104 protein-coding genes and 1 pseudogene (1 of these 105 cut by a window edge) are annotated in these 113,197 nt (G+C 63.9%); 51 read left to right on the top strand and 54 right to left on the bottom strand.

Annotated features, from left to right (window positions below; all coding sequences use genetic code 11):
- The 3 genes from ACTXGA_RS19195 to ACTXGA_RS19185 form a co-directional block, all read right to left on the bottom strand.
- Positions 1-195, bottom strand: the beginning of a protein-coding gene (locus ACTXGA_RS19195; RefSeq protein ID WP_443396226.1) for a heavy metal translocating P-type ATPase. The gene continues 2,274 nt to the left of window position 1, outside the view; only the first 195 of its 2,469 coding nucleotides appear in the window; the start codon lies at positions 193-195; the stop codon falls past the left edge of the window.
- 79 nt (positions 196-274) lie between these two features.
- Entirely contained in the window at positions 275-1,459 is a 1,185-nt protein-coding gene (rlmN, locus tag ACTXGA_RS19190; RefSeq protein WP_443396225.1) for a dual-specificity RNA methyltransferase RlmN, read from the bottom strand.
- A gap of 144 nt (positions 1,460-1,603) precedes the next feature.
- Positions 1,604-2,131, bottom strand: coding sequence for an invasion associated locus B family protein (locus tag ACTXGA_RS19185; protein WP_443396224.1), 528 nt, complete (start codon positions 2,129-2,131; stop codon positions 1,604-1,606).
- 169 nt (positions 2,132-2,300) lie between these two features.
- Between ACTXGA_RS19185 and ACTXGA_RS19180 the strand changes: the two genes are divergently transcribed.
- Positions 2,301-3,296, top strand: a complete 996-nt coding sequence (locus ACTXGA_RS19180) for an asparaginase (protein WP_443396223.1) — start codon at positions 2,301-2,303, stop codon at positions 3,294-3,296.
- A gap of 80 nt (positions 3,297-3,376) precedes the next feature.
- Here ACTXGA_RS19180 and serB read toward each other — a convergent pair whose 3' ends face one another.
- Both serB and ACTXGA_RS19170 read right to left on the bottom strand, forming a co-directional pair.
- Positions 3,377-4,246: a phosphoserine phosphatase SerB gene (serB, locus tag ACTXGA_RS19175; protein WP_443396222.1), complete on the bottom strand. Its 870-nt coding sequence runs from the start codon at positions 4,244-4,246 to the stop codon at positions 3,377-3,379.
- An 80-nt stretch (positions 4,247-4,326) separates the two neighbouring features.
- Positions 4,327-5,982 carry a Y-family DNA polymerase gene (locus ACTXGA_RS19170; protein ID WP_443396221.1) on the bottom strand — a complete coding sequence of 552 codons (1,656 nt, stop codon included), beginning with the start codon at positions 5,980-5,982 and terminating at the stop codon, positions 4,327-4,329.
- 182 nt (positions 5,983-6,164) lie between these two features.
- Between ACTXGA_RS19170 and ACTXGA_RS19165 the strand changes: the two genes are divergently transcribed.
- Entirely contained in the window at positions 6,165-6,845 is a 681-nt protein-coding gene (locus ACTXGA_RS19165) for a hypothetical protein (protein ID WP_443396220.1), read from the top strand.
- Positions 6,846-6,953: 108 nt separating this feature from the next.
- The gene (locus ACTXGA_RS19160) at positions 6,954-8,066 is read left to right on the top strand and encodes an S-(hydroxymethyl)glutathione dehydrogenase/class III alcohol dehydrogenase (RefSeq protein WP_443396219.1); all 1,113 of its coding nucleotides are present in this window, start codon (positions 6,954-6,956) and stop codon (positions 8,064-8,066) included.
- Positions 8,067-8,214: 148 nt separating this feature from the next.
- On the opposite strand, the gene ACTXGA_RS19155 is transcribed toward ACTXGA_RS19160, so the two are convergent.
- Positions 8,215-8,940, bottom strand: a complete 726-nt coding sequence (locus ACTXGA_RS19155; RefSeq protein ID WP_443396218.1) for an endonuclease/exonuclease/phosphatase family protein — start codon at positions 8,938-8,940, stop codon at positions 8,215-8,217.
- A gap of 41 nt (positions 8,941-8,981) precedes the next feature.
- Between ACTXGA_RS19155 and ACTXGA_RS19150 the strand changes: the two genes are divergently transcribed.
- From ACTXGA_RS19150 to ACTXGA_RS19120, 7 genes and pseudogenes are all read left to right on the top strand, one after another.
- Positions 8,982-9,626, top strand: a complete 645-nt coding sequence (locus tag ACTXGA_RS19150; protein ID WP_443396217.1) for a DUF2238 domain-containing protein — start codon at positions 8,982-8,984, stop codon at positions 9,624-9,626.
- Positions 9,627-9,746: 120 nt separating this feature from the next.
- A pseudogene (locus tag ACTXGA_RS19145) lies at positions 9,747-9,938 on the top strand (S-(hydroxymethyl)glutathione dehydrogenase); the annotation flags it as partial.
- A gap of 162 nt (positions 9,939-10,100) precedes the next feature.
- Entirely contained in the window at positions 10,101-10,382 is a 282-nt protein-coding gene (locus ACTXGA_RS19140; RefSeq protein ID WP_443396216.1) for an ArsR/SmtB family transcription factor, read from the top strand.
- A 2-nt stretch (positions 10,383-10,384) separates the two neighbouring features.
- Entirely contained in the window at positions 10,385-11,443 is a 1,059-nt protein-coding gene (locus tag ACTXGA_RS19135) for a permease (protein WP_443396215.1), read from the top strand.
- A 37-nt stretch (positions 11,444-11,480) separates the two neighbouring features.
- Positions 11,481-11,717: a thioredoxin family protein gene (locus tag ACTXGA_RS19130; RefSeq protein ID WP_443396214.1), complete on the top strand. Its 237-nt coding sequence runs from the start codon at positions 11,481-11,483 to the stop codon at positions 11,715-11,717.
- Positions 11,718-11,746: 29 nt separating this feature from the next.
- Positions 11,747-12,508 (top strand): potassium channel family protein, encoded by a 762-nt coding sequence (locus ACTXGA_RS19125; protein WP_443396213.1) that lies wholly within the window; start codon positions 11,747-11,749, stop codon positions 12,506-12,508.
- Positions 12,505-13,005, top strand: a complete 501-nt coding sequence (locus ACTXGA_RS19120; RefSeq protein WP_443396212.1) for a GNAT family N-acetyltransferase — start codon at positions 12,505-12,507, stop codon at positions 13,003-13,005. The genes ACTXGA_RS19125 and ACTXGA_RS19120 overlap by 4 nt, the downstream gene beginning before the upstream one ends.
- Before the next feature lie 10 nt (positions 13,006-13,015).
- Here ACTXGA_RS19120 and ACTXGA_RS19115 read toward each other — a convergent pair whose 3' ends face one another.
- Positions 13,016-13,387, bottom strand: coding sequence for a hypothetical protein (locus tag ACTXGA_RS19115; protein ID WP_443396211.1), 372 nt, complete (start codon positions 13,385-13,387; stop codon positions 13,016-13,018).
- Between the two features lie 119 nt (positions 13,388-13,506).
- Here ACTXGA_RS19115 and ACTXGA_RS19110 point away from each other — a divergent pair, with 119 nt between their 5' ends.
- The 4 genes from ACTXGA_RS19110 (at position 13,507) to ACTXGA_RS19095 (ending at position 19,296) form a co-directional block, all read left to right on the top strand.
- On the top strand, positions 13,507-14,292 hold the full coding sequence (locus tag ACTXGA_RS19110; protein WP_443396210.1) for a hormone-sensitive lipase: 786 nt from the start codon (positions 13,507-13,509) through the stop codon (positions 14,290-14,292).
- A gap of 122 nt (positions 14,293-14,414) precedes the next feature.
- Positions 14,415-14,945 carry an RNA polymerase sigma factor gene (locus ACTXGA_RS19105; RefSeq protein ID WP_443396209.1) on the top strand — a complete coding sequence of 177 codons (531 nt, stop codon included), beginning with the start codon at positions 14,415-14,417 and terminating at the stop codon, positions 14,943-14,945.
- On the top strand, positions 14,942-16,987 hold the full coding sequence (locus ACTXGA_RS19100) for a vWA domain-containing protein (RefSeq protein ID WP_443396208.1): 2,046 nt from the start codon (positions 14,942-14,944) through the stop codon (positions 16,985-16,987). Before ACTXGA_RS19105 ends, ACTXGA_RS19100 begins: the two co-directional genes overlap by 4 nt.
- Before the next feature lie 134 nt (positions 16,988-17,121).
- Entirely contained in the window at positions 17,122-19,296 is a 2,175-nt protein-coding gene (locus ACTXGA_RS19095) for an esterase-like activity of phytase family protein (RefSeq protein ID WP_443396207.1), read from the top strand.
- Between the two features lie 176 nt (positions 19,297-19,472).
- On the opposite strand, the gene ACTXGA_RS19090 is transcribed toward ACTXGA_RS19095, so the two are convergent.
- The 8 genes from ACTXGA_RS19090 to ACTXGA_RS19055 all read right to left on the bottom strand — a co-directional run bounded on the left by ACTXGA_RS19090 (position 19,473) and on the right by ACTXGA_RS19055 (position 27,234).
- Complete coding sequence (locus ACTXGA_RS19090; protein ID WP_443396206.1) at positions 19,473-20,387, bottom strand: LysR family transcriptional regulator; 915 nt, start codon at positions 20,385-20,387, stop codon at positions 19,473-19,475.
- A 252-nt stretch (positions 20,388-20,639) separates the two neighbouring features.
- Positions 20,640-21,113, bottom strand: a complete 474-nt coding sequence (locus ACTXGA_RS19085; protein WP_443396205.1) for an Hsp20 family protein — start codon at positions 21,111-21,113, stop codon at positions 20,640-20,642.
- A gap of 145 nt (positions 21,114-21,258) precedes the next feature.
- Positions 21,259-22,089 carry a trypsin-like serine peptidase gene (locus ACTXGA_RS19080; RefSeq protein ID WP_443396204.1) on the bottom strand — a complete coding sequence of 277 codons (831 nt, stop codon included), beginning with the start codon at positions 22,087-22,089 and terminating at the stop codon, positions 21,259-21,261.
- Entirely contained in the window at positions 22,086-22,886 is an 801-nt protein-coding gene (locus ACTXGA_RS19075; RefSeq protein ID WP_443396203.1) for a trypsin-like serine peptidase, read from the bottom strand. Before ACTXGA_RS19075 ends, ACTXGA_RS19080 begins: the two co-directional genes overlap by 4 nt.
- Positions 22,887-22,968: 82 nt before the next feature.
- On the bottom strand, positions 22,969-24,252 hold the full coding sequence (gene glcF, locus ACTXGA_RS19070) for a glycolate oxidase subunit GlcF (RefSeq protein ID WP_443396202.1): 1,284 nt from the start codon (positions 24,250-24,252) through the stop codon (positions 22,969-22,971).
- Between the two features lies 1 nt (position 24,253).
- Positions 24,254-24,592, bottom strand: a complete 339-nt coding sequence (locus ACTXGA_RS19065; RefSeq protein ID WP_443396201.1) for a hypothetical protein — start codon at positions 24,590-24,592, stop codon at positions 24,254-24,256.
- Positions 24,592-25,722: an FAD-binding protein gene (locus tag ACTXGA_RS19060; protein ID WP_443396200.1), complete on the bottom strand. Its 1,131-nt coding sequence runs from the start codon at positions 25,720-25,722 to the stop codon at positions 24,592-24,594. Before ACTXGA_RS19060 ends, ACTXGA_RS19065 begins: the two co-directional genes overlap by 1 nt.
- A 63-nt stretch (positions 25,723-25,785) precedes the next feature.
- Complete coding sequence (locus ACTXGA_RS19055) at positions 25,786-27,234, bottom strand: FAD-linked oxidase C-terminal domain-containing protein (RefSeq protein WP_443396199.1); 1,449 nt, start codon at positions 27,232-27,234, stop codon at positions 25,786-25,788.
- A gap of 167 nt (positions 27,235-27,401) precedes the next feature.
- Between ACTXGA_RS19055 and ACTXGA_RS19050 the strand changes: the two genes are divergently transcribed.
- From ACTXGA_RS19050 to ACTXGA_RS19040, 3 genes are read left to right on the top strand one after another with little or no spacing between them, the layout of a single operon-like run.
- Complete coding sequence (locus ACTXGA_RS19050; protein ID WP_443396198.1) at positions 27,402-27,812, top strand: CopD family protein; 411 nt, start codon at positions 27,402-27,404, stop codon at positions 27,810-27,812.
- Positions 27,813-27,825: 13 nt separating this feature from the next.
- Positions 27,826-28,533, top strand: coding sequence for a DUF599 domain-containing protein (locus ACTXGA_RS19045; protein ID WP_443396197.1), 708 nt, complete (start codon positions 27,826-27,828; stop codon positions 28,531-28,533).
- A gap of 54 nt (positions 28,534-28,587) precedes the next feature.
- Positions 28,588-28,935 (top strand): hypothetical protein, encoded by a 348-nt coding sequence (locus ACTXGA_RS19040; RefSeq protein WP_443396196.1) that lies wholly within the window; start codon positions 28,588-28,590, stop codon positions 28,933-28,935.
- Positions 28,936-29,055: 120 nt separating this feature from the next.
- On the opposite strand, the gene ACTXGA_RS19035 is transcribed toward ACTXGA_RS19040, so the two are convergent.
- From ACTXGA_RS19035 to ACTXGA_RS19020, 4 genes are read right to left on the bottom strand one after another with little or no spacing between them, the layout of a single operon-like run.
- A complete protein-coding gene (locus ACTXGA_RS19035) occupies positions 29,056-31,095 on the bottom strand; it encodes a hypothetical protein (protein WP_443396195.1) in 2,040 nt (679 codons plus the stop codon).
- Between the two features lie 12 nt (positions 31,096-31,107).
- Positions 31,108-33,888: a DUF4159 domain-containing protein gene (locus tag ACTXGA_RS19030; RefSeq protein WP_443396194.1), complete on the bottom strand. Its 2,781-nt coding sequence runs from the start codon at positions 33,886-33,888 to the stop codon at positions 31,108-31,110.
- Positions 33,885-34,763 carry a DUF58 domain-containing protein gene (locus ACTXGA_RS19025; protein WP_443396193.1) on the bottom strand — a complete coding sequence of 293 codons (879 nt, stop codon included), beginning with the start codon at positions 34,761-34,763 and terminating at the stop codon, positions 33,885-33,887. Before ACTXGA_RS19025 ends, ACTXGA_RS19030 begins: the two co-directional genes overlap by 4 nt.
- Positions 34,760-35,779, bottom strand: coding sequence for an AAA family ATPase (locus tag ACTXGA_RS19020; protein ID WP_443396192.1), 1,020 nt, complete (start codon positions 35,777-35,779; stop codon positions 34,760-34,762). The genes ACTXGA_RS19025 and ACTXGA_RS19020 overlap by 4 nt, the downstream gene beginning before the upstream one ends.
- 69 nt (positions 35,780-35,848) lie before the next feature.
- Here ACTXGA_RS19020 and ACTXGA_RS19015 point away from each other — a divergent pair, with 69 nt between their 5' ends.
- Positions 35,849-36,430 (top strand): DUF1285 domain-containing protein, encoded by a 582-nt coding sequence (locus tag ACTXGA_RS19015; protein ID WP_443396191.1) that lies wholly within the window; start codon positions 35,849-35,851, stop codon positions 36,428-36,430.
- Positions 36,431-36,461: 31 nt separating this feature from the next.
- On the opposite strand, the gene ACTXGA_RS19010 is transcribed toward ACTXGA_RS19015, so the two are convergent.
- The gene (locus ACTXGA_RS19010) at positions 36,462-37,280 is read right to left on the bottom strand and encodes a sulfotransferase family protein (RefSeq protein ID WP_443396190.1); all 819 of its coding nucleotides are present in this window, start codon (positions 37,278-37,280) and stop codon (positions 36,462-36,464) included.
- Between the two features lie 137 nt (positions 37,281-37,417).
- On the opposite strand from ACTXGA_RS19010, the gene ACTXGA_RS19005 reads away from it, so the two are divergent.
- Together ACTXGA_RS19005 and ACTXGA_RS19000 are read left to right on the top strand one after the other, a co-directional pair.
- Positions 37,418-38,992 carry a DUF5928 domain-containing protein gene (locus tag ACTXGA_RS19005; protein ID WP_443396189.1) on the top strand — a complete coding sequence of 525 codons (1,575 nt, stop codon included), beginning with the start codon at positions 37,418-37,420 and terminating at the stop codon, positions 38,990-38,992.
- Positions 38,993-39,110: 118 nt separating this feature from the next.
- Positions 39,111-39,479, top strand: a complete 369-nt coding sequence (locus ACTXGA_RS19000) for an HIT domain-containing protein (RefSeq protein WP_443396188.1) — start codon at positions 39,111-39,113, stop codon at positions 39,477-39,479.
- Positions 39,480-39,684: 205 nt separating this feature from the next.
- Here the strand turns inward: ACTXGA_RS19000 and ACTXGA_RS18995 are convergent, their stop codons facing one another.
- Positions 39,685-40,620 (bottom strand): ABC transporter ATP-binding protein, encoded by a 936-nt coding sequence (locus tag ACTXGA_RS18995; protein ID WP_443396187.1) that lies wholly within the window; start codon positions 40,618-40,620, stop codon positions 39,685-39,687.
- Positions 40,621-40,687: 67 nt separating this feature from the next.
- Between ACTXGA_RS18995 and ACTXGA_RS18990 the strand changes: the two genes are divergently transcribed.
- The 5 genes from ACTXGA_RS18990 (at position 40,688) to polA (ending at position 46,543) form a co-directional block, all read left to right on the top strand.
- Positions 40,688-40,867, top strand: a complete 180-nt coding sequence (locus tag ACTXGA_RS18990) for a zinc-finger domain-containing protein (RefSeq protein ID WP_443396186.1) — start codon at positions 40,688-40,690, stop codon at positions 40,865-40,867.
- A 113-nt stretch (positions 40,868-40,980) separates the two neighbouring features.
- Entirely contained in the window at positions 40,981-41,892 is a 912-nt protein-coding gene (locus tag ACTXGA_RS18985; protein ID WP_443396185.1) for a pirin family protein, read from the top strand.
- A gap of 178 nt (positions 41,893-42,070) precedes the next feature.
- Complete coding sequence (gene trhA, locus ACTXGA_RS18980) at positions 42,071-42,778, top strand: PAQR family membrane homeostasis protein TrhA (RefSeq protein WP_443396184.1); 708 nt, start codon at positions 42,071-42,073, stop codon at positions 42,776-42,778.
- 122 nt (positions 42,779-42,900) lie between these two features.
- Positions 42,901-43,671, top strand: coding sequence for a DsbA family protein (locus tag ACTXGA_RS18975; protein WP_443396183.1), 771 nt, complete (start codon positions 42,901-42,903; stop codon positions 43,669-43,671).
- A 67-nt stretch (positions 43,672-43,738) separates the two neighbouring features.
- Positions 43,739-46,543 carry a DNA polymerase I gene (gene polA, locus ACTXGA_RS18970; protein ID WP_443396182.1) on the top strand — a complete coding sequence of 935 codons (2,805 nt, stop codon included), beginning with the start codon at positions 43,739-43,741 and terminating at the stop codon, positions 46,541-46,543.
- A gap of 36 nt (positions 46,544-46,579) precedes the next feature.
- Here polA and ACTXGA_RS18965 read toward each other — a convergent pair whose 3' ends face one another.
- From ACTXGA_RS18965 to nth, 4 genes are all read right to left on the bottom strand, one after another.
- Entirely contained in the window at positions 46,580-47,788 is a 1,209-nt protein-coding gene (locus ACTXGA_RS18965) for a S8 family peptidase (RefSeq protein ID WP_443396181.1), read from the bottom strand.
- 187 nt (positions 47,789-47,975) lie between these two features.
- A complete protein-coding gene (locus ACTXGA_RS18960) occupies positions 47,976-49,163 on the bottom strand; it encodes a S8 family serine peptidase (RefSeq protein ID WP_443396180.1) in 1,188 nt (395 codons plus the stop codon).
- Positions 49,164-49,300: 137 nt separating this feature from the next.
- A complete protein-coding gene (locus ACTXGA_RS18955; protein ID WP_443396179.1) occupies positions 49,301-50,290 on the bottom strand; it encodes an adenosine kinase in 990 nt (329 codons plus the stop codon).
- Positions 50,287-50,931 carry an endonuclease III gene (gene nth / locus ACTXGA_RS18950; protein WP_443396178.1) on the bottom strand — a complete coding sequence of 215 codons (645 nt, stop codon included), beginning with the start codon at positions 50,929-50,931 and terminating at the stop codon, positions 50,287-50,289. Before nth ends, ACTXGA_RS18955 begins: the two co-directional genes overlap by 4 nt.
- Positions 50,932-50,972: 41 nt before the next feature.
- Here nth and ACTXGA_RS18945 point away from each other — a divergent pair, with 41 nt between their 5' ends.
- From ACTXGA_RS18945 to ACTXGA_RS18930, 4 genes are all read left to right on the top strand, one after another.
- Positions 50,973-51,176, top strand: a complete 204-nt coding sequence (locus tag ACTXGA_RS18945; protein ID WP_443396177.1) for a hypothetical protein — start codon at positions 50,973-50,975, stop codon at positions 51,174-51,176.
- A 66-nt stretch (positions 51,177-51,242) separates the two neighbouring features.
- On the top strand, positions 51,243-52,085 hold the full coding sequence (locus tag ACTXGA_RS18940; RefSeq protein ID WP_443396176.1) for a methylated-DNA--[protein]-cysteine S-methyltransferase: 843 nt from the start codon (positions 51,243-51,245) through the stop codon (positions 52,083-52,085).
- A 197-nt stretch (positions 52,086-52,282) separates the two neighbouring features.
- A complete protein-coding gene (locus ACTXGA_RS18935) occupies positions 52,283-52,951 on the top strand; it encodes a YiaD family glycine zipper/OmpA-like lipoprotein (protein WP_443396175.1) in 669 nt (222 codons plus the stop codon).
- A gap of 114 nt (positions 52,952-53,065) precedes the next feature.
- Positions 53,066-53,617 carry an NADPH-dependent FMN reductase gene (locus tag ACTXGA_RS18930; protein ID WP_443396174.1) on the top strand — a complete coding sequence of 184 codons (552 nt, stop codon included), beginning with the start codon at positions 53,066-53,068 and terminating at the stop codon, positions 53,615-53,617.
- 74 nt (positions 53,618-53,691) lie between these two features.
- Here ACTXGA_RS18930 and ACTXGA_RS18925 read toward each other — a convergent pair whose 3' ends face one another.
- The gene (locus ACTXGA_RS18925) at positions 53,692-54,090 is read right to left on the bottom strand and encodes a VOC family protein (protein ID WP_443396173.1); all 399 of its coding nucleotides are present in this window, start codon (positions 54,088-54,090) and stop codon (positions 53,692-53,694) included.
- A gap of 40 nt (positions 54,091-54,130) precedes the next feature.
- On the opposite strand from ACTXGA_RS18925, the gene ACTXGA_RS18920 reads away from it, so the two are divergent.
- Positions 54,131-54,937, top strand: a complete 807-nt coding sequence (locus tag ACTXGA_RS18920) for an HTD2 family dehydratase (protein ID WP_443396172.1) — start codon at positions 54,131-54,133, stop codon at positions 54,935-54,937.
- A 67-nt stretch (positions 54,938-55,004) separates the two neighbouring features.
- On the opposite strand, the gene ACTXGA_RS18915 is transcribed toward ACTXGA_RS18920, so the two are convergent.
- Positions 55,005-55,655 carry a sugar transferase gene (locus ACTXGA_RS18915; RefSeq protein ID WP_443396235.1) on the bottom strand — a complete coding sequence of 217 codons (651 nt, stop codon included), beginning with the start codon at positions 55,653-55,655 and terminating at the stop codon, positions 55,005-55,007.
- 1,023 nt (positions 55,656-56,678) lie between these two features.
- On the opposite strand from ACTXGA_RS18915, the gene ACTXGA_RS18910 reads away from it, so the two are divergent.
- From ACTXGA_RS18910 to prfH, 8 genes are all read left to right on the top strand, one after another.
- On the top strand, positions 56,679-57,293 hold the full coding sequence (locus ACTXGA_RS18910; protein WP_443396171.1) for a ribonuclease D: 615 nt from the start codon (positions 56,679-56,681) through the stop codon (positions 57,291-57,293).
- 13 nt (positions 57,294-57,306) lie between these two features.
- On the top strand, positions 57,307-57,921 hold the full coding sequence (gene lptC / locus ACTXGA_RS18905) for an LPS export ABC transporter periplasmic protein LptC (protein ID WP_443396170.1): 615 nt from the start codon (positions 57,307-57,309) through the stop codon (positions 57,919-57,921).
- Positions 57,918-58,412 (top strand): LptA/OstA family protein, encoded by a 495-nt coding sequence (locus ACTXGA_RS18900; protein WP_443396169.1) that lies wholly within the window; start codon positions 57,918-57,920, stop codon positions 58,410-58,412. Before lptC ends, ACTXGA_RS18900 begins: the two co-directional genes overlap by 4 nt.
- A complete protein-coding gene (lptB, locus tag ACTXGA_RS18895) occupies positions 58,409-59,170 on the top strand; it encodes an LPS export ABC transporter ATP-binding protein (RefSeq protein WP_443396168.1) in 762 nt (253 codons plus the stop codon). The genes ACTXGA_RS18900 and lptB overlap by 4 nt, the downstream gene beginning before the upstream one ends.
- Before the next feature lie 273 nt (positions 59,171-59,443).
- Positions 59,444-60,007 (top strand): ribosome hibernation-promoting factor, HPF/YfiA family, encoded by a 564-nt coding sequence (hpf, locus tag ACTXGA_RS18890; protein ID WP_443396167.1) that lies wholly within the window; start codon positions 59,444-59,446, stop codon positions 60,005-60,007.
- Between the two features lie 72 nt (positions 60,008-60,079).
- Positions 60,080-60,544: a PTS sugar transporter subunit IIA gene (locus ACTXGA_RS18885; protein ID WP_443396166.1), complete on the top strand. Its 465-nt coding sequence runs from the start codon at positions 60,080-60,082 to the stop codon at positions 60,542-60,544.
- A gap of 260 nt (positions 60,545-60,804) precedes the next feature.
- Complete coding sequence (locus ACTXGA_RS18880) at positions 60,805-61,932, top strand: RNA ligase RtcB family protein (protein WP_443396165.1); 1,128 nt, start codon at positions 60,805-60,807, stop codon at positions 61,930-61,932.
- On the top strand, positions 61,932-62,540 hold the full coding sequence (prfH, locus tag ACTXGA_RS18875) for a peptide chain release factor H (RefSeq protein WP_443396164.1): 609 nt from the start codon (positions 61,932-61,934) through the stop codon (positions 62,538-62,540). The genes ACTXGA_RS18880 and prfH overlap by 1 nt, the downstream gene beginning before the upstream one ends.
- 117 nt (positions 62,541-62,657) lie before the next feature.
- Here prfH and ACTXGA_RS18870 read toward each other — a convergent pair whose 3' ends face one another.
- The 8 genes from ACTXGA_RS18870 to cysQ form a co-directional block, all read right to left on the bottom strand.
- Positions 62,658-64,085: a nodulation protein NodH gene (locus ACTXGA_RS18870; protein ID WP_443396163.1), complete on the bottom strand. Its 1,428-nt coding sequence runs from the start codon at positions 64,083-64,085 to the stop codon at positions 62,658-62,660.
- Positions 64,086-64,094: 9 nt separating this feature from the next.
- Entirely contained in the window at positions 64,095-65,795 is a 1,701-nt protein-coding gene (locus tag ACTXGA_RS18865; RefSeq protein WP_443396162.1) for a DUF5927 domain-containing protein, read from the bottom strand.
- On the bottom strand, positions 65,792-66,802 hold the full coding sequence (locus ACTXGA_RS18860) for a glycosyltransferase family 2 protein (protein ID WP_443396161.1): 1,011 nt from the start codon (positions 66,800-66,802) through the stop codon (positions 65,792-65,794). The genes ACTXGA_RS18865 and ACTXGA_RS18860 overlap by 4 nt, the downstream gene beginning before the upstream one ends.
- Before the next feature lie 53 nt (positions 66,803-66,855).
- Positions 66,856-67,983, bottom strand: a complete 1,128-nt coding sequence (locus ACTXGA_RS18855) for a glycosyltransferase family 4 protein (protein ID WP_443396160.1) — start codon at positions 67,981-67,983, stop codon at positions 66,856-66,858.
- Between the two features lie 71 nt (positions 67,984-68,054).
- A complete protein-coding gene (gene galE, locus ACTXGA_RS18850) occupies positions 68,055-69,038 on the bottom strand; it encodes a UDP-glucose 4-epimerase GalE (RefSeq protein WP_443396159.1) in 984 nt (327 codons plus the stop codon).
- Positions 69,039-69,041: 3 nt separating this feature from the next.
- Positions 69,042-69,932 (bottom strand): UTP--glucose-1-phosphate uridylyltransferase GalU, encoded by an 891-nt coding sequence (galU, locus tag ACTXGA_RS18845; protein ID WP_443396158.1) that lies wholly within the window; start codon positions 69,930-69,932, stop codon positions 69,042-69,044.
- A 137-nt stretch (positions 69,933-70,069) separates the two neighbouring features.
- A complete protein-coding gene (locus ACTXGA_RS18840) occupies positions 70,070-71,293 on the bottom strand; it encodes a glycosyltransferase family 2 protein (protein WP_443396157.1) in 1,224 nt (407 codons plus the stop codon).
- Positions 71,294-71,299: 6 nt separating this feature from the next.
- Entirely contained in the window at positions 71,300-72,097 is a 798-nt protein-coding gene (gene cysQ, locus ACTXGA_RS18835; protein WP_443396156.1) for a 3'(2'),5'-bisphosphate nucleotidase CysQ, read from the bottom strand.
- Between the two features lie 126 nt (positions 72,098-72,223).
- On the opposite strand from cysQ, the gene ACTXGA_RS18830 reads away from it, so the two are divergent.
- The 4 genes from ACTXGA_RS18830 to ACTXGA_RS18815 all read left to right on the top strand — a co-directional run bounded on the left by ACTXGA_RS18830 (position 72,224) and on the right by ACTXGA_RS18815 (position 74,633).
- Positions 72,224-73,054: an ABC transporter permease gene (locus tag ACTXGA_RS18830; protein WP_443396155.1), complete on the top strand. Its 831-nt coding sequence runs from the start codon at positions 72,224-72,226 to the stop codon at positions 73,052-73,054.
- Positions 73,055-73,104: 50 nt separating this feature from the next.
- Positions 73,105-73,704, top strand: coding sequence for a COG3650 family protein (locus ACTXGA_RS18825; protein WP_443396154.1), 600 nt, complete (start codon positions 73,105-73,107; stop codon positions 73,702-73,704).
- Positions 73,705-73,715: 11 nt separating this feature from the next.
- The gene (locus tag ACTXGA_RS18820; protein ID WP_443396153.1) at positions 73,716-74,321 is read left to right on the top strand and encodes a peptide-binding protein; all 606 of its coding nucleotides are present in this window, start codon (positions 73,716-73,718) and stop codon (positions 74,319-74,321) included.
- A 159-nt stretch (positions 74,322-74,480) separates the two neighbouring features.
- Positions 74,481-74,633 carry a hypothetical protein gene (locus ACTXGA_RS18815; RefSeq protein WP_443396152.1) on the top strand — a complete coding sequence of 51 codons (153 nt, stop codon included), beginning with the start codon at positions 74,481-74,483 and terminating at the stop codon, positions 74,631-74,633.
- Between the two features lie 55 nt (positions 74,634-74,688).
- On the opposite strand, the gene ACTXGA_RS18810 is transcribed toward ACTXGA_RS18815, so the two are convergent.
- A complete protein-coding gene (locus ACTXGA_RS18810; protein ID WP_443396151.1) occupies positions 74,689-75,291 on the bottom strand; it encodes an alpha-ketoglutarate-dependent dioxygenase AlkB family protein in 603 nt (200 codons plus the stop codon).
- Positions 75,292-75,513: 222 nt separating this feature from the next.
- Between ACTXGA_RS18810 and dnaK the strand changes: the two genes are divergently transcribed.
- The 3 genes from dnaK (at position 75,514) to radC (ending at position 79,521) form a co-directional block, all read left to right on the top strand.
- A complete protein-coding gene (gene dnaK, locus ACTXGA_RS18805) occupies positions 75,514-77,436 on the top strand; it encodes a molecular chaperone DnaK (RefSeq protein ID WP_443396150.1) in 1,923 nt (640 codons plus the stop codon).
- A gap of 80 nt (positions 77,437-77,516) precedes the next feature.
- Positions 77,517-78,665, top strand: a complete 1,149-nt coding sequence (gene dnaJ / locus ACTXGA_RS18800; protein ID WP_443396149.1) for a molecular chaperone DnaJ — start codon at positions 77,517-77,519, stop codon at positions 78,663-78,665.
- A 91-nt stretch (positions 78,666-78,756) separates the two neighbouring features.
- A complete protein-coding gene (gene radC, locus ACTXGA_RS18795) occupies positions 78,757-79,521 on the top strand; it encodes a RadC family protein (protein WP_443396234.1) in 765 nt (254 codons plus the stop codon).
- Positions 79,522-79,651: 130 nt separating this feature from the next.
- On the opposite strand, the gene ACTXGA_RS18790 is transcribed toward radC, so the two are convergent.
- From ACTXGA_RS18790 to secA, 3 genes are all read right to left on the bottom strand, one after another.
- Positions 79,652-81,205, bottom strand: a complete 1,554-nt coding sequence (locus ACTXGA_RS18790; RefSeq protein ID WP_443396148.1) for a phosphate ABC transporter substrate-binding/OmpA family protein — start codon at positions 81,203-81,205, stop codon at positions 79,652-79,654.
- Positions 81,206-81,226: 21 nt separating this feature from the next.
- Complete coding sequence (locus ACTXGA_RS18785; protein WP_443396147.1) at positions 81,227-82,210, bottom strand: translocase; 984 nt, start codon at positions 82,208-82,210, stop codon at positions 81,227-81,229.
- A gap of 137 nt (positions 82,211-82,347) precedes the next feature.
- The gene (secA, locus tag ACTXGA_RS18780; RefSeq protein ID WP_443396146.1) at positions 82,348-85,113 is read right to left on the bottom strand and encodes a preprotein translocase subunit SecA; all 2,766 of its coding nucleotides are present in this window, start codon (positions 85,111-85,113) and stop codon (positions 82,348-82,350) included.
- Between the two features lie 175 nt (positions 85,114-85,288).
- On the opposite strand from secA, the gene ACTXGA_RS18775 reads away from it, so the two are divergent.
- The 4 genes from ACTXGA_RS18775 to ACTXGA_RS18760 all read left to right on the top strand — a co-directional run bounded on the left by ACTXGA_RS18775 (position 85,289) and on the right by ACTXGA_RS18760 (position 88,167).
- Positions 85,289-86,140 carry a peptidylprolyl isomerase gene (locus tag ACTXGA_RS18775; RefSeq protein ID WP_443396145.1) on the top strand — a complete coding sequence of 284 codons (852 nt, stop codon included), beginning with the start codon at positions 85,289-85,291 and terminating at the stop codon, positions 86,138-86,140.
- A gap of 4 nt (positions 86,141-86,144) precedes the next feature.
- A complete protein-coding gene (gene argJ, locus ACTXGA_RS18770; RefSeq protein ID WP_443396144.1) occupies positions 86,145-87,362 on the top strand; it encodes a bifunctional glutamate N-acetyltransferase/amino-acid acetyltransferase ArgJ in 1,218 nt (405 codons plus the stop codon).
- A gap of 103 nt (positions 87,363-87,465) precedes the next feature.
- A complete protein-coding gene (gene mutT / locus ACTXGA_RS18765; protein ID WP_443396143.1) occupies positions 87,466-87,864 on the top strand; it encodes an 8-oxo-dGTP diphosphatase MutT in 399 nt (132 codons plus the stop codon).
- Between the two features lie 180 nt (positions 87,865-88,044).
- Positions 88,045-88,167 carry a hypothetical protein gene (locus ACTXGA_RS18760; RefSeq protein ID WP_443396142.1) on the top strand — a complete coding sequence of 41 codons (123 nt, stop codon included), beginning with the start codon at positions 88,045-88,047 and terminating at the stop codon, positions 88,165-88,167.
- A gap of 34 nt (positions 88,168-88,201) precedes the next feature.
- Here the strand turns inward: ACTXGA_RS18760 and ACTXGA_RS18755 are convergent, their stop codons facing one another.
- Positions 88,202-88,831: a TetR/AcrR family transcriptional regulator gene (locus tag ACTXGA_RS18755; protein ID WP_443396141.1), complete on the bottom strand. Its 630-nt coding sequence runs from the start codon at positions 88,829-88,831 to the stop codon at positions 88,202-88,204.
- A gap of 154 nt (positions 88,832-88,985) precedes the next feature.
- On the opposite strand from ACTXGA_RS18755, the gene ACTXGA_RS18750 reads away from it, so the two are divergent.
- Positions 88,986-89,549 (top strand): carboxymuconolactone decarboxylase family protein, encoded by a 564-nt coding sequence (locus ACTXGA_RS18750; protein ID WP_443396140.1) that lies wholly within the window; start codon positions 88,986-88,988, stop codon positions 89,547-89,549.
- Between the two features lie 90 nt (positions 89,550-89,639).
- Here ACTXGA_RS18750 and infB read toward each other — a convergent pair whose 3' ends face one another.
- The 14 genes from infB to ACTXGA_RS18680 form a co-directional block, all read right to left on the bottom strand.
- Positions 89,640-92,138, bottom strand: coding sequence for a translation initiation factor IF-2 (gene infB / locus ACTXGA_RS18745; RefSeq protein WP_443396139.1), 2,499 nt, complete (start codon positions 92,136-92,138; stop codon positions 89,640-89,642).
- Between the two features lie 9 nt (positions 92,139-92,147).
- Positions 92,148-92,783: an RNA-binding protein gene (locus ACTXGA_RS18740; protein WP_443396138.1), complete on the bottom strand. Its 636-nt coding sequence runs from the start codon at positions 92,781-92,783 to the stop codon at positions 92,148-92,150.
- Between the two features lie 7 nt (positions 92,784-92,790).
- Positions 92,791-94,416: a transcription termination factor NusA gene (gene nusA, locus ACTXGA_RS18735; RefSeq protein ID WP_443396137.1), complete on the bottom strand. Its 1,626-nt coding sequence runs from the start codon at positions 94,414-94,416 to the stop codon at positions 92,791-92,793.
- Between the two features lie 2 nt (positions 94,417-94,418).
- On the bottom strand, positions 94,419-95,015 hold the full coding sequence (gene rimP, locus ACTXGA_RS18730) for a ribosome maturation factor RimP (RefSeq protein ID WP_443396136.1): 597 nt from the start codon (positions 95,013-95,015) through the stop codon (positions 94,419-94,421).
- 346 nt (positions 95,016-95,361) lie between these two features.
- Positions 95,362-96,999, bottom strand: coding sequence for an alpha-D-glucose phosphate-specific phosphoglucomutase (locus ACTXGA_RS18725; RefSeq protein ID WP_443396135.1), 1,638 nt, complete (start codon positions 96,997-96,999; stop codon positions 95,362-95,364).
- The gene (locus ACTXGA_RS18720) at positions 96,996-98,975 is read right to left on the bottom strand and encodes a 4-alpha-glucanotransferase (protein WP_443396134.1); all 1,980 of its coding nucleotides are present in this window, start codon (positions 98,973-98,975) and stop codon (positions 96,996-96,998) included. Before ACTXGA_RS18720 ends, ACTXGA_RS18725 begins: the two co-directional genes overlap by 4 nt.
- Positions 98,972-101,062, bottom strand: a complete 2,091-nt coding sequence (gene glgX / locus ACTXGA_RS18715; RefSeq protein WP_443396133.1) for a glycogen debranching protein GlgX — start codon at positions 101,060-101,062, stop codon at positions 98,972-98,974. The genes ACTXGA_RS18720 and glgX overlap by 4 nt, the downstream gene beginning before the upstream one ends.
- 13 nt (positions 101,063-101,075) lie before the next feature.
- On the bottom strand, positions 101,076-102,512 hold the full coding sequence (gene glgA, locus ACTXGA_RS18710) for a glycogen synthase GlgA (protein ID WP_443396132.1): 1,437 nt from the start codon (positions 102,510-102,512) through the stop codon (positions 101,076-101,078).
- A gap of 4 nt (positions 102,513-102,516) precedes the next feature.
- Positions 102,517-103,770 (bottom strand): glucose-1-phosphate adenylyltransferase, encoded by a 1,254-nt coding sequence (gene glgC, locus ACTXGA_RS18705; RefSeq protein ID WP_443396131.1) that lies wholly within the window; start codon positions 103,768-103,770, stop codon positions 102,517-102,519.
- Between the two features lie 32 nt (positions 103,771-103,802).
- Positions 103,803-106,010, bottom strand: a complete 2,208-nt coding sequence (gene glgB, locus ACTXGA_RS18700) for a 1,4-alpha-glucan branching protein GlgB (RefSeq protein ID WP_443396130.1) — start codon at positions 106,008-106,010, stop codon at positions 103,803-103,805.
- The gene (locus ACTXGA_RS18695; protein ID WP_443396129.1) at positions 106,007-108,385 is read right to left on the bottom strand and encodes a glycogen/starch/alpha-glucan phosphorylase; all 2,379 of its coding nucleotides are present in this window, start codon (positions 108,383-108,385) and stop codon (positions 106,007-106,009) included. The genes glgB and ACTXGA_RS18695 overlap by 4 nt, the downstream gene beginning before the upstream one ends.
- 197 nt (positions 108,386-108,582) lie before the next feature.
- Complete coding sequence (locus ACTXGA_RS18690; RefSeq protein WP_443396128.1) at positions 108,583-109,383, bottom strand: ATP-binding cassette domain-containing protein; 801 nt, start codon at positions 109,381-109,383, stop codon at positions 108,583-108,585.
- Positions 109,383-110,453, bottom strand: a complete 1,071-nt coding sequence (locus ACTXGA_RS18685) for an ABC transporter permease (protein ID WP_443396127.1) — start codon at positions 110,451-110,453, stop codon at positions 109,383-109,385. Before ACTXGA_RS18685 ends, ACTXGA_RS18690 begins: the two co-directional genes overlap by 1 nt.
- 128 nt (positions 110,454-110,581) lie before the next feature.
- Positions 110,582-111,607: a sugar ABC transporter substrate-binding protein gene (locus ACTXGA_RS18680; RefSeq protein WP_443396126.1), complete on the bottom strand. Its 1,026-nt coding sequence runs from the start codon at positions 111,605-111,607 to the stop codon at positions 110,582-110,584.
- A gap of 216 nt (positions 111,608-111,823) precedes the next feature.
- Here ACTXGA_RS18680 and ACTXGA_RS18675 point away from each other — a divergent pair, with 216 nt between their 5' ends.
- Positions 111,824-113,047, top strand: coding sequence for an ROK family transcriptional regulator (locus ACTXGA_RS18675; RefSeq protein WP_443396125.1), 1,224 nt, complete (start codon positions 111,824-111,826; stop codon positions 113,045-113,047).
- Positions 113,048-113,197: the final 150 nt, after the last annotated feature.

Below are 113,197 nucleotides of genomic sequence, written 5' to 3'. Positions count from 1 at the left end.
GGCGGCGGGATACCCGGCGGTCTTCAGCGCCGCTTGCAGGGCCGTGGCCGGTTGATCCGTGTTCACCGTCGCCATGCGGCTGGCGAGGTTCACATTGGCCTCAGCCACGCCCTCGACACCGGCAAGCGCTCGGGTGGCGCGCCCGGCGCAGCCGCCACAGGTCATTCCGGTCACTTCAAAACGTAAAACGCTCATGAGTCTTGCCTCCTGCGACTGGATATAGGGCTTCCAGTCACGGGAAGGTAAAGACCCCCGAGTGAATTTTTTCACCGGGTCAGGAGAGGCCGGTTTCCTGCGCGATCTGGGCGCGGGATTTGCGCGCGCGCTCAGTGGCCGATTTCAGCTGGCCACAGGCGGCCATGATATCCTCACCGCGCGGGGTGCGGATGGGAGAGGCGTAACCGGCCTTGTAGATGATGTCGGCAAAGCGTTCGATCCGCGACCAGTCTGACCGCTGGTAGGGAGAGCCGGGCCATTCGTTGAAGGGGATCAGGTTGATCTTGGCCGGGATGCCCTTGATGAGGCTGACAAGGCGCCGCGCGTCGTCGTCGGTGTCGTTCACATCCTTCAGCATCACGTATTCAAAGGTGATGCGTTCAGAGTTGGACAGGCGCGGGTACTCGCGCAGCGCGTTCAGCAGCGTTTCGATGTTCCAGCGCTTGTTGATCGGCACCAGCTTGTCGCGCACCTCATCGGTGGTGGCGTGAAAGCTGACCGCCAGCTGACAGCCGATTTCCTCGGCGGTCTTGGCGATTTCCGGCACAACGCCGGAGGTGGACAGCGTGATGCGGCGGCGCGACAGGGCGATGCCCTCGCCGTCCATGGCGATGTTCATCGCATCGCGCACGTTGTCGAAATTGTACAGCGGTTCGCCCATGCCCATCAGCACGATGTTGGACAGCAGGCGCGGGCCATCGACCCCGGTGCCGGTGCCCGGCGCGGGCCATTCGTCCAGATCGTCGCGCGCCAGCATGATCTGGCCGACGATTTCGCCCGCCGTCAGGTTGCGCACCAGTTTCTGCGTTCCGGTGTGGCAGAAGGAACAGGTCAGCGTGCAGCCCACCTGGCTGGAGATACACAGCGTGCCGCGATCCGCCTCGGGGATATAGACCACCTCGACCTCATGCCCGCCCGCGATGCGCACAAGGTATTTGCGGGTGCCATCGGCAGAGACCTGTTTCGACACCACCTCCGGCAGGGCGATCACGAAATTCTCGGCCAGCATGGCGCGATAGGGTTTCGCGAGGTTGGTCATCGCGTCGAAATCGCGCACGCCCCAATGGTACAGCCATTGCCACAGCTGGTTCACCCGCATCTTGACCTGCTTTTCCGGCGTGCCAGCCGTCAGCAGCGCCTCGCGCAACTGCGGGCGGGTCAGACCGACAAGGTTGACCGGTCCCTCCGGCAGCTTGCGGGGGATGGTCACGAGATCCTGGGTAATGGGCGTCGTCGCAGTCATGCGAAAAGGCTCCTGTCTGGCGCGAAGCCCGCCGTATACAGGATTCGCCGCAAATGCCAAAGGGCCGAATGACACGTCGTCACGCGGCCCCCGCTTCTTCTCTTTTCAAATACGCTCCAAACGGCCGCAAGGCCGTTCACGCCGTTACGAACAGCGCTTGTCGGCGTCCTCGATCGCTGCGGTAAAGCCCAGCAGCGAGAAGGTGTCCTTGGTCTGCGTACCCCGGCTGGACTCGGCGGACACAACGGCATCCGCCCCACGCTTCATCGCGTTGATCAGCTTGACGTCGTCCTGCGGTGTCGCGGGCCAGGCCCACTCGCCCTCTGTGTAGAGTTCGAACTCTGTGTCGCCGATGGCGACCTTGACCGTGGACCCCTTGGCAAAGGGGTAGCCGCCGGTAAAGGCCACCTGTCCCTTCACCCCGGCATCGGGGCGATAAAAGACCATGAGCAGGATCTCACCCCGCGTAACGGCGACCACGCGGCCATCCTTGGTGTTCACGCTTTCCTTGTAGGTGGTCACGGCCCAGCATTCGCGTGGGCTTGCCTCCTCAAAGACCGACCAGTCGGTCATGGCGTCCACGCGGGCTGTGCTGCTCTCCTGCGCGCCCGCTGCAGCGGCGCCCAGCAGAAGCGCCGCGACGCTCATTCCCCGAACCAGACCAGAAATCATACCTGCTGCCTCCAGATGCATTTGCCTTCAATTCCCTTGCGCGCGGCGTGTCCCGACGCTTGTCGCACAATATGGGCCTTTTCTCTCGACGCGCGGACAATAGCCTGAAAAAAACACGGCGGAAAAGCCCCGGTGGCAGATTATCGCTCAACTCTCTGGAGATAGCCCGATGACCGCAGTTCCCATGGTCGAAATCATCCGCGGTCCGGTGGTGGAAAGCCATCATTCCGGGCATGCGGTCATCTGTGATCACAAGGGTTTGATCGTCGAGGCATGGGGCGATCCGGGGGCCGTGGTGCTGCCGCGCAGTTCCGCGAAGATGATTCAGGCGCTGCCGCTGGTCGCCTCCGGGGCGGCGCGCGCGGTCGGCCTGTCGACGGAACGGCTGGCGCTGGCCTGTGCCAGCCATCAGGGCGCGCCGTTGCACGCGCGAAAGGTCGGCGCCTGGCTGTCAGAGATGGGTTTCGCCGAAGAGGACCTGATCTGTGGCCCGCAGCCCTCGCGGGACAAGGACCTGCGATTCGAAATGATCCGCGAGGGGCGCGCGCCGGGGCGGGTTTTGAACAACTGTTCGGGCAAGCACACGGGCTTCCTGACCCTTGCGCGGCATCTGAAGGCCGGGCCGGATTACGTGTCGCCGGACCATCCGGTGCAGTTGGCCTGCCGCGCGGCCTTTGAAGAGGTGACGGGTGAGGCCAGCCCGGGTTTCGGGATCGACGGCTGTTCGGCGCCGAATTCCGCCACCACGATGCTGGGCATGGCGCGGGCGATGGCGTTTTTCGCCACTGCCGCCGAACGGTCTGACGCGCAATCGAGGGCGGCCGCCGATCTGGTGGCGGCAATGATCGCGCATCCGGAGCTTGTGGCGGGCGAGGGGCGGGCCTGTACCCTCCTGATGCGCGCAGCCCGTGAGCCGGTGGCGATCAAGACCGGGGCCGAGGGCTATTTCGTGGCCATCCTGCCGAAACGTGGGCTGGGGATCTCGCTGAAGATCGCCGACGGGGCGACGCGGGCCTCGGACTGTGCCATCGCGGCGCTTCTGGTGCGGCTGGGCGTGCTTGAGGCCGGGCATCCGGATGTGGCGCGCTTCCTCAACCCGCCGGTGCGCAACTGGGATGGGTTGGTGACCGGCGAAATCCGCCCGGTGGCGGGACTGGCGGGGTAAGAGGGGGCGCTGCCCCCTCGGCCTGCGGTCGACTCCCCCGAGGGTATTTGGAAGCCCAAAGAAACCGGGAGGTTGCGCGATCAGGCCGACGCGAAGTCCGCCTTTGTGTACCCCTGAAGATAGAGCAGGGCGGTCAGGTCGCCGTGGTTCACCCGCAGGCCGCATTGGGCCTGAACGCTGGGTTTGGCGTGCAGGGCGACGCCCAGACCGACGCGGGTCAGCATGCCAAGGTCATTGGCACCGTCGCCCACGGCGATCACGTCCTGTTCCGCGATGCCCAGTTGCGCGGTGATCTCTTCCAGCGCCTGCACTTTGGCCTCACGCCCGAGGATCGGGCGGGCGACCTCTCCGGTGAGCTTGCCATCCTGTGCCAGCAGGGTGTTGGCGCGGTTTTCGTCAAAGCGCAGCAGGGCGGAGACGCGGGCGGTGAAGGCGGTGAAGCCGCCCGAGACGAGGACGCAATGGCCGCCTGCCGCATGCATGGTGTCCAGCAGGGCCTTGCCGCCGGGCATCAGGGTGATGCGGCTTTGCATGACTTCGTCGATGACAGTTTCGGGCAGGCCCCGGAGCAGGCCGACCCGTTCGATCAGCGCGCCTTCGAAGTCCAGCTCGCCATTCATGGCGCGGGCGGTGATGTCCCGGACACGGTCGCCGACGCCTGCCACCTCGGCCAGTTCGTCGATGCATTCCTGCTGAATCATGGTGCTGTCCATGTCGGCCAGCAGCATCTTCTTTTGCCGCCCCTCGGCGGGCAGGATGTTGAGATCCGCCATGTCCGCGATGGAGGCGCGGATCTGATCGAGGTTGGCGGGGGGCGTTTCGATGGGGAATTCGGCGGCCTCATCGGCGGAGAGCCAGCTGGCCATGCCGCCGCCCAGCGCGTTGCGCAGGCTGTCGACCAGCGCAGGGTCCAGTTGGCCGGGTCTGGCGATGAGCGAGGCGATGAGCATTCCGTGTCCCCCTGAGGTTGCGGCGCGCTTTTGGCATGGCGGCGGGCGTTTGGCCAGTGGGCGTGCGGCCCGGAGTACGGTCAGGCAAAGGCGCCGTGGCAGAACCAGCCGGGTGATGTCTCTCCGCCATGGGCAAAGAACAGCCACAGCCGGTCGCCCCGGTCGGTGTCCACGCGCCAGTAGTCGCGCGGGCCGGAGCGCCAATCGGGGTCGTCCAGCCACCATTCGGGGGCGATGCGTTCCGGTCCGGTTGCGCCGGTTGTCTGCCAGTCGCGCCCGCGCCATCGGAAGGCCTGCGGCGGGTCGCTGCTGTCGGGGGCGGTCACCGGTTCGGGCCGCCAGAGGGTCAGCGGGCGTGGCGCGGGCGGCACGGGCCAGTCGCGCACCGGGTCCGACCATGCGGCGGCAAGGGTGAGGGCGGATTTCTCCGGCAGGTGGCTGTCGGCGGGGGCGCGGCGGGTCACGGCCTCCATCCCCAGCCGCGCGCCAAGGCGGCTGGTCAGGTCCTCCAGCGCGGCGCCGCCGTGTTGGCGGCGGCTGCCCTTTTGCGCGGCCTCAAGGTGACCGGCGCGGGTGCGGGCATGTTGCGCTTCGTGGTGCTGGGCCTCCAGTCGCAGCATGTCGATGCCGGGGCCCGCGTCGATCTCTGGCAGCCTCAGGCGGATCAGCGGCATCAGGCGGTGCGGTTGCGTGGTGGCGGTGGCGCAGGTGACGGTCTGCCACTGCATCTGGTGATCGCAGCGGTGCGCCTCTATCCGCAGGGTGCGGACGCCGCGATTGCGCGCCTTCAGACGCTCGCACAGGCGGTCTGTCATGCGCGACAGCGCCTCTTCGACGTCGTCCTGCAGGCCGATGGGATCGGGGAAGGACATGCGCAGGGCAAAGCGGTCTGGCGGCGCGGCGGGTGAGATCGGTTCCGGCGCGGCACCGGTGGCCTGATCGAGGCGCAGCGTCAGGGCGCGGCCGAACCGGCGGGCCAGCGGTGCGCGCGGCTGGCCCAGCAGATCGCCGATGCGGCGCAGCCCGAGGCGGGTCAGCTGTTCGGTGACCAGCGGGTCCAGCCGCAGGGCGGCGACGGGCAGCGGCGAGAGCGCCGTCCAGCTTTGCCCCGGTGGCGCGATGCAGGGCTGTATGGCGGGGGCGGTCGGGCTGGTCAGCGTGGCGCCGCCGCGTTCCCAGTGGCGGCGTTTGCCAGCGCGGGCGCGGGTGGCGGGCGCCTCCTGGTCGATGGCGTCGCCGGATCGGGCATGGGCCGGCGTCTGCCGCGAGAACCGCGCCAGCGCCCATGCCGCGCCCAGCGTATCGGCGATGCCAAGGCGGACCGACAGGCCCAGATCGGCGCAGTCGCGGTTGACCTGTTCGGCCAGCCGGTCCTCGCCGCCAAAGAGATGCGCGCAGCCGGTCAGGTCGATCACCAGGCCGTCGGGCACATCGGCCGAAACCCAGGGAGAGAATTTGCCCGCCCAGCGGTGCAGCGCGCCCAGAAACGCCGCCTCACGGTGCGGTTGCGCCGGGCGGGTCAGCAGGCCCGCGCACATGGCATGGGCATCGCGCAGCGGCTGGCCGCGGGTCAGACCGGCCTCAGAGGCGCGGATCGACAGGGCAGAGAGCAGCTGTGCGGGCCCCTCCTGCGCGACGGTGGCAAAGGGGATATCGGCCAGATGCGGCTCTGCCCGGATCAGCCTTTCGGCGCCGAGGCGGGGAAACCAGAGCGAGAGGATACGGCGGTGGGGCATGGGAATCGCAGCATGTTCTCATTTTGTTCTATACGCCGCGATGCAGGGAGTCGAGTCGGCCTGCGCCCTGTGCAGCGCGGGATTTTTTGGCCGAGCATGCATAAAATTTGGGGAAAGGGATTGAATCCCATGATTTTTTCTCCGATTTTCCGGGAAAATTTGACCTGACGATTGGAGCACGGATGATCCCTCGTATCGCACCCCTTGCCGCAATTTGCCTTTTCGCCACCAGCGCCGTGGCGCAGCCCGTCCCGGGCACGGAAATGGACACCCAGTACAAGGTCTATTCCGGCGCCACCCCGATCGGTGATCCGATCTTCGAGACCAGCTATACCACCCGTTTCCTGGGGGCCGAGGGCGATCTCGTCCTGACGGAACTCTGCTACGAACAGCTCCGCCGGGGCCAGCCGACCTGCGATACGGTTTCCGGGCAGGCGGTGTTGAACGGGGTGATCCCGGTGGCCAATCTGAATTGGCGGCGCTCGGACGGGGACCGGGCCGCGCTGGCCAAGGCGCTGCGCGCGGCAAAGACGGATGAGGGCGTGACCCTGCCGGACCGGGATTTCCTGCCGCTGACCGAGGGCAAGACCCTCACCTGGGTTCAGCCGTCCAGCGCAGGCCCGGTGCAGAACACCCTGACGCAGACCTGCTGTTCCAGCACGACGTCCCCCTTTGGCGCCGATCATGAGGTCTGGACCCTGCGGGTCGAGATGACAAACATGCAGTCGGGTGAGCCGCTGGGCACTGCGGCGCTGCAATACGATGCCGTGGTTGGCTGGGTCTTTGCCCAGCAGTCCAGCAACGACGCCGGTGGCAAGACCACGGCGATTGGCCTGCCGACGGACCTGCGCCTGCCGAAATAACCCGGCGCGTGCCGAATTTCGCAGGCATCCGCGCGGGCGTGGATGCTTGCGGCGAATGGCGCTTTCCCTCAGGGTGGGCGCAAACGCGATCCACAGGAGGGACAGAAGATGCGCACGCGTGCAGCGGTGGCTCTGGAGGCGGGCAAACCGCTTGAAATCATGGAAGTGAACCTCGAAGGGCCGAAAGCCGGTGAGGTTCTGGTCGAGATCAAGGCCACGGGCATCTGTCACACCGACGAATTCACCCTGTCGGGCGCGGACCCGGAAGGGCTGTTCCCCGCCATCCTCGGCCACGAAGGCGCGGGCGTGGTTCTGGAAGTGGGCGAAGGCGTGACCAGCCTGAAGCCGGGTGATCACGTGATCCCGCTCTACACGCCGGAATGCCGTCAGTGCGAATACTGCCTCAACCCCAAGACCAACCTCTGTCAGGCGATCCGTTCGACGCAGGGGCAGGGGCTGATGCCGGATGGCACCTCGCGGTTCTCGATGCTCGATGGCACGCCGATCCTGCATTACATGGGCTGTTCGACCTTTTCCAATCACACGGTCCTGCCGGAAATCGCGCTGGCCAAGATCAACCCCGACGCACCTTTCGACAAGGTCTGCTACATCGGTTGTGGCGTGACCACCGGCATCGGCGCGGTGATCAACACCGCCAAGGTGGAAATCGGGTCCCGCGCGATTGTCTTCGGCCTTGGCGGGATTGGCCTGAACGTGATTCAGGGCCTGCGGCTGGCGGGGGCGGATCAGATCGTCGGCATCGACCTGAACAACGACAAGAAGCCGATGGCCGAACATTTCGGCATGACCGACTTCGTGAACCCCAATGATGTCGAGGGCGATATGGTGGCGCATCTGGTCGAACTGACCAGGGGCGGTGCCGATTACACCTTTGACGCCACCGGCAACGTCAACGTCATGCGCACCGCGCTGGAAGCGGCGCACAAGGGCTGGGGCGAAAGCATCGTCATCGGCGTGGCACCAGCCGGGGCCGAAATTTCGACGCGGCCTTTCCAGCTGGTCACCGGCCGGTCCTGGCGCGGCACGGCCTTTGGCGGCGCGCGTGGGCGGACGGATGTGCCCAAGATCGTCGACTGGTACATGGACGGCAAGATCGAGATCGACCCGATGATCACGCACACGCTAACGCTGGACGAGATCAACAAGGGGTTCGACCTGATGCACGCGGGTGAATCGATCCGCGCGGTCGTGGTGTTCTAAGACCGCAGCGGGGCGTTCCCCGCCTTATGCGATTGCGAAACGCCGGTTCCGGGTGGGGCCGGCGTTTTCATTTGGGCAGGTGCGCCGCAGATCGTCCGATAACCGGCGGCAGAGAGCCTTGGCCACGGCGCCCCTCCAGCCCGGCAGTCTATTGTTGTGCGTTACAAGCCGGTGCTCGCTTGGCACGCTGCACCTCGGCCAGGATCGGCAAATGGTCAGACGGGTGGCGTCCCTTTTGTTTTCGCAAAGGTGGCGCAAGCATCCGGATGTCCAATGCCCCGCAATGGGCCACGCGGTCGAGCGCGCCGAGCGGCAGAGTGGCGGGATAGGTGCGCCCCGGCGTGAGGATCTTGTACCGCCGCGCCAGACGGCCAAGGCCCGCCTTTCGGGACCATTCGTTGAAATCCCCAAGAATGACCGTGGGCAGGCCGGGTAGCGCATCCAAGGCATCGCGGATAACGTCCAACTGCTGACGCCGAGAGTGCCGCAACAGCCCCAGATGGACACCGACGACGCGCAAATCCGGCAGATCCACCGCAACCGCGCCGCGTGGTTCCAACCCGGGCAGCGGGTAGCGGTTGACCTTTGTGGCGGTCAGGTCGGGCCGCGCGAGCATGGCGATACCGTGCCAGCCAAGGCTGACGTCGTTGTCGGCGACGGGGAGGGGGCGCAGGCCGGTCTCCGCCTCAATCATGTCACGAGGCAGGGCAGAGGGCCGCGCACCCAGACGAAAATCGGCCTCTTGCAGAACCACCACATCCGCGTCCAGCGCGGAAATGGCGGAGAGCACCCGCATCGGATCGCGGCGCAGGTCAGTGCCAAGGCCGGCGCGAATGTTGTAACTGGCGAGACGTAGGGGTGCGGAAGTTGTCATAGTCTCTATATTGGTATGGAGACCGGACAAAAGAAGCCCAGATGTTCCGCATCCAAAGCTCCATAGTTGTTCTCGTGATCCAGGCGATCCTGGTGATGGAGGCCCTCACAGGCGTGATGACACAGGCATGGTCTGCGGTCTTCGTCGCCGTTTCGACACTGGTGCTGACTTTTCTGCCGCAACGTTTCGCCGGCTACCTCGGGATCGAGCTGCCCAGACCGTTCCTGACGGCCATCGTGTGCTTTATTTTCGCGTCCTTGTTTCTGGGCGAGGTCGCGGATTTCTACGAGCGGTTCTGGTGGTGGGATGTCGTTTTGCACTTCACATCCGCGCTCAGCGTCGGCCTCATGGGATTTCTGCTGATTTTCATGCTGTTCGAGGGCGACAGATACGCGGCTCCTCCGTGGGCGCTGGCCGCGCTGGCGTTCTGCGTCGGGTTGTCGATCGGCGCGTTGTGGGAGGTGTTCGAATTCGGCATGGATCGGCTATTTGGCATGAACATGCAGAAATCCGGGCTGGTGGATACGATGACAGACCTGATCATCGATACCATAGGTGCAGCGATCGCGGCCTTTTCGGGGTTCCTGTTTCTCAAGGACCGCCAATTCGGTGGCTTGGGCAAGGCAATGGAACAGTTCGTTCAGGCGAACAGGCGATTCTACAGAAAGCTGCGCGAAAAAGGATAACGGGCGCGCCTCTGCAAGGCGCTTGGCTTCCCCTTCCTTGATAACCATCCTACCGTCCGGCGAGACCACCGAAGGACCCGCCATGCGCACCAAGATCCGTGAGCTCTATGCTAGGAGAGAGTGACCGGGCGCGGCACGGCCTTTGGCGGCGCGCGCGGGCGCACGGATGTACCCAAGATCGTCGACTGGTACATGGACGGCAAGATCGAGATCGACCTGATGATCATGCACACGCTGAGCCTTGATGAGATCAACAAGGGGTTCGACCTGATGCACGCCGGTGAATCGATCCGCTTGGTCGTGGTGTTCTGATCCGGGCGGCGGGGTAAACCCCGCCCTACGGTAAGTGAAGGCGCCGGTTCCGCGAGGGGCCGGCGTTTGTTGTGGGACATACGGCGTCGGAGGGGCAGGAACCTCTGCGCCGATTGACATGGGTCAACGCGCATATGCGCGAGGGCGCATATCTACCCGCTCATGCAAGATGTCCTGACCGCCCTTTGTGATCCGACCCGCCGCGCAGCGCTTGCCGTCATCTGGGATGGCGGCGAACACTGTATCTGCGAGCTGTTGGAGAGCCTTGATGCCAGCCAAAGCCGAATGTCCCGCCACATGAAGGTACTGCGCAACGCCGGGCTGGTGACTAATCGGCGGGATGCGCAATGGGTGCGGTTTCGCCGCAACCCCGATCTGCCCCCTGAAATCGCGGCGATTGTCGCCGCCGTGCTGAACGCGGAACGCGTAAACGAATTGGCCTGAACATGAACACGGATACACATGACATCGCCCACCCGCGCGGCTCATCCGATTGGATGTGGTACGTGGGCCTTCCCGTTGCCGCCTTTGTCTGGTGGCTGGTCTATCAGCAGCTGATCCCCTTTTCGGAATGGGTGACCGCATTGGTTCCGGTCGCGCGGGACAGCCATACCGGCGAGGCCATCGCCTTTTTCGTCTATGACGTGCCCAAGGTCCTGTTGCTGCTGACCGGCATCGTCTTTGTCACGGGCGTACTGCGCAGTTGGTTCAGTCCGGAAAAGACCCGGGCCATTCTGGCCGGGAAACGGCAGATCTGGGGCTATCCGCTGGCGGCAGTCCTTGGCGTGCTGACGCCGTTCTGTTCCTGTTCTTCGGTGCCCTTGTTCATCGGATTCGTCTCGGCGGGCATTCCGCTGGGCGTCACCTTTTCCTTTCTGATCGCAGGTCCGATGGTGGGGCCTGTCGGGCTGGGGCTGTTGTACGGTCTTGTCGGCTGGGAAATCGCGACGGTCTACCTTGTCTTTGGGTTCACCATTGCCACGGTTGCGGGTTTCGTCATGGGCCGGATGGGTCTGGAACGTTATCTGCAGGACTGGGTGCGTGAACTGAACGCCGGCCCGCCGGTCGATGTGGGCGAAGAGGAACGGACCTTTGCCGACCGGCTGAAAATCGGGGTCGATCAGGTGCGTGAGATCGTCGGCAAGGTCTGGATCTGGGTTCTTGTCGGCATCGGGATCGGCGCGCTGATCCACGGCTATGTGCCCGAAGCAATGATGCTGAAAATCATGGGCGGCGAGGCATGGTGGTCGGTGCCATCCGCAGTGGTTGTCGGCGTGCCGATGTACACCAATGCCGCCGGTGTCATCCCGATTGTCGAGGCGCTGTTGGGAAAGGGAGCGGCGCTGGGCACCACGCTGGCCTTCATGATGTCGGTGATCGCGTTGTCGCTGCCTGAGATGATCATTCTCAAGCAGGTTCTGACCCTGCGGTTGATCGCGATCTTCATTGCCGTGGTGGCGGCGGGTATCCTCGCCACTGGCTATCTTTTCAACTTCCTCCTATGACCTGTGCGGTCACCGCTTTCTTGAAAGGACCCCACCCATGAAATCCGTCAAGGTCTATGGCCCCGGATGCAAGCGTTGTGACGCCACCGAGGCAATGATCAAAGAGGCCGCTGCCGACATCGGGGTTGCCGTCGAGGTCGAAAAAATCTCTGATGCGCGGTCCATCGCCATGGCTGGTGTCATATCGACGCCGGGCGTTTCGGTGGATGGAAAACTGGTGCACGCCGGTGGTTTGCCTGACGCCGCCAAGCTAAAAATCTGGCTGGCGGGCTGATTGTTCGGCCAAGCCCCAAAGGACCCGTGATGCGCAACAAGATCCGAGAGCTCTATGTCGGAGAGAGTGACCGGGCGCACAGGTTTCGCTATGCGCTGCTGACCTTCGATATCGTCACCATCCTCTTTGTCATCGCCACGTCCTTCTCCCACCACGGTCCGTTTGTAGAAACGGTGGATGCGGTGTTCGGCGTCATCATCCTGACCGAGTTCGGCGCGCGGATGTGGATTTCCACCAACCGGTTGCGCCTGCTGACCCGGGTAACCACCATCGCGGACCTGATCGCCATCGTGTCCTTTCTGGCGCCATTGGCCGGTGAGGGACTGGGGTTCCTGCGGGTGCTGCGGACGCTGCGCCTTTTGCACACCTACCACCTGTCCGAACAGCTGAAGCGGGATTTCCCCTATTTCCGGCGCAATGACGATGTGGTTCTGGCGGTGCTGAACCTCGCCGTCTTCATGTTCATCATGACGGGGCTGGTCTATGCCACGCAGTACATGGTGAACCCGCAGATCCAGAACTATGCCGATGCGCTGTATTTCACCGTCACGGCGCTGACGACCACCGGCTTTGGCGACATCACCCTGCAGGGGCCGTGGGGGCGGATGATTTCGGTCCTCGTGATGATTTTCGGGGTGACATTGTTCCTGCGGTTGGTGCAGGTGCTGATCCGGCCCAACAAGGTGCGCTATGAATGCGGGACCTGCGGGCTGGTCCTGCACGATGCGGATGCGGTGCACTGCAAGCACTGCGGCGCGGTCGTGCACATCAAGACGGAAGGGCAGGCATGATTATTCGTAAGGCAGGCGGGGCGGACCATGACGCGGTCTGGGCGATGCTGGAACCGGTGTTCCGGGCGGGCGACACCTATACGATCGACCCCGACATCCCGCGTGAGGCGGCGCTGGGCTATTGGTTGGGGCCGGAACGGCGGGTCTTTGTAGCCGAAGACGGCGGTGAGATCCTTGGCACCTATTACATCGTCCGCAATCAGAAGGGCGGCGGGTCACACGTCTGCAATTGCGGCTATGTCACGGCCCCGGCTGCGCGCGGGCGCGGCGTGGCGCGGGCCATGCTGGCGCATTCGCTGGAACAGGCGCCAAGGCTGGGCTTTCGCGCCATGCAGTACAATTTCGTGGTCAGCACCAACACCCGGGCGGTCGAGACTTGGAAACGCGCCGGGTTCGAGGTGGTCGGGCGCCTGCCCGGTGCCTTTTTGCACCCGGTTCAGGGCTACGTGGACGCGCTGGTGATGTATCGCCGGTTGGAGGATCCGGCGGCGGGCTGAGGCTCTCCGCTCAGGGTTCTGGCAGGCGTTCGGCGACAGGTCCGGGCGCCAACCACAGCTTGTATTCCAGCACCGCGCCCGCCTGCCGCGCCAGCGCCAGCTTGCGCCGCACAAGGTCCAGCGCGCGCGCCGGATCGCGGTGATCTTCCCAGTTCTCGCCTGCGGCGTCCGCGCCGATGATCTCCCACGACACATCCCGCACCGGCTCGCGGAACTGCGTCGCCACGGCCTCCATCGTCGAAACCCCTTCGCCGAATTGCAGGGCGTAGCACGCCAGCGCCTCGGCCTCAGCCGCGCGCAACCACGGAGAGCCCTCCGAGCCCCGCGCCATTGCCTGCCAATCGGCCAGCCGGGGGTCCTCTTTGGCCACTCGGTCGATCATCTTTCCATGCGTCCTGTCATTTGATGGGCGGTGTCGTCCCACATCATGCCATCCATGTCCTTTTGCCCCTAGCCAGAGCAGGACAGGCGCGCAATGTATAGGAAAAAACGGAGACCCGCATGGAGCTTGACGACGCCTACGCCAACGCCGCCCATATCCCGGGGGCAGAGGCCTATCCGGACCGCTGGGCGGACAGCGCCGCCGCCTATCGCCAAAGGATGTCAGTGGCGGGCCGCGCGCGGCTGGGGCTGATGTACGGCCACGGCTCAAGGCAGGCGATGGACCTGTTCCTGCCCGACAAATCGCCTGCGGGCCTCGTTGTCTTTGTGCACGGCGGCTATTGGCTGCGGTTCGATCGCTCGTACTGGTCCCATCTGGCCGAAGGCGCGCGGGCGCGCGGCTGGGCGGTTGCGATGCCCTCTTATGACCTCTGCCCAAGGGTGCGGATTTCCGACATCACCAGGCAGGTGGCGCAGGCCGTGTCCGTCGCCGCTGCCGAGGTTTCGGGGCCGATCCGCCTGACCGGCCATTCTGCGGGCGGGCACCTCGTGGCCCGTATGGGCAAGGTGCTGGAGGCCACGGTGGCAGAGCGGGTCGCGCATATCCTGCCGATTTCGCCGGTGTCGGACCTGCGCCCCCTGATGCAGACCTCGATGAACAAGGACCTGCGCATTGATGAGGCCGAGGCCCGCGTCGAAAGCCCGATCTTCGCGCCGCCGCCCGCCGCGCCGGTGACGGTCTGGGTGGGGGCTGACGAACGCCCCGCCTTCATCGATCAGGCGCGGAAACTGCAGGTGGTCTGGGACTGTGCGCTGGAAATCGAGGCGGGCAAACACCACTTCGACGTGATCGACGCGCTGGAAACCCCCGACAGTCCGATGGTGGCGCGCCTGCTGGACGGCTGATCGGGCGCCCTTTCTTCGGCTTTCCGCCAAGCGCCAGAGGCGATGCGCCCAAGCCGTCGAAAAAAATCTGGTAAGGTATCCAAGGATTGCGCGCTCCGGCGCGTCCAACTCATGTGATGCGCATGACAGTCAGTGACGAATCCCTCGCCCGCGCGGCGGCAGATGGTGACCGGCAGGCCTTTGGCGTGCTGGTCGAACGGGTCTATGACCGGGTCTATGCCTACGCGGTCAGGCTGACCGGCAGCCGGACAGAGGCAGAGGATCTGGCACAGGACATCTGCGCCGCATTGCCCGTGAAACTGCGCAGTTTCAGGGGAGAGGCCAGGCTGACAACATGGCTTTATCGCATCACGGTGAATGCCGCCCGGGACCGGTTCCGGCGCGCCTCGACCCATGCCCGCGCCGCCGATGGCTGGGGTGACTGGGAACTGGCGCGTCAGGCCGAAATGGCCGAGGCGGCAGAGCGGGTGGACTGGCTGTTGACCGCCATGCGGGATCTGTCGGTCGATCTGCGGGAAACACTGGCGCTGGTTCTGGACGGGGTAACCCATGCGGAGGCGGCGCAGATTCTGGAGATTTCCGAGGGCACCGTCAGTTGGCGGATCTCGGAGGCCAAGAAGAAACTGAAGGCGATGAAGGAGGCCGAGGTATGAGCGACGATCTGGACGATCTCAAGCGCGCGTTCGATACGGGCCTTCCCAAACCCGATCCGGCGCGCCGTGCCGACGCCATCGCGCTGGCGATGAAAAATTTCGACCGCGCCCAAGAAACAGAGACGCAGGCGCGTCAGACCTCTGAGCCCACCCGAAAGGGCGGCCTTTTCAGAGGAGCCAAGATTATGTTTGCCAATTTGTCCAACCGCGGACTCCTGACCGCAACCACCGCGCTGGCCGCCGTCGCCATGGTGGCCGTTATCCCCGTCCTGCAAGACAGCCAACCGCCGCAGGTCTCGCCGCTTCCGGTGAAAACCGAAGCCCAGCCCAAGCCGGACCCAACCCCGCTGCGCGAAGAGGCAGAGGTCGGCGCAGCCCTGGATTCGCTGGACGCGGATGCCGTGGTCAGCGACCCCAAGCCAAAGGTTGCCCTGCGCAAGGTCGCACCGGCCACACCGCCGGTCGTGACCGCACCCTTGGACGAGGTTTATGTCCCGCAGGCAGGCAGTGCGCCTCGTAACCCCGGCCTGTCCTTCGAAACCGGGGTGATGAACATGTCGCGCGGCGCGCCGGCCTCGCCGCCGATGCATGCACCCAGGCCGATGCCGGCACCCGATCCCATCGTCATCGCGCCCGAACCGAACACAGAGGCCTTCCCCGAGGCCGATGACAACCCGATCAAGGTCACTGCGGAAAGCCCGGTCTCGACCTTTTCGATCGACGTGGACACGGCTTCCTGGTCGCTGATCCGCAATTCGATCAGCCAGGGGATGCTGCCGCCCAAGGATGCCGTGCGGATCGAGGAGATGGTGAACTATTTCACCTATGACTACCCCGCGCCTACGGATGATGCGCCCTTTGCCACCCATGTGGGCGTCAGTGACAGCCCCTGGGTCGAAGGCACGCAGATCGTGCACATCGGCCTGCAGGGCATGATGCCGGATGAACGCCCGCCGATGAACCTGGTCTTTCTGATCGACACCTCCGGGTCGATGAATTACGCGACCAAGCTGCCGCTCCTGAAGCAAAGCTTTCGCCTGATGCTGGGCCAGTTGGACGCGGATGACACCATTGCCATCGTCACCTACGCGGGCAGCGCCGGTCTGGCGCTGGAACCGACCAAGGCCAGTGACCGTGACACAATCCTGAACGCGTTGGACAACCTCAGCGCCGGGGGCTCGACCGCCGGGCAGGCGGGCCTGCAACAGGCCTATGCCACCGCCGCCAAGATGGCCAAGGACGGCGAAGAGGATGCGGTAACGCGGGTGATCCTTGCCACCGACGGCGATTTCAACGTCGGCATCAGCGATCCCGACGACCTCAAGGATTTCATCGCCGACAAGCGGGATGAGGGCACCTACCTGTCTGTTCTGGGCTTTGGTCGCGGCAATCTGGATGACGCCACCATGCAGGCGCTGGCGCAGACCGGCAACGGGATCGCGTCCTACATCGACACGCTGGCAGAGGCGCAAAAGGTGCTGGTGGACCAGCTGACCGGCGCGCTGGTGCCCATCGCCAATGACGTCAAGATTCAGGTCGAATGGAACCCGGCCCTCGTCGCCGAATACCGCTTGATCGGCTATGAAACCCGCGCGCTGAAGCGTGAGGATTTCAACAACGACAAGGTGGACGCCGGTGAGATCGGCGCAGGCCACCAGGTGACGGCGATCTATGCGATCACGCCCGTCGGCTCACCTGCCCGCATGACCGATCCGCTGCGCTATGCGGCAGAAGAGGCGCAGCCGGCCGCCGATGACACCGGCGAACTGGGTTTCCTTCGCCTGCGCTACAAAACGCCGGGTGAGGACACCAGCAAGCTGATCGAAACCCCGATCATGGCTGACGCGGCCCCCCTGCCAGAGGCGGACTGGGCGCTGGCCATCGCCGGGTTCGGCCAGATCCTGCGCGGCTCCGACCAGATCGGCGAGTGGAGCATGGGCGACGCCATCGCGCTGGCGCAAAGCGCCAAGGGCGACGATCCCTTCGGCTACCGGCAAGAGGCGATCACCCTGATGCGCCTGACCGAGAGCCTGAAACAGTAAACCGGCGATCAAGATCCCAAAGGCCCCTGCGCAGTCCGCGGGGGCCTCACCTTTTAACCTTTCCGTCACCAAACCGTCACGCCCCTGTTACCTCTCCCGGTCACTCCCCCTCTACCAACCATTGGGGGACTTCCATGCATTTCCGTACCCTCTGCCTGACGAGCACGCTGGCCCTTGCCGCCAGTGCCGCCGTGGCAGACATGAACTTCAACCGCATCGCCTCGTTCGGCACCTACCTGAACATGGCGGATGGCGAAGACACCGCACGCGAAACCTCGGCTGAGATCATTGCCGCCACCGCCGACGGCATGACGCTGGTCTACACCGACAGCCCGCTGGGTGCCGTGGGTCGCATCGACATCACCGACCCGCACAGCCCGCAACCCTTGGGCAATGTCGCGCTGAGCGGTGAGCCGACCGCCGTCGGCATTACCGGCAGCACCGCCTTCGTCGGCGTGAACACTTCCCCCAGCTACACCGCCCCTTCGGGCCACCTCGCCGTGGTCGACGTGCTGACCGGCGATATCACCGCCACCTGCGATCTGGGTGGCCAGCCGGATTCGGTCGCCGTCTCCAAGGACGGCACACGCATCTCCATCGCGATCGAGAATGAGCGGGACGAAGACCTCGGCGATGGCCGCGTCGGCCAGTTGCCCGCCGGGTTCCTTGTCATCGGCGAAATCAAGGACGGCGCGCTGGCCTGTGACGACCTGAAAACCGTCGACCTGACCGGCCTCGCTGACATCGCCCACGAAGACCCCGAACCCGAATTCGTCGACATCAACGCCCTTGGCGAAACCATCGTCACCCTGCAGGAAAACAACCACCTCGTGGTGGTTGCCGCCGACGGGTCGATCCTCAACCACTTCTCCGCCGGTGCCGTCGACCTCGACAGGATCGACACGCTTGATGAGCGTGGCGCGCTGAACTTCGACAAATCGCAACCCGCCCGCAAGCGCGAACCCGATGCCGTCAAGTGGATCGACGACACGCATTTCGCCATCGCCAATGAGGGCGACATGGACGGCGGCTCGCGCGGCTGGACCATCTTCAACAAGGACGGCACCGTCACCTACGAATCCGGTGCCTCCTTCGAACACGCGCTGATCCAGATCGGCCACTACCCGGACAAACGCTCCGACGCCAAGGGCGTCGAGCCCGAATCCATCGAAACTGCCGTGTTCGACGGCACCCCACTGGTCTTCGTCGGCTCCGAGCGCGGCTCTGCCGTGGGCGTCTACGACGTCACCTACCCGGCTGCCCCGGTCCTGAAGCAGATCCTGCCCTCGGGCATCGGGCCAGAGGGCTACGTCGCCATTCCTGACCGCAACCTGCTGGTCTCTGCCAATGAGGTCGACCTGATCGAGGACGGCGGCGTGCGCGCCCATGTCATGATCTACGCCTATCAGGACGCCGACGCGATCTACCCGACGCTGACCTCCGAAGGCGCTGACCGCCTGATCGGCTGGGGTGCCATCTCTGGCATGGTGGCGGACAAGGACGGCACCGTCTGGGCCGTGAACGACAGCTTCTACGGCTTCCAGCCGACGATCTTCAAGATCGACACCACGCAGACCCCGGCCCGGATCGTGGACGCCATCGTGATCCACCGCGCCAACGGCGACCCGGCGCAAAAGCTGGACCTCGAAGGCATCACGCTGGACGGCAACGGCGGTTTCTGGGTCGCTTCCGAGGGCCGCACCGAACGCGGCATCCCGCACGCGATCTACCATGTCACCAAGGATGGTCTGATTCAGACCAACTCGGCCGAGATCATGATCCCCGCGGAACTGACCGCCGTCGAAATGCGGTTCGGGTTCGAAGGCATCACCAAGATCGGCGACACCCTCTGGATGGCGGTGCAGCGCGAATGGGCAGACGATCCCGAAAACCACGTCAAATTGGTCTCCTACAACACCGAAACGGGGGAATGGGGCGCCGTCCTTTACCCCAAGGCCAAACCGGCCAAGGGCTGGGTCGGCCTGTCGGAAATCGTGGCCCATGGCGATTACGTCTATGTGGTCGAACGTGACAACCAGATCGGCGCCGAGGCGGTGACCAAGAAAATCTACCGCATCCCCATGGCCGACATGACCCCGGCCGCGCTGGGCGGCGACCTGCCCACCGTCACCAAGGAAGAGGTGCGCGACCTGATCCCCGACCTGAAATCCTACGGCGGCTACGTAATGGACAAGGTCGAAGGACTGGCGATCTTCGCCGACGGCACCGCCTGGGTCTCTACCGACAATGACGGCGTCGACGACAGCTCGGGCGAAACCTTCTTCTGGACCATCGGCAAGATCGACTGATCCCGGCCCGGTCCAACCTTCAGCGCCCCGCGGAACCCCGCGGGGCGATTCGCATTTGGCGCGCGCTTTCAGCCTGCGCCGCGCCCATGTTTCTGTGGGCTAAAAATACCTCGGGGGAGTCGACCGCAGGGAGACGGGGGTCATGCTGCAAGCATGCCCTTGGCATGACGCCCCCTCTATTCGGGTTGGTGCAAAAGCCCCGGCAGAGTTTCGGCCAGCAGGTCCCAGACGATGCGCACCCGGGGGCTGGTCCGCAATTCCCGGTGCGCCACCAGCCAGACCGGATAGCGAAAGCTGATCCCGGGCAGCGCCCGCCGCATGTCGGGGGCGCCATCGCCCAGGCCGCAGGGCACGGTGCCCAGCCCGATCCCGGCGCGGGCTATCTCCCAATGAACCCAATGCGATGAGGCCAGCACCGGGAAATGCGCCGGTGTCACCGCGATTCCACGCTTCTGCAGCGCGCTCATGAAATCATCGTTATCCTTGAACCCGATGAATTCGGCCCGGGTCAGGTCCTCAGGCCCGGATATGGGGCCAATCCGGGACAGGTATTCGGAGGTGGCATAAAATGTGCCCTCGTCCTCACCCACCATCTTGCCGATCAGGTCGGCCTCTTCCGGGCGGGTGTTGCGGATGGCGATATCGGCCTCGCGTCGGCGCAAATCGCGGATCTCGTTCGAGGCCACCACCTCCAGCGTGATGCCCGGAGCCACCTCGCGCAGGCGGCGGGCGATCTGCGGCATCAGCCAGCTGGAATAGATCTCAGAGGCGGTCACGGCCACATGGCCCGAGGCCGCCTGCGCCTGTCCCGATGCGGCCAGCGATACGCCCGCCGCTGCCTCACCCATGGCGCGCACATGGCTCATCAGTTGCGCACCGGCCTGCGTCAGGACCAGCCCCCGCCCGACCCGTTCGAACAGGACAAGGCCCAGTTCGTCCTCCAGCGCGGTGACCTGACGGCCCAGCGTCGGCTGCGTCATGCCAAGCGCGCGTGCGGCCGCCGACAGCGACCCTTCCTCAGCGGTGACAAGGAAGGCCCGCGCGCGGTTCCAGTCAAAGGTGACAGAGCGCCAGTCCATGCAGGATTGCATGGACGACGGTCCGGGATTGTCAATACAAAACGAAAAAGGGCCCCCGGAAAGGGGCCCCTGCGATGGGACGATGGGACGACGCTCGTGTCCCTGCGGGCCACATCGCCCCGCCCACCGTCCCTTGACCGTCACCCGCGCGGGGACGCGGGCACGCTGTTGCGCTTTGGATGGCTGGGGTGTGGGCGGTGACCTTTCCTGTCGGAAAGGCACCATTGCCCACGCGGTGCCCGCGATGGGACGCGGGCACCGTACTCAGTTCACGGTTTCGGCGTCGACCACGTCTTTTTCGATGGCCACGGCATCGGGCTTCGCAATCGCGATCCGGCGCGGTTTCAGGGCCTCGGGGATTTCCCGCTGCAGGTCGATGTGCAGCATGCCGTTCTCATGCAGCGCGCCCACGACGCGGACGTGATCGGCCAGATGGAACCGGCGCTCGAACGCGCGGGTGGCGATGCCGCGATGCAGATAGGTCTTGTCGGCCTTTTCATCCGCCTTGCGGGCAGAGACCACAAGCGCCTGCTCCTTCACCTCGACCGACAGATCCTCATCGGCGAAACCGGCCACGGCAATCGAGATGCGATAGCTGTCATCGGCCGTCTTCTCGATGTTGTACGGGGGGTAGCCCGGCTGCGCGGTGTCGCTGGCAAGCACGCGGTCCATCATGTCGGCGATCTGGTCGAAACCGACAGTGGCACGGTAGAGCGGGGCAAAATCGTAATGTCGCATGGAATCCTCCGTTGAGCGATACCTGTGTGTGCGGCGCCTTCCCGTCCGGGACAGGCGTCTGATCAGTCCGGAACCCTGTCACAGGCGTCCCGGTGTCAGAAATTTGGGGAGCGTTTTGCGGGGTTTCAAGACCCCCTACCACGGCTCAGGGCCGGACGAAGCGCGCGCCGGTGCCGGTCCGTTCGCCGACGCGGACCCGCTTGGCCCCTTCGCCCACCTTCACCCGCCGCGCGCCCTGCGCCACCACCGGCGATGATCCTTCGCGCCGCAGCGCCTTGCGCAGCCCGGCCACCTGCGCGGGCAGCACCATGCCATAGGCCCGGTGCGCCCCGTCCGCATCTTCGCCCACCGCCGAGATCACCGACATGATCCGCAGCCGCCCGTCCACATGCGCAAAGACCGGCGACCCCGAAGAGCCGAAGGTCACGTCGCAGTCAAAGGCCAGCACTCCGCCCGCATAGCGTTCGGTCACAGCACAGCGCCTTTCGCGCGACAGCACCTCGGACCGGCCTTCGCCATAGGACACCACGCTGACCTCGGACCCCTTGACCGGGCGGTCGTGCACCGAAAACGGGTCCGCCTCTGTCCCGTGAATGTCGCGGTCCAATTGCAACAGCGCCACGTCGGTGGCGATCATCTTGCCATCCAGCTGCCGCCCCGCCGTGGCGACATAGCCCGGCGACACCACCCAGCGGCGCACGCCGCGCGCCGCGATCTCCGTCCCCCGGTGATAGCCCGCGCGGAACCGCAGCCGCTGCGCCGGGATCTCCCGCCCGGCCTCGTCATAGACGCAATGCGCCGCCGTCAGCACAAGGTCCCGCGCAATCAACGTGCCGGTGCAATACCCTGTCCCGGTGTCGATCCGCCCCACGGCCGACCAGCCCAGCAATTCCCCGCGCCGGTCCATCACGTCGAAATGCGCCTGCGCAAAGACCGGCCCGCCCAGCAGCAGGAAAAGGGCAACCAGCCGCTTCATGGCCGCACGAACTTGGCGCCGGTGTCGCGGCGGCTGCCCGCGCTCAACCGTTCCAGCCCGGCACCGGGGTTCTGCTTGGCGTTCAGCAGCGTCAGCAACAGCGGCAGCGGCTCATCCAGATCGGCGGCCAGCGCCACGGGCGTCCCGTTGGCCTCTGCCTTGGATGACACGACTGAGACGATGCGCGGCGCCCCCCCCGCGTCAAAGGTAAAGACCGGCGACCCCGATGCCCCGAAATCCACCGCGCAGGACAGGACCATCATGCCCTGCTGCCGTGACATGACCTGGCACAGTTCCTGCAAGGAGGGCGCCTCGGACCGGTTGTGCGCATAGGACACCACGCCCACCTCGGCACCGGAATCCGGGCCGCGTTCCGTGGCAAAGGGTTCGATAGAGGTGTTGCGGATGGGGTGCTGCAATTCGATCACCGCAAGGTCGTTCTGCACCCGCCGTGAATTGCCCGGATCGCCATAGATGAAATCGGGGTGCGGCACGGCGCGGCGCACCAGCCGATAGGCCGCCGCCCGCCCGTTGCGCCAACCGGCAAGGAACTGCATTTCCTCGACCTCAACCCGCTCACCGCTGGCCGGGTCATACAGGCAATGGGCGGCTGTCAGGACGATCCGCGGCGCGATCAGCGCGCCGGTGCAAAAGGCCTCTCCCCGGATTTCGAGCCGCCCCACCGCCTCCCAGCGGCGACCGTCCTCGGCAGAGTCGAGCGAAAACAGACCCTGCGCAAAGGCCGGGGCAGCAAAGACGATGAAAAAGCTGATAAAAATTGAAAAACCGTTCCGCACAATCCATTCCCGCGCTATTTCCCGCAAAATCTCAGCCAATTAAGGCGAAAATGCGGCAGCAGCGCGGGACAGAGTGTTCGCGTCAGGTCAACGATCGCGGCTTCGGACCGCCTGTCGCCCAGTCCAGCAATTCGACCGTATGCACCACCGGCACATCGGTGCCGCCGCCGATCTGCATCATGCAGCCGATGTTCCCGGCGGCGATCACATCGGGTGTCTTGGCCTCCAGCGTGCGCACCTTGCGCGCCTTCAACTGCTGGGAAATCTCCGGTTGCATCAGGTTGTAGGTGCCCGCGCTGCCACAGCACAGGTGACTGTCGGCGGGTTCGACCACCTCGAACCCGGCCTTTTTCAGCAGGTCCTTGGGCGCGGATTTGACCTTTTGCCCGTGCTGCAGCGAACAGGCGGCGTGATAGGCCACGCGCATCCCCTTGGCCGCGCCTTCGGGAATTTCCAGCTTGGACAGCAGCTCGCTGATGTCCATGGCGATGCCCGCCACCCGCGCTGCGTCGTCCGCAAGGTCATGCTGCGCGAACATGTGGCCGTAATCCTTGACCGTGGTGCCGCAGCCGCTGGTGTTGATCACGATGGCATCCAGCCCCGCACCGTCCATCTCTGCGGTCCAGGCGCGCACGTTCTTGGCCGCCGTGGCGTGGCTTTCGCCGGTCTTGCCCATGTGATGGGTCAGCGCCCCGCAACAGCCCGCGCCCTTGGCCACCACCACCTCACATCCCAGACGCGTCAGCAGGCGAATCGTGGCGTCGTTGATATCGGTGTTCAGCGCCTTCTGCGCGCAGCCCGTCATCAGCGCCACGCGCATCCGCTTCTCCGCCTTGGGCGCAAAGCTTTGCGGATCGTCGTTGCGGCTGACCGGCGGGATGGTCTTGGGCGCCATCTCCAGCATGGCGCGCAGCCGGGGATCGGGCATCCACTTGGCAAAGGGCTTGCCGATCTTCGCGCCCAGCAGCGCCACCCGGAACCGCCCGGGATAGGGCAGGATCTTGGCCAGCATCCAGCGCAGCGCCCGGTCGTGCCACGGGCGGTCATAGTGTTTCTCGATGTATTCGCGCGCATGGTCGACAAGGTGCATGTAATGCACGCCCGACGGGCAGGTGGTCATGCAGGCAAGACAAGACAGGCAGCGGTCGATGTGCTTGACCGTCTTCTCATCCGGCACCCGCTCATTCTCCAGCATGTCCTTGATCAGGTAGATGCGGCCGCGCGGGCTGTCCAATTCATCGCCCAGCACCTGGTAGGTCGGGCAGGTCGCCGTGCAGAACCCGCAATGCACGCAGGTGCGCAGGATCTGGTTCGCCCGCGCGGTGCCGGGGTCTTTCAATTGCTCTTCGGTAAAACTCGTCTGCATCTCACACCATCATCTGAGCGGTGGCAAAGCCGAACCACGGCAGGGTCGACGCCATCAGCGCCACGATCAACGTCCAGCGCCGCACCTTCGGCCCCGGCATCCTGCGGCGCACGGCCTGCGCCACCATTGCAACGGCCAGAACCCAGCCCAGCCAGAAGGCCACCAGCGATTCCAGCGGCGCGCGCTCCTGCAACCAGACCGCCGCCCCCGCCGCCCCGATCACCGTGGCGGACAGGATGACCAGCGTGCCGATCCGCGCCGGCAGCCGCAGCACCAGCATGACCAGCAGCGGCCCCACCAGAAAGGTCACCAGAAACGCGATGAGTTCCGGTCGCAGCATCAGGCCATGATCCCGGGGTTCAGCAACCCCTTGGGATCGAACCGTGCGCGAATGCCCTGCGTCAGCGTCGCGATGGCGGGCACCTCCGGCTGGAACACCGGCAGCGCGGTCCGCACCGCCTCGGAGGCGCGGATCAGGGTCGCGTGGCCCTCCAGCGCCTTGGGCCGCAGATCGGTGCCGGGCGCCACCTCGACCCAGATCAGCCCGCCACCCCAGTCATACAGCACCCGCTCCACCGGATGCGCCCGGCGCAGCTGCGCCACCAGCGCGGGCGCGGCACTGGGCCGGACCGAGAACCGCCAGACATCGCCCCCGGTGCCCTGCATCATCTCCACATCGCGGATCCAGCGCCACAGCGCCGCCACCCGCCCGGCATCCGTCTCGACCCGCAAATCCTGCGCCGCGAACATCTCCTGCAACCGCCCGGTGCGATAGGCGACCGACCCGGCAAAGCCTTCCAGCCGCAACAGCGTCAGCGGGCGCTCATTGCCGCTGCCGGGCGCATGCGCCGCCCCCGTCACCTCGAAGGGAGAGGTCAGCGCCGCGCTCATCACCTCTTGCGCCTCATCCTCGGACAGCCCGTCAATCATCACGCAGGCGCTGGTCTCCGGCGTCGGCAGCACCTTCAGGCTGACCTCGCTCAACACGCCCAGCGTGCCCCAGGACCCGGTCATCAGCTTCACAAGGTCATAGCCGGTGACGTTCTTCATCACCCGCCCGCCATTCTTGACCACCTGCCCGGTGCCATCGACAAACCGCACCCCCAGCATGAAATCACGGGCTGCCCCGGCCTGCACCCGGCGCGGCCCGCTCACGTTGCCCGCCACCACGCCGCCAATGGTCGGCGTGCCCTGCGTGCCCAACAGCCCGCGATGATCCATCGGCTCAAAGGCCAGCCGCTGCCCCTCCGCCGCTAGCGCCGCCTCGATCTCGGCCAGCGGCGTCCCCGCCCGCGCCACCAGCGTCAAGGCGCCCGGCTCATAGAGCGTGATCCCCGACAGCCCGCCGGTTTCCAGCACCTGCGCCGCCGTCGTCATGCCAACGGCCCTCGTGCCGCCGCCGCGGATGTGCATCGGTTCCGCCGCCCCGGCAATGATCCCGGCCAGTTCGGCCTCGCTCTCAGGTCTCATGTCCCGCGCCTCGTGTTTCTTCTCTTGTCAAATACCGCCGGGGGTGTGGGGGCTGGCCCCCACTCACTCCGCCGCCACCTTCAGCGCCCGCCGCCCTTCGGAGGAGGCCAGCGGGAACACCTTGGCCGGGTTCAACAGCCAGCCCGGATCGAACACATCCTTCACCGCCATCTGCACCTCCAGATCGACGGGATCGTATTGGTCCACCATCAGGTCGCGCTTTTCGATGCCCACGCCGTGCTCGCCGGTCAGGCAGCCGCCGACCTCGACACACAGCTTCAGGATCTCAGCCCCGAACTGCTCGCACAGTTCCAGATCGCCGGGCTTGTTGGCGTCGAACAGGATCAGCGGGTGCATGTTGCCGTCGCCCGCGTGAAAGACGTTGGCCACGTCCAGACCGAACTCCTTCGACATCTCGCCGATGCGTTTCAGCACAAACGGCAGTTCGTTCACCGGGATCGTCCCGTCCAGACACATGTAATCGTTGATATTGCCCATCGCGCCAAAGGCCGATTTGCGGCCCAGCCAGATCCGCCCCGCCTCATCCGCGTCCTTGGCCTCGCGCAGTTCCACCGGGTTGTGCCGCCGCGCGATCTGCAGGATCAGGCCCAGCTGTTCGTCGATCTCGGCCTCCGATCCCTCGACCTCGACGATCAGCAGCGCCTCGCAATCCGGGTATCCGGCCTGCGCGAATTCCTCGGTCGCGCGGATGCAGGGGCGATCCATGAACTCGATCGCCACCGGCAGCACACCCGCCTTGATGATGTCGCTGACACAGGCCCCGGCCACCTCGTTGGAATCGAACCCCATCAAAACGGGACGCGCGCCCTCGGGCTTGCGCAGGATGCGCAGCGTCGCCTCTGTCACCACGCCCAACTGCCCTTCGGAGCCGCAGATCACCCCCAAGAGGTCCAGCCCCCCGGCATCCAGATGCGCGCCGCCGATCTCAACCACTGTGCCGTCCATCTGCACCAGCGTCACGCCCAGCAGGTTGTTCGTCGTCACGCCGTATTTCAGGCAATGCGCGCCGCCGGAATTCATCGCGATATTGCCCGCGATGGCGCAGGCCAGCTGTGACGACGGATCGGGCGCGTAAAAGAAATCCTCTTCCTCCACCGCGCCGGTCACGCTCAGGTTGGTGCGCCCGGTCTGCACCCGGATGAACCGGTCGTCGTAATCGACCTCCAGCACCGCGTTCATGCGCGCCACGCCAAGGATCACGGAATCCGCCGTCGGCAGCGCCCCCCCGGCCAGCGAGGTGCCCGCCCCGCGCGGCACCACGGGCACGCCTTCTTCAAAGCAGACCTTCAATACCGCAGAAACCTCTTCGGTGGACGACGGCAAAACTGCCGCCAGCGGCGGACAGCGATAGGCGGTCAGCGCGTCGCATTCATAGGCGCGCGTCTCTGCCTCATCGTCGATCACCGCGCCTTCGGGCAAGACGCTGCGCAGCCGCGACACGATACGCGCCTTGCGGGCCAGAATGGTGGGGTTCGGCTCTGGCATCTGCATGTTCACAACTCCTGTCACGACGCGAGTCAGCGCGGCTATCGGGTGAATTGGTAAAGTTATATAACCAAAATCGGCGCAGAGGCCAATCCTAATCTCTTCCCTCGGTGCGGCATCTTGCGCTTGCCCGCCTTGCCGGGGCAGGTTCCCCAAAAGCGGCAGGAGCACGCATGGCCTGGGTCAAGATCATACACATACTTTGCGTCATGGGGTGGATGACCTCCATCTTCGCCGTTCCGCGCGCGATCATCTACTGGAAACGCGAACATGCGCGGCTGGGCGAAAACGGCCCGCTGGGCGATCTGACCTTTCGGCTCTACCGGTTTTCCTTCGGCCTTGGGATCATCGCCATCGTGACCGGCCTCTGGCTGGCATGGGACTGGGGCTTTCCGGTCTGGACCCATGTGAAACTGACGCTGGTGGCGCTCTTGGGCGCGCATTACCTCTGGACCGGGCGGCTGGTGCGCCGGGCGCAAAAGGGGCAGTTCGACGAAAGCGATATGTACCTGCGCATCTTCAACGAAATCAGCGTTATCGGCGCCATCGCGATCCTCTGGGTCGTGGTGGTCAAACCGTTCTGATGGGTTTCGAGTGATGGACTGGGAAACCATCCGCGACGGCTTCACCTATTGGGATGCCGCTGGATTGGTGCTCTTGCTGCTGGCATGGGCGGGCACCACCCGTCTTGTGGAACATCCGCCGAAAAACCGGCCCTCCACCTCTGTCCTGATGGCCGAATACCGGCGCGAATGGATGAAGGTCTTTGTCACCCGCAACCCGCGCATCTTCGATTCGCAGATCGTGGCCAGCCTGCGACAGGGCACGGCGTTCTTCGCCTCGGCCAGCATGATCGCCATCGGCGGCGGCTTTGCCCTGATCGGCAATGCCGACCGTCTGCGCGGCGTGGCGCAGGATCTGGGCACCACGGTCGATCCCGTTGTGGTGTTCGAGATCAAGCTGCTCTTGATGATGCTCTTCGCCGCCAATGCCTTTCTGAAATTCGTCTGGTCGCACCGGCTGTTCGGCTATGCCTCGGTGCTGATGGCGGCGGTGCCGAATGAACCTGATGATCCGGCGGCCTTCCCCCGCGCAAACAAGGCGGCTGAAATCAACATCGCGGGCGCGCGCAGCTACAATCGCGGGCTGCGCTCGGTCTATTTCGGGATTGGCGCGGCGGCATGGTTGCTGGGGCCTGTGGCGCTGATGGTGGCAACCGTGGTGACGATGGGGGTGATCCTGCGGCGCGAATTCGCCTCCCACTCACGCGCGGTGCTGATGCAGGCGGGCGACACGATCAGGTGATCCGCTCCGCCCTTCGTGATCCCATCCGGCGTCTGCGGGTGCTAGGGTCGCGTCATGCGATACCTTGCCCTTCTCCCGTTCCTTGCCGCGCCGGCCCTGGCCGATCCGCCGGTTGTCGAAAACGTCACCGCACAGGCCGCCGGGGACACGTGGCGGTTTTCCGTCACCCTCAGCCACCCGGACACCGGCTGGGACCACTACGCCGACGGCTGGCGGGTGGAACTGCCCGACGGCAGCGTTCTGGGCACGCGGGTTCTGTTGCACCCGCATGAGACCGAACAGCCCTTCACCCGCTCCCAATCCGGCATCCGCATCCCGGCGGGCACGGGGCAGGTGATGATCCGGGCCAAGTGTTCGGTGGATGGCTGGGCCGCGGAGTCCACGGTTTTCGAGCTGCCGTAGGGCGGGGTTCACCCCGCCGCGTCGCCCCCCTTCAAACGGGCAAAATCCTAACAGACGGTAAAACCGTCCCTGTAACCCATTGATCCTGCATTCCCCCTAAGCTGTCCACGCGTGGACAGCTCAGCTCCGCCCCTCGCGCAGCCATGCCCCCACGATCAGCCCGGAGGCGATCAAAAGCACCAGCCATTCGGGCGCCAGCGGGGTCTGCCGCACGTCCAGCGTCTCATAGGCCTCGCGCGGGGTCAGCCCGATCCAGCCGCGCCCGGCCGCAGGCCGCCCGGCCCGCACGTCCCGGATCGAGGGCAGCCCCTCTTCGATCCGCATCACCCCGCCGCGCAACTGATCGATGGCCGGGGTCAGCGCCGCCGCGCTGGCGATGGTCTGCTCGAATTCGCGGGGCGACGACGGCCCAAGGCCGACCACCGAATTCAGGGCGTTTTCCTCCAGCCGGTACAGCCCGATGTCCGGCCCGTCATAAATCGCTTCATACCGGCCCGGGCTCACCTCTACCAAAGGCACCTCTACCTCTTCGCCCTCTGGCGTGGTCACGGTGACGGAGCCCACGAATTCATTCAACGTGCGCCGGATGATCCGCATGGACTGGCCCGCAGGCTCGGCCCAGAGCGCCTCTTCCTCAAGCTCGGGCTCTTTCATCATCCAGTGGGCCAGGCGCCGGAGCAGTTCCAACTGCGGTCCGCCGCCTTCATAGCCCCGGCTCCACAGCCATGCATGGTCCGAGGCCAAGAGCGCGACGCGTCCCTCTCCGACCCGGTCCAAGACCAGCAGGGGGCGTTCGTCCACGCCGGACATGACCACATCGCCCTGAATCGGATCGACCTCGATCTGGCGCAGCCAGCGGCCCCATGTGTCCGCCCCCTGCAGGCCGCTTGTCACCGGATGGCGCTGGCCCAGATCCGTCACCGCCGGGCGGAATTCCTGATCCACCACGCGCGCGGTCGGCTCTGCGGGCATGATGTCTGCGAGGGGAGAGCGATAGATCGAATCCGCCGAGGCAAAATCCGGCCCCGCCGCCACCAGAACCGCGCCGCCCTGTTCAACATAGTTGCGCACGTTATCAAGATAGATCGCTGGCAGGATGCCACGCCGTTTGTAGCGGTCAAAGATGATCAAGTCGAAATCGTTGATCTTGTCGAGGAACAACTCCCGCGTCGGGAAGGCGATCAGCGAGAGTTCGTTGACCGGCACGCCATCCTGCTTTTCCGGCGGGCGCAGGATGGTGAAATGCACCAGATCGACGCTGGAGTCCGATTTCAGCAGGTTGCGCCATGTGCGTCCACCCGCGTGCGGCTCACCCGAGACCAGCAGCACGCGCAGCCGGTCCCGCACGCCGTTGATCTGGATCAGGGCCTTGTTGTTGCGGTCGGTCAGCTCTCTGTCCGCCTCGGGCACGGTGAATTCGATCACGTTCAGCCCGCCGTGCGGCAAGGTGATGGGCAGGCTCAGGTCCACGCCGATTTCCACCTGATAGCGCAGGGGTTCTGCCCCGTCGACGGAGATCAGAAGATCGGTCAGCGCCTCGCCTGGGGCGGCGCCGTCGTCCTGAATGCGCAGGGTCAGTTCCACCTCTTCGCCAAGGATCGCAAAGGCGGGTGCGTTGCGAACGATCAGGCGGCGGTCCCAGTCGGTCTCCTTGCCGGTCAGCATCAGGTGCATCGGCGCGGGGAGATCGGGCAGGCGTTCGAGGTCATGCAGCCGCCCGTCAGACAACAGCAGCACACCCGCGATACGTCCGCGGGGTTCCTCGGCCAATGCATTGGCCAGGGCGGTCATCATCAGGGTGCCTGCATCACCCTCGCCATCGGGCACGGGAACGCGGCGCACTTCGGTGTTCGGGCGGGCCAGCAGGCGCGCCTGCAGCGTGTCGGCGGCCTCTTCGGTTGTGTCTGCCCGGTCCGCCAGTTTCTGCGAGGCGGTTTCATCCACCAGCATCAGCACGATATCGGCCAGCGGCGCGCGGTCTTCGACCTGCCACGACGGCTGCGCTAGTGCACCCACCAACACCACACCGGCCAGGAACCGCAGGGCCCAGCCCGACAGCCCGCGCCACAGCGCAAGGCCCGCTCCGGCAAGGGCAAGCGCCGCCAGCACCGCGATCACGGGCCATGGCAGCAGCGGGTCGAATACAATCTGTCCGTTCATATCTGCTCTCGCTTATTGGCCCAGACGGTCCAGCAACGCCGGAACGTGGACCTGGTCGGACTTGTAGTTGCCGGTCAGCACATGCATCACGAGGTTGACCCCGAACCGGTAAGAAATCTCGCGCTGGCGTTCGCCGGTAAAGCCGCTGCCAATGGGCACCAGCGGGTTGCCCCGGTCATCCATCGCCCAGGCAGCGGCCCAGTCGTTGCCGCCGATCACCACCGGCGTCACGTTGTCGTTGAGGTCGCGAAAGGGCATGCCCTCGATCAGTTCGGCATCGGGCGGCGCGGCCTCGACCCAGATTTCACGCCCGGCAAAGCGGCCCGGGAAATCCTGCAACAGGTAGAAGGTGCGGGTCAGGACATGGTCCTGCGGCACCGGCTCCAGCGGCGGAATGTCAAGCGGGGCGGCGAGTTGCTGCAATTTGCGCCCTTCGGGCGTGGCGGCCCCGAACCCGGCGATGTCGGCATCGCGGGTGTCGAACACGATCATGCCGCCGGTGCGCAGGTAGGTGTTCAGCTTGGCATAGGCCTCTTGCGAGGGGATCGGCTGATCGGTGGTCACGGGCCAATAGAGCATCGGGTAAAAGGCCAGTTCATCGGCCTCCAGATCCACGCCTTTGGGCTGTGAGGGTTCGACCGAGGTGCGGAAATACAGCGTTTCCGACAGGCCGCGCAGACCGGCATGGGCAAGGTCGTCGACGGTCTTGTTGCCGGTCAGGACGTGGGCAAGAACGACCTCGGTATCGGGGAGGATTTCGGCGCTCGCGCTGCCGCCAAAGGGATTGTCGTTGGACTGCGCCAGACCGTCCTGAGGGAACAACGTCAGCGCCACCAGTACGACAGAGGCCGAAACAGCGCCGCGCAGACGCCCGGACAGCGCCAGAGAGGCGATCACATCCGCCAGAAGCAAGCCGATCGCCAGCGCCAGCAGCCATCCGGCAAGCGGTTTTTCCTTCGGCAGGGTGATCCCCTCGACCGTGATCCGTTCGGGCCATTCCATCGGGGCAAGAACCGTGTCGGCGGTGACGACGTTGCGTGCAAGGCTGCGGTCCTCGCCCTGATACAGGCCGGGGCGCAGGTTGGTGCTGAGCGGGGCCTCGATCAGGTCGGGGCCGTCGACACCGGGCAGGGTGCCCGCCTCACGCGGACGACCAAAGGCATCCAGAACGCGGACCGGTTGCCAGACGGTGCCTTCCATGTCCTCGATTTCTGGCTGTGTCGTGGCCGAAGATACCGCCAGCCGCTCCAGCATCTGCACAAACAGACCCGACAGCGGCAGGGTCGACCATTCGGCATTGGCGGTGACGTGAAACAGCACAACCTGCCCCTGGCCCACGGATTTGCGCGTGACCAGCGGCGTGCCGTCCGACAATTGCGCGATCACACGGTTGGCCAGCGTCGGGTCGGGCTGGGCCATGACCTGGCTGTTGACGGTCACGTCAGAGGGCACCGCCAGCCCGAAGAACGGGCTTTCGTTGGCAAAGGGGGCCAGCGCCTTGGGTTCACCCCAGCTCATCGCGCCGCCCACGGTGCGGCCCCCGGCGCGCAGGCGCACCGGCATCAGGGGATCCTCCGCATCGCGGCTGATGTCAGAGGCGGCCAGTCGAGGCCCGGCAAAGCGCAGCAGCATCCCGCCCTTGTCCAGCCATTCCAGAACCGCCTCTTCCTCGGCCGCCGACAGGGTCGCTACATCCGCAAGGATGATGACGTCGGGATTGGCAGGCAGGATGTCCAGCAAGGCACCATCCAGCAGATCGGCGGTGGGGATCAGGGCCTTTTGCAGGTAATGAAGGGGGGAAAGTAGCTCCAGCCCCTCGCGATCCGTGCTGCCGGCGATCAGGGCGACCTCACGCCGGCGCAGACTGTCGTCGGGCAGGGTGACGGCCCCGGCGCTGCGCGTACCCTCAATCTCGAACCGTTCGATGCGGGCGCGCAATTCGGCGGGCAGGGCGATTTCAGTGGTCGCCTCCAGCGCGCCCGCCTCGAAGGTGATAGGGCTGCGGATCAGCACGGCGGGATTGCCTGCCGGGTCGCGGCCATGTCCGGCCAGCGTGACCTCTGTTTCCGGGCCTGCGCGCAGACGGTGGGCCGTCATAAGCAAGTTGCCCTCGGCCACCTGCGCCGGTTTCAACGCGTAGAGGGTCCGGGGCGCTTCGAACACCGTCACCTGACCACGGGATTCCAGCGCGGTCAGCAGGTCGGCGCGCGTCACGCGGGCCAGAGCATCGGACATCCAGTAGGTATCGAACTCACCTTCGGGCAGCAATTCGAGCGCGCGGGTCATGTTTTCCTCGCCCGGCTGCCACGGTTCGGGCAGGACACCGGACAGACGCGTGCGCAGCACGTCGGCGCTGAGGAACTGCACCTGCTGCGGATCGGTCAGGCGTTGGATCGCCACCGGGCGGCCATCACGCCCGGCCTCGGCCAGCAATCCGTCCAGCGCATTCATGCGCCCGCGCCAGTCGGCGGCAGAGGCCCAGCTGGCGTCCATCATCACCAAGAGCGGACCGTTGCCTGCCGCGTCGCTGTCGTCTTCCGGGTTCAGCACCGGCCCGGCCAGCCCGATGATCACCGCTGCCACGGCCAGCATCCGGATCAGCAACAGCCACCACGGCGTGCGGTCCGTGACCTGTTCCTCATCCTTGAGGCCCAAGAGCAACACCACCCCCGGAAACATCCGCCGGATCGGCGCGGGCGGCACCGCCCGCAGGATGATCCAGAGGATCGGCAGGGCAAGCAGCCCCAGCAAGAGCCAGGGCGTCGTGAAACCGAGCAGGCCGAAAAGGGTCATCCGTGGCTCCCGTCCAGCGCGCGATAGACCCAGAGAAGGGCCGATTGCGCGGTCTGGTCCGTGTGATGTGTGAAATGCTGCCAGCCGGTCAGGCGGCAGATCGCGTCCAGCCGCGCCTTGCGCTCTGCCAGCCGCTGCAAATAGGTCTCGCGCAGATCGCCCGCTTTGAGCGTCTCATGCCGCATCGTCTTGTTCACGCTTTCGAAAATCGTGCGCCCGTCAAAGGGAAACGCCTCTTCGGTCGGGTCCAGCACCTGCAAGAGTACCCCGCGAACGCCGCGATCTGCCGCCTTGGTCAGCGCGGCCTCGACCGGTTCGATATCGCCAAGGAAATCGGACACGAACAGTGCCTTGGCATTGGGCAACATGCCGCGCGCCTCCGGTTCGGCGTAATCATCCTCGCCATCCTCGGCAAACATCTCGGCCAGACGCAGCGATTGCAGGTCGCCCCGGCGCGGCGGCAGGCGCCAGCCGGTCAGGCCCACTCGCTCGCCGCCCCGGATCAGCAGGATCGAGGCGGACAGCGCTACTAGCCGCGCGCGATCCGCCTTGGTCGGCAGGTTCTTGTGGCTGGCAAAGCGCATGGAGGCTCCGGGATCGACCCAGACCTGTACGCTTTGGGCGATCTGCCATTCCCGTTCGCGGACGAACTGTTCATCGCCGCGGGCCGACCGCCGCCAGTCGATCTGACGATAGCTGTCCCCGGCCTGCAGGGGCCGGTATTGCCAGAAGTTGTCGCCCAGACCGGATCGCCGCCGCCCGTGTTCGCCCAACAGGACCGTGCCTGCCAGATGTTCGGCGCGGGCGAGCAGCGCGGGAAAGCGGCTCGCCTCTTCCTGAGCGCGCGTGCGCAGATGGGCGACGGTGGCCGTCACGCTGCGGCCTCTGTCCGGCGCAGGCCCTCGGCAACCTCGTCGATCAGCGCGCCCATGTCCTCACCCCGCGCGCGGGCCGAGAAGGTCAGCGCCATGCGGTGCACGAGAACTGGCTTGGCCATGTCCAGCACGTCCTCGGGCGAGGGGGCCAGACGCCCCTGCAGCAGCGCGCGGGCGCGCACGGTCATCATCAGGGCCTGCGCGGCACGCGGGCCGGGGCCCCATGCGACAATGTCCTTCACCCGCTCGGGCGAGGAGGGATCGGCGGGGCGGAAGGCGCGGACAAGATCGAGGATCATCTCGACCACCGCATCGCCCACCGGCATCCGGCGCAGCAGATGCTGTGCGGCGATCAGTTCCGGCCCGGTAAAGACACCGTGCGACTCGGCCTCTTCGGTGCCGGTGGTCGCCAGAAGGATGTCTTTTTCGGTGTTCCGGTTAGGATAGGGGACGTCGATCTGCACAAGGAACCGGTCAAGCTGCGCCTCGGGCAGGGGGTAGGTGCCTTCCTGCTCGATCGGGTTCTGGGTGGCAAGGACGTGGAACGGCGCCTCCAGCGAGCGGGTCTGGCCGGCCACGGTCACCTGTTTTTCCTGCATCGCCTGCAACAGCGCCGATTGCGTCCGGGGCGAGGCTCGGTTGATCTCATCCGCCATCAAGAGCTGGCAGAAGATCGGGCCGGAGATGAACTTGAACGTCCGGGTGCCATCCGCCCCGGTTTCAAGCACTTCGGAGCCAAGGATATCGGCGGGCATCAGGTCCGGGGTGAACTGCACCCGGTTGCCGTTCAGGCCCATGACCGTCGACAGGGTTTCCACCAGCCGGGTCTTGCCAAGGCCGGGCAGGCCGATCAGCAGGGCATGACCGCCGCACAGAAGGGCCGAAAGGGTCAGGTCGACGACGCGCTCCTGCCCGATGAACCGGGCAGTGATAGACCGCTTGGCCTCGGCCAGCTTGTCTTCCAGCGCCTCGATCTCGGCGACCAGATCCTCGGTCGCTGCCGCTTGATCGGACATGTCATGACTCCATTATGTGCTATGTCTTTGTGTAATTATGTATCTACTGCGAAGCGAATGGCAAAAACTATGAGCGGACAAATTCCCGTGACCCCGTCGGCAGACGGCATCGCGGCCTCTGCAAAAGCGGCGAAAAAGGGCAGGGGCCTGCCCCCGGTGCACAAGTGGAATCCGCCGTTTTGTGGCGATCTGGACATGCGGATCGCCCGTGACGGCACCTGGTTCTACCTTGGAACGCCGATTGGGCGGTTTGAATTGGTGCGGCTTTTTTCCTCGATTCTGCGCAAGGACATGGATGATTATTTTCTGGTCACTCCGGTCGAAAAGGTCGGCATCACGGTCGAAGACGCGCCATTTGTGGCCGTGGGCTTTGCCGTGCAGGGGCAAGGTGAGTCGCAGGTTCTGACCTTTGAGACCCATGTGGGCGATGTTGCCGAGGCGGGGCCAGAGCATCCTATCCGTGTGGAACGGGACCCGGAAACCGGTGAGCCGTCACCCTATGTCCTGATCCGTGCCAACCTTGAGGCGCTGATCGACCGCAAGAGTTTCTACCGGCTGGTCGATCTGGGAACCCATCATGACGGATGGTTCGGCGTCTGGTCCGGCGGGCAGTTCTTTCCGATCATTCCCTCCGGGGAATTGCCCGGCTGAACGGCGCCGGGCGGTGGGAACCGGCGATCCGTCAGTCCCCCAGCTTGGCGTGGACCTCGTCCAGATCAATTTCACCGATGGGCATCTTGTTGCCCGGGTTGTCGAAGTCGTATTTGAACAGGTCGAAATCGCGGCCGTAGATTTCCTTGACCAGATGCATCGACAGATCGTCGAAGTAATCCTCGACCGGGTGCAGGCGTTTCGGTCCGTGGCCCTCGGATTCGTTGAAACGGGGGATGGCGGACAGGTCGACGGGATGCGGCGTTGTGATGCTGTTCAGCACCTGCTGCATGCCTTCGTTGAATTTTTCGGTCCAGAAGATGCCGTCATAGCGCCCGCCGTTCACGATGAAGGTGCTGATATGCCCCGACATGCCAGACCAGTGAATGTCCGGCTCCATCGGGCGGCGCCAGCGGATGGTGTCCCGCGCGAACAGCAGAAAGCGGCGGAAACTGCGGACCTGATCGAACTCGAATCCGCTCTCGGGCTCGCCCACCTCGATCCCGTATTTCTGCATCAGGAGCGGGACAAGGTTGCCGCGATAGCGTTTTCCGTTACGCTGGATGCCGCAGATCTTGTCGAAGAAACTGGACAACACGCGTGAATACGGGTTGCGCACCATGGAAAAGGCATAGGCCGAATGGGTTTTGACGTTGGCGCGGATCGCAGCCTGGCTGTCCTCCTGCGCCCATTTGTGCAGGCCTTGCTTTGAATCGTGGATGTCCCCGTCAAAGAACTGTCCGTGATCCGAGTAGTAGAGAATCTGCCCGATCGTCGAACAGGCGCATTTCGGCACCACGCGGTAGACCACGCTTTCGCTCTCGGTCATCCAGGTTCCCGGAAATCCCATGTTCAGTGCCTCTTTCTGGTCTGGCCTGCATTGCGTCGTGCACGGGAAAAAATTCCCACCGCTGCAGGTTTATTCAACCGAAATTCATGACTATCAACATAAACAATCGGGCGAAAATGGGGCGATTGGTTACCTGAATGGCAAAAATTGCCTTCATCCTTCTGTGTCACAAGGATCCTGACGCCATCATCAAGCAGGCGCAGAGCCTGACCGCCGTGGGCGATTACATCGCGATCCACTTTGACAAACGGTCGGGTGTGGCGGCGTTCGAAAAGATCAGGAAGGCGCTGAAGGACAATCCCCACGTGGTCTTTGCGCGGCGGATCAAGTGCGGCTGGGGCGAATGGAGCCTTGTGCGCGCCACCCTGAACGCTGTCGAGGCGGCGGTAGACGCCTTTCCGCGCGCCACCCATTTCTACATGGTGTCGGGCGACTGCATGGCGATCAAATCGGCGCAGTTCGCCCATTCCTTTCTGGACCAGCGCGACTGCGACTACATCGAAAGTTTTGACTACTTCCAGTCCGACTGGATCAAGACCGGCTGGAAGGCAGAGCGGCTGATCTATCGTCACTGGTTCAACGAACGCACGCAGAAAAGCTTGTTCTACTGGATGTTCGCGGCGCAAAAGCGGCTGGGCCTGACACGCAAGATCCCCGGCGACATGGAGGTGATGATCGGCAGCCAATGGTGGTGTCTGCGTCGGCGCACCATCGAATGGATCCTGGATTTCACCCGCAGGCGGCGTGACGTGGTGCGGTTCTTTTCGACCACATGGATCCCGGACGAGACCTATTTCCAGACCCTTGTGCGCCACATCGTGCCGGCGCATGAGATCGAATGCCGCACGCTGACCTTCCTGATGTTCACCGACTACGGAATGCCGGTGACGTTCTATAACGACCACTACGAAATGCTGCTGTCGCAGGACTATCTCTTTGCGCGCAAGATCAGCCCCGAGGCCGGTGACCTACGTCGCAGGCTGGGCGTGCTGTACGCCGCCGAGGGCGCGAAATTCCGGATTTCGAACGAGGGCCGCTCGCTGTTTCAGTTCCTGACAGAGCGGGGACGGACCGGACGCCGCTTTTCACCCCGCTTCTGGGAAACCGAAAGCTCGCTGGGGCGGGAACGCGAGTTGCTGATCGTGATCTGCAAGAAATGGCACGTGGCCAAGCGGCTGGTCGAACGGATCGGTCAGATGACCAACATTCCGGTGATCGAATACCTGTTCAACGAGGAAAGCTGCCCCTTGCCGGACCTTGGCGGGATCCAGTCGACCATGGGCAAACGCCACCGGCACCGACGCTCCCTGATGCGGATGCTGTATGACTACTACGGCAGCGACCGGCTGGTGATTTGCCTTGACCCCGGCAGTCTTGACCTGCTGGAGGATTTTGCGCGCGACCGGGCGATGACCCGGATGCTGGAGCTGGAGTGTCATTTTTCCGACGAGTACCTGATCGGGCACGCCGTGCGGTCGGGTCTTGCGGGGGACAGCACCCCGCGCGACACGCTATACCGGCTGTTGCCGACGGTCAGAAACGATCTGCTGCACGAAAGCGACCGGATCCGGGACGCGAAGTTCGACAATCATGGCAACATGCGTGAGATCGATCCGCGCGAGGCGCATGTGCATGCGTTGGCGGAATTCCTGTCCGTGCCCGAGGCGCAGGCGCGCGAAATCGTGGCGATCGATCACCTCTTTGCGGATTGATCCATTGTTTTGCGGATAGATGCCCCGTGCACGGTGTCTTTTTCACAAAGAGCAGGTAAGGCGGGGCAGGACCGGCGGGCGTACCGCCGGAGCGAACAGCGCAAGCAAGAGGGGCGTCATGGCCTATACCTACAATCCCGAGAACATCTTTGCGAAGATCCTCACCGGTGTGATCCCGAATAAAACGGTGCTGGAGACCGAGCATACGCTGGCTTTTCATGACATCTATCCGCAGGCTCCGCTGCATATCCTCGTGATCCCCAAGGGCGCCTACGTGAACTATGACCATTTTGCGCAAGAGGCATCAGACGCCGAGATCCTCGATTTCACGCGCGTCGTGGGCGAGGTGTGCAAGATGGAAGGGCTGGAGGCGGACGGGTTTCGCCTGATCTCTAACGCCGGGGAGGCCGGGGTTCAGGAAGTGCCGCACATGCACGTCCATATCCTTGCGGGGCGTGTTCTGGGCCGGATGCTGGCCAAGGCGTAATCCGGAGGCGCGCCTGCGGCGCACAGGTCCTCTCACCCCACAGCCTTTGGCTGCGGGTTTCGCGTTTGCGGGTATGTGACGCCATGACCGGGCCGGGGTTTGTCCCGTCGGGCTGCGTATTTCACAAAGAGAAGAAGTCAGGAGCGGCTTTTTTCCTCGTTGACGCTTGCATCGGGTGGAGAGGCCCGTGACAGCGAAAGGGGCGTTACGCTGACTTGCTGCTGGTCAGGGCGAGGAAGACATCTTCGAGGTCTGGCTGCTCTGTGCGCAATTCGCGGATGCGGATGCCAGCGGATTGCACTGCGGCAAGTACGTCTTCGGCGCGGGTTTCGTGAGCGCGGTAGGTGAGGGCGAGGCTGCCGTCGCTGCGGGTGTCGGTTTCGATCCCCGGGGCCTGCGGCGGTGTCACGACCGGTTCTTCGGGCATGATGACCATGGTGCGGGCATCCAGACGGCCAAGCAGATTGGCCGTGCTGTCCTGTGTCACCACGGTGCCGTGGTTGATGATGGCGATCTGGTCGCACATCTCCTCGGCCTCTTGGAGGTAGTGGGTGGTCAGTATGATGGTCATGCCACGTTCGCGGTTCAGCCTGCGCACGTTTTGCCAGAGCATCTGCCGCAACTCGATGTCGACGCCTGCGGTGGGTTCGTCCAGAACCAGAACCTGCGGGTGATGGACCAGCGCCTTGGCCAGCAGCAGGCGGCGCTGCATGCCGCCGGACAGGGTCCGGGCGTAGGCTTCTGCCTTGTCGGTCAGGCCGACCATTTCCAGGATTTCGTCGGTGCGGCGCTGTGACTTTGGCACGCCGTACAGGCCCGCTTGCACCTCGAGCGCGCCACGCGGGGTAAAGAATGGGTCGAGGTTCAGTTCCTGAGGCATGACGCCGATAGAGGCGCGGCTTTGTCGCGGATTGCGGTCCTGATCCCAGCCCCAGATATCGACCGAGCCGGCGGATTTGATGACCAGCCCGGCAAGGATGTTGATCAGCGTGGATTTGCCCGCGCCATTCGGGCCCAAGAGGCCGAACACGGATCCGGCAGGGACATCGAGATCGACGCCCTTCAGCGCCTGTTTGCCCCCTGCATAAGTCTTGGTCAGACCCTTGATGCGGATTGCCTGCGCTGTTGCGCCCCTGTCCAATGTCTTGCCCCCCTGCGCGGCTTTGGTCATAAGGCAGATAGGCCAGTGCATCGCGAAAGGGAACCAGATGACGACCCAGGCGCCCGAGACAAAGATTGTCGAGAGCTACCGCATTTCCTGTGACGGCGGCGAGGGAGCCCTTGGCCATCCGCGCGTCTGGCTGCAGATCCCGGCGGACACGGGCTATGTCGAATGCCCCTATTGCGACGCGAAATACATCCACAAGGATTTCGAAGGGAAGGCCTGAGCGGGCTGATCCTGACGATTGTGTGACCGCCCGCACCATGTCTGTGCGGCGGCGCGTCTTTGGTTGTGCGCTGCGCGGCCTTATCTTGTGGCAAACCTGAACAGGAGTTTGCCATGACGTTTCGACCTGTCCGCGCGCAGTCCCATGCGCAGCCCACGATGGAAGGGGCCGGGGTGCATCTGCACCGGGTCTTTGGCTTCGGTGATCCGGGCGAGACCGATCCCTTTCTGATGATGGATGATTTTCGCAATGATGACCCCGCGAAATACGCGCAGGGGTTTCCATGGCATCCGCATCGGGGGATCGAGACCATCACCTATGTCCTTGAGGGGGAGGTGACGCATGGCGACAGCCTTGGCAACGAGGGTGTGCTGGGTGCGGGTTCGGTACAGTGGATGACGGCCGGGTCGGGCATCCTGCACCAGGAGATGCCGCGCGGGAATGCCGCCGGGCAGATGCATGGTTTTCAGCTCTGGGCCAACCTGCCATCTTCGTTGAAGATGACGGCGCCGCGGTATCAGGACATTCAGGGCGCCGATATTCCGGTCATCACCGATGATGACGGCACGCGGGTGAAGATCATCACCGGAAATTTCTGGGGAAAGCGCCGTCCGGTGGACGGGATCGCCGCCGATCCTTTGTATCTGGACGTGTCGGTGCCGCCGGGGGTGACCAAGGTGCTGCCGGTGGATACGCGGACCAATGCCTTTGCCTATGTCTTTGCCGGGGCCGGGCGGTTTGCCGAGGCGTCGGACCCGATGGGCGTCCGCGTCGAGAAGGAGTTTGCCGGGCAGGAGGTGAATATCCGCGATATGTCGGGCAATCGGACGCTGGTGAAATTCGGCAACGGGGATGAGGTCAAGGTGACCGCCGGGCCGAAGGGGGTGCGGTTCCTGCTGGTGGCGGGCAAGCCGATTCAGGAGCCTGTGGCCTGGCACGGGCCGATCGTGATGAACACCCAATCAGAGCTGATGCAGGCCATGCGGGAGCTGCGCAACGGGACCTTTATCAAGCCCGCGCATTGAAGGGTGTCCACGCGTGGACAGCTTAGGGGGAATGCAGAATCAAGGGGTTACAGGGGCGAATTTACCGTTAGGTAACGCTTGAGCCCCTGAGATGAGGCCAATGCACGGTTGGTCACGACTTGCTTACCCTTCCGTGGCAGGCTGTTGAAATGACAGCCTGCTGCTATACCCTGCTGGCATGAGCGACCTTGGTCCCAAACCGCCAGCCCAGATTCCGGCGCCCGTCGCGGAACCGCGCGAATACAGCCGTGCGGAGCTGGCCAGCGACATGATCGTGCATCTGACAGCACTTGTGATGGCGCTGGCGGCGGTGCCGGTGCTGATCACGCTGACGGCGGTCTGGCGCGGCACGGCGGCAGAGATCGCCGCCGTTTCGATCTATGGCGGGACGCTGATCCTGATGCTGACGGCCTCCTTGCTGTATAACCACGTTGGCCGCCCGCATCTGACGCATATTCTGCGCCGGATCGACATGTCGGCCATCCACCTGAAAATCGCGGGCACCTATACGCCCTTTGCCATGCTGTCGGGCACCGGATGGGGCCTGTTGACGGCGGTCTGGGGCGCGGCGGCGGGGGCGGCGGCGATCACGCTGCTGAAACGCCGCCTGCCGGCCGGGCTGGCCGTGGTCATGTGCCTGTGCACCGGCTGGGCCGTGGTGGTGGGCGGGCAGGACATGCTGGCGGCGCTACCGCTGTCGGTCACGGTGCTGATGATCGTGGGCGGCGTGCTTTATTCGGTGGGGACGCCTTTCCTGTTGGCCTCGCGCCTGCGGTTTCACAACACCATTTGGCACACGCTGGTGGTGATCGCCTCCATCGTGTTTTTCGTGGCGGTCTTTCTGGTCGCGGCCAGCGTGCCTAGTGATGTGCTTGCCGTGCCGTGACCGGGGCGGGTGACCGCTCTGCCCGTGAGCGCCGGTCAAGACGTCGTGAGGATTTGCACAGGGCCCCCCGATAGTCGTGTTTTTGCTGTTCACCCTTTGACGGTTGGCGTCATGTAGGGGGTATGGACAGCGAAGCGTCACAACATTCCGGTCAGACCCGGCGCGGGCTGCTGAAACTGGGCTTTCTGGCCGCACTGGTGGCGGGCAGCGCCGGGGTTTCCGCGCTGCTGCGGCGGCGGAGCGGCGGCGATCTGGACCGGTTCGAGCCGGTGCCGGGGGTGCCGGGATTTCGCCGCCCGGTGTCTGGGCAGGCGTTGAGTGGCAACCCGATGTTGCTGGGGCTTGATGGCGATGGTGATGGCGGGGTGCGGCGGATGCCGCTGGACCTGTGCAGGGCGCTGTTCCCGGCCGACCGCCGCGCGGATCAGATCCCGGTTGCCTATTTCACCGATGCGCGTTGCGTGGTCTGCCGGGGGATGGAGCCGCTGATGACCGGGCTGCACGCCCGACCGGAGATCGCCATGCGCTGGCATGAATTGCCGCTGCTGGGACCGGTCTCCGTTCAGGCGGCGCGCGCCGCGCTGGCCGCCGGGTTGCAGGAGGCGTACCTGACGTTCCATGAGCGGCTGATGGGATCGCCCGTTCTGGCGACGCCGGATTACCTGCGCGAGCTTGCGGCGGAGGCGGGGATTGACGCGGGCCAGTTGCTGGAGGACATGCAGAGCCCCGCCGTGGATCGCCAGTTGCGGGAAACGGCAGAGCTTGCGCGGCGCTTTGGCTTTGTCGGGACGCCGGGTCTGGTGATCGGGTCAGTTGCGGTGCTTGGCCGTGTGGACAGGAACGGGATCGAACGGCTGATCGATCTTGCGCGTTCTGACCCCGGGTCATGCTGATGCAAAGGCTGGTCTTCGCGCGGGTCCTGCGGCATTGTCCGCCCGTCGCAGATAAGGGAAAGACGCCATGAGTTTCGGCAAGGGATGCCACCTGCACCTGATCGACGGATCAGCCTATATCTTTCGCGCTTTCCATGCGCTGCCGCCGCTGTCGCGCAAGTCTGACGGGCTGCCCATCGGGGCGGTCAGCGGGTTCTGCAACATGCTGCACCGCTATGTGGAGGGGAACACCGGCCCCGATGCGCCGACCCATGTGGCGGTGGTGTTTGACAAGGGTAGCCACACCTTTCGCAACGACATGTATGATCAGTACAAGGCCAACCGGGAGGCGATGCCGGAGGACCTGCGCCCGCAGATCCCGCTGACCCGTCGCGCGACAGAGGCGTTCAATATCGCCTGCAAGGAGATCGAGGGATTCGAGGCCGACGACATCATGGCGACGCTGGCCTGTCAGGCGCGCGAGGCCGGGGGGCGCGTCACGATCCTGTCGTCGGACAAGGACCTGATGCAGCTGGTCGGGGACGGCGTCGAGATGCTGGACCCGATGAAGAACAAGCGCATCGACCGCGACGGGGTGGTCGAGAAATTCGGCGTCGGCCCGGAGCGGGTGGTGGATGTGCAGGCTTTGGCGGGGGATTCGGTCGATAACGTGCCGGGCGCGCCGGGCATCGGGATCAAGACCGCCGCCCTGCTGATCAACGAGTTCGGGTCGCTTGAGGACCTGCTGGACCGCGCCGAAGAGATCAAGCAGCCCAAGCGCCGCCAGACCCTGATCGAAAAGCGCGACCAGATCGAACTGTCGAAACGGCTGGTCCAGCTGGATTGCGACATGGAGTTGCCCTTTACCCTGGACGATCTGGAGGTGAAGGAGCCGGAGCCCGAGGTTCTGCTGGGCTTTCTGACGGAAATGGAATTCCGCACCCTGACCAAGCGCATCGCCGATGGATTCGGGGTGGAGCCGCCGGCGATTCCGGACACCACGCCCGAGGGGGCCAATCCCCGGGACGAGGACCCGGACTGGCCCGCCATCGATCCCGACCGCTATGAAACCGTGGCGGATATGGCGGCGCTGGAGCGGTGGATCGCGCGGGCCAATGAGCGCGGGACCGTGGCCTTTGACACCGAAACCACCGGGTTGAACGAAATGACCTGCGATCTTGTCGGCATCTCGCTCTGCGTCGATCCGGGCACGGCCTGCTACATCCCGCTGATCCATCGCAAGGAAGCCGACGGTGAGGGGCTGTTCGGGTCGGATGAGCTGGCCGAGGGGCAGATCCCGCTGGAGCAGGCGCTGGCCGCGCTGAAGCCGCTGCTGGAGGATCCGGCGGTGATGAAGATCGGCCAGAACATGAAATACGACGCCAAGGTGATGGCGCGTTACGGGGTCCGGATCGCGCCGATCGACGACACCATGCTGATGTCCTACGCGATGAATTCGGGCCTGCACAATCACGGCATGGACGCGTTGTCGGAACGCTATCTGAGCCACAACCCGATCCCCATCAAGGAGATCATCGGCAGCGGCAAGAGCCAGATCACCTTTGACCGGGTGCCCATCGACAAGGCGACGCGCTATGCGGCGGAGGATGCGGATATCACCCTGCGGCTGGCGCGGGTGTTCAAGCCGCAACTGCATCAGGCGCGGGTGACGCGGGTTTACGAGGGGCTGGAACGGCCGCTGGTGCCGGTGCTGGCAGAGATGGAGATGACGGGCATCAAGGTGGACCGCGACGTGCTGAACAGCATGTCCAACGCCTTTGCCCAGAAGATGGTGCAGCTGGAGGAAGAGATTCACGAGCTGGCGGGGGAAAAGTTCAACGTCGGCTCGCCCGCGCAACTGGGCGAAATCCTGTTCGACAAGATGAGCCTTGAGGGCGGCAAGCGCGGCAAGAACGGCAAGTATTCCACCGGCGCGGATATCCTTGAGGATCTGGCGACGGAGCATGAACTGCCGCGCCGGGTGCTGGACTGGCGGCAGCTGTCCAAGCTGAAATCGACCTACACGGATGCTTTGCAGGAGCACATCAACCCCGACACCGGGCGGGTGCATACGTCTTATGTCCAGACCGGTGCGAACACCGGGCGTCTGGCGTCGACCGATCCGAACCTGCAGAACATTCCGGTGCGGTCAGAGGAAGGGCGGCGCATCCGGACGGCGTTTATCGCGCCCGAGGGGCATGTGCTGGTGTCGCTGGACTATAGCCAGATCGAGTTGCGGATTTTGGCGCAGATGGCCGATATCGACGCGCTGAAGCAGGCCTTCCGCGAGGGGCAGGACATTCACGCGATGACAGCAAGCGAGATGTTTAACGTGCCGCTGGACGAGATGACGCCGGATATCCGGCGGCAGGCCAAGGCGATCAACTTTGGTGTGATTTACGGGATTTCAGGCTTTGGTCTGGCGCGGAACCTGCGCATCCCGCGGGCCGAGGCGCAGGGGTTCATTGATCGGTACTTTGAACGCTTCCCCGGTATCCGCGCCTATATGGATGCCACTGTGGAATTCGCCAAGGAACACAAGCGGGTGGAGACGCTGTTCGGGCGGCAGATCCACACGCCCGAGATTGCCGCCAAGGGGCCGCGCGCGGGATTTGCCAAACGCGCCGCAATCAACGCGCCGATTCAGGGCACGGCGGCGGATATCATCCGGCGCGCGATGATCCGGATGCCGGAGGCCATCAAGGGGCTACCCGCCAAGATGCTGTTGCAGGTCCACGACGAACTGCTGTTCGAGGTGGAGGAAGGCGCGGTGGACGATCTGATCGGTGTCGCGCGCGGAATCATGGAAAACGCCTGCGATCCGGTGCTGCAACTGGACGTGCCGCTGGTCGTGGACGCCGGGAAAGGTGCCAACTGGGCCGAAGCGCACTGAAATGTCGGCCCGGCTCACCGGGCCGATAGGAACCGTTCAGAACATGCTAGCCGAGGGGGCCTGCACCAATCCGTGCCCCCGGTCGAGCGGATCCGTTCCCGGATCCAGCGGGGCGGTTGCTGCAGTGGCGCGCAGCCGCGCCTTGACCCCATCCGAGGTGGCGGGCAGGGGGGCGGCAGACAGCGCCTCCCACCAGAGCGCGGCCACACCGGCCACATGCGGACAGGCCATCGAGGTGCCATTGAGCGCCCGCAACCCGCCGCCGGACCGGGCAGACACGATGTTGACGCCCGGCGCGGCAAGCACCGGATTGGTGTTCGAGAAATTCGCCACCGTCAGCCCGCCTGCCCCCTCGGCCAGGGCCCCGACGGAAAACACGTCGAAGGCGGCCGCCGGGATGGAGGCGCTGACCTCGAAGTTCGGGTCAATCTGGCGACGGCTTTCATTGCCCGAGGCGGCGCAGACCACCGTCCCGCCGTCAAAGGCCGCCTGCGCGCGGAACATATCCATCAGGGCGTCGAACATGCGCAGGTTCATGCGGTAGGCCTCTAGCGCGATGGAGGTGGCCAGCAGCGGCGGGAAACCGTTCTGTTGCAGGCGTTCGCCCAACCCGGGGAAGTCGAAGCCAAGCGACATCGAGATCACCTTGGCATTTTCATCCGCGCACCAGCGCAGCGCCTGAAACAGCATTTCCGAACTGCCGGACCCATCGTTGCCCAGCACCTTGCCAATCAGCGCATCGGTGACGCCGCGCGCCACGCCGATCCGGGTGCCGTCCACGTCGCGGCCAAAGATGGTGCCCGCGCAATGGGTGCCGTGGCCGTTGCCGTCATGGATGCCATCGCCGGAAAAGTCATTGGTGTGCAGCGTGACCCCGGCGAAGGCCGGGTGCGCCTCATCGATGCCGGTGTCCAGAACGGCGACGCGCACGCCGCTGCCGGTGGCATTGGTATTCTCTGCGCCCACCGCCGTTATGCCCCATGTGGGGGTGGCGTCGGCTGCCCCGGCCTCTGGTTCGATCAGTTTGGTCGGCATGCTGCGCGCGATGACCCGGATCGATGGATCGCGGGCGGCATCGCGCAGGTCGCGGGGGTTCATCTCTTCGGTATCCAGTTGCGGAGCCGGCGGGACGACAGAGTGCGGTGTTTCCAGCGAAAAGGTGGTCGGGCCCCGAGTGGCGGCCCCGGCCATCGGGCCAGTGCGGAAAACATCGTTTCGGTCGCGCAGGATTATGAATTTGGACATTGCAATACTCCTGAAAAATGCGGTGCGGAAAGGCACCACAGATCAATTTATACACTTTTTGCGTGATTCTTGATAGGTTCGCGCAATTCACGGGGTTGGAGCCTCCTCCCCTTCGCCGGAGGTCTTTCGCGCGTCTCCGGCGAACCGGGCGGCGCAGCGGAACCCCCTGTGCCGGGCCGAAAAGCCGTCAGTCCAATTTGCCTTTGGGGGCCTGCACCACGCCGCGCCCGCAGTCGATGAAAGAGGCCTGCGGTGACAGCGGTTCGCGGGTTGCCTTGCCGATCAGCTTGGCCGCCAGCGCCTGCGGCGTGATGCGCGTGCGGTCCTTTCGCATCTTTTCGACCCAAAGCGCCGCGATCCCCGCCACATGGGCCAGCGCCATCGACGATCCGTTCAGCGTGCGCAAACCGCCGCCCAGCCCGGCCGAGATGATCCCCGCGCCGGGGGCGACCAATGCCGGGCCGGCGTTGGAAAAGGGCGCGGCCGCCAGCCCATCGTCCAGCGGCGTGCAGGCCCCCACCGCCAGAACTCCGCAGGCGCAGGCCGGGGCGACCGGGCCGGTTTCGTATTCGGGGGCGATGGTGCGCAGGGCGTCGTTGCCCACCGCGCCAAGGATCAGCGGCACCCGGTTGCAGCCGATCATCCGCAGGAGCATTTCGCAGATACGCAGGTTTCCGCGATAGGCATGGACCGCCGCCGAGGTGGCCAAGGCCTGTGGATAGCCCTCATTCACCAGCGCCTCGACCTGTGCGGGGGTGTCGAAACAGAGCGCAAAGCCAAGGATGTCGGCCTTGTTCTGGAGCGCCCAGAGCACGGCGTGCAGAAAGTCCTCTGACCGGCCACTGCCGTCATCGGCCAGTGCCTTGCCGATCAGCAGGTCCGTGACACCGCGCGCCACACCGATCCGGGTGCCGCCAAGGTCCCGGCCCAGCAGGGTGCCCGCCACATGGGTGCCGTGGCCGTTGGCATCGGCCACGCCGGTCCCGGCAAAATCCTTGGCCGTGATCTTGACGCCGTCAAAGGCCGGATGGGTCGCGTCGATCCCGGTGTCCAGCAGCGCCACGCGCACCCCCGCCCCGGAATACGGCGTCCAGTCTGCCCCGGTGGCATGCAGGCCCCAGCCCGGCACCGCATCGGAGGCGCGCAATTCGTCCATCGGCTGCGGGGTCAGCAGCCGGGTCGGCATGGCGGGCTGGATGGTCAGGAGGGTGCGGTCAGCCGAGGCGTCGCGCAGCTCGGCGGGCGACAGGTCTGCCACGTCGATCCGTGGGATGGCCCCGGCTTTCGGATCCTGCGGGGCGATCATGTCATTCAGGGGCACGGCAGGGCGACGCCAGTTTTCCGCCTTGTCGCGCAGGAGGATGTATCGGGTCATGTCGCGCTCCGGGGGCCCCTGCCCCTAGTCCAAAGGCTAGCGGGGCAGGGGGTGGAGCGGGAAGCGCGGCTTCGTGAAAACCGCGTGAAAACATCATGAACCGGCCGCCAGGCGGCCCCGCGGGGCCGGTGTTCCGGTCAGATCAGGCCCTGCTCGCGGAAAAGATCCGGCAGGCTTGCCTCTGGGCGCGGGCCCATGTGGCTGATGACCTCGCGTGCGGCACAGCTGCCCATGCGGGCGGCCAGTTCCATGTCCGCGCCGGTGGCCAGACCATAAAGGAACCCGGCGGCGAACTGGTCACCTGCGCCGGTGGCATCGACGGGCACGATCTTTTCCACGGCGACGTCGATGCGGGTGCCTTTGTGCAGGACGGACACGCCGTCGCCCGAGCGGGTGCAGACCACCAGCGGGCAAATCTCGCCCACGGCGCGCAGATCAGCCTCAAGGTCGTCGTTCTGGTAGAGCGAGCGGATCTCGGCCTCGTTGCCGATGACGAAATCCATCTCGTTCTCGATCAGGGTGAGGAAGTCGGCGCGGTGGCGTTCGACGCAGAACGGGTCGGAGATGGCGATGCCGGGCTTGCCGCCCGCCGCCTTGCAGGCGCGCGCGGCCTTGAGGAAGGCCTCTTTGCCCTTGTCCTTGTCGAAGAGATAGCCTTCGAGGAAGAGGATCTCGGCCTCGCCCGCCACGTCCTCGGACACGTCGTCGGTGCCCAGTTCGGCGGAGATGCCGAGGTAGGTGTTCATCGAACGCTCGCCGTCGGGCGAGACGAAGATCATGCTGCGCGAGGTGGGCAGCTCGCCGCCCGCGACAGGCGGGTTGACGAAATCGGTGCCGTCCTGCGCCATCGCATCGGCGTAAAAGCGGCCAAGCGCGTCGTCATGCACCCGGCCGATGAAGGCCGTGCGCAGACCAAGGTTGCCGATCCCGGCAAGGGTGTTGGCGACCGATCCGCCCGGCGCCTCGATCCGGCCTTCCATCGCGCCGTAGAGGGTTTCCGCGCGGTCGCGTTCGATCAGCTGCATGATGCCTTTCTGGATGCCCATGTGATCAAGGAAGGTATCCTCGGAGCGGGTCAGAACGTCGACGATGGCGTTGCCGATGCCGACAACCTGGTACTTCTTCATGTTGCCTTTTCCTCGTATGGGCAGAGATCGTTAATGATGCAGGCCTTGCACTTGGGTTTGCGCGCCACGCAGATATAGCGGCCGTGCAGGATCAGCCAGTGATGGGCGTGCTGCTGGAAATCGACGGGGATGTTGTCCTCGATCGCGCGTTCGACGGCGACGACATCCTTGCCCGGGCAGATGCCGGTGCGGTTGCCGATGCGAAAGATATGGGTGTCCACGGCCTGCGCCGGATAGTGCCACCACATGTTCAGCACCACATTGGCGGTCTTGCGTCCGACACCCGGCAGGCTTTCCAGCGCGGCGCGGGAATTCGGCACCTCGCCGCCATAGTCGTCCACAAGGATGCGCGCCATCTTGATGACGTTCTTGGCCTTGTTGCGGAACAGGCCGATGGTCTTGATGTGCTCGATCACGCCGTCTTCGCCAAGGGCGAGCATCTTTTCCGGCGTGTCGGCGATCTGGAACAGCTTTTCGGTGGCCTTGTTGACGCCCGCATCGGTCGCCTGCGCCGACAGCGCCACGGCAACGACCAGCGTGTAGGCGTTGGTGTGGTTCAACTCGCCCTTCGGTTCCGGCTCGGACTCCTGAAAGCGGGTGAAGATCTGCCGGATCGTATGATAATCAAGCTGCTTGGCCATGCGCCCCCCTATGCCCGCAACGCCCCCGTGCTGCAAGCCGGATGGGCGACGGTGCCAACCAGACCGCCGATCAGGTGGCCGAGGTTGTGCTGGGCGTCATCGGCGCCGACACGCCGCCGATCCGCATCCGCACCTCTGACTGGGCAGAGGATCTGACCCGCTTCAAGACCGGCACCGATCCCGACGGGCTGAAACAGCAGGAGATGGCGGTCAACCGCTTCCTTGGCGATCTGCACCCGCAGTAAACCGCAAGAATCGGGCTGCGCGTGGGTGTCTGCCTTGGGTATTGTAAGGCCAAAGGAGACACCGCCATGCCCAAGGACGACGAGCAGAGCTATCACTATCAGGTCATGGGCCGCGCCATCGAGGCCGTGGACCGCCTTGGCCCGCAGGCCACGCTGGAACAGATCGCAGCAGAGATGGGCATGAGTGCGGCGCATTTTCAGCGCCTGTTCAGCCAATGGGCCGGGGTCTCTCCCAAGCGGTATCAGCAATACCTTACGCTGGGCCATGCCAAGACGCTGCTGGCGAACCGGTTCACCACGCTGGAAACGGCCCATGCCACGGGCCTGTCCGGCGGCGGGCGGCTGCACGACCTGTTCCTGCGGTGGGAGGCGATGAGCCCCGGCGATTTCGCCAAGGGCGGGGCAGGCCTGACCATCTACTGGGGTTGGTTCGAAAGCCCCTTTGGCCCGGCGCTGGTCATGGGCACGGACAAGGGCATCTGCGGCATCGGTTTTTCGGCGGAATCCACCGAAGAGGCGGCGATGGAGGACCTTGTCAGCCGCTGGCCCAAGGCTGATTTCGTCGAGGACCCGATGCGTTTGCGCCCCTGGGTGCAGGCGGCTTTTGGGGTCAAGGCAGAGGGGCCGGTGCCGCTGTTCCTGATCGGCGCACCGTTTCAGATCAAGGTCTGGGAGGCGCTTCTGCAGATCCCTTCGGGCCATGTCACCACCTATTCCGAGATCGCCGAGTGCATCGACCACCCCAAGGCGGTGCGCGCGGTGGGCACCGCGGTGGGCCGCAACCCGATCAGCTACCTGATCCCCTGCCACCGCGCGCTGCGCAAATCGGGGGGACTGGGCGGATATCACTGGGGCATCCCGGTCAAACGCGCCATCCTGGCATGGGAGGCGGCCCGGCTGGAGGCCTGAGGCCGCAGAGCCTGCCTTGAAAGGCCAAGCCCCTGACAATACGTGCGGTTTCCCGCGCCACCCCCGACGCGCGCCGCGCGATCAGCGGAGCATCGCCGATTTTCACAGTGACACCACTGGGACTTGGCGCCATGTTATTGCATATCGACAGTGAAAGCCCCCAGGAAACGGGGGCAAACTTGAAAATGAGGCACATCATGATCCGGGCGAAATCCCCGATTCTTCTTGGCGCAGCGCTGGCCACCGGCCTTGCTGGCTGCACCACCGGTCCGCTTGTCAACGACACCGACCCCAACCGTCAGGCCAAGACCGGCGCCGTTGTCGGCGCGGTCGGCGGCGCGGTCGCCGGTCGTCTTCTGGGCGGCAACGACAAGGGTGAGCGCAACCGCGCCACCGTGGCGGGCGCGCTGGTCGGTGCGGGCCTTGGCGCGGCCATCGGCAACCAGCTGGACAAGCAGGAAGCGGAACTGCGTCAGCAGCTGGGCGACAGCGCGACGATCCGCAACACAGGTGACCGTCTGATCGTCACCATGCCGCAGGACATCCTGTTCGCCACCGACAGCTCTGAACTGCGTCCGACGCTGGTCTCTGACCTGCGCGACGTGGGCCAATCCCTGCTGGCCTACCCGAACACAACCGCACAGGTGATCGGCCACACCGACAGCGACGGCGACGCGGCCTACAACCTGAACCTCTCGCAGCGTCGGGCACAGGCCGTGGCCAATATCCTCTACTCCGAGGGTGTAAACCGCAGCCGCATCGCCGTGATCGGCCGTGGTGAGGATCAGCCCATCGCTTCCAACCTGACGCCCGAGGGCAAGGCCCAGAACCGCCGGGTCGAGATCGTGATCCTGCCCAACGCCTGACGGCAAGGGGCGCGCACATCGCCTGTGCGCCGGACAGATGCAAAACACCAAGCGCCGCGCCTTGTCGCGGCGCTTTTGCGTTGTAGGTCAGGGGTAAGGAAACAGGAGACGACGATGACCGATCTGACCCTCGTGGGGCTCTGCGGGTCGCTGCGGGCCGAGGCCAGCAACCGCAAGCTGCTGACCGAAGCCGCCCGGCTCTTTGCGCCCACGGATTACACCGAACTGAACCTGCGCTTTCCGCTGTTCGACGCCGATCTGAAACAGGCCGACGGCATTCCGGCGGTCGTGCAACAGGCCGCAGACCGCATCGCCACGGCGGATGCGGTGATCGTGACCACGCCGGAATACAACAAGGGCATCTCCGGGGTGCTGAAAAACGCGCTGGACTGGATCAGCCAGACCGAGGGCAACCCGTGGCGTGACAAACCCGTGGCGATCATGTCCGCAGCCGCGGGCCGGTCCGGGGGAGAGCGGGGGCAGAACATGCTGCGGCTCTGCATGAACCCGTTCCGCGCGCGCGTGCTGCCCGGGCCAGAGGTCATGCTGGCGCAAAGTCGCAAGGCCTTTGATGAAAACGGCCGTCTGCTGGACGAACGCGGCACCGGCTTGCTGCAGGAACTGATGGATGAGCTGCGTGCCGAGGCGTTGCGCGGGGGCAAGTGACCCCCCTGCGGCTTCTTCTCTTTTCAAATACCGCCGGGGGAGACGCGCGGTACGCGCGGCGGGGGCAGCGCCCCCTACGCCCGGTTGGAAATCTCGATCAGGTTGCCGTCCGGGTCGCGCAGATAGAGCGAGAGGATCGGTCCGCTTGCGCCAGTGCGCGGCACCGGCCCCTCCTCAATCGCAACGCCCTGCGCGTCCAGATGCGCCTGCCAGCGCGGCAGCGGCGTTTCGCTGAGAAAGCACAGATCAGCGGAGCCGGGGGTGGGGGTATGCGCCTTGGGTTCGAACTCGCGCCCCGCCTGATGCAGGTTGATCTTTTGTGCCCCGAATTTCAGCGCCCAGCGGGCAGGGCCGCTGGTGGGGGTAAATTGTTCGGCGGTCATGCCCAGCACCTCCGCGTAAAAAGCGCAGGTGCGGGCGATGTCCCTGATCGTCAGGACAAGGTGATCGAGCGACTGGACGGAGGGCGTCATGGCTGAAATAACTCCGCAAAAGACTGTCAGGGAGGGTGACATGACACAGGATGCAGGGCGCGCCATGCGTCGTCAAACCGATGTGCTGGACCCTGACCGGGCAACGGCGCTGAACGCGGCACTGGGTCGCCCCGGCAGTTTTGATCCCGGCGATGCGCTGCCGCCCTTTTTCCATCAGATCTATTTCTGGGAGGCGCAGCCGCCGCACGTTCTGGGCCGCGACGGCCATCCGCGCGTCGGCATCGGGCTGATCCCCGATCTGGGTCTGCCGCGCCGCATGTGGGCGGGCGGCGCGTTGCAGTTCCATGCACCCCTGCGCGCCGGGTATATGGCGGAAAAGGTGTCGCGCGTGGCCGATGTCACGCAAAAGACCGGGCGCAGCGGGCCCCTGGGGTTCGTGACGCTGGCGCATGAGATCTGGCAAGGCGGGCAGCTTTGCGTGACCGAACGGCAGGATCTGGTCTATCGAGAGGACCCGGACCCGCAAGCCCCGCGCCCGACCCCGCCGCAGGCCCGAACCGATGAAACGCTGTGCCGGGCATGGTCCTTCGATGCGACGCTGCTGTTCCGCTACTCGGCGCTGACCTTCAACGGTCACCGCATCCATTACGATCTGGACTATGCGAAATCGGTCGAAGGCTATGCCGGGTTGGTGGTGCATGGGCCGCTGCTGGCGCAGGGGCTGATGCTGATGGCGGCGGAAGAAGCGCCGGTCCGGGCCTTCCGGTTCCGCGCGACTGCCCCCGTGATGCACGATGAAACGGCAGAGCTGTGTCGCAGCGGGGCAGAGATGTGGGTGCGCGGTCCGGATGGCCGCCAATGCATGAGCGCAACCGTCGAGATATGAAAAAAGACCCCGGCGCTAACCGGGGTCTTGGTCACAATCACTGGTTAAAATCAGTGCAAATGGTGCGTCAGCAGCCTGTACCGCGGAGAACCACACGCACGGTCTTGAGCAAAACACGCAGGTCGTTGAGAAATGACAGTTGCTTCAGATAGGCAGTGTCGAAACCGGCGCGCTGGGCAAAGCTGCTCTCGTTGCGCACGGAGACCTGCCAGTAACCGGTGATTCCGGGGCGCAGCGCGTAATAGGCGGTGCCGGGATAGAGATCCTGTTGGCAGGGCATCATCGGACGCGGACCAACCAGCGCCATGTCCCCCCGCAGAACGTTCCAGAGCTGCGGCAGTTCGTCGATCGAGGTCTTGCGGATGACCCGGCCAACGGCGGTGATGCGCGGGTCATGGCGCAGTTTCTGACGGCGGTCCCATTCGGCGCGCGCCGCCGGGTTCCTGTCCAGATAGGCCTGCAGTTTCTTGTCGGCGTCCGGCACCATGCTGCGCAGTTTCCAGATGTAGAAACTGCGTCCGTTGCGGCCGATCCGCTTTTGGAAATAGAACGGCGAGTGGCCGTCGCGGGCAATGATCAAAGCAAAGACACTGACCAGCAGCAAAACCGGCAGGGCAGTCAGCAAAACAAGCAGGACATCAAGGCTCCGCTTGAAAACGTCGCGGTACAATGTGGGGCCACCATCGATGACGAGGCTATCGTCCACCAGGTTTTCCATTCGTGCCGACGGCAGAGGCCGGCGCAGGTGCATAGTCAAGATGATCTCCTACGGTCCATCGTTGACGAGAACATGCGGGAACGTCATCCACACCCAAGCCCGGCCACAATCATACCGTCCACGCAACTGCGTGTCCGTTTTTCACCGGGTCCCGGAGGACCCTGATCATGTATCCGAAGCTGGTTTCGTGCAGGCGGTGGCAGACGAACCGAATACTCCCAATTTAAAACACCAAGCCCCCTAGGTGCATAGCCGGGCTGAAATTAGGCAAAAAAATGACAAATCCAACCGACACCAGAGTTATGACTTCGCCGCGGCGGCCCGTCAACGTCCTGTTCGGGATACAATCTTTGGTGGAATCGGATTTGTTTTTTGTTCGCTCTAATACCGCATTTCCGGGCGTATTTCCTGGCAGGGATGGATCCCCCTTGGAACGGTTTATCCCAGGTTTCGATAGGGGGAGTCTGTTTCAATTGCTCCCCGCGAAAGGGGGTTGGCTCTTATAACGTGTTGGAAACAGTTAACCCTACGTCGCTCAAAGACTGTTTCCCGAGATTGCACAATTTGCGCCCTTTTGGCGGACCGAAACCCGAATTCCGGGCTTTCTCCCGTTCGAAAACGCCTCTCGGGAGCGGAAACCCGTCAGCGTGCGAAACAATTCCTGAGGACGGGTAGGGGCGGTCTGGCGGAATTTCGGACGCAGGTGTCGTTTGGCGTGGCCCGACGTGGGTGGCTTCGCGGGATCATTTTCTGAATGGTTGATGCAACAATTTAAGGGGGAATGGATGCGCTCACGAAATGTTTCAAGATTTAGCAAAACGCGAGGGGAATTCCTTTCTTACACCCGAATCGCAGCTAAATTGCGGCATCGATTCGCCGGTTTTGCCCGAAGTCTGCCTTGATTGGGCCCAGATTTGGCCTGGTGTGGCCTGAATGTGGCGGCCCGTCCGGGCTGCATGCAGTTGAAAGCGGACCCCCGCACGGATATGTCCATCCGGACGCTGCCACAGACAGGATCCACCCGTGACCAACCATCTCTACAAGGGCGATCTGCCCGACGATCTGGATTTGGGCCCGATTGTGGCCATAGATTGCGAGACCATGGGCCTGAACCCGCACCGCGACCGGCTGTGTGTGGTGCAACTGTCCGGTGGCGACGGAAATGCGCATCTGGTGCAGGTGGCCAAGGGCCAGACCAAGGCGCCGAACCTTGCGCGCCTGCTGACCGATCCGACGGTGCTGAAACTGTTCCACTTTGGCCGTTTCGACATCGCCGCCATGTATAATGCCTTTGGCGCGCTGACCGCACCGGTCTATTGCACCAAGATCGCCAGCCGCCTTGTCCGCACTTATACGGATCGCCACGGGCTGAAGGCGCTGACACAGGAATTGCTGGGTGTCGATATCTCGAAACAGCAGCAGTCCAGCGACTGGGGCGCGGAAACGCTCAGCCCTGCGCAATTGGAATATGCGGCCTCTGACGTTCTGTACCTGCACCAGATGCGGGACGTCCTGAACGGGATGCTGGAGCGCGAAGGCCGGACACAGATCGCGCAGAACTGTTTCGATTTCCTGCCGACGCGCGCGGTGCTGGACCTGCAGGGGTGGCCGGAAACGGACATCTTTGCCCATAGCTAAGCCGGGGGCGGCCATGCGGCGCGGAGACGGGCTTTATTCTCGGGTGATCGCCTGGCTGAAGATCCTTCTGCCATTGGCGGCGCTGACGATGCTGTCGACCCTCTTTCTGCTGTCGCGCTCTACCGAACCGTTGCAGAGCATGCCCTTTGTCGAAGCCCTGCAAAAAAGCGCAACCGGCCAACAGGTCTCTGCGCCGTATTTCGCGGGCACCACGAACAGCGGCGATGTATTGACGATGACCGCCCGCACCGCCCGCCCGGATCTGGAAGGCGGGATCAGCGCGGATGACCTTGCGGCGCGGATGCGTCTGACCGATGGCAGCGAGATCACGCTGGACGCCGCATTGGCAAAACTGCGGGATGGCCAGCAGACCGCGCATCTGTCAGGTGGCGTGCGGATCGAAAGCTCGCAGGGGTATATCATGACCACGGACGAGATGATTTCGCACTTCGACGCGGTGTCCGCCGAAAGCCTTGGACCGGTGCAGGGGCAGGGTCCGCTAGGCACCTTCGAAGCGGGGCGAATGCACATCACATCGACCGAGGCGGGGGATGACGTGCAAATGGTGTTTTCCGGCGGGGTGAAGTTGGTATATCAACCGCCAAAAGACGAAAGTGCTGCCGAATGATACGTTCACTGATTGCCGCCCTGACGCTGTTGATCCTGCCCGCGGCGCTGATGGCGCAACAGGGGGCGCAGGTCGCCTTTGGCGGGTTGCAGCAGGACACCCGCGCCCCGGTCGAGGTGACGGCCGATGCGCTGCAGGTGAACCAGACGGATGGCACCGCGCTTTATACTGGCAATGTGATTATCGCGCAGGGAGAGATGCGGCTGGCCGCGCCGCGCGTGCTGGTCGTCTATTCGGAAACCTCGCGCCGCATCAAGCGGCTGGAGGCGCGCGGCGGCGTCACGCTGGTCAGCGGCACAGAAGCGGCCGAAGCCAACAGCGCGGATTACGATATCGAGGCGGGCCAGGTGATCATGTCGGGCAATGTCCTGCTGACCCAGGGGCCCAGCGCGCTGACCTCGGAGCAGATGACCGTCAACCTGCGCGATGGCACGGCGCAGATGTCGGGTCGGGTGCGCACGGTGCTGCAGCCCTCCGAGGACAATCAATGAACGACGGTCCGCAGCTGACCGTGACCGACGGCAACAGCGGCCTTGAGGTCAACCACCTGCGCAAGAGCTATCGCAAGCGGGTGGTGATCCGGGACGTGTCGATGCGTCTGGACCGGGGCGAGGTCGTCGGCCTGCTGGGGCCGAACGGCTCTGGCAAGACCACATCCTTTTACGCCATCGCCGGTCTGGTGAACCCCGAAGGCGGCGAGGTGCTGATCGACGGGCGCGACGCCACCTATCTGCCGATGTACCGGCGCGCGCGCATGGGCATCGGCTATCTGCCGCAGGAAATGTCGATCTTTCGCGGCCTCAGCGTCGAGGACAACATCGGCGCGGTGCTCGATATCTCGGTGCGCAACGCGCACCACCGCCGCGAGCGTCTCGAAGAGTTGCTGGGTGAATTCAGCATCGAACACCTTCGCCGCGCCCCCGCGCTGGCCCTGTCAGGGGGAGAGCGGCGCCGGGTGGAAATCGCCCGCTGCCTTGCCGCCGATCCCAAGTACCTGCTGCTGGACGAACCCTTTGCCGGGGTCGATCCGATCAGCGTGGGCGACATCCGCCATCTGGTCGCGGATCTGAAAAACCGCGGCATCGGCGTGCTGATCACCGACCACAACGTGCGCGAGACGCTGGAGATCGTGGACCGCTGTTATATCCTGCACGACGGCAAGGTTCTGATGTCGGGCACCCCCGAAGAGGTGGTGCAGAACGAAAATGTGCGCCGCGTCTACCTTGGCGACAACTTCCGCTTTGGTTGATTGCACTCAAGAGGCTGCCTATCTCTGCCTGGGAACAGTTTGTCGCCATCTAACGCAGCGGAGGCTTCCGGTTTCGATTGACAGAGCACCGACTTTGACCGTCAAATAAATGTATGGTGCTTAACCTCGCAGCATGGCCGTCTTTCTGGTTCCTCGGTTCAGAGGCAGATCGCGCGCTTGCGGCGAACGGGTGCCTCTCCTGAACCTGTGACGTTTATGCGTGGGGGCTTCCCCTGCGTGTCGGCGTTCGGGTGCACAAGAAAAGGACTTATCATGCGCTATCAGATCACGGGGAAACACATCGACATCGGCGATGCGCTGCAAGCCCACGTCAAGTCGGAGTTGGGCGAAGTGCTGGAAAAGTATGGCCAGCGCCCCACCGATGCCACGGTGATTTTCTCGAAGGCGGCCCATGAATATATCTGCGAAACCATCGTCCACCTGTCCAGCGGGCTGAACGCGGCGGCCAAGGGGCATGCCACCGAAATCTACGCATCTTTCGAGGAATGCGTTGAAAAGATGGATAAACAGCTGCGGCGATACAAGCGTAGGTTGAAAGATCACCACAAGGACAGGACCGGTCCTGTTGAACATTTCGAGGGAGCCTCGTATATCCTCGCGAATGAAGCGGATTCGGGTGGTGAAGAACCCGAGTCGCTGCAGCCGATCATCGTGGCGGAAATGGAAGCGCGTATTCCATCGCTGTCGGTCGGCGAAGCCGTGATGCAGATGGAACTGGCCGGAGCGCCGGTTCTGGTGTTTCGCAACGAAAAAAAGGATGGCGTGAACGTCGTGTACCGTCGCGAAGACGGCAACATCGGCTGGATCGATCCGTAACGAACCGGACGCCACGACCGTCCTGAACCAGATCTGCGCGAGAGCGGCGCGCAAAGAAAGCAGGCAAGACGTATGAAGTTTGTCGATCTCATTACGCCCGATGCTGTGAAAGTCATCTCCTCTACCTCCAGCAAAAAGCGTCTGATGCACGACATCTCCGACCTGGCCGAAAGCGCCTATGGCCTGATGGGGCCGACGATCCTCGAAGCGCTGATGGAGCGCGAAACGCTGGGGCCGACGGGTGTCGGCCACGGCGTGGCGCTGCCGCATGCGCGGGTTGGCGGTCTGGATCGGGTGGTTGGCAGTTTCATCCTGCTGGAAAAGCCCATCGATTTCGACGCGGTGGACCGTCAGCCGGTCGACATCGTCTTTGGGCTGTTCGCGCCCGAAGAGGCCGGTGTGGAACATCTCAAGGCCTTGGCACTGGTCTCGCGCAGCCTGCGCAGCGCCCGCCTCTGCGCCAAGCTGCGCGCCAACCCGGTGCCGTCCACGCTCTATACCATCCTGACAGAGACCGAGGCCGAAAAGGCCGCCTGAGGTTTTCGCGCCACGGCGCGGAAGAGGTCAGGAAAACCCCCGTTGGCGCCACGGCGCCTGCGGGGTACACCACAGCCATATCGCAACCCCGACAGCAGAGGAGGGCAAGACATGATGACATTTGCACATACCGCTTCCCCCTCGGATCATTCGGGCCGCTGAAAGCTGCGCGCCGCTGGCGCTTGTCTTCGCCAAAATGAGTGATCCGTTCCCGCGGCCTGACTGACAGGCCGCCTCTCATTCTTGAGAAAGACGGAACCATGGGCAATTCCCCCATCGAGGCGCGCGCACGCGTGTCTGAATTCTATTCTGACGGCGCATGGATCGAAGGCCGCGCTGTCGATCAACTGAACGAGGTCGCAGGCTGGCCCGGCATGACAGCCGTGGCCGGGTTTCCCGATCTGCATCCGGGGCGGTACGGCCCGGTGGGCGGGGCCTTTCTGGCCGACCGCATTTATCCGCAACTGATCGGGCCGGACATCGGCTGCGGCATGGCGCTGTTCCGGCTGGACCTGCCGCGCCGCAAGCTGAAGCTGGACAAGGCCGCGCGGCGGCTGGAGGCGCTGGAAGACGGTGCACCGCCGGAGGAGGCCGCCGCCGCCCTGCGCGACACGGTGGCTGCGGCATTGGGCGGTCACGGGCTGGGCACGCTGGGCGGTGGCAACCACTTCTGCGAGGTGCAGATGGTGGAGGAGGTGGCGGACAAGACAGCGGCGCAGGCGCTGGGCCTGCAGGAGGGTGACCTGTGTCTGCTGGTGCACACCGGCTCACGCGGGCACGGGGCCGGGGTCTTTACCAGCATCGGGGCCACCTGGAAAACCGGGTTTCTCCCCGACAGCGCTGCCGCCCGGGACTATATCGCCCTGCACGACGCGGCGCTGGTCTGGGCGCGCGCCAACCGTCAGGTGCTGGCTGCCCGCGCCGCAGAGGCGCTGCGCAGCGATCTGGCCCTGATCTGCGATGCGCCACACAATCACCTTGAGGCGCGCGGGGATGGCTGGCTGCACCGCAAGGGGGCGGCGGCCCCGGACCGGGGGCTGGCGCCGCTGGCGGGATCGCGTGAGAGCCACAGCTACCTGATGGCGGTGCCCGACGGCCCGGCAGAGGCGCTGGGCTCTGTCTCACACGGGGCAGGGCGGCGCTATGACCGCGCGGCCATGCACGGGCGGATTCGTCGCGTGAAATCGGAGCTGGAGGCGATGCGCCAGACCCGCTTTGGCGGGCGCGTGATCTGCGCCGACCGGGACCTGCTGATCGAGGAGGCGGGCAGCGCCTACAAGGATGCGGGTGCGGTGCTGGCCGATCTGGACCGTTTCGGTCTGGCGCGTTCCGTGGTGTCGCTGGCACCGCTGATCACCTTCAAGACCTGCGGCAAGGAGGGCCGGTGATGATCACCCTGCTGATTTCAAGCGGCAACGGCCCGGGCGAATGCCGACAGGCCGTGGCGCATGTGATGGCGCGGATGTCCCAAGAGGCGGCAGAAGCCGGTGTCACGCTGGACGTGGCTGAACGTCCGGGTAAACACGGGCCGGTCTCCGCCGTGGCGGTGCTGTCCGGCACCCGGGCCGGGGATCTGGCCGCGAACTGGCAGGGCGTGTTGCTCTGGCGCTGCGCCAGCGCCCTGCGCCCCCGCCACAAGCGCAAGAACTGGTTCGTTCAGGTTTTTCGCCTGCCCGAACCGGTGCGGGCGGAGGAGATCGACGCCAAAGAGGTCGACATGACCGCCATCCGCGCCGGCGGCCCGGGCGGTCAGCACCAGAACAAGACCTCCAGCGCGATCCGGGCCACATGGCGCGAATACGCGGTTGTGGTGCGCGATCAGCGCTCGCAGCATCAGAACCGGCGGCTCGCCCTGCAACGCCTGCAGGCATTGGCCGATGCGGACACGACAGAGGCGCAGGCCGCGCGTCAGGGGCAGGCGCACTGGCTGCACCACCAGTTGCAGCGCGGCGATCCGGCGCGGGTCTTCGAAGGACCGCTTTTCGAGGAAAGATGACCGGTGCCGTCACGCGGGGCCTTCACTTCAAAGGACGCCCGGTTCCCGGCTTCTTTGGGTTCGAAAATACCTCGGGGGTGAATTGGCCGTCAGGCCAAGAGGGGGCAGCGCCCCGCGCTACGCCCAGTCGTCGAAACCGAACATGATGTAGTCGCGCTGATAGGCTTCGCGGCCCAGTCGCTCGATCTCGTCGTCGTAGATCTCGGCCAGCGAAAACGGCGCCGAATTCGGCACCGCCGCTGGATCAGGCGGATTCTGATGCCCGACCTGCAGCGCCAGCGCGGGCAGATAGGCCGCCATCTCATCCTCGCGCACGATCATGTCGGGCAGGGTGAACTCGGCCATGCCCTGCAGGCATTGCGCCTGCGTGGCCCAATGGCCGTCAACGCGCAGCGCGGTCTGACCGGAGAGATTGGCGCGCACCCAGTCCAACCACGCGGAAAAGGCCGCGCGGTGGGCCGCAACACCGTAGTCCGGTCCCGGTTCGCCCTCGGGGATCGGCATGTTGTGGGCGCGGCGCAGCACCTTGCGGATGCCCTGAAAACTGCCTTTGCCGGTGGTCAGGATCTTGCTGCAAAAGGCATCATGGGCACGGGCCAGCGGGTGGCGGATCACGGTAAAGCTGCGGTGGCCGGGTCGTTCGCGTTTCCAGGCCCGTAGCGACCCCTGGTTGAACTTGTCCTCCAGCTTGCCCATCCCGACGCCGTCCAGCGCGGCCAGCCAATCCTTCACCGCGCGTTCCGGGCCGGACCGGATCGGCATGTAAAGCAGCGGCGTCTTGTGCGCGGCGATATAGGTTGGCACCACCGGGCCGCGGCGCGGCTCGAAATTCGGCGTGCGGGCAAGGTTGAACCGGTCCAGCCGCGCCAGCGCCTGCTGCATCTCGTCGAAATTCTCGACCTTGTCGGCGGGCGGCTGCGGGTTCTGCCGTTTGAGCGCGGTGTTCAGGCTTTCCAGCCGCGCCTCGACCCCCAGCCACGCGGCCAGACCGTTCATCACGGCGACGTCCTGCAGATCCTCGTAGGCGACGTAAAACGCCGTCTGCCCCGAGGTCTGCAACGCGTTCTGAAGTTTGATCTGAAAATCCTGAAGCTCGGCCAGATGGGCCTCGAACTCCCTTGCATCGTACCGCGCGGCGCCGTCTTTGCGTTTCTTGACGTTGGTCAGCTTCCACTGGCCGGTGGCCTTCGCGATTTTCCAGCTGATGTAGCTGTCCACCGGGTTCCGGGTCAGCACGATCTTGGCCACCTTGGGGTCTGTCAGCAGAGGGTCCAGCACGCGCGGATCGTGGTCGTGGAAATAGCGGAACCCGCCAATGCCGTCAGAGGCCATGCGGATCCGGTCCAGCAGGGACATGGGATCGCGGTCCCGTTCGGCCTGTGTCACGTCAAGGATCGGTTCGGCGTTGGGGTAGCCGATGAAATGCGGGTTGAACGCCTCTCCATGGCAGGTCAGCCCGTCAAAGGCGTTCAGGTTCGCCTCAAGGAAATTCGATCCGGTCCGCATCTCGGCGAAGATCACGAAACAGTCGAAGTTCTGGGGCATCAGGCGGGCCTATTTTCTGACGAGATAGGGTTTGAGCGTCTTGCCCGGGCGATTGGCCGGGGCCGGGTCGACCGGGAAATCGCCCATCAGATAGGGGTGCATCCCCTGGTTCTTGAGGTTCTGCAGGAACTGGCCAAAGCCTGCCAGATCCGCAAGGCGCGGCGCCTCGGCAAGGCGGCGGGTGCCTTTTTGGCCGATCTCGTCAATCAGGGTTTGCAAGGGCTCCATCGGGGCCTCGATGAAATCTGCCATGGTCCAGATGCGGATGCGCGCCTTGCATTCGGGGTGGCGCAGGATGTCCAGCATCTTGGCCTCGGCCTTTTGCAGCAGCGCCGCCTCTGCCCGGATATCGGCGAAATTGGCATTGGACTGAAACAGCGGGACGGCCCAGCCGCCCGAAATCACGCTGATCTGGGCATTCGGATCGCGGGACATGGGGATCAGCGCCTTGGCGTTGTCGCGAGGGCCGAACTGAAAACACTGCCGCTCACCGCGGGTGTTCCACAGCAGGTTGGTCAGAAAGGCCTTGGGATTGACGTCCCGCAATTTGGCATTGTCCGAAAGCGCGCCCGCGACGATGCGCTGCCCGCCGGCGAATTCGGCGCGTTCCGGCGCAAAGAGATGGCCGTGCACCTGCGCGCCCGTGGTGCGCGCCAGCCATTTCTCGAAATCGAGGAAGAGATCGGAAAACCCCTGAAAGACCGAGTATTTTCCGGCCGTCACGCCGTTTTCCCAACCGGCGTGCGGAAAGCGGCTTTGCATGTAGAGGCCGGGGCGGCCACGGGTCCGGCGGTCCACCGCCTTGGCAAAGATGCGGTCGATCTTGCCGGGGTTGGGTTCCTGCCGTTGATGCGCGGCGTTGGGATCGCCCAGAAAAAGCTCATACAGGCGGTCCGCTTGTGACCAGATCTTGCGCGCCACAAAGCAGTCCGACCGAAGCAGCAGTTGCAGGTGATCGTCGTAAAAGATGTGCGGCTTGCCCTGAAAGTCGAACTTCGACAGCGTCAGCGAGCGGCTTTCGATCTGCGTGGAATAGAGCCGCGCCAGCGTCTGGAAATAGCTTTCATCCGGGATCCAGACATGGCGGAAATAGCGGTCGTGCCGGGCGCGGTTCGGATCCTGCAGGATTGCGGTCAGGGTCTGGCGGGTCAGGCACCACCACTGGCTGCCCATGTGCGGCGTCAGCGCGGGCGGTATCCTGCGCTCATATCCCAGCGAGCGTTGCAGGTCGACGAATTTGTCGAACAGATACCGCTGCTTGCGCCATGAAAACGGGAACCACATCGTAAAGCGTTCATGATCCAGCCCGCCGACGGTCCAGGGCACATCCGCGGTTGTTGCGCTTTCGATGAAATCCGTGCGCGGGCGTTCGGCAAGGTAGCTCTGCAATTCAGAGACCGGCCGCAGCGGCAGACAGGAGCCAGAGGACAGGTAGACGTGCCGGACATCGGCAAACCGGTCCAGCATCAGTTCCGCCGCGTCCTGGCTGGCGGCGACCAGCCCCCAGGTGCCCCATTCACAGCGGTGACGCTTGGAAAACAGGATGTCGGGCTGATCCGACAGCGCGTTCCGGAACTTGCGGAACACCTCTGACGGCACCTTGGCATCCACATGGATCACCACCGGGCAACCGGCGCGCCGCCAGTGCCGGGCCACCTGTTCGGCGCGGTGAAACGCGGTGTGGACCAGCATGACGACACCGACGCTCATGCCCAGTTCCCCTTGGACATGAGACCGAGGATCTCAAGCTGGCGCCAGTTGATGTATTTTTCGGACCACTTGCACCACAGATCCGGGTTCCCCTGCACGCCCTCGGCATAGGCGATGTATTCGCGGCTGGCCCCGTAGTGCTGCCCGCGTTCCAACTCCTCTTCGGCCTTCTGGTTGAAGGTGGACAGAAATTTGGTGTGCATCAGGATGCCGCTGGCCTTTTCCCCGCCCCATTCGTCATAGACCTGGTTCAACCCGCGCGGCAGCAGGTTGTGGGTGGAGGAGACATAGGCGTATTTGCGGTCCCATTTCACCAGCGGGATCTTGTTCAGCGCGGGGGCCAGTTCCGGCTTGTCGGCAAAGAACATGCGCGCGCGCGGCCCGCCCTGGATCCAGAGATTGCCGAAGACCGGATTTTTCTTGATCGAGTAGTTCCCGGCGTCGAACCAGTTGGCGATATCCAGCGGATCCTGCCCGGGCTGGTAAGGATGACGGTCGATCCGGCCCTTGGGGTACATGTCCAGCAGCATGGCCGAAAAGGTCTTGATCGACGATGCGTCCAGCCAGTCGGTCAGCGCACGCAGCGGGCGCGTGTCACAGAACGGGTAGAGAAACAGCTCATCCGGGTCGACGGTCAGCGCCCAATGGCCGTGGGCGTGTTTCAGCAGCAGCCAGTTCATCCAGTCCATGCCGAAACGCGCGCGTTTATAGCTGGCGCGCGTGGTCCAGACCGACACATCGGGCTGCTGCGCAAGATAATCGAGCGAGCCATCGGTGCTGTCGTTGTCGACAAAGAAGAAGTGGTTGACCCCCATTTCCCGGTAGTAGCGCAGGAAATAGGGCAGGCGGACGCCCTCGTTGCGCTGGGTGGAGAACAGCAGGATGTCAGAGGGGGTGATCCGGTCGGTGCGGTTGGCAACCGGGCGCAGGTCACGTCGCTTGCGAAAGGCACGGATGCGCCAGCGCTTTCGCTGTACTCTCAGCTTGTATGCCTGCCACGCGCCCAAACATTCGCCCCGTCTTCGCACCCTGGACCGGCGCGGTTTTTCGGATTGCAGTATCAGGTCAGGGTTAACACAATCTTGAAATGATCCTCCCAGGTTGGCGGATCAAAGCGCGGTGCCGATTTCGCGCTGGTGTCTTGCGTGCCTGCCCGGTGATGCTCTGCCATCCGGATTATTTCCTTGCGCCAAAAGTAACCTTTACCGGCATCCAGGTAAACGGGAATGTCGCCAAGCACTTCCCGGTAGATTGGCAGATCATTCAGCACAACCGGAACGCCCAGTGCGGCCGCCTCGACCGGGGGCAGTCCATAGCCTTCGGCGAGGGAGGGAAAGAGCAGCCCTGCAGACCCTTTGAGCAGCGCTGCGATCTGGCCATCGTCCAGACCGGGCAGTTCGTGAACGCGGGGCGGGTGGGCATCCAGCGCGGCAAAGACGGCGTGGTTTTCCCAGCCACGACTGCCACAGATCAGCAGATGGGCGTCCGGGATATCGGACCAGATGTCCAGCAAGAGCGCGTGGTTCTTGCGCGGTTCAATAGTGCCGAGGGTGACGAAATACGGATCCTGCCACGGGCCGGTGGGGGCCTTGGTCGGGGTGGTCAGATCCACGCCCAGGGGCGCGACAACCGTGCGTGGAATGCGCAGCCCCTTGCGGTGGCGGGTAATGTCCCGTTCCGTCTGGGCGGAGTTGCAGACGATCAGCTCTGCCCGGTCACAGGTCCGGTTCAGGAAATGGCGAAAGACCTGCACCGTGCCGGGGCGCTGAAACTGCGGTTCGTCCAGCGGAATGGTGTCATGCACGAAGACGGTCACCCGCGCCTCGATCCCCGTCAGTGCAGATAGAACGCGATCCGTCAGGTTGCTGTGGCCGGTGTTGAAATAGGTCACGCCGCGCGGCAGGTGGCGGCGCAGCATGGCCGACAGGCGTAGGGGCAGGCAGCGGGCGCGGCAGAGGCGGCGCAGGTCGGCCTCAGCCCGGGCGCGCATCGGGTCCAGTTTGCGCTTGATCCGCGACAGGCGGTCCGGTGGCCCCCAATCCTGCGCGGCGATTTTGGCGTGCAGGGCGGCAGTGCCCTCCGGGTCCAGCAGCACATAGCCCAGCGATGTACGGACCAAGGCCCAGAGGGAGCCAGCGCGCAGCAGATGGGTCAGATAGGCAAATTCGACACGATCGACGCCGGTCATGGGGCGCCCCGCCCGGCTGATCAGCCGGGTCAGGTCCAGCAGGCGGTCAGGCCTCGGCGTGCCCGGGGCGGTCACCGCTCATAGTGCCCGTTCTTGTGCCAGCGCCAGGCATCCGCGATCATCTGCGGCATGGTCGAACGGTGCGGGGTCCAGCCCAGTTCCTCACCCGCGCGGGTAGAGCCGGACACAAGCTTGGTCGCGTCACCGCCGCGGCGCGGCCCTTCGGTGCAGGGCACGGATTTATTGGTCACATGTCCTGCGGAATCGATCACCTCGCGCACGGAAAACCCGTGCCCGGTGCCAAGGTTGAAAACGCGGCTGCCCTTGTCGTTCTGCAGCCATTTCAGGCCCAACACATGGGCATCCACTAGGTCGCAGACATGCACATAGTCGCGGATGCAGGTGCCATCGGGGGTGTCGTAATCGGTGCCGTGGATGGTCAGGCCGTCGCGCTGACCGTCGACCGCCTCCAGCATAACGGGGATCAGGTGGGTTTCTGGCCGGTGGTGTTCGCCGACCTCTCCCTCCGGGTCGGCGCCGGCGACGTTGAAATAACGAAAGACGACGGAGCGCAGGCCATAGGCGGCCCCGAAATCACGCAGGATGCCCTCGACCGCGAGTTTTGACGCGCCGTAGGCGTTCAGCGGATCCTGCGGTGTGTTTTCGTCCAGCACGACGTTGTCGTGATCGCCATAGGTGGCGCAGGTCGACGAAAAGACGAAGTCCATGACACCGGCCGCAACTGCCGCCTCGATCAGGGTCAGCGACCCTTCGACGTTGTTGCGCCAGTACAGGCCGGGCTTGGCCATCGCCTCGCCCACCTGGCTGAGGGCGGCGAAATGCATCACCGCCACCGGCTGCCAGCGGGCAAAGACCTCATCCAGCCGCGTCCGGTCGGATAGGTCGCCCTGTTCGAAGGGGCCGAATTTCACCGCATCCTGCCAGCCGGTCGACAGGTTGTCATAGGTCACGGGCGTATAACCCGCTGCCTTGAGCGCCTTGCAGGCGTGGCTGCCGATATAGCCAGCCCCGCCTGTCACCAACACATTGGACAAAGGTTACTCCGCCGCTTTGCGCGAATGGTGCAGCTCGTCCAGATAGGCCGCCAGATCGTCTTTCAGCTCTTCGCGGGCCAGACCGAAGGCAACGGTGGCCTGCAGGAAACCGGCCTTCGATCCGCAATCGAAACGCTGACCGTTGAAGCGGTAGCCATAGACGCCGCTGCCATTGATCTCACGGTCGATGGCGTCGGTCAGCTGGATCTCTCCGCCCGCGCCTGTTTCCGGGTTCTCAAGATGCTTGAACACCTCGGGAGTCAGGATGTAGCGGCCAATCACGGCAAGGTTCGATGGCGCCTGATCGGCCGGCGGCTTTTCCACCATACCCTTGACCTTGACCATCTGGCCCATGTCCTCTTCCACGTCCAGAACGCCGTAGGCGCTGACCCGTTCGCGCGGCACTTCCATCGCGGCGACCATGCAGCCACCGGTCTGTTCATAGGCCTCGACCATCTGTTGCAGGCAGGGCTTTTCGGCGGCGATCACGTCGTCGGGCAGCATGACGGCAAAGGGTTCATCCCCCACCAGACGGCGCGCGCACCAGATGGCGTGGCCAAGGCCCAGTGCCTTGTGCTGGCGGATGTAGGCGATTTCACCGCTGTCCATGTTGGTGGACAGCAAAGTCTCCAGAAGCTTGTCCTTGCCCTTTTGGCGCAGTTCAGCCTCCAACTGCGGAGCGTGGTCGAAATAATCCTCAAGCGCGCCTTTGCCGCGCGAGGTGACAAAGATGAACTCTTCGATCCCGGCTGCACGCGCCTCGTCGATGGCGTATTGCACAAGCGGGCGGTCCACCAGCGTCATGATTTCCTTGGGTACGGATTTCGTCGCCGGCAGAAAACGGGTACCCAGACCCGCAACCGGAAAGATCGCTTTGGTGACCTTTTTCGTCATAACAGTCTCCATCTGTCTTCGCCTCATGGTAGTACGGGCTGCTCTTTCGCAGTAGTCCTACCGCAGCCTCTGGCAAAAACCTTGGTAAAGTTGTGTTCCCAATGTGTCTGTTGGGCCTTCTGGCCCATCTAAGCACGTTATCCACGCACTTTCTGCACGCGCATAATTTCCGATTTCAGCCGAGATGAAAAGAGCCGCAGGCGGAGGAGTGGACCACCCCGACGGCTGCGTCCGAACAGCCCCCCGGCCTGTTCCCATATCCCTTCGGGTAGGTATGTTACCCGGTGAAAGCGGGCCGTCGGCGAAAACAGGAAAAGGCTGACGATCGCACCCGCGCGCGCTTGCTGGATGGCCTTGCGCCGCAGGCGTTTCGCTTGCCACGGGCGGCCTGATATATGGATGCGAGGCGCGCCGGGACGGCCCGGATGGGTCAGGAAAGGCGCCTGTGACGGCCCAATGGGCGGGGTCTGGCCAAAGGGCCTGTCCCGGCCTTCGGCGCCGCCACGGTCCAACCCGCGCAACAGGCGGCGGACATCCGTCGGGTCCAGCGGCCCACGCTGCATGAACCGCAGCAGGCGCTTTCGCTGGGCTGCGACAAAACCGTCCCAAGCCTGCGTGCGCATGTCTTTTGCACAATGTTTGTGCAGAAACACCATTTGCGACGCCCCGATCTGTGTCAGATCGCGCGGGCTGCGGTCGCGGGCGCGGCGCGGGCTTTCGGCAAAGCCGTGATGAACCTGCGCAAGGGGCACGATGGCGGTCCGGTATCCGGCCTCCGCAAGGCGCAGGTTCAGGTCGGTTTCATCAAGGTAGAACCGGAACGCGGGGTCAAATCCGCCAAGATCCGTCAGAACGGTGCGCCGAACCGCCATGTTGGTGCCTTCGGTCTTGGTCACCAAGCCCTTGGGCGGTTGCGGAACGGTGGGGGACATATCCGGCAGCGGCAGATCATGCGCCGTTCCGGTGGCATCGACGCTGCGTGCCTGCCATTGAAAGCTGATGCCATTGCGCCCGATCACAAATCCCCCGGCGCAGGCAATTTCCGGGTCATCGAAAGGCCCGGTCAGGTGTTGCAGCCACAGGGGCTCTGGCACCGCATCATCGTCGATGAAGGCAATGACCTCACCGGCTGCATGGGCGATCCCAAGATTGCGCCCGGCAGAGAGGTTGGCCTCATCGAATTGCAGTAGTTTGATCCGGTCTGCATCGGGGCGGGCCGTCACTGCGGCGCAACCTGCGGGGCAGGCGACGACGACAACCTCGAACGGCGCATAGTCCAGTTGCGCCACTCCGGTCAGGCATCGCATCAGCGCATCCGGGCGGCCCCGGCTGGTGATCACGATGCTGACCGGCAGGGTCACGCGGGGTCAGCCCTCTTTCAGGTCGACGCCCGGCGCGTAGGCGATGAAGAACGGGTTGGCGAAGCCTTCCTTGCCATAGGCCAGCGCAGAGTGATCGTCGAAACGCACCACGCGGCCGCCAGCGCCGTTCAGCACCGCGTGACCGGCGGCGGTGTCCCATTCCATCGTCCGGCCAAGGCGCGGATAGAGATCGGCCTCTCCCGTCGCCACGAGACAGAATTTCAGCGAGGATCCGGCCGAGGTCATGTCCTTGGTGTTGTACTTGGCGATATAGGCATCAGTCGCCTCATCCCGGTGGGATTTGGAGGCAACCACCATCAGCGCGTCATTGTCGGGCTTGGACACCTTGATCGGCTTGGTCTCACCGGGGGTGTTCAGCTCGAACGGGCCTTCTTCCTCGACTGAATTGCCAACGGAATTGGTGTAGAACATGCGTCCGCGCGCCGGGGCATAGACAACCCCGCGCGTCGGCACGCCATCCTCGACCAGAGCGATGTTCACGGTGAAATCGCCGCGTCGCTTGATGAACTCTTTGGTGCCGTCCAGCGGATCGACGATCAGGAAGGTCATGGCTGACACGTCATGACTGTCGGCCTGCTCCTCTGTCACCAGCGCCACATCGGGAAACGCCTCGCGCAGGCCTTCGGAAATCAGCGCATCGGCGGCCTGATCGGCGGCGGTCACGGGGCTGTCGTCCGATTTGGTCATGACATCGAAATCGTCGGAGTTGTAAATCTCCATGATCTTCTCGCCAGCCTGCAGGGCAAGGCGGCGCAGCACCGGCGTCAGCTCGGAATAATTCATGGTCTGGCTCCCGTCCGCGCGGAAAGCGCGGATTTATTGATTTGAAACACCGTTCGCCTTATGCTGCCCTTAATCAAAAACGGCAAGTGTACGGCCCACGCGGCACGGGCACGGAGAGCAGGCACAATGTTTCAGGTGACAAGACCCCGGTCGCGGCTGGAATCCGTCGTCTATATCCTAGAGTTGATCTATCACAATTCGGTCCGCTCCGTCCGAAAGGCGCATGGCAACGCCTTCATGGCGATTTTCATGAACATGCTGCAGACGATCATCTTCGTCCTGGCCTTCTACTTCATGTTCCAGATCCTCGGGATGCGCAGCACCGCGCTGCGCGGGGATTTCATGATCTACATCATGACCGGCGTGTTCCTTTACATGACGCACACAAAGACGTTGGGCGCCGTCGCCGGATCAGAGGGGCCGGCCAGCCCGATGATGCAGCACGCGCCGATGAACACCGCCATCGCCATCGCCTCGGCCATGATCTCGACGCTTTACATCCAGATCCTGTCGCTGGTGGCGATCCTGTTCGTCTATGACGTGGCCTTCAATCCCTTTGTCATGCAGGAAATCCACGACCCCATCGGCTGTCTGGCCATGGTCATCCTGTCGTGGTTCTCCGGGGCGGCGATCGGGCTTGTGTTTCTGGCCATCAAACCGTGGTTCCCAACCCCTGTCAGCATCATTTCGACGATCTATCAGCGGGCCAACATGATCGCCTCGGGCAAGATGTTCGTGGCCAACACGCTGCCCAGTTACATGCTGGTCATGTTTGACTGGAATCCCCTGTTCCACACCATCGATCAGTCCCGTGGATACGCTTTCGTGGATTACAACCCCCGGAATTCTGACTGGGAATATGCCTTGTATCTGAGTATCGTGCTCGTGATGATTGGCCTCATGGGTGAGTTTTACACCCGCAAACACGCCTCGGCTTCCTGGAGCGCGCGCCGCTGAGATGCCCGCGTCCTTCCGGCCGCCCCGGCGCGGACAGGAAGGACGTAGAGATGAAGACATTTGCAACAGTAATTCTGATGTGCCTCGCCGGGGCGGTTTCGGCGCAGGATTTTCCGGCGCTGTACAATGTAACCGGGGTGGATGATGGCGATGTTCTGAACATGCGGACCCGTCCGACCGAAAACGGCACAGTGATCGGCGCGCTGGCCTTTGATTCAAAGCTGGTCGAGGTGGTCGAGGAAGATGATGGCTGGGGCCGGGTCAACCACGAGGGTCTGTCTGGCTGGGTCTCGCTTGAGGCGATGGAACGGCTGGATGGCACCGAATTGCCCGCGGGCTATCAGTTCAAATGCTTCGGCACCGAACCTTTCTGGAGCGCGACTGTCATTCAGGGCGACAAGCTGGTCTTCACCCGCCCCGATGACGACGAAAAGGTCTTTTCGGTCGAGCAGTTGGCCACATCCGTCAGCCGCGACAGCCCCCATGCCCTGCTGGGCTCCAAACTGGGTGAGAATGTCACGCTGGTCATGACCCATGAGATCTGCACCGACGGGATGTCGGACTACCGCTTCGGCTTTTCCGGGGCGGTCGTGATCGGCGGCTATGACACGCAGGTCTACGGCGGCTGCTGCTCGCTGGACATGAAATGAGGAGGGGGGCGATGATGCTGCGCCTGATCTGTGCGCTTCTGCTGATCGGCAGCGGCGCCTTCGCCCAGACCGAATTCCCGCGCCTGCACGATGTTGTGGGCGTGGCCTCGGATGATGTTCTGAACGTCCGCGTCGGACCGGGGGCCGACCACCCAATCGTCGGCGAACTGGCCTTTGACGCGCGCGGGGTCGAGGTGATCCGCGCCGAGGGTGGCTGGGGCTTCGTGAACGTGACCGAAGGCACCGGCTGGGCGTCTCTGCGGTTTCTGGCGCCCCGGGCAGACGGTGACCTGTCCAACAATCCGCGTCTGGTCTGCGGCGGCACAGAGCCGTTCTGGGACATCGACGTGCTGCAGGGCCAGATGGCGACGGTCAAGACACCGATGACCTATGAAACCGGCGAGACCTTTGACGTGGGCCTATTTCAGCGCGCCTACAACCCGCTGGAAAAATGGGTACTGCAGGGAACCGACGGCGCGCGCGGCCTGTCGATGGTCGTGGCAAAGACCTATTGCGACAATGGCATGTCGGACAATGAATACGGGTTCGACGCGACGCTGATCGTCAGCGGGCCGGAAGGCTACGTTCTGTCGGGGTGCTGCGAACTGGCGGATTGAGCGGCTGGCGCCGGTATGTCGGCGACCTTGGAGGTCTGCCTGAAATGTCTCTGGTTTGACGCAACCGGCGGAGCATTGCCCACTTTCGGGAATACTTCTTGATGAGGGGAGGGCGGACTGCCATCCTTTTCGAAAAAAGAATCCCCCGAGGCAGAGCAAATGAACACCATCAAGTATGAGCTTTACGGCTTTTCGATTCTGGTCGGCATGATCGTCATCCTGCTGGCCCTTCCCAGCGGTCAGGACGAACGCCGCTCCATCGCCGAGAAGGGGCGATCCGCCTTTTCGCAGGATGTTTTCCGGACAAAGTAAACCGAACGACGCATTGCGTGGTTCGGCCATGCGGGCCGGACCACGCCGCCGCGGGTCACGTCACGACCCGCAGCGTCAGGTTGATCCGTCCCCCCTTGGGCAACAGGGTGGACGAACCGAAACGGATTCGGTCCACGCCGTGATGTGACAGCCGCGCCGCGCCGCCCATCACCACCACGTCCCCGGATTTCAGCCAGATGGATTGGGTCCGCCCGCCGCGTTCGGGATTGCCCATGCGGAACAGCCCCTCATCCCCCAAAGAGACCGACACCACGGGGAAGGCGAAATTCGCTTCGTCCTCATCCCGGTGCAGGCCCATACGCGCGCCTTCCCCGTACCAGTTGATCAGACAGCACTCCGGCATCCGCTCACAGCCCGATACGGCTGACCAGATCGCCAGGACCTCGTCCGGGATTGGTGGCCATGCCATGCCGTCAGGATGGCGCTCTTCATAGCGATAGCCGCGCCGGTCGCTGATCCAGCCAAAGCGCCCCGCCGCGCTCATTCGCACGGTCATCGGGCCGCGCCGCGTCATGGGGGTAAACAGCGGCGCTACGGCCAGCACTTCGCGCAGACGCGCCACCAGCGCCTCCTGCGCGGGACGGTCCAGAAAGCCGGGATGGATGACAAAGCCTTTTTGCTCGATCACGTCGTTCATAAGGGTGTTGTCAGGGAATGCACTGTAGTTGCCAAGCCATGACAGCACGAAACCCTCTAAATGCAGCGATCACGGTGCTTGCAGGCCTCCAAACCCCTCCTTATATACCCTCCGAACGTCGGGCACCGCCTCTCGGTGCCGGGCTCAATCCATACGGGGCAGGATGCCAAAACGGGTCCGACGCCTCGTGACATCGCCTTGAATAATGAAAGGGATCGAATCATGGGTAAAGTGATCGGTATCGACCTTGGGACCACCAACTCCTGTGTCGCCATCATGGACGGCTCGCAGGCGCGCGTTATTGAAAACGCAGAAGGTGCCCGCACCACTCCCTCCATCGTCGCCTTTACCGACGATGAACGCCTCGTTGGCCAGCCGGCCAAGCGTCAGGCTGTTACCAACCCCGAAAACACCGTCTTCGCCGTCAAGCGTCTGATCGGCCGCCGCGTCGGTGACCCCGAGGTCACCAAGGACAAGGACATTGTCCCCTACAAGATCGTCGATGGCGGCAACGGTGACGCGTGGGTCGAAATCCGCGGTGAGAAATTCTCGCCGTCGCAGGTTTCTGCCTTCACGCTGCAGAAGATGAAGGAAACCGCCGAGAGCTATCTTGGCGAGGAAGTGACCCAGGCGGTCATCACCGTCCCGGCCTACTTCAACGACGCCCAGCGTCAGGCCACCAAGGACGCCGGTAAGATTGCCGGTCTTGAGGTGCTGCGCATCATCAACGAGCCGACCGCCGCCGCTCTGGCCTATGGTCTCGACAAGAAAGACGCCAAGACCATCGCGGTCTATGACCTTGGCGGCGGTACCTTCGACGTGACCATCCTCGAAATCGACGATGGCCTGTTCGAAGTGAAGTCGACCAACGGCGACACCTTCCTGGGTGGTGAAGATTTTGACATGCGGATCGTCAACTACCTGGCGGACCAGTTCAAGAAAGAGCACCAGGTCGACCTGACCAAGGACAAGATGGCCCTGCAGCGTCTGAAAGAAGCTGCCGAGAAGGCCAAGATCGAACTGTCCTCGGCCACCCAGACCGAGATCAACCAGCCGTTCATCTCGATGGGCGCCAACGGCCAGCCGCTGCACATGGTTATGAAGCTGACCCGCGCCAAGCTGGAAAGCCTTGTCGGTGACCTGATCAAGGCCTCGATCAAGCCGTGCCAGGCTGCGCTCAAGGATGCCGGACTGACCACCTCGGACATCGATGAGGTCGTTCTGGTCGGCGGTCAGACCCGGATGCCGAAGGTCATGGAAGAAGTGACCAAGTTCTTCGGCAAGGAGCCGCACAAGGGTGTGAACCCGGACGAAGTGGTTGCCATGGGCGCCGCCATTCAGGCCGGTGTTCTGCAGGGTGACGTCAAGGACGTCGTGCTGCTGGACGTGACCCCGCTGTCGCTTGGCATCGAAACGCTGGGTGGTGTCTTTACCCGCCTGATCGACCGCAACACCACGATCCCGACCAAGAAGTCGCAGATCTTCTCCACTGCCGAGGACAACCAGTCGGCCGTGACGATCCGCGTCTTCCAGGGCGAGCGTGAGATGGCGGCCGACAACAAGATGCTTGGCCAGTTCAACCTTGAGGACATCCCGCCCGCACCGCGCGGTATGCCGCAGATCGAAGTGACCTTTGACATCGACGCCAACGGCATCGTGTCGGTCGGCGCCAAGGACAAGGCGACCGGCAAGGAACAGCAGATCACGATCCAGGCGTCCGGCGGTCTGTCGGATGACGATATCGAGCGCATGGTCAAGGAAGCCGAGGAAAACGCCGACGCGGACAAGGCCCGCAAGGAACTTGTCGAAGCCAAGAACCAGGCCGAAAGCCTCATTCACTCGACCGAAAAGTCGGTTGAAGAGCATGGCGACAAGGTCGATCCGTCGACCGTCGAGGCAATCGAACTGGCCCTTGCCGCGCTGCGCGACGACCTTGAAAAGGACGACGTCACCGCTGACAAGCTCAAAGGTGGCATCCAGAACGTGACCGAGGCGGCCATGCGTTTGGGTGAAGCGATCTACAAGGCGCAGGCCGAAGAAGGGGGCGACGATATCCCCGAAGCGGACGCCGGTGCCGGTGCCGCAGCGGATGAGGACATCGTCGACGCCGACTTTGAGGACCTGGACGACAACAAGCGGGCCTGAGGCCATCGCCCTCGGAACCAATCTGGGGCCGGTCCGGACACCGGGCCGGCCCTTGACGTTCCGAACAGAGGAGGACACGCATGTCCAAACGTGACTACTACGAAGTGCTCGGCCTCTCGCGCGGTGCCTCTCCGGAGGAAATCAAGAAAGCCTACCGCTCGAAGGCCAAAGAGCTTCATCCCGACCGCAACGCCGACAAGCCCGAGGCCGAAGCCCAGTTCAAGGAAGTGAACGAGGCTTACGACGCGCTGAAGGATCCCGAGAAGAAAGCGGCCTATGACCGCTTTGGCCATGCGGCGTTCGAAGGCGGCATGGGCGGTGGTCCGCGTCCCGGCGGCGGAGGCATGGGCGGAAATGCCGATTTCGCGTCGGCCTTTTCGGATGTCTTTGACGATCTCTTCGGCGATTTCATGGGCGGCCGTCAGGGCGGGCGCCAGCGCGCGGCCCGTGGGGCAGACCTGCGCTACAACCTGCGTGTAACGCTGGAAGAGGCGTATAGCGGGCTGCAAAAGACCATCAAGGTGTCGACCTCGATCCAATGCGACGAATGCAGCGGATCGGGTGCCGAAGGCGGGTCCGAGCCGACCACCTGCCCGACCTGTTCCGGCATGGGCAAGGTGCGCGCCACCCAAGGCTTCTTTACCGTCGAACGGACCTGCCCGACCTGCTCCGGCCTTGGCCAGATCATCAAGAACCCGTGCAATTCCTGCGGTGGCTCTGGCCGTCAGCAGAAAGAGCGGGCGCTCTCGGTCAACATCCCTGCCGGTGTGGAAACGGGCACGCGGATCCGTCTGGCCGGCGAAGGCGAGGCGGGGATGCGCGGTGGCCCTCCGGGTGACCTCTACATCTTCATTGAGGTCGAACCGCATCCGATCTTCGAACGCGACGGGGCCGAACTGCATTGCCGGGTGCCGGTGTCGATGACCGCAGCGGCGCTGGGCGGTGACATCGAGGTGCCGACGATCGACGGCGGGCGCAGCCGGGTCAAGATCCCCGCCGGCAGCCAGTCCGGCCGCCAGATGCGCCTGCGCGGTAAGGGCATGCGCGCCCTTCGCGGCGGAGCGACGGGCGACATGTTCATCGAACTGGCCGTGGAAACCCCGGTCAACCTGACCTCTCGGCAAAAGGAACTGCTGCGCGAGTTCGAGTCGCTGGCCGAGGACAACAACCCGGAATCGCATAGCTTTTTCACCTCGGTGAAAAACTTCTGGGACTCCATGAAAGGATGAATTTGGCCCTTCGGGGCCAAATTCCCACTCCCGCACAGCCCACCGGGCCGCGTTAACCGCCGGTTTACCCTCTCGCGGCACCATGTCCGGCATGACCCGTGGCCCGCATTTCTCCGATTCCCAGGCGGCTCTGTTCGAGCCGGATGAGGCGCCCCCGCGCCCGGGACCCGGTGCGGAAAAACTGCCCTCCTACATCCGCGATCACCGCGCCCGCCTGCGGGAACGCTTTCTCGTCGGCGGTGCCGATGCCCTGCCGGATTACGAACTTCTGGAACTGGTCCTGTTCCGCGCCATTCCCCGCCGCGATGTCAAACCGCTGGCGCGTCTGCTCTTGGAAACCTTCGGCGATTTCAACGGGGTCCTTTCCGCCCCGCCGCACCGGCTGCAAGAGGTCAAGGGCGTCGGCGATGCCGTCATTGGCGAACTCAAGATCGTAGAGGCGGCGGCGCATCGTCTCGCCCGCTCCCGCGTCCTGCAAAAACACGTCGTCAGCAGCTGGGACGCGCTGCTGGACTACTGCCAGACCGCCATGGCGCACCGCGACACCGAACAGTTCCGTGTCCTCTTCCTCGACCGCAAGAATGTGCTGATCGCGGACGAACCGCAGGCACGCGGCACCGTCGATCATGTCCCCGTCTACCCGCGGGAGGTGGTCAAACGCGCGCTGGAGCTGAACGCCTCCGCCATCATCCTTGTCCACAACCACCCGTCGGGCGATCCCACGCCCAGTCAGGCGGACATCGACATGACCGCCCAGATTCAGGTCGCCGCGGACACGCTGGGCATCACATTGCACGATCATCTGGTGATCGGAAAATCACGCGAACTCAGCTTCCGCAGCGAAGGCCTGCTCTGACCCACCTTTCTCTGGCTTGGAAAACACCTTGGGCGCTCCAAAGGAGCGGGGCGGCGCCCCAGCACCCCGAACCCGCAAGGGCGAGAAGACCTGCGCGCGCGTCAGCGCGCCCCGCTGGATCACAGGGTAATCACCGCACCCAGACCTCGACCCGGCGGTTCACCTGCCGGCCCCACGCGCTGTCGTCGCAGGCCATGGGCATCGCCTCGCCAAAGGCTTCGACCCGGACATTGATCTGCGACCTGTCCAGCGTCTCCGCCGCGTCCAGAACCGCAGCCTGCACCGCCTCTGCCCGGCGGCGCGCAATGTCCAGATTGGCACCGGCCGGTCCAACCCCGTCGGAAAAGCCCACGAACACTAGTTCCCGCCCATCGTAGACCCCGGTTTCCAGCGCTCGCGCCAGTTGCAGCACGTTCGACCGGGATTGGGCGTCCAGCTTGCTCGACCCGGTCTCGAACCGGAAAGTCACCGTCAATCGGCGCAGCGCTGACAGCGCGCGCACCATCTCCTGCAAGGCCGCCAGTCCGCTCTCCTCTGACACAAGGATCGCATTGGCCAGCCGGTCACCCTGCAGGTCGCGCGCCACCTCTTCTGCCGCCTGATCGACGAACCCGGCCCGCCGGATCACGATCTGCGCGGCCGGGCTGAGCGCATAGCTGACGAATTCGCGCGCCAGCTTGGGCAGGCGGCGGGCCGGTGTGTAGAGGAACATCGGCGCGGTCAGCGGGTAATCTTTGGTCTTGATGCTGCGCCGCGCGGCGCGCAGCTGAAATCCGCAACTGCCGCTCAGGACCAGTGTTTTGGTCGCGCCGGTTTCGGAATAGCTGGCAAGGCCCAGCCCAAAGGGGTCATTCGCCACGGCGCGGACAAGGTCCGCATTGGCGTCATGGCGCTCCGCCGTTTGCATCAGCTTGCGGCGCGCCGGGCGCAGCAGCCGGTCTTCCAGTCCCTGCATGATGCCGGACCCAGCATCCCGCAGATGCACGGTGATCGGCGCGTTCGGGCCTCCCAGCGCCTGCCAGTTGCTGATCTGCCCGGTCAGCACGTCGACGAGTTGGGCGATGGACAAGCGGTCCACCGGGTTGTCGCCGGACACGATGGGCACCAAGGCGTCCAGCGCCACAACGCGCGAGCGGTTGGCAAGCGTCAGGTCGCCCAGCCCGGCAGCGCGGGCTGCCTCGGCCTCGGCCGGGCGGATCTCACGCAGTGCCAGCACAACATCGGTCCTGTCGTCCAGAAGGGCGGCAAATCCCCGGTCGGTGTTGCTGACGTCAAAACTGAACCTGCCCAACAACTTGCCCGTCTCGCCGTCCCTCAGGTCATAGGAAAACGCGCCGTTGTCCGTCTCGGACCTGTCCGCCTGCAATCCGCTGCGCCGGGCAAAGCCTTCGACCAGTGCGGGCATCAGGCCGCTGACGGCGGAAGACCCGGCAAAACTCACTTCGGCGACGTAATCGGTCAGCGATGGGCAGCCGATCCCGCGACAGCTGACGCCCGTTCCGTCCACCGTCATTTCGCCAAAGCGGGTCTGCAGCCGGTATAGTTCACCGTCAAAGCCCAGCAGCGTGCCGCTGATCGATATGGATCCGTCGCGGGACTTCAGCGTTACGTCCTGCGCCGACAGAATGCCTGCCTGCCCCACAAAGAAAAGTGCGGCGAAGATCGCCGCACGCAGAATTGCCATGAAGTCCCCGTCAGATGAGTATCACCTTGCGGCGATAGTCATGTCTTCGACGACGTTTTTCAACACCAGAAAGTCACCGACGCTGTCGCAATGCGGTATCTCGACCGATAGGTCACGCACTCGCAGCGCGCTGCCATCGCGGATTTCCAGTGTCTGTGCCTCGACCTGGGTGCCGCAGTTTTTGCCGGTCACCTCGGCCTCGACCGTCAACAGCACCTCGCCACCGCGCTTGGCGGTGCCGGTGGGAAAGGAATAGATTTCGGCGACCAGCGCCTCGGGCGTGTCCATCTGGCCCAGACGCGTCAGGAACCCGCCCTGGCCGGTCGCGGCTTCGGTCAGGGTACCCGCTGCGGCGGCCCAGACATGGCCGTCCGAAAAGTAGGCGGCGCTGTATTCGCGCGCATGCAACTGCAGACCGGCTTCGCCTTTCCACTGCACCGCCACGCGATCGTAAAAGGGCAGGGAGGTCACTTCGGTGTTGGCCATCGCGCCGTCGCCGCTTGCGAAGGAGGCGATGAAACTCGCCTGTTCGGCCAGCGCAGGGATGGTGATGAACAGGGTGCCATCGGGCTGCATGACCTCGGTGAACATGAGGCCCTGATGATGGATCGTCACCCGTTCGCTTGCCCGGCAAGGGGCAGTCAGGTTCAGATGGACCAGCGCACCGGCCCCCGGTTCCGCCTGCATGGTCACGTCGCAATCAAAGCCCGTGGCCGCCGGATTTTCCGGCAGGTCCGCCTCAAGGGATTGGGTTTCCGCCGCGGCCTTCAGGAAAACCGGATCGTCCGGAAGCGTCGGTTCCACCTGCGCGTCCTTGGGCAACTGCGGCAGCAGAACCCCCGAAGAGGCCGGCGTGACCGATGAGATCTCAAGCGTCAGGTCCGCGGCTTGGGCGCTGTCCCGACCACCGCCGGGCAGTGTCAGCCCGTATTGCATCACGTAGCCGGTGCCCAGAGCGCAAAGCAGCGTCGCGCCGCCGATGAGGTAACATTTGAGCCGTGCCATGGTGGGACTCCTGTCCTGATCCGTCGAGGCCAATCTGGCCGCGAATCATGGCGCGCATGGGGCGCGCGAGCGGAGTCATTTTGGCATTTGTTAACGGTAGCGGGGGCCCATTGGGCCGCCCGCGACACATTCCGGGGTCAGCTCAGACGCCCGTGGCAGTGCTTGAACTTCTTGCCCGACCCGCAGGGGCAGGGGTCGTTCCGGCCCGGATTGCCCCAGGTCGCCGGATCATTTTCGTCGAAGTTTTCGGCCGCCACGGCCACGTCCGCGGCAGCCGCACTGGCGGCACCCGCGACAGGCGCGGCTCCGGCCCCGCCTGCTGCAGGCTCCGCACCCGCCCCGGCCGGGGCTGCGGCGGATTGCATCTGGCGCTGCATCTCTTCCTGCTGGCGACGCATCTCTTCGATCATCGCCTTCTGCTCGTCCTCGGACATCGGGCGCACGCGGCTCAGCTGTTCGATGACGGTGGCGCGCAGGCTGTCCAGCATGCTTTCGAACAGCTGGAAGGATTCGTTCTTGTATTCGTTCAGCGGATCCCGCTGCGCATAGCTGCGGAAGCCCACGACCGACCGCAGATGCTCCAGCGTCAGCAGGTGCTCACGCCACTTGCCGTCGATGGTCTGCAGCAGAACCTGCTTTTCGATCTGGCGCATGGTGTCGGGGCCGAAGGCCTCGGTTTTTTCCGCCATCATCTTGTCGCTGGCCTCGATCAGGCGCTCGCGGATCACGTCCTGATCGACGCCATCCTCTTCCGCCCAGCCGATGATCGGCAGATCAAGGCCCAGCTTTTCCAGCGCGGCGGCATAGAGTCCGTGCATGTCCCACTGATCGGCATAGGCCTTGGGCGGGGCGTAGATGTCGACCAGGTCGTCGATCACCTCGTGGCGCATGTCCATCGTGATCTCGGAAACGTCGTCCGCTTCCATGATCTCGCGGCGCTGGCTGAACACCACCTTCCGCTGGTCGTTCATCACATCGTCGAACTTCAGCAGCTGCTTGCGGATGTCAAAGTTGCGGCCCTCGACCTTGGCTTGCGCCCGCTCCAGTGACTTGTTGACCCAGGGGTGAACGATGGCCTCGCCGTCTTTCATGCCCAGACCCGACAGCACCTTTTCCAGACGCTCGGAGCCGAAGATGCGCATCAGGTCATCTTCGAGGCTGAGGTAGAAGGACGACCGCCCCGGATCCCCCTGACGGCCGGAACGGCCGCGCAGTTGGTTGTCGATCCGGCGCGATTCGTGGCGTTCGGTCGCCAGAACGAACAGACCGCCCGCATCCTTGACCGCCTGTTCGTCGGCCTCGTGCTGGGTCTCGATCTGGGTGCGGATCTCTTCGGGATCGGCGTCGGGATTGGCCGCAATGGCTTCCATGATCTTGAACTCGACGTTGCCGCCCAGTTTGATGTCGGTGCCGCGGCCCGCCATGTTGGTGGCGATGGTCACAGCGCCCAGCTTGCCCGCATCGGCGACGATCTGCGCCTCCTGCTCGTGCTGGCGCGCGTTCAGGACGTTGTGCTTGAGCCCGGCCTTGGTCAGCAACTGGCTCAGCATCTCGGACTTCTCGATCGAGGTGGTGCCCACCAGAACCGGCTGGCCCTTTTCATGCGCCTTGCGGATTTCCTCGACGATGGCGGCATATTTTTCGGCGGCGGTGCGGTACACGGCGTCGTCGTCGTCAATCCGGGCGATGGGTTTGTTCGTCGGCACCTCGACCACACCCAGACCATAGATCTGGCCGAACTCCTCGGCCTCGGTGACGGCGGTGCCGGTCATCCCGGCCAGCTTGTCGTAAAGGCGGAAGTAGTTCTGGAAGGTCACGCTGGCCAGCGTCACGTTCTCGGGCTGGATGTCCGCGCCTTCCTTGGCCTCGATGGCCTGATGCAGGCCGTCGGACAGACGGCGACCGGCCATCATGCGGCCGGTAAATTCGTCGATCAGCACAACCTCGCCGTCGCGGACGATGTAATCCTTGTCCTTGGTGAACAGCTTGTGCGCCCGGATCGCCTGGTTGACGTGGTGCACGATGGTGGTGCTTTCCGGATCGTAGAGGCTCTGCCCCTCTTCCAGCTGCCCGCGCTGCTGCAGGAGCTGTTCCAGAAATTCGTTGCCCTCGTCGGTGAAGGTCACGTTGCGGGTCTTTTCGTCGACGGTGTAGTGGCTGTCGTCCAGTTCCGGGATCAGCTTGTCGATGGCGACATACAGCTCTGACCGGTCCTGAGAGGGGCCGGAAATGATCAGCGGCGTCCGCGCCTCATCGATCAGGATCGAATCGACCTCGTCGACGATGGCGAAATAATGGTCCCGCTGATGCATCTGGTTCAGCTCGGACTTCATGTTGTCGCGCAGATAGTCGAAGCCAAGCTCGTTGTTGGTGGCGTAGGTGATGTCGCAGGCATAGGCCTGCTGCTTTTCGTCGTCGGGCTGGCGCGGATAGACGACACCGGTGGTCAGGCCCAGGGCGCCGTAGACATTGCTCATCCACTCGGCGTCGCGCTTGGCAAGGTAGTCGTTCACGGTGACGATGTGCACGCCCCGGCCCGTCAGCGCGTTCAGATAGGCGGGGAAGGTGGCGACAAGCGTCTTGCCCTCACCAGTCTTCATTTCCGCGATATTGCCCTGATGCAGGAAAATGCCGCCCATCAGCTGCACGTCAAAGGCGCGCAGTCCCAGTGCCCGCTTGGCGCCTTCGCGGCAGTTGGCAAAGGCCTCGGGCAGCAGGTCGTCAAGGCTCTCGCCCTTGGCGACACGCTCCCTGAACTCCTCTGTCTTGGCGATCAGCCCGGCATCGTCGAGTTTCTCGAACTCCGGCTCCAGCGCGTTGATCTTTTCCACAAGCGGACGTGTGGCCTTGATCTTACGGTCGTTCGGCGAGCCGAATACCTTGCGCGCGATTTTTCCAAGCATCGTCTGATCTACCCGTTTCCAGCGTCAAGTGCGGCATCTGCTTGCCCGCCTCGCACATGAGCCATATGACGGAACCAAAAGACCGGCCTCGCAGAGCCTTTCGGGCATGTAAGGGGGCGGCACAACAGTGTCAACGCCGCCCAGGGACGCGGCACCGATCATAGAGGAAGACCCGATGTCGAAAACGCTCATGAAACTCTCTGCCGCGGCGCTCGCGCTTTGCGTTGCGATGCCCGCATCCGCGCAGCAAGAGATCACGCCCGACACCGTCATCGCGACTGTCAATGGCACAGACATCACCTTTGGCCACATGCTGATGGCCCGCGCCTCGCTGCCGGAGCGCTTTCAGCAGGCACCGACGGATCAGCTCTGGGATGGGCTGATGGAACAACTGATCCAGCAAGAATCGCTGGCACAGTCCGCCAAGGCCGAAGAGACCAAGCGGGTCACCATCGCGCTGGACAACGAAAAGCGGTCGCTGCTGGCTGCCGAGGCAATCAATGCCGTGGCGGGTGCCGCCGTGACCGATGACGCCATCGCCGCCGCCTACAAGGCCAAGTACGAAGATGCCGATCTGGGCGTCGAATACAACGCCTCGCACATCCTCGTGGAAACAGAGGAAGAGGCCAAGGCCATCATCGAAGAGCTCAATGGCGGCGCGGATTTCGCCGAAACGGCCAAGGCCAAGTCGACCGGCCCCTCGGGCCCCAGCGGCGGTGTTCTGGGCTGGTTCGGCAAGGGCCGCATGGTGCCCCCCTTCGAGGCCGCGGTTGTCGAAATGGAACCCGACAGCATCTCCGCCCCGGTAGAGACCCAGTTCGGCTGGCACGTTATCAAGCTGAACGAAACCCGCGCCATCGCGGCGCCGGAACTGGAACAGGTGAAGGCCACGCTGGAACAGGAAATTCAGCGTGAGGCGGTCGAAAGCTTCATCGACGGGCTGGTCGATGGCGGCGAAGTGACCCGCATCGACCGGGCCGAGATCGATACCTCGGTCCTGAACAACCTCGGCCTTCTGGCGGACTGACCCGATGCCGCCGCGCTCGCCGCTTGCCCCCGCCACCTTCCCTGCGCTCCCGGTCATCGGGGGCGCGCGTTTCGCCATCGCCGAAGCCGGGGTCCGGTACAAGAACCGCCCCGACGTGATGCTGGCGCTGCTCGATCCGGGCAGCACGGTGGCGGGTGTCTTCACGCGCTCGGCGACGCGCTCGGCCAACGTGCTGGACTGCCAGCGCAAGATCTCCGGTGACAGCGGCCAGGGTGCCGCTTTCATCATCAACTCGGGCAATTCCAACGCCTTCACCGGCCGCGCCGGGGACGGCTCGGTCAAGGCCATCTGCGAAGAGGTGGCAAAGGTGACGGGCGTGCCGGAGGACCGCGTCTTCACCAGTTCGACCGGCGTGATCGGCGAACGGCTGCCACATGACCGCATCACGGCCAAGCTCTCCGAGCTGAACACCAACCTCAGCGACGCCGCGCTGCCGGATGCCGCCCGCGCGATCATGACCACCGACACCTTTCCCAAAGGCGCGGCGGCAGAGATCGACGTGGACGGCCAGACCGTGCGCATCGCGGGCATCGCCAAGGGCTCTGGCATGATCGCGCCCGACATGGCGACGATGCTGGTCTACATCTTCACCGATGCCAAAATCGGCCGCGCCGACCTGCAGAACATGCTGACGGAACTGACCGACAAGACCTTCAACAACATCACCGTCGACAGCGATACCTCCACCTCGGACACGCTGCTGATGGCCGCCACCGGGGCTTCCGGCGTGGATGTGACCTGGAACGCGGAATTCACGCAGGCGCTCTATGGCGTGATGCTGGACCTTGCGCATCAGGTGGTGCGCGACGGCGAAGGCGCGACGAAATTCGTCTCCGTGCATGTCACCGGCGCGGCCACGGACGCCGATGCCCGCACCCATGCCCTTGCCATCGCCAACTCGCCGCTGGTCAAGACCGCCATCGCGGGCGAAGACCCCAACTGGGGTCGCATCGTCATGGCCATCGGCAAATCCGGCGCGGCGGCGGACCGCGACCTGATCTCGATCCGCTTCGGGGAGATCCTCGTCGCGGAAAAGGGCTGGGTCGCCGACAGCTATCGCGAAGAGGCTGGCGCCGGCTATTTCAAAAGCCCGGAAATCGACATCAACGTCGATCTGGGACTGGGCGCCGGGCAGGCCACCGTCTGGACCTGTGACCTGACCCACGGCTACATCCAGATCAACGCCGACTACCGGTCATGACCCGTCAGGGGGGCACCACAGCCCCCCTTCTTTGGGCCGAAAATACCTCGGGGAGCGCGAGGGGCTGGCCCCTCGCTCCGTCCCTCAACAAGAGCGCACCGCAATGAAGATCATCCTCGTCTCCGCCGTCGCCCTCATCGACGCCGATGGCCGCGTCCTTCTGGCCCAGCGTCCCGAAGGCAAGAGCATGGCCGGTCTCTGGGAATTTCCCGGCGGCAAGGTCGAGCAGGGGGAAACGCCAGAGGCCGCGCTGATCCGTGAATTGCACGAGGAACTGGGGATCGAGACCTGGTCCAGCTGCCTTGCCCCGCTGACCTTCGCCTCGCACGCCTATGACGATTTCCACCTGCTGATGCCGCTGTTTGCCTGCCGCAAATGGGGCGGCATCCCGCAGTCGCAGGAAGGGCAGGCGCTGAAATGGGTCCGCAAGCAGGAGCTGCGCGATTACCCGATGCCGCCCGCGGATATCCCGCTGATCCCGATTCTCAGGGATTGGCTATAGGCAAGCCCCCAACCCCCCGGTTTCCGGGGTTTTTGCCCTGTTGCCAGTATTTTGAGCGCAAATGGGGGGATTTTGGGCGGTTGAGCGGCGATTTTAAGGCGGATCTGTCGCAAATCATTATGGAATTGTTTACCAAACTTACATATTCTCCCGTTGAGACTAAGATTGGGGGAATTCGGAATGCTTCGCACGATCATTCTGGGCAGCTGCGTGTCCGTACAGGGGTTCTTGGAAAAGACCTTTCCGGACGGCCGGATCTCGGTCCGCGTGGGCGATAACGTCTACGTCGGCAAACCTGCCTGAAGGTATCGCCAGACGCTTGCGTCAGGCTCCGTAATCAGTGTGTGGGGGTAGAGCGGTGCTCGGCCCCTTTTTTCTTGCCCATTTCAGTCACTTCGTTGGCCATGTCATCCGCAAGCGCCACCAGATCCTCCCGCGGCAGGCCGCGCTGGGCCTCGATCCGCAGCGCGGTGAGATTGGCCTGAAAACGCCGGGCCAAACGTGCGGTGTCCGCAGTGTCAGGCAACTCGCGCGCCTGTTTGGCCGCTTCAAAGATCTTTTGGAATTCACCGGTCATCTGGTCGAGGTACAAACGCGATTGTACTGCCAGCGCTGCTTCGGCGTCGGTGGCGTCCAGCATCGTCCGCACGACCATGCAGGCGCGCCTCTTGGGGTCGTCTGCCTCTTCCTGCGCGAATGATCTCAGAAACGCGGCCAGCGCCGCAAGAGGCGATGACCGCTCGGCCATCTGCGCCCGAATGCTCTGAACGTTGCGTTCGTAGTAGCGCTCCAGCGCCAGCAGGAACAGCGCCTCCTTGCTCTTGAAGGCGGCATAGATGCTGCCCGGCTTCATGTGCAGGGCGCTTTCCAGATCCTTCAATGAGGTCGCGTGATACCCCTTCTGCCAGAACAGGGTCAACGCCGCGTCCAGTGCGGCGTCACGGTCATAGGGGCGGGCGCGTGTCATTCGATTGATATAGGCCCTTCCGCCGCGCTTGTCCTCGCCTTGTTGCGCGGGCTCACGCTTGAGTGAATGCTCAAATATATCATTGAGTGGTTGCTCAAATTGACTATCTCTCGCACATCGACGGGCCAACCCGGCCCAGAGCAAGGAGAGACAGATGACCGAATTTACCTTTCATGACGAAACCACCGCCCCCGATGCCTCCAAGCCCCTGCTTGAAAAATCCAAGGCTGCCTTCGGTCGTCTGCCGGGCCTGCACCGTGTGATGGCTGAATCCCCGGCCCTGCTCGAAGGGTATCAGACGCTGCACTCGCTGTTTCAAAAGACCGCCTTCGACAAGGATGAGTTGACCGTGGTCTGGCAGACCATCAACGTCGCAAACGCATGCCATTACTGCGTGCCCGCCCACACCGGGATCGCCAAACAGATGGGCGTCGACGATGCCGTCACCAACGCCCTGCGCGACGAAACCCCGCTGCCCAACGCCAAGCTCGAAGCGCTGCGCACCTTCACTCTGAAACTGGTGCGTCAGAACGGCTTTGTGGCCGATGAGGACGTTCAGGCCTTTCTGGATGCGGGATATACCCATCAGAGCATCCTCGACGTGATCCTTGGCTACAGCCAGAAGATCATGTCGAACTACACCAACCACCTTGCCCGCACGCCGGTCGACAAGGTGTTTGAGAAATTCGCTTGGTCCAAGACCGACAAGGCCGCCTGAAGCCTCCCCTGAGGCGCCCCGGGCCACAGCCCCCAAACGAAAAAGGCCGGCGAATTTCGCCGGCCTTTCCTTGTTCGGATGAGCGCGTGATCAGTCGAGCTTGCGCACGATCTCTTCACGCTCAAAGATTTCGATGACGTCGCCTGCGCGAATGTCGTCGTAGTTTTCAAACGCCATGCCGCATTCCTGACCGGATTGCACCTCGGCAACCTCGTCCTTGAAACGCTTCAGCGTCTTCAGCGTGCCTTCGTGGATCACCACGTCGTCGCGCAGCAGGCGCACACCGGCCGAACGGCGGGCGACACCTTCGGTGACCAGACAGCCGGCGACCTTGCCGACGTTGGACACCTTGAAGACTTCCTTGATCGAGGCGTAGCCGATGAAGTTCTCGCGGATCTCGTTCGACAGCAGGCCCGAGGCCGCCGCTTTCACGTCGTCCACAAGATCGTAGATCACCGAGTAGTAACGGATCTCCACGCCCTTCTGGTTCGCACCCTGACGGGCAGAGGCATTGGCACGCACGTTGAAGCCGATGACCGGGCAGCCCGACGCTTCGGCAAGGCCCACGTCGGTTTCGGTGATCGCACCCACGCCATAGTGGATGACGCGCACGCGCACCTCGTCGTTGCCGATCTTTTCCATCGCCTGAACGATGGCTTCGGCAGAACCCTGCACGTCGGCCTTGACCACAATCGGCAGCTCGGAAACGTTCTCGTCGTCCTTGGCCTTTTGCAGCAGCTGGTCCAGCGTGGTCGCGGCACCGGCAGCGGCGCGCTTTTCCTTGGCCAGATTGGCGCGGTACTCGGCGATTTCGCGGGCCTGCGCCTCGGTCGCGACGACGTTCAGAACGTCGCCCGCCTCGGGCGTGCCGTTGAGGCCAAGAACCTCGACCGGAACCGAAGGACCGGCTTCCTGCACTCGCTCGCCCTTGTCGTTGATCAGCGCACGGACCTTGCCGTACTGCTCACCCACAACAAAGATATCGCCTTGTTTCAGCGTGCCGTTCTGCACCAGAACCGTCGCGACGGGGCCGCGGCCCACGTCCAGCTGTGCCTCGATCACCGCGCCTTCGGCAGAGCGATCGGGGTTGGCTTTCAGTTCCAGGATTTCGGCCTGCAGCGCGATGGCTTCCAGCAGTTCGTCCAGGCCCTGGCCGGTAATGGCCGAAACCTCGACATCCTGCACTTCGCCGGACATTTCCTCGACGATCACTTCATGCTGAAGCAGATCGGTGCGCACCTTGGTCGGGTTTGCAGAGGGTTTGTCGACCTTGTTGATCGCCACGATCATCGGCACACCCGCCGCCTTGGCGTGGTTAATGGCTTCGATCGTCTGCGGCATCACCGCGTCATCCGCGGCCACCACCAGAACGACGATATCCGTCACCTGTGCCCCGCGCGAACGCATCGAAGTAAAGGCCGCGTGGCCCGGCGTGTCGAGGAAGGACAGGACCGCACCATTGTCCGTCGTCACCTGGTAGGCGCCGATATGCTGAGTGATGCCACCGGCCTCGCCCGCGGTCACCTTGGCGTTGCGGATCGCATCCAGAAGCGAGGTCTTGCCGTGGTCGACGTGACCCATGATCGTGATCACGGGCGGACGCGACTTGAGGTCTTCGGGCTTGTCCTCGACCTCTTTGATCACATCCTCGACGTCGGCGTCGGAAACGCGCGTCACCTTGTGGCCGAATTCCTCGATGATGAGTTCGGCGGTGTCGGCGTCGATGGACTGGTTCTGGGTCGCCATGATGCCATTGTTCATCAGCGACTTGACCACGTCACCCACCCGTTCGGCCATCCGGTTGGCCAGTTCGGCCACCGTGATCACCTCGGGCAGTTTGACCTCGCGGACAACCTTTTCGCGCTGCTGAACGCCACCCATGGCCTTTTGCCGGGCACGTTCCTGCTTGCGCTTCATCGCGGCCATGGACTTCTGACGACCACCTTCGCCGCCAAGCGCCTGGTTCAGCGTCAGCTTGCCGGAGCGGCGGTTGCCATCGTCACGGCCACGACCGCGGCTGCGTTGATCGTCACCCTTGTCGCGTTCCGGGGCGCGGCGCGGAGCGTCGCCACCCTTGGGCTTGGCGCGGGCCGGTTCATCGGCCTTGGGCGCGGGCTGCGCGGCGGCGACAGCGGCCGCCTTGGCGGCTTCCTCTGCCTCGCGCTGCTTGCGCTCTTCTTCCTCTGCCTTGCGGCGCAGGGCCTCTTCGGCCTCGCGCTGTTCGCGCTCTTTCTGTTCCTTTTCGGCGCGCATACGATCGCGCTCTTCTGCGCGGGCCTTTTCTTCGGCCGCGCGCTTGGCGGTTTCCTCGGATTCGCGTGCCTTGGCTGCCTGCAGCGCCTTCAGGCGGCGCTCCATCTCCGCGTCGGAAATCCCGGCGGGCCGTTTGCCCCCGGATCCGCCGACCTGGCCACCTTTGCCGCCACCCGCAGCACCCGCCGCACCCGGCTTGGGCACCACGACGCGCTTGCGTTTGGTCTCCACCACGACGTTCTTGGTCCGCCCATGGCTGAAGCTCTGCTTCACGCTCCCCGAACGGGAACCGCCACCACGTACACCCAAGGTCTTTTTGCCGTCGTTATCGCTCATAAAGCTTCTTCATCCTTTCCGGTGGCCCCTGCCACCGCGATCCGCATCGGTATCCGCGATGCGTACACCCTTCAAGCGTTGGGCTTCCTCTACAATACGCGGAACGAGTCCGCCAGAGCCTAGCGCCGCGTGTATGACAGTTTGTCGGCCAAAAGCCGCGCCCAGTTCATCCGCCGTCAGCCAGCCGATATACCGCCCGCCATATGGCGTAGAAAGTTTCGACTTCCCCCGGCCAGAGCCGTCCTCAGCCTGGATCAGCACAGTGGCCTCTTCCGATTGCAGCCAGGACTTGACCTTCTCATAACCAGAGACGGCCTCCCCTGACTTGCGGGCCAAAGAGATCAGATCGACCACCCGCTTCACCAGCATTTGCTCGATCAGATCGGCCAGCCCGTCCGGTACTTTGACCGGCTGCTTCATTGCCCGCGAGAACAGTCCCTTGGCAGCTGCCTTCTCAATGGCTGCCCGGTTGGCGGACACATATAAGCCCCGTCCCGGCAATTTACCAGCCAGATCAGGCACAATCCGCTCATCCGGCCCAAGAACGAACCGGATCAAGCCGTCTTTCGGCTGCACTTCGCCTGTGGCGATGCACTTCCGCTCCGGCCCGTCCGGCTGTTCCTTGTCCTTTCCGCCGCGACTCATCGTGCTGTTACGCCTCGTCCTCATCGGCTGCGGCGTCACCGTCCAGCTCTTCGGCCTCTTCTTCGGCTTCCAGCTCGGTCGGGTCGACCCAGCCCAGCAGGACGCGCGCGGTCATCACCATGTTCTGCGCTTCCTCAAGGTCCACTTCGAACTTCTCCAGCAGGCCGTCATCCTTGACCCGCTGACCGTTCGCCGTGGTCCAGCCACCGGCCAGTTCCCAGTCGGCGCAGGTTGCAAAGTCTTCCAGGGTCTTGATTCCATCTTCCGCCAGCGCTTCCAGCATCTGCGGCGTCAGGCCTTCAAAGTTCACAAGGCTGTCGTCCACGCCCAGTTCGCGCGCCCGTTCCAGCGCCTTGCGCGCCTGCTCTTCCAGATTCTCGCGGGCCCGGGTCTGCAGTTCCTCGGCGGTGCCTTCGTCGACACCGTCAATCACCAGCAGTTCGTCCATCTCCACATAGGCAACCTCTTCGAGGTTGGTGAAGCCTTCGGAAACCAGAAGCTGGGCAAAGAATTCGTCGACGTCCAGCGTTTCCATGAACAGCTTGGTGCGTTCCTCGAACTCGGCCTGACGACGCTTCGATTCCTCTTCCTCGGTCATGATGTCGATGTCCAGACCGGTCAGCTGGCTGGCCAGACGCACGTTCTGACCGCGACGGCCGATGGCAAGGCTCAGCTGCTCATCCGGCACGACGACCTCGATGCGCTCTGCCTCTTCGTCCAGAACCACCTTGGACACCTCTGCCGGTTGCAGGGCGTTCACAAGGAAGGTCGGCATGTCCTCGTTCCACGGGATGATGTCGATCTTTTCACCCTGCAGTTCGTTCACCACGGCCTGCACGCGGCTGCCGCGCATACCGACACAGGCGCCGACCGGGTCGATGCCATTGTCGTAGGACACGACGCCGATCTTGGCGCGCGAACCGGGGTCACGGGCCACGGCCTTGATCTCGATGATGCCGTCGTAGATTTCCGGCACTTCCATCTTGAACAGTTCGGCCATGAACTGCGGATCGGTCCGCGACAGGAAGATCTGCGGGCCGCGCGCTTCGCGGCGCACATCCTTGATGTAGCAGCGGATGCGGTCGCCGGGGCGATACGATTCGCGGCCGATCTTTTCGTTGCGGCGCAGGATGGCTTCGCCACGGCCCACGTCGACGATGACGTTGCCGTATTCCTCGCGCTTGACCAGACCGTTGATGATGGTGCCTGCGCGATCCTTGAATTCTTCGTACTGGCGGTCACGCTCGGCTTCGCGGACCTTCTGCAGGATCACCTGCTTGGCGGATTGCGCCGCGATCCGGCCCAGCTCGACCGGCGGCACTTCCTCGACAAAGGTGTCACCGACCTTGGGCTCGGCCATGTACTGCTTGGCCTGCTCAACGGTGAATTCCGCCTGGTAGTTTTCCAGTTCCTCGTCTTCGACCACGGTGCGCACACGGGTAAAGGTGGCGCGGCCGGTCTTGCGGTCGATGCTGACGCGGATGTCCATTTCCGCGCCGTAGCGGGACTTCGCCGCGCGGGCGAGCGATTCTTCCATCGCTTCGACGACCAGACCGGGGTCGATCATCTTCTCGCGCGCCACCGCCTCGGCGGTCTGCAGAAGTTCCAGCTGGTTTGCAGAGGTGATTGCCATTCTTATTTCTCCTCCTCGCGAGACGCTTCGGTCTCGATCTCGTCGAACTTGGTTTCGTCAAGGACCGGCTCGTCCGTGTCCGTTGCGGCGGCTTTCTTGCGCGCCTTCAGCATCTCGCGGATCAGCTCGTCCGTCAGGATGAGCTTGGCATCCACCAGCCAATCGAATTTCAGGCCGATGGTGCCTTCTTCGAGGTTCACCAGAACCTCGTCTTCTTCGACGCCCGCCAGAACGCCGCGAAAGCGTTTGCGGCCTTCGATCATATCGGCGGTCTCCAGCTTGACCTCGTAACCCTCATAGGTCTCGAAGTCTTTCAGCCGTGTCAGCGGGCGGTCGATCCCGGGGCTGGACACTTCCAGCGTATAGGTGTCCAGAATCGGGTCCTCGACATCCAGAATGGCGGAGACGGCGGTCGAAATCTCTGCGCATTCGTCGACCTCGATCCCGCCCGCGGGACGCTCGGCCATGATCTGCAGGGTGGGCACCTGTCCCCCCATCAGACGAATACGCACCAGCTCGAACCCCATGTCTTCGATCACCGGCTGGACAATCTCGGCAAGCCGTTTGTCCATGCCTGTCTTGGCAATCATCTCGGTCATTGTCGGTCCTGCCTTTCAGGCACAAAAAAACGGGCCAGCGGCCCGTTTGCGAAAGCATCGAAGGGCACCGGGTTTGGACCCCAGCGCACCGCTGTTGAGCCGGATATAGGGGGGCTGTCCGCGAAAGGCAAGCGGATTCGCCGCACATGGGGGCCGGGCCTTGTGTCCGCGCCGGTTCAGACCCCGGATCGGCCACTTCGCACGGGGCCTCACTGGGCCAAACGGGGCGGGGTTTCAGGCAGGTTTCCCGGCCCCATGCGGGGGCCGGATCCTAACAACCGGTTAAACCGTCCCTGTAACCCCTTGATCCTGCATTCCCCCTAACCTGTCCACGCGTGGACAGGGCTCAGGTCATCACATCCGGCGCGTTGCGCCCGGTCCGCTCCGACAGGCCTGTCAGGGCGTCCACCGCCTCGACCAGATCCGCCAGCGCCGCCTGCGTCTCGATCCCCAGATTTCCATCCGCCGGCTCGAACCGCTCCAGATAGACGCGGATCGTCGCCCCCTCGGTGCCGGTCCCCGACAGCCGGATCACCGCGCGGCTGTCATCATCGAACAGGATGCGCAGGCCCTGATTGCGGCTGACCGAACCATCAACCGGATCGTTGTAGGCAAACTGATCCGCCGCCACGATGGTCTTGCCCGGATTGCCCTCGACCGTGCCGGGCAGCTCCGGCAGGCGATGCTCCAGATCGGCCATGATTCCCTCCGCCACGGCCTTGTCCACGGCCTCGTAGTCATGCCGCGAATAATAATTCCGCCCGTAGGTCGCCCAGTGATCCTCCAGGATCTCCTTCACCGATACCTTGCGCTCGGCCAGAATGTTCAGCCACAGCAGCACCGCCCACAACCCGTCCTTTTCGCGGACGTGATCGCTGCCGGTGCCGGCGCTTTCCTCACCACACAGCGTCGCCTTGCCCGCGTCCAGGAGGTTGCCGAAAAACTTCCAGCCGGTCGGCGTCTCGAAGCAGGCGATGCCCAGCTTTTCCGCCACCCGATCGGCGGCGCGGCTGGTCGGCATGGACCGCGCGACTCCGGCCAGCCCACGCTTGTAGCCCGGGGCCAGATGCGCATTGGCCGCCAGCACAGCAAGGCTGTCCGACGGCGTCACGTAGACCCCTTTGCCAAGGATCATGTTGCGGTCGCCATCCCCGTCAGACGCGGCGGCAAAATCCGGGCCGTCCGGCCCCATGACCAGATCGACCAGCGGCTTGGCCCAGATCGGGTTCGGGTCCGGATGCCCCTTGCCAAAATCGACAGAGGGCGTGCCGTTCTGCACCGTCCCCGCAGGCGCGCCCAGCATCCCCTCAAGGATCGCCGTCGCATAGGGGCCGGTCACCGCGTGCATCGCGTCGAATTTCAGGGTGAAGCCACCGGCGATCATCGCGCGGATCGCGTCAAAGTCGAACAGTTCCTGCATCAAGGCGGCGTAGTCCGTCACCGGGTCCACGATCTCGACCGCCATGTCGCCAAGGCTCACCTCGCCAATCGCCGACAGGTCGAGGTCCGGGGTTTCCAGAGTGGTGTATTCGGACAGCGTCTTGGTCTGTTCAAAGATCGCCTCGGTCACACCCTCGGGGGCGGGGCCGCCGTTCGAGATGTTGTACTTGAGGCCGAAATCCTCATCGATGCCGCCGGGGTTGTGGCTGGCCGACAGTACCAGCCCGCCGTTCGCGCCGCGCTTGCGGATCAGGTTCGACGCCGCAGGCGTGGACAATAGCCCGCCCTGACCGACGATGCAGCGCGCCGCGCCCTGGGCCGCAGCCATGCGCAGGATCGTCTGGATCGCCTCGGCGTTGAAATACCGGCCGTCGCCGCCGACCACAAAGGTCTTGCCCGCCACCCCGTCGATGGCGTTGAAGATCGACTGAACGAAGGCCTCCAGGTATCCCTCCTGCATGAAGACCCGTGTCTTCTTGCGCAGGCCGGAGGTGCCGGGTTTCTGTCCGTCAAAGGGGGTCAGGGGGCGCGTAACAGCAGTCATTGGCTCGGTCCTTTCTGATCGGTCCCGCGGCGGTCTGCAGGGATGATATCACGAAGACGCTTCAGCGCGGGCAGCTCGCGCAGCGCCTCGACGGTCACAGGCGCGCGGCGGCGCCAGTTGGGGTGTTCGTCAATGGTGCCGGGCAGGTTCTGCGCGTCCAGTTCGCCCAGCAGATCGTCCAGTTGCAGCGCCACCAGCGCCGAGGGCGCGGTGGACAGCTTTGCCTGAACGGCCTCTGCGATCTGTTCGGAGCCGGCCAGTGGCGGCAATCCGCATTGCACGCGCAATCCGCCGCGCTGACGCGCGCGTTCGCTGTGGCGCGCTGCGGCGGCGGAGGTGCCCAGCCAGCCCATCTTTTGCCACCACGCAATGTCCTGACCGTACCAGAAGCCCTTCAGCGTCGGCGTGTCGTGGGTTCCGAAACAGGCCAGCGCAAAGGGGCGCAGGGCCTCTGGGGGCACCAGCGTTCCGTCGTCGTGGGTCTCATATTGCCAAACCGCGTAGCTGAGCAGGCCCGCCGCGTTCAGTTTTTCCCGGAAGCCGGGCGGGACAAGGCCCAGATCCTCTCCCACCACAAGGCAGTTTGCCCGCGCGGCCTCGATCGCGATCACGGCCAGCAGGCTGTCGAAGGGCTGCGAGACATAGCCACCCGGGCTGCCATCGTCGGGCAGCCAGAAGCTGCGCAGCAGGCCCAGCGCGTGATCGACCCGCAGGATGCCCGCCTTGGCCATCAGCTTGCGCAGCATGGCGCGCAGCGGTGCGTAATGTGCCGCCCTCATCCGCGCCGGGGCATGCGCGGCAAGGTTCCACGACTGGCCTTCGGGGTTCAGGTGATCGGGAGGGGCGCCGATGGTGACGCCGGGGGCGATGGTGTCACGGTGCATCCATGCCTCTGCCCCGCCGGGGCGGGCGCCTACCGCCAGATCAAGGTACAGGCCGAAATCCATGCCCGCCCGCAGAGCGGCGGATTGCGCCGCGTCGATCTGGGTCTCGGCGCGCCATTGCAGCCACTGGTGAAAGCCCACGTCTTCCGCCGCCGCGCGCGCGGCCTCGGACCCCGGGCGGCGCAGCTCGGCGGGCCAGTCACGGAAATCCAGCCCGTGTCGCGTGCTGAGCGCCTCAAACTGCGCGAAGGTGTCCAGCGCCGCGCCGCCCCGGGCGCGAAAGGCCTGAAAGGCGCGCTGATCGTCCTTGCCCGCCCCGTCGAAACCTTCGTATTCGGCGCGCAGCGCCGCCCTCTGGCGGCGGCGGGCCGTGGGGTAGTTGATCTGTTCCGGGGTCGGTGTCGGACCCAATCCGGTCGATGGTGCGATGTGATCGGTGCTGAAAAAACCACGGTGCGTCGGGGAATAGGGGCTGATCATCTCATCCGCCGTCCAGCCCAGCGCATGGATCGGGTTGAGCCCGAAGAACTGCGCCCCGGCCTCTCCGAGGGCAGAGACGACGCCCGGCAGATCCGTGTAGCGCCCAAGACCGCCGTTGTGGCTGGACCGCAGGCCATACAACGCACCGCAGACACCCCATCCCTTGTGGCGACCGGTCAGGTCGGACGTGATCGGCGCGTGATCGGGCGCGGACAGAACAAAGGTTTCCGTCTGCCAATCCCGCCCCTTTGCGTGCAACGAAAAATAGCCCATCGGCAGGGTTGCGTGTTCGATCATGCGCTCGGCGGTGCCAGAGGCGATTTCGTGCCCGTTTTCGTCAAGGATCAGCCAGACGCAGGGTCGTTCGACCGGCTGCCGCAGCGGCTGGCCTGCGCGCGTGCGGATTTCGTCTGGCAGGACGCGCTTTGTCGCCTGTGCCTCTTTCAGGGCCTCTTCGACCGCCGCCGGGGTCGTAGCATCGACGCCCATCCCGCCCAGCAAGGCGCGCAACGTTTCGGGCGTGGCGGAATGTTCGCGACCGCTGAGGTCATGAAACGCAAGGTGGACGCCATAGTGCCCGGCAAGGGATCGCAGCGCGTCGTCGGCGTTCATCCCGGTGTCCTCCGCTGTTGCCTGACAAAGCAGGCGACGCTGAACGCCTCGACCATGATCGCGTCATCGGTGATTGTCAGCGGCTCCTGGCGGATCGCGGATGTGTCGATCTCACGCCGCCACGGACCGGCGTCCGGGGCGGGAAGGTGCAGCAACTGCTGCGTGCCTTCGCGGTTGAAGGCCAGCAGGATTTCCTCTGAATCGGCCCGCCCTTCGGGGCATTCCGCACAGCCGCGTATCAGCAGGCATAGCGAAGACAGGCCGGGGTCGCGCCAATTCAGGCCCCCGCCACCAAAGGCGCGCCATTCCACGTCGGTATGTCCGTCCACCCGTTTGGCCCCGTGCAGAAAGCGCGATTGGTGCAGCACCGGGTGCGCCTGCCGAAAGGCGCTGAGCGCGGCGGTGAATTCGATCTGGTCCTTGTCCAGGTTGTCCCAGTCGATCCAGCTGATCGGGTTATCCTGACAATAGGCGTTGTTGTTGCCGAACTGGCTGTTGCCGCCTTCGTCCCCGGCAAGGATCATGGGCGTTCCCTGCGACAGCAGAACCGTGGCCAGCATGTTGCGCTGGCGCTGGCGACGGGCGGCGATGATGCCTGCGTCTTCCGTCTCGCCCTCTTCGCCAAGATTGTCGGAATGGTTGGCGTGGTGGCCGTCGCGGTTGTCCTCTCCGTTCGCCTCGTTGTGGCGTTTGGAATAGGCGGTCACGTCCGCCAGTGTGAAACCGTCATGGGCGGAGGCGAAATTCACCGTGGCCCATGTGCGGCGTCCGCGCGTATCGAACAGGTCCGCCGTGCCCAGGAGGGCAGAGCCAAGGTCCTGCGCCGCATGGCCGTCACCCCGCCAAAAGCGGCGCAGCGTGTCGCGGTAACGGTCGTTCCATTCGGCGAATTCCGGCGGGAACTGTCCCAGCTGATAGCCGCCCTGGCCAATGTCCCATGGCTCGGCAATCAGTTTGACATGCCGCAGCACCGGATCCTGACGGATGGAATCCATGAAACCGCCGTTGCGGTCAAAACCGTGGCGTTCACGTCCAAGGGTCGTGGCAAGGTCAAAGCGAAAGCCATCCACGCCCATGCATTCGACCCAGAACCGCAGGCTGTCCAGAACAAGGCGCAGGACGAAAGGATGCTGTACGTTCAGCGTGTTTCCGGTGCCGGTGTCGTTGACGTAATAGCGTGGCTGCCCTTCGAGAAGGCGATAGTAGGACGCGTTGTCCAGACCACGGAACGAAAAGGTCGGCCCCATGTGGTCGCCTTCGGCGGAGTGGTTGTAGACCACGTCCAGCAGCACCTCGATCCCGGCGGAATGGAACTTGTCGACCATGGCGCGAAAGCCGGCGACGCCGCGCGGGCCAAGGTAGCGCGGCTCCGGCACGAAAAAGGCAGCGGTGTTGTAGCCCCAGTAATTGACCAGCCCGCGCGCGGTCAGCGCGTTTTCGGACCGGATCGCCTGCACCGGCAGCAGTTCGATTGCCGTTACGCCCAGCCGGGTCAGGTGATCCAGCATCGGGTCAGAGGCCAGCCCCTCATAGGTGCCGCGCAGGGCCTCCGGGATCGAGGGGTGCTGCATCGTCGTGCCGCGCACATGCGCCTCGTAGATCAGCGTGTTGTCCCATCCGCGTTCCAGTGTGCGCACGCTGCAGGGGTAATCCGCCGGGTCCCAGACCACACTCTTTGGCACATGCGGCGCGCTGTCCCGCGTGTCGAAGGACAGGTCGCCCTCCGCCGCGCCGGGTTCGTAGCCGAAGGTGGTTTCGTGGGTGCTGAAAGAGCCGAACAGGGAGCGGGCATAAGGATCGATCAGCAGCTTGTTGGGGTTGAAGCGGTGGCCGCGTTCCGGCGCATGGGGACCATGGACCCTGTACCCGTATAGCGCCCCGGGCCGCAGACCCGGCACATAGCCGTGCCAGACCTCGCCCGTGCGATCGGGCAGGGTCAGGCGCTGTTCCTCGCGCTTGCCGTCGTAGGAAAACAGGCAAAGCTCCACTTCGTGCGCGTTTTCCGAGAAGAGGGCAAAGTTCACCCCTTCATTGTCGAAAAACGCGCCCAGCCGGTTTGGCCGCCCTGACGTGATCTGATAATGCACGCGCGTCCTCGCGTTAGGATATGAGTGTTTCGTACATCTGCACGTAAGCCTTGGCCGAACTTTCCCAGCCGACAGGCTGACGCATCGCGGCCTTTTGCATCTGCTGCCAGAGCGGTTGATCGGCGTAGGCGTCGATCGCACGCGCTATGGCGCCTTCGATCCCGGTGACAGAAACCTCGTCAAAGACAAAGCCGGTGGCAACCCCCGCGGCCAGCGCCGCCTGATTGGCGTCGATGATCGTATCCGCCAGACCGCCGGTGCGGGCAACCACGGGCAGGGTGCCATAGCGCAGCCCGTACAACTGGGTCAGACCGCAGGGTTCGAACCGCGACGGGATCAGGATGGCGTCCGAACCACCCTGCATCAGGTGCGACAGCGCCTCGTCATAGCCGATGTGCACGCCGACCTTGCCGCGGAACTTGACCGCGGCATCGCGATAGGCGTTTTCCAGAACCGGATCGCCGGAACCCAGAACGGCAAGCTGTCCACCGCCCTCGACCAGCGCGGGGATGACCTCGGCCAGCGTATCCAGGCCCTTTTGCAGCGTCAGCCGGCTGATCACGCAAAAGATCGGGCCGTCGTGATCCGGGTCCAGCCCCATACGCTCGACCAGCGCGGCGCGGCTCTTGGCCTTGTCGCTCAGATTCTTGCGGTCAAAGGGGGCGGGCAGGGCCGGGTCTTTTGTCGGATCCCAGGCGTCAGTGTCGATGCCGTTGAGGATACCCGATAGCGCCCCGGTGCGGCCTTGCAGCACCCCTTCCAGCCCCATGCCGAATTCCGGCGTAAGGATTTCCCGCGCATAGGTCGGGCTGACCGTGGTGATGTGATCGGCATAGACCAGACCGGCCTTCAGGAAACTCACGTCGCCGTAGTATTCCAGCCCCGACGGCGTGAACCAGTCGCTGCGCAATTGCAGATCGCCCATCACATGCGGCCCGAACCGGCCCTGAAAGGCGATGTTGTGAATGGTGATGACAGAGCGCGGCGGCTTGCGCCCGTCCTGTTTCAGGTAGACCGGGGCCAGCCCGGCCTGCCAGTCATGCGCGTGCAGCACATCCGGCACCCAGCCCCCAAGGCCATCAAAGCTGATCCGCGCCGCCGCCTGCGCCAAAGAGGCAAAGCGGCGGTGGTTGTCGGACCAGTCCGTGCCTTCGGGATCGGTGTAGGGCGCCCCGGGCCGATCAAAGAGTTGCGGCGCGTCCAGCAGCAGCAGGGGAACGCCGTTCGCCTCGACCTCGACCAGACGGCCGTGGCCGCCTGGCAGGTCGCCAAAGCTGGCGACCTCTTTTCCCTGCGCCAGCAGGGGAAAGAGCGCCGGGTAGGCGGGCAGCACCGTCTTGGTGTCGATGCCCTGCTTGGCCAATGCACCCGGAAGGGCGCCGGCCACGTCGGCAAGGCCCCCGGTCTTGATGAATGGGGCACATTCCGACGTGACCATCAGTACTTTCATCGGGTTACTCCAACGCCTCGATCATGTCGCGGGTGATCAGGCAGATCCCGCTTTCGGTCCGGCGGAAACGCCGGGCGTCCAGTTCGGGATCCTCGCCGATCACCAGACCTTCGGGAATGACCACGCCGCGGTCGATGATCGCGTTCTTGATATGCGCGCGCCGTCCCACCTGTGCGTAGGGCAGGGCGACAACCCCTTCCAGCTGCGAATAGGAGTGCGTCTGCACGCCCGTAAACAGCAGGCACTGATACAGCGACGAGCCCGACACGATGCAGCCGCCCGACACCATCGAGGATACCGCCTGTCCGCGACGGCCTTCCTCGTTGTGGATGAACTTGGCAGGCGGGGTCAGTTCCGAATAAGTCCAGATCGGCCAGTTGGTGGCGTAGATGTCCAGTTCGGGTTCGAAATCGGTCAGATCGATATTGGCCTGCCAATAGGCGTCCAGCGTGCCCACATCGCGCCAATACGGCACTTTCTCCAGTCCCGACATGACGCAGGAGCGGCCAAAGGGATGCGCCACAGCGTCGCCAGAGGCCACGAGACCGGGGATGATGTCCTTGCCGAAATCATGGCTGGAATTCGGGTCATTGGCGTCCGCTTCCAGCAACTCGCACAGGAAATCGGTGTCGAACACATAGATGCCCATCGAGGCCAGCGATCGGCTGGGATCGCCGGGCATGGCGGGCGGATCGGCGGGCTTTTCGACGAATTCAAGGATCTTGTCGTTCTCGTCCACCGCCATGACGCCAAAGCCCTTGGCCTCTTCGCGCGGCACCTCGATGCAGCCCACGGTCACCTTGGCGCCCGAGGTCACGTGCTGCTCGACCATGTAGGAATAGTCCTGCTTGTAGATGTGGTCGCCGGCAAGGATCACGATGTACTTGGGGTTATAGCCCTTGATGATCGAGATGTTCTGGGTGACCGCATCGGCGGTGCCCTTGTACCAGTTCTCTTCATCCACCTGCTGCGAGGCGGGCAGGATATCCAGCCCCTCGTTGCGCTCGGCCCGGAAGAAGGACCAGCCGCGCTGCAGGTGGCGGATCAGGCTGTGCGCCTTGTATTGCGTCGCAACGCCGATCCGGCGGATGCCGGAATTGACGGCATTCGACAGCGCAAAGTCGATGATCCGCGTCTTGCCGCCGAAATAGACCGCCGGTTTCGCCCGGATATCGGTCATTTCCTTCAGACGGCTGCCGCGCCCGCCTGCAAGCACAAAAGCCATCGTCTGCTGTGTCAGCCTTAGCCTGTCAGTCACAATGTGATCCTCCCCCAGATCCGTTTCCGTAATCAGTTTCCGGAAAATTGCAGGAATACCGTCGCCAAAGGCGGGACGGTGATTTCAATCGATTGGTCGCAGCCATGCGCAGAGACGTCATCGGTCTTGATGGCGCCTGCGTTCACCTGGCCGCTGCCGCCATATTTGGGATCGTCGCTGTTGAGCACTTCGGTCCACCCTCCGGCCCGCGGTACGCCAATGCGGTAGCCCGTCCGCGTAACCGGGGTAAAGTTGCTCACCACCAGCACGGGCGGCGTGCCCTCTTCGCCCATGCGCATCCAGGCAAAGATCGAGTCGTTGGCGTTGCCGCCGTCGATCCAGGCAAAGCCGTCGGGCTTGGTGTCGCGTTCATACAGCGCGGGCGTGCCCCGGTAGAGCGTGTTCAGATCACGCACGAGGTTCTGCACACCCTTGTGCGGTTCGTATTCCAGCAGGTGCCAGTCAAGGCTCTGATTGTGGTTCCACTCATCCGGCTGGGCAATCTCGCAGCCCATGAACATCAGTTTCTTGCCTGGGTGTCCGAACATGAACCCGTAATAGGCCCGCAGATTGGCAAAGCGCTGCCAGTCGTCGCCCGGCATCCGGCCCAGAAGCGATCCCTTGCCATGCACTACCTCGTCATGGCTCAGCGGCAGGACAAAGTTTTCGCTGAAGGCGTAGTGCAGGCCAAAGGTCATCTTGTCGTGGTGGTACTTCCGATTGATCGGATCCTCGGACATGTAACGCAGGGTGTCGTTCATCCACCCCATGTTCCATTTGAACCCAAAGCCCAGCCCGCCATGTGATGTCGGTGCGCTGACGCCCGGAAAGGCGGTCGATTCCTCGGCGATTGTCATGATGTCCGCATAGGCCCCATAGACCTGTTCGTTCATGCGCTGAAGAAAGGCGATGGCCTCAAGGTTTTCGCGCCCGCCATGTTCGTTCGGGACCCATTCACCTTCCTTGCGGGAATAGTCGCGGTACAGCATCGAGGCGACGGCATCCACGCGCAGACCGTCGAGGTGATATTCCTCCAGCCAGAACCGCGCGTTGGCGATCAGGAAGTTGACCACCTCTGTCCGGCCGTAGTTGTAGACCAGCGTGTTCCAGTCCGGGTGGAACCCCTCTTTGGGGTCCTGATGTTCGTAGAGGGCGGTTCCGTCAAACTGCGCAAGCCCATGAATATCGGTCGGGAAATGGCCCGGCACCCAGTCGATGATCAGGCCCATGTCTGCGGCATGCGTGGCCTCGACCAATGCGCGGAAATCCTCGGGCGTGCCGAACCGTGCGGTCGGGGCAAACAGGCCCACCGGCTGATAGCCCCACGAACCGCCGAAGGGGTACTCGGAAATCGGCGTCAGTTCGATATGGGTAAAGCCCATGTCGGCCGCGTAACTCACCAGTTGGTCGGCGTGTTCGCGGTAGCTCAGCGAACGGTTGCCGTCCTCCGGCACGCGGCGCCAGCTTTCCAGATGCACCTCGTAGACAGAGATCGGCTGGTCGATGCGGTGCTTGTTCCCGCGGTTCGCCATCCACTGCTGGTCTTGCCACATGTGCTGGCCCAGATTGCGCACCACGGAGGCGGTTCTTGGCGGCAGTTCCGCACCAAAGCCGACCGGGTCCGCCTTGAGCGGCAGCAACTGCCCGTTGCTGTCCTGCAATTCGTATTTGTAGATCGTGCCATCGCCGAGACCGGGAATGAAGATTTCCCAGACCCCGGTTGCACCGCGACGACGCATGACGTGACGGCGTCCGTCCCATTCGTTGAAGCTGCCGACAACCGACACCCGGTTGGCATTGGGGGCCCAGACCGCGAAATGGGAGCCTGTCGTGCCGCCGTAGTTGATGACATGCGCGCCCAGCGCGCGCCAAAGCTCGCCGTGACTGCCTTCGCCCAGCAGGTATTCGTCCATTTCGCCCAGTACCGGGCCAAAGGCATAGGCGTCTTCTTCTTCCCAGCTTTCCGCGCCCCGGGTCAGACGCAGGCGGTAATCGACCCGCCCGGCGACGCCCGGCAGGACGCCGTCGAACAGGCCGTGAACCCCGTCGACCGGCTGCAGCTTGGCCAGCGACGTGCTGCCATCCCGGCTCAGAACCTCGACCCCTTCCACATTCGGATAAAAGGCGCGCACACATTGGCTGCCATCGGGCAGCGTGTGTTGGCCCAGCACGGAGAAGGGATCCCCGTGTCGGCCTTCGGCGATTGCATGGGCAATGTCGGGGTTCATCGGGGCTGTCATGCAGATTGCTCCAGTTCGACGCCGTTGGCGGGTTTCACGTTCCAGATGTCACGCGCGTACCCTTGAATTGTCCGGTCAGACGAGAACCAGCCGACACTCGCCGTGTTGCACAGCGCCATTGCCGACCAGCTGGCCGAGTTCTTGAAGGCTTCGTCTGCACGACGTTGCGTTTCGAAGTAGCTGTCGAAATCGCAAGAAACGAGGAAGTGGTCGTGATCCCAGAGGTTGCCCACAAGACCATGGTAGCGACCCGGGTCCTGTGGCGCAAAGCGTCCTTCGGCCATTTGGGCCAGAACTTTTTGCATTCGGGGGCTTTTTTCGATTGCGGCCCGTGCGAATCCCGGTTTTTGGCGACGTTCGGCAACCTCTTCTGCGGTCAGGCCGAAGAGGAAGAAGTTCTCCGCCCCCACATGCTCGCGAATCTCGACATTCGCGCCGTCCAGCGTGCCGATGGTCAGCGCGCCGTTCAGGGCGAACTTCATGTTGCCGGTGCCTGAGGCTTCCTTGCCCGCGGTCGAGATCTGTTCGCTGAGATCCGCCGCCGGGATCAGCATCTCTGCCATGGTCACGTTGTAGTTTGGCGGATAGACGATCTTGAGCAGGTCCTTGGTCACCGGGTCGTTGTTGATGACCGTGGCTACATCGTTGATAAGGCGGATGATTTCCTTGGCAACGTGATAGCCGGGCGCGGCCTTTCCGCCAAAGAACTTGACCCGCGGGGTCCAGTTCGCATGCGGGTTCGCGTGCATCTCGTTCCAGAGCGCGATGGTCTCCAGAATATTCATGTGCTGACGCTTGTATTCGTGGATCCGCTTGATCTGGATGTCGAACATCGCGTCCGGGTCGATCTGGATGCCGCAATGCTCGCCGACCCAGTTCGACAGGTGTTCCTTGTTGACGCGTTTGGCCGCCCGGAATTCTTCAAGGAATCCAGCGTCCGAGGTGCGGCTGCGCAGGGCGCTCAGCTGTTCCAGATCCGCGATCCATCCGTCACCGATTTCTCGGGTGATCAGGGTGCTCAGCGCGGGGTTGCAGCCATGCAGCCATCGCCGGGGCGTGATTCCATTTGTCTGGTTAACGATTCGCGTGGGGTGGATCCGGTGCAGGTCGGCGAAGACGGTCGATTTCACCAGATCGGTGTGCAGTGCCGACACGCCGTTGACCTTGTGCGCCATGATGAAGGCCAGTTCGCCCATGTTGACGTTACCGTGGTCAAGGATGCGCGGGCTATCGGGATGCTCGCCTTGCTGCTTGTCCTCGATAACGCGGATGATCTCGAGGTGGCGGGGCAGGACACGGCCCAACAGCCACTCCGACCACCGCTCCAGCGCTTCGGGCAGAAGGGTGTGGTTGGTGTAACCAAGGCAACGGCGCGAAATCTCGATGGCCTCGGCCATGTCGATGCCGTGCAGGTCCACAAGGATGCGGATCAGTTCCGGACCGGCAATCGCCGGGTGCGTGTCGTTCAACTGGATTGCCGCATAGTCCGGCAGTTTGCGAATGTCGTCATGATCCGACAGGAACCGGCGCAGCAGGTCGTGGATCGACGCGGCGGTAAAGAAATACTCCTGCTTCAGGCGCAGTTCCTTGCCGGTATCGGTGGTGTCATCGGGATACAGCACGCGGCTGATGGTCCGGGCCAGCGCCTCGGAGCGGCTGGCGGCAAGGTAATCGCCCCGGTTGAAGCTGGCGAGGTCGAATTCCTTTTGCGGACGGGCCGACCAGAGGCGCAAGGTATTGGCCCACTTGCCTTTCCAGCCGACGATCGGCGTGTCATAGGCGGTGGCCATGACGGTCTCATGGGGGTGCCAAGTGGCCTTGCCTTCGTGGTGCTGAACGTGGCCGCCAAAGCCGATCGAATAGCTGACCTCGGGGCGTTCGAATTCCCAGGCGTGATGCTGATCCAGCCATGTCTCGGCCTTCTCGATCTGCTGGCCTTCGACGAAATCCTGTTCGAACAGCCCGTGTTCATAGCGGATGCCGTATCCCATCGCCGGGATGCCCAGCGTGGCGAGGCTGTCCATGAAGCAGGCGGCCAGACGTCCAAGCCCGCCATTGCCCAGCGCGGCGTCCGGTTCATCCTTGACCAGGGCGTCATAGTCCTGGCCCAGTTCGGACAGCGCTGTGCGCGCCTCTTCGACCAGGCCAAGGTTGGCGGCGATGTCTTCGACAAGGCGGCCGATCAGGAATTCCATCGACAGGTAATAGACGCGTTTCACGTCTTTGTCGTAGCTGGTCTTTGTGCTGTTGAACCACGGGTCCACGGTGCGGTCCCGCAGCGCCAGCGACAGTGCCATGCGCCAGTCATAGACCGAGGCGTGGTCTGCGTCCTTGCCAAGCGAATACTTCAGATGTGCGAGGATTTCGTCTTTCATCGGATCGGTCCCGTCTCAAAGGCAAGCGACCAGCGCCGAAATTCCATCCGGGGCGGTCGCAGTTGATGTTACCGCTAACAACAGTTTCCCGCAGAAAGCCATAGCTCTTGCAAACCATGCTGAACCGGACAGCGGTTTGTTGCAAGCAGGCCCCAGTTTGACCCTGCCCCTGTTCCATTCGGGGCAGGGCCGATCCGTCACGCCGCTTTGGGCGTCAGTTGTTGCTCCTCAAGGGGCGGCGGCTCCATCGCGCCGGTCATGATGGCCACGGCGTCGGACATGCTTATCTTGGCCGGATCGACCACCGCGTGCCGTTTGCCCAGCCGGTGAATGTGCACCCGGTCCGCCACTTCGAAGACATGCGGCATGTTGTGGCTGATCAGGATGATCGGGATGCCCTTGGCCCGCACGTCCTGAATCAGTTCCAGAACCCGGCGGCTTTCCTTGACGCCCAGCGCGGCGGTCGGCTCATCCATGATGATGAACTTCTTGGCAAAGGCCGCGGCGCGGGCCACGGCCACCCCCTGACGCTGACCACCCGACAGCGTCTCGACCGCCTGATTGATGGATTGCACCGTCATCAGGCCCAGTTCGGTCAGCTTGTCTCGGGCGAATTTCTCCATCGCCTTCTTGTCCAGCTGACGAAAGACCGTGCCCATGAAACCGGGTTTGCGCAACTCGCGCCCGGCAAACATGTTGTCCGCGATGGACAGGGCAGGGGACAGGGCCAACTGCTGATAGACGATCTCGATGCCCATTTCCCGCGCCTGCAGGGGAGAGGTGAAATGCACCGGTTTGCCTTCGATTTTGATCTCGCCCTCATCGGCCTGCACGGCCCCGCAGATCGCCTTGACGATCGAGGATTTGCCCGCGCCGTTGTCGCCGATCACGGCCAGCACCTCACCGGGGTACAGGTCAAAGTCGGAGTGGTCGATTGCGGTCACGTGGCCATAACGCTTCACGATTCCGCGGCCTTGAACGATGGGTTGCATGGTCATTAGGTCGACACCTTTCTGATCCACTGGTCTACAGAGACGGCAGCGATGATAAGGACACCAATCAGCAGGTAGGTCCATTGTGCGTCCGCACCCAGCAGACGCAGGCCAAGGGTAAAGACACCGACGATCAGCGCCCCGAACAGAGAGCCAAGAACCGATCCACGCCCCCCGAACAGAGAGATGCCCCCGATCACCACGGCGGTGATGGATTCGATGTTGGCCAACTGCCCCGAGGTCGGAGAGACAGAACCGATGCGCCCGATCAGGGCCCAGCCGGCAAAGGCGCAGATCAGGCCGGACAACGCGTAGACCGACACCAGAACCTTGTTGGCTTCCATGCCCGAAAGCTCGGCGGATTCCTTGTCGTCACCCACGGCGTAGACGTGCCTGCCCCAGGCGGTCTGTGTCAGCGCATAGGTCAGCACCGCGAACAGCAGCAGCATGAAGATGATGCCATAGGTCAGGCGGGCGCCGCCGATCTGGATCACGCTTCCGAAGAATTGCAGGATCGGGGCTTTTTCCTCGATGTCCTGCGACCGGATGGTTTCGTTCGCAGAGTAGAGGAAGTTGGCGGCGAGAACGATCTGCCACATGCCAAGCGTCACGATAAAGGGCGGCAGTTTCATCCGGGTGACCAGCAAACCGTTGATGGCGCCAATACCGGTGCCCACGGCAAGCCCGCACATCACGGAGATGAACGGCGGGATACCATAGCGAAAGGTGAACTGGCCCATGATGACCGAACTCATCACCATGATCGCGCCGACCGACAGGTCGATGCCCGCGGTCAGGATCACCAGCGATTGGGCGGCGGCGACGATGCCGACGATCTGAACCTGCTGCAGGATCAGCGACAGGGCGAATGGCGAAAAGAACTTTGATCCCAGCAGGATACCGAAAACAACAATCGAAAGAACCAGCACGATCAAAGGAACCAGGGCGGGGTTCGTGTGCAAGGCGTGCTGAAGTTTGTGGCCAAACCCTTCACGCTTTTTGAATTCGGCCACCTGTTGGGTGGCTTTGGACAACGACGCTTCGTAGTCCTGCCCTTTTGAGGCAGACTCGGTCATGGGGACTCCTCCCGGAATATATGGGTGCGTTCTGGCGCGCGTTTTCAGCCAGCCTAGATCACGGGGCCGCGGCGCGTCTATCGGGAAGGGGCGTTGCCGCCCCTTCTCTGGATTTCAGAGCGCCGGGATCAGCCCCAGCAGCGGTCCATGCCTTCCTTGACAGTGATCGACTCGACGCCGTCCACGGCCTGATCGGTGACAAGCGCCACGCCGGTATCGAAGAAGTCCTTGCCCTCGGTCGGCTCCGGCTTCACGCCTTCGTCAGCCCACTTCTTGATGGCTTCGATGCCCAGCGACGCCATCAGCAGCGGATACTGCTGCGAGGTCGCGCCGATCACGCCGTCCGCAACGTTCTGGACGCCGGGGCAGCCACCGTCGACCGACACGATCAGCACATCGTTTTCACGACCGATCGATTTCAGCGCTTCATAGGCACCGGCAGCGGCGGGTTCGTTGATGGTGTAGACCACGTTGATCATCGGATCCTGCGCCAGCAGGTTCTCCATCGCGCGGCGGCCGCCTTCTTCGTTGCCCTGTGTCACGTCGTTGCCGATGATGCGCGGATCGGTTTCATCGCCCCATTTGTTCGGGTCGCCCAGATCGATGCCAAAGCCCTGCAGGAAGCCCTGGTCGCGCAGAACGCCCACGGTCGGCTGCGACACGGCAAGGTCCAGCATGCCGATCTTGGCGTCGGCAGCGGCATCGCCCAGCTTGGCCGCGGCCCATTTGCCGATCAGCTCACCGGCCAGAAAGTTGTCGGTGGCAAAGGTGGCATCGGCCGCGTCGATCGGCGACAGCGGGGTGTCCAGTGCGATAACAAGGATTCCCGCGTCACGCGCCTGTTGAACGGCCGGAACGATGGACGAAGTGTCGGACGCTGTCAGCAGAATGCCCTTTGCGCCGTCCGCGATGCAGGTTTCGATGGCCTGAACCTGTGTCTCGTGGTCGCCGTCAACCTTTCCGGCAAAGGATTTCAACTCGATGCCAAGCTCCTCAGCCTTGGCAGTCGCGCCTTCTTTCATCTTGACGAAAAAAGGGTTGGTGTCGGTCTTGGTGATCAGGCAGGCGCTGATCGAATGGCTGCCGGCAGTTGCGCCAGAGGCCAGAACGGCGGCAGTCAGCGCAATAGCCGACCCGGTCAGAAGCTTTTTCATGATATCCTCCCAAAGATATTCATCAGTATTGGGCCCCGATGATTCGTTTTCCGGACCCGAGAGCGGGAATGTCCCGCCCTTGAAACCTACAAAAACAGATTCGGCCGTCCCCTGTCAACATTAATAAATCCAAGTGATTTAATATTGACGGCAGACCCTGTGGATGACATGCTACTCTGCATGACGCCGCATGATAACAAAAGACGGACGCAGAAAATGAACAATGCTCAGGGGGGGGCGGAGGCAATGGTTGCGGTGCCGCCGGACGGGGTTCGCGGGTCGAACCAAAGCGGCGTGCGCGCCCACAACGAACGACTTGTCCTGACCCTGATCCGTCAGACCGGGCCGCTGGCCAAGGCCGATATCGCTCGCCTCACCGGCCTGTCCGCGCAGACCGTCTCTGTCATCATGCGCGCGCTTGAAAAAGAGGGGCTTCTGATCAAGGGAGAGCCCGTGCGCGGCAAGGTCGGCCAGCCCTCGGTCCCGATGAGCCTTGCACAGAACGGTGCCTTCTTTCTGGGGCTGAAGGTGGGGCGGCGCTCGCTTGACCTGATACTGACCGATTTCCACGGCACCGTGCAGGAGCGTGTGCACCTGCCGCACCGCTACCCGACGCCGGACAGCGTGGTTGAATTCGCCAACGCCTCCATCGAACAACTGCTGGGCCGTATGTCCGCCAAGGATCGCGAAAAGGTCGCCGGTCTTGGCATCGCAATTCCCTTTCGCCTGTGGGACTGGGCCAAGCCGCTGGGCCTGACCGGGCAGGAGATGGAGGCCTGGCGCGACCGCGACATCGCGACAGAAATCGCCGAGGTCTGGGATTTCCCGGTCTACATGCGCAACGACGGCTCCGCCGCCTGCGGTGCGGAACTGGTCTTTGGCGATCAGAACCGCCCGCGCGATTTCCTGTATTTCTTCGTCGGCTTCTTCGTCGGCGGCGGGCTGGTCATCGACAACACCCTGTTCACCGGGCGCACCGGCAATGCTGCCGCCCTTGCTTCGATCCCGGTGGGGATCGAGGGCGAAACCGTGCGCCAACTGGTCGATGTGGCCTCCATCGTCACTCTGGAACAGATGGTCATCGAGGCGGGCGGCAACAGTGGCATGATCTGGGATGATCCCGACCATTGGGATCTGCCCGACGGCGTGCAAGAGGCATGGGTCAGCAAGGCGGTCGAAGGGTTCGCCTATGCCATCCTCTCGGCCTCCTGCCTGATCGACTTCGAAAGCGTCATGATCGACGGATGGTTGCCTGCGGATGTGCGGGCGGATCTTGTGACGCGCACGCAGAAACGGCTGGAGGAAATCCGCCTGAAAGGCATCGTCGTGCCGACGCTCCGCGCGGGCACCATCGGGCGCGACGCGCGGGCGATGGGCGCGGCCAGCCTGCCACTGTCGGACAGGTTCCTTGTGGATCGCAACGCGTTCCTGAAGGCCTGACGCCGCCTTTGCCCTTCGTCACTTAGGGTCAGGATGCATTGATTTCGCGTGAACAGCATGATTCACGGCTTCGAAAACGGAGCGGTGACATGAGCGATCTCTTCTGGCTGACCGACGCGCAGATGGCACGCCTGGCCCCTTTCTTTCCCA

Source organism: Antarctobacter jejuensis (assembly GCF_052266595.1).
Classification (GTDB): Bacteria; Pseudomonadota; Alphaproteobacteria; order Rhodobacterales; family Rhodobacteraceae; genus Antarctobacter; species Antarctobacter jejuensis.
This window is presented reverse-complemented; position numbering and strand designations above follow the sequence as displayed.

Bases quoted from the DNA above. Each gene is read 5' to 3' on its own strand.
- ACTXGA_RS19020 (WP_443396192.1), bottom strand. From the start codon at position 35,779: ATGTCCGATCAAGCGGCAGCGACCGAGGATCTGGTCGCCGAGATCGAG.
- ACTXGA_RS19120 (WP_443396212.1), top strand. From the start codon at position 12,505: ATGATTATTCGTAAGGCAGGCGGGGCGGACCATGACGCGGTCTGGGCG.
- ACTXGA_RS19105 (WP_443396209.1), top strand. From the start codon at position 14,415: ATGACAGTCAGTGACGAATCCCTCGCCCGCGCGGCGGCAGATGGTGAC.
- ACTXGA_RS18685 (WP_443396127.1), bottom strand. From the start codon at position 110,453: ATGACCGAGTCTGCCTCAAAAGGGCAGGACTACGAAGCGTCGTTGTCC.
- ACTXGA_RS18975 (WP_443396183.1), top strand. From the start codon at position 42,901: ATGGACAGCGAAGCGTCACAACATTCCGGTCAGACCCGGCGCGGGCTG.
- ACTXGA_RS19180 (WP_443396223.1), top strand. From the start codon at position 2,301: ATGACCGCAGTTCCCATGGTCGAAATCATCCGCGGTCCGGTGGTGGAA.
- dnaK (WP_443396150.1), top strand. From the start codon at position 75,514: ATGGGTAAAGTGATCGGTATCGACCTTGGGACCACCAACTCCTGTGTC.
- ACTXGA_RS19155 (WP_443396218.1), bottom strand. From the start codon at position 8,940: ATGACAACTTCCGCACCCCTACGTCTCGCCAGTTACAACATTCGCGCC.
- ACTXGA_RS18925 (WP_443396173.1), bottom strand. From the start codon at position 54,090: ATGACGCCCTCCGTCCAGTCGCTCGATCACCTTGTCCTGACGATCAGG.
- ACTXGA_RS18965 (WP_443396181.1), bottom strand. From the start codon at position 47,788: ATGTCCAAATTCATAATCCTGCGCGACCGAAACGATGTTTTCCGCACT.
- ACTXGA_RS19090 (WP_443396206.1), bottom strand. From the start codon at position 20,387: ATGCAATCCTGCATGGACTGGCGCTCTGTCACCTTTGACTGGAACCGC.
- ACTXGA_RS18960 (WP_443396180.1), bottom strand. From the start codon at position 49,163: ATGACCCGATACATCCTCCTGCGCGACAAGGCGGAAAACTGGCGTCGC.
- glcF (WP_443396202.1), bottom strand. From the start codon at position 24,252: ATGCAGACGAGTTTTACCGAAGAGCAATTGAAAGACCCCGGCACCGCG.
- ACTXGA_RS18720 (WP_443396134.1), bottom strand. From the start codon at position 98,975: ATGAACGCCGACGACGCGCTGCGATCCCTTGCCGGGCACTATGGCGTC.
- ACTXGA_RS19055 (WP_443396199.1), bottom strand. From the start codon at position 27,234: ATGCAGATGCCAGAGCCGAACCCCACCATTCTGGCCCGCAAGGCGCGT.
- lptB (WP_443396168.1), top strand. From the start codon at position 58,409: ATGAACGACGGTCCGCAGCTGACCGTGACCGACGGCAACAGCGGCCTT.
- nth (WP_443396178.1), bottom strand. From the start codon at position 50,931: ATGGCCAAGCAGCTTGATTATCATACGATCCGGCAGATCTTCACCCGC.
- ACTXGA_RS18810 (WP_443396151.1), bottom strand. From the start codon at position 75,291: ATGAACGACGTGATCGAGCAAAAAGGCTTTGTCATCCATCCCGGCTTT.
- ACTXGA_RS18790 (WP_443396148.1), bottom strand. From the start codon at position 81,205: ATGGCAATTCTGCGTGCGGCGATCTTCGCCGCACTTTTCTTTGTGGGG.
- infB (WP_443396139.1), bottom strand. From the start codon at position 92,138: ATGAGCGATAACGACGGCAAAAAGACCTTGGGTGTACGTGGTGGCGGT.
- ACTXGA_RS18920 (WP_443396172.1), top strand. From the start codon at position 54,131: ATGACACAGGATGCAGGGCGCGCCATGCGTCGTCAAACCGATGTGCTG.
- ACTXGA_RS18935 (WP_443396175.1), top strand. From the start codon at position 52,283: ATGATCCGGGCGAAATCCCCGATTCTTCTTGGCGCAGCGCTGGCCACC.
- ACTXGA_RS19135 (WP_443396215.1), top strand. From the start codon at position 10,385: ATGAACACGGATACACATGACATCGCCCACCCGCGCGGCTCATCCGAT.
- ACTXGA_RS18915 (WP_443396235.1), bottom strand. From the start codon at position 55,655: ATGGAAAACCTGGTGGACGATAGCCTCGTCATCGATGGTGGCCCCACA.
- trhA (WP_443396184.1), top strand. From the start codon at position 42,071: ATGAGCGACCTTGGTCCCAAACCGCCAGCCCAGATTCCGGCGCCCGTC.
- ACTXGA_RS18885 (WP_443396166.1), top strand. From the start codon at position 60,080: ATGAAGTTTGTCGATCTCATTACGCCCGATGCTGTGAAAGTCATCTCC.
- dnaJ (WP_443396149.1), top strand. From the start codon at position 77,517: ATGTCCAAACGTGACTACTACGAAGTGCTCGGCCTCTCGCGCGGTGCC.
- ACTXGA_RS19050 (WP_443396198.1), top strand. From the start codon at position 27,402: ATGGCCTGGGTCAAGATCATACACATACTTTGCGTCATGGGGTGGATG.
- ACTXGA_RS19140 (WP_443396216.1), top strand. From the start codon at position 10,101: ATGCAAGATGTCCTGACCGCCCTTTGTGATCCGACCCGCCGCGCAGCG.
- ACTXGA_RS18985 (WP_443396185.1), top strand. From the start codon at position 40,981: ATGACGTTTCGACCTGTCCGCGCGCAGTCCCATGCGCAGCCCACGATG.
- ACTXGA_RS19115 (WP_443396211.1), bottom strand. From the start codon at position 13,387: ATGATCGACCGAGTGGCCAAAGAGGACCCCCGGCTGGCCGATTGGCAG.
- mutT (WP_443396143.1), top strand. From the start codon at position 87,466: ATGAAGATCATCCTCGTCTCCGCCGTCGCCCTCATCGACGCCGATGGC.
- ACTXGA_RS19040 (WP_443396196.1), top strand. From the start codon at position 28,588: ATGCGATACCTTGCCCTTCTCCCGTTCCTTGCCGCGCCGGCCCTGGCC.
- glgB (WP_443396130.1), bottom strand. From the start codon at position 106,010: ATGACAGCCCCGATGAACCCCGACATTGCCCATGCAATCGCCGAAGGC.
- ACTXGA_RS19085 (WP_443396205.1), bottom strand. From the start codon at position 21,113: ATGCGACATTACGATTTTGCCCCGCTCTACCGTGCCACTGTCGGTTTC.
- ACTXGA_RS18695 (WP_443396129.1), bottom strand. From the start codon at position 108,385: ATGAAAGACGAAATCCTCGCACATCTGAAGTATTCGCTTGGCAAGGAC.
- ACTXGA_RS18990 (WP_443396186.1), top strand. From the start codon at position 40,688: ATGACGACCCAGGCGCCCGAGACAAAGATTGTCGAGAGCTACCGCATT.
- ACTXGA_RS19060 (WP_443396200.1), bottom strand. From the start codon at position 25,722: ATGAGACCTGAGAGCGAGGCCGAACTGGCCGGGATCATTGCCGGGGCG.
- ACTXGA_RS19150 (WP_443396217.1), top strand. From the start codon at position 8,982: ATGTTCCGCATCCAAAGCTCCATAGTTGTTCTCGTGATCCAGGCGATC.
- ACTXGA_RS19170 (WP_443396221.1), bottom strand. From the start codon at position 5,982: ATGCCCCACCGCCGTATCCTCTCGCTCTGGTTTCCCCGCCTCGGCGCC.
- serB (WP_443396222.1), bottom strand. From the start codon at position 4,246: ATGCTCATCGCCTCGCTCATCGCCAGACCCGGCCAACTGGACCCTGCG.
- glgA (WP_443396132.1), bottom strand. From the start codon at position 102,512: ATGAAAGTACTGATGGTCACGTCGGAATGTGCCCCATTCATCAAGACC.
- ACTXGA_RS19015 (WP_443396191.1), top strand. From the start codon at position 35,849: ATGAGCGGACAAATTCCCGTGACCCCGTCGGCAGACGGCATCGCGGCC.
- ACTXGA_RS18900 (WP_443396169.1), top strand. From the start codon at position 57,918: ATGATACGTTCACTGATTGCCGCCCTGACGCTGTTGATCCTGCCCGCG.
- ACTXGA_RS19010 (WP_443396190.1), bottom strand. From the start codon at position 37,280: ATGGGATTTCCGGGAACCTGGATGACCGAGAGCGAAAGCGTGGTCTAC.
- secA (WP_443396146.1), bottom strand. From the start codon at position 85,113: ATGCTTGGAAAAATCGCGCGCAAGGTATTCGGCTCGCCGAACGACCGT.
- ACTXGA_RS18865 (WP_443396162.1), bottom strand. From the start codon at position 65,795: ATGAGCGTCGGTGTCGTCATGCTGGTCCACACCGCGTTTCACCGCGCC.
- ACTXGA_RS18830 (WP_443396155.1), top strand. From the start codon at position 72,224: ATGTTTCAGGTGACAAGACCCCGGTCGCGGCTGGAATCCGTCGTCTAT.
- ACTXGA_RS18855 (WP_443396160.1), bottom strand. From the start codon at position 67,983: ATGACCGGCGTCGATCGTGTCGAATTTGCCTATCTGACCCATCTGCTG.
- ACTXGA_RS18945 (WP_443396177.1), top strand. From the start codon at position 50,973: ATGGGCGACGGTGCCAACCAGACCGCCGATCAGGTGGCCGAGGTTGTG.
- ACTXGA_RS19000 (WP_443396188.1), top strand. From the start codon at position 39,111: ATGGCCTATACCTACAATCCCGAGAACATCTTTGCGAAGATCCTCACC.
- radC (WP_443396234.1), top strand. From the start codon at position 78,757: ATGACCCGTGGCCCGCATTTCTCCGATTCCCAGGCGGCTCTGTTCGAG.
- argJ (WP_443396144.1), top strand. From the start codon at position 86,145: ATGCCGCCGCGCTCGCCGCTTGCCCCCGCCACCTTCCCTGCGCTCCCG.
- ACTXGA_RS19100 (WP_443396208.1), top strand. From the start codon at position 14,942: ATGAGCGACGATCTGGACGATCTCAAGCGCGCGTTCGATACGGGCCTT.
- ACTXGA_RS18690 (WP_443396128.1), bottom strand. From the start codon at position 109,383: ATGACCATGCAACCCATCGTTCAAGGCCGCGGAATCGTGAAGCGTTAT.
- ACTXGA_RS19125 (WP_443396213.1), top strand. From the start codon at position 11,747: ATGCGCAACAAGATCCGAGAGCTCTATGTCGGAGAGAGTGACCGGGCG.
- ACTXGA_RS18680 (WP_443396126.1), bottom strand. From the start codon at position 111,607: ATGAAAAAGCTTCTGACCGGGTCGGCTATTGCGCTGACTGCCGCCGTT.
- ACTXGA_RS18750 (WP_443396140.1), top strand. From the start codon at position 88,986: ATGACCGAATTTACCTTTCATGACGAAACCACCGCCCCCGATGCCTCC.
- ACTXGA_RS18940 (WP_443396176.1), top strand. From the start codon at position 51,243: ATGCCCAAGGACGACGAGCAGAGCTATCACTATCAGGTCATGGGCCGC.
- ACTXGA_RS19160 (WP_443396219.1), top strand. From the start codon at position 6,954: ATGCGCACGCGTGCAGCGGTGGCTCTGGAGGCGGGCAAACCGCTTGAA.
- ACTXGA_RS18785 (WP_443396147.1), bottom strand. From the start codon at position 82,210: ATGGCACGGCTCAAATGTTACCTCATCGGCGGCGCGACGCTGCTTTGC.
- ACTXGA_RS18725 (WP_443396135.1), bottom strand. From the start codon at position 96,999: ATGACTGCTGTTACGCGCCCCCTGACCCCCTTTGACGGACAGAAACCC.
- ACTXGA_RS19165 (WP_443396220.1), top strand. From the start codon at position 6,165: ATGATCCCTCGTATCGCACCCCTTGCCGCAATTTGCCTTTTCGCCACC.
- ACTXGA_RS19065 (WP_443396201.1), bottom strand. From the start codon at position 24,592: ATGCTGCGACCGGAACTCATCGCGTTTCTGGTGACCTTTCTGGTGGGG.
- nusA (WP_443396137.1), bottom strand. From the start codon at position 94,416: ATGGCAATCACCTCTGCAAACCAGCTGGAACTTCTGCAGACCGCCGAG.
- ACTXGA_RS18755 (WP_443396141.1), bottom strand. From the start codon at position 88,831: ATGACACGCGCCCGCCCCTATGACCGTGACGCCGCACTGGACGCGGCG.
- ACTXGA_RS19005 (WP_443396189.1), top strand. From the start codon at position 37,418: ATGGCAAAAATTGCCTTCATCCTTCTGTGTCACAAGGATCCTGACGCC.
- ACTXGA_RS19030 (WP_443396194.1), bottom strand. From the start codon at position 33,888: ATGACCCTTTTCGGCCTGCTCGGTTTCACGACGCCCTGGCTCTTGCTG.
- ACTXGA_RS19130 (WP_443396214.1), top strand. From the start codon at position 11,481: ATGAAATCCGTCAAGGTCTATGGCCCCGGATGCAAGCGTTGTGACGCC.
- ACTXGA_RS18820 (WP_443396153.1), top strand. From the start codon at position 73,716: ATGATGCTGCGCCTGATCTGTGCGCTTCTGCTGATCGGCAGCGGCGCC.
- galU (WP_443396158.1), bottom strand. From the start codon at position 69,932: ATGACGAAAAAGGTCACCAAAGCGATCTTTCCGGTTGCGGGTCTGGGT.
- ACTXGA_RS19095 (WP_443396207.1), top strand. From the start codon at position 17,122: ATGCATTTCCGTACCCTCTGCCTGACGAGCACGCTGGCCCTTGCCGCC.
- ACTXGA_RS18955 (WP_443396179.1), bottom strand. From the start codon at position 50,290: ATGAAGAAGTACCAGGTTGTCGGCATCGGCAACGCCATCGTCGACGTT.
- rimP (WP_443396136.1), bottom strand. From the start codon at position 95,015: ATGACCGAGATGATTGCCAAGACAGGCATGGACAAACGGCTTGCCGAG.
- ACTXGA_RS18760 (WP_443396142.1), top strand. From the start codon at position 88,045: ATGCTTCGCACGATCATTCTGGGCAGCTGCGTGTCCGTACAGGGGTTC.
- lptC (WP_443396170.1), top strand. From the start codon at position 57,307: ATGCGGCGCGGAGACGGGCTTTATTCTCGGGTGATCGCCTGGCTGAAG.
- ACTXGA_RS18930 (WP_443396174.1), top strand. From the start codon at position 53,066: ATGACCGATCTGACCCTCGTGGGGCTCTGCGGGTCGCTGCGGGCCGAG.
- cysQ (WP_443396156.1), bottom strand. From the start codon at position 72,097: ATGAATTATTCCGAGCTGACGCCGGTGCTGCGCCGCCTTGCCCTGCAG.
- ACTXGA_RS18815 (WP_443396152.1), top strand. From the start codon at position 74,481: ATGAACACCATCAAGTATGAGCTTTACGGCTTTTCGATTCTGGTCGGC.
- ACTXGA_RS18870 (WP_443396163.1), bottom strand. From the start codon at position 64,085: ATGCCCCAGAACTTCGACTGTTTCGTGATCTTCGCCGAGATGCGGACC.
- rlmN (WP_443396225.1), bottom strand. From the start codon at position 1,459: ATGACTGCGACGACGCCCATTACCCAGGATCTCGTGACCATCCCCCGC.
- ACTXGA_RS19045 (WP_443396197.1), top strand. From the start codon at position 27,826: ATGGACTGGGAAACCATCCGCGACGGCTTCACCTATTGGGATGCCGCT.
- ACTXGA_RS19185 (WP_443396224.1), bottom strand. From the start codon at position 2,131: ATGATTTCTGGTCTGGTTCGGGGAATGAGCGTCGCGGCGCTTCTGCTG.
- ACTXGA_RS18740 (WP_443396138.1), bottom strand. From the start codon at position 92,783: ATGAGTCGCGGCGGAAAGGACAAGGAACAGCCGGACGGGCCGGAGCGG.
- polA (WP_443396182.1), top strand. From the start codon at position 43,739: ATGAGTTTCGGCAAGGGATGCCACCTGCACCTGATCGACGGATCAGCC.
- hpf (WP_443396167.1), top strand. From the start codon at position 59,444: ATGCGCTATCAGATCACGGGGAAACACATCGACATCGGCGATGCGCTG.
- ACTXGA_RS19080 (WP_443396204.1), bottom strand. From the start codon at position 22,089: ATGAAGCGGCTGGTTGCCCTTTTCCTGCTGCTGGGCGGGCCGGTCTTT.
- ACTXGA_RS18825 (WP_443396154.1), top strand. From the start codon at position 73,105: ATGAAGACATTTGCAACAGTAATTCTGATGTGCCTCGCCGGGGCGGTT.
- prfH (WP_443396164.1), top strand. From the start codon at position 61,932: ATGATCACCCTGCTGATTTCAAGCGGCAACGGCCCGGGCGAATGCCGA.
- ACTXGA_RS18775 (WP_443396145.1), top strand. From the start codon at position 85,289: ATGTCGAAAACGCTCATGAAACTCTCTGCCGCGGCGCTCGCGCTTTGC.
- ACTXGA_RS18880 (WP_443396165.1), top strand. From the start codon at position 60,805: ATGGGCAATTCCCCCATCGAGGCGCGCGCACGCGTGTCTGAATTCTAT.
- ACTXGA_RS19110 (WP_443396210.1), top strand. From the start codon at position 13,507: ATGGAGCTTGACGACGCCTACGCCAACGCCGCCCATATCCCGGGGGCA.
- ACTXGA_RS18675 (WP_443396125.1), top strand. From the start codon at position 111,824: ATGAACAATGCTCAGGGGGGGGCGGAGGCAATGGTTGCGGTGCCGCCG.
- ACTXGA_RS19035 (WP_443396195.1), bottom strand. From the start codon at position 31,095: ATGAACGGACAGATTGTATTCGACCCGCTGCTGCCATGGCCCGTGATC.